At 62.2% G+C, this 115,343-nt stretch carries 102 protein-coding genes; 58 read left to right on the plus strand and 44 right to left on the minus strand.

Annotated features, from left to right (window positions below):
• Positions 1–64: 64 nt before the first annotated feature.
• The 4 genes from JMA46_RS05365 to JMA46_RS05380 all read right to left on the minus strand — a co-directional run bounded on the left by JMA46_RS05365 (position 65) and on the right by JMA46_RS05380 (position 4,385).
• Positions 65–1,738 carry a cytochrome bc complex cytochrome b subunit gene (locus tag JMA46_RS05365; protein ID WP_207344303.1) on the minus strand — a complete coding sequence of 558 codons (1,674 nt, stop codon included), beginning with the start codon at positions 1,736–1,738 and terminating at the stop codon, positions 65–67.
• Positions 1,739–1,740: 2 nt separating this feature from the next.
• Positions 1,741–2,769 (minus strand): Rieske 2Fe-2S domain-containing protein, encoded by a 1,029-nt coding sequence (locus tag JMA46_RS05370; RefSeq protein ID WP_207344304.1) that lies wholly within the window; start codon positions 2,767–2,769, stop codon positions 1,741–1,743.
• Positions 2,770–2,866: 97 nt separating this feature from the next.
• Positions 2,867–3,655 carry a c-type cytochrome gene (locus JMA46_RS05375; protein WP_207344305.1) on the minus strand — a complete coding sequence of 263 codons (789 nt, stop codon included), beginning with the start codon at positions 3,653–3,655 and terminating at the stop codon, positions 2,867–2,869.
• A gap of 91 nt (positions 3,656–3,746) precedes the next feature.
• A complete protein-coding gene (locus JMA46_RS05380) occupies positions 3,747–4,385 on the minus strand; it encodes a heme-copper oxidase subunit III (protein ID WP_303387706.1) in 639 nt (212 codons plus the stop codon).
• Positions 4,386–4,571: 186 nt separating this feature from the next.
• Between JMA46_RS05380 and trpD the strand changes: the two genes are divergently transcribed.
• The gene (gene trpD, locus JMA46_RS05385; RefSeq protein WP_348770064.1) at positions 4,572–5,642 is read left to right on the plus strand and encodes an anthranilate phosphoribosyltransferase; all 1,071 of its coding nucleotides are present in this window, start codon (positions 4,572–4,574) and stop codon (positions 5,640–5,642) included.
• A 22-nt stretch (positions 5,643–5,664) separates the two neighbouring features.
• Here the strand turns inward: trpD and JMA46_RS05390 are convergent, their stop codons facing one another.
• From JMA46_RS05390 to JMA46_RS05400, 3 genes are all read right to left on the minus strand, one after another.
• Positions 5,665–6,399, minus strand: a complete 735-nt coding sequence (locus tag JMA46_RS05390; protein ID WP_207344306.1) for a copper homeostasis protein CutC — start codon at positions 6,397–6,399, stop codon at positions 5,665–5,667.
• Positions 6,400–6,407: 8 nt separating this feature from the next.
• Positions 6,408–6,689 carry an Lrp/AsnC ligand binding domain-containing protein gene (locus JMA46_RS05395; RefSeq protein ID WP_207344307.1) on the minus strand — a complete coding sequence of 94 codons (282 nt, stop codon included), beginning with the start codon at positions 6,687–6,689 and terminating at the stop codon, positions 6,408–6,410.
• 109 nt (positions 6,690–6,798) lie between these two features.
• Positions 6,799–7,197: a DUF3054 family protein gene (locus tag JMA46_RS05400; protein ID WP_207344308.1), complete on the minus strand. Its 399-nt coding sequence runs from the start codon at positions 7,195–7,197 to the stop codon at positions 6,799–6,801.
• Positions 7,198–7,255: 58 nt separating this feature from the next.
• Here JMA46_RS05400 and JMA46_RS05405 point away from each other — a divergent pair, with 58 nt between their 5' ends.
• Positions 7,256–7,492 carry a hypothetical protein gene (locus JMA46_RS05405; RefSeq protein ID WP_207344309.1) on the plus strand — a complete coding sequence of 79 codons (237 nt, stop codon included), beginning with the start codon at positions 7,256–7,258 and terminating at the stop codon, positions 7,490–7,492.
• 38 nt (positions 7,493–7,530) lie between these two features.
• Here JMA46_RS05405 and JMA46_RS05410 read toward each other — a convergent pair whose 3' ends face one another.
• Both JMA46_RS05410 and JMA46_RS05415 read right to left on the minus strand, forming a co-directional pair.
• On the minus strand, positions 7,531–8,250 hold the full coding sequence (locus JMA46_RS05410) for an AAA family ATPase (protein WP_207344401.1): 720 nt from the start codon (positions 8,248–8,250) through the stop codon (positions 7,531–7,533).
• Between the two features lie 307 nt (positions 8,251–8,557).
• Positions 8,558–8,752: a hypothetical protein gene (locus JMA46_RS05415; protein WP_207344310.1), complete on the minus strand. Its 195-nt coding sequence runs from the start codon at positions 8,750–8,752 to the stop codon at positions 8,558–8,560.
• Positions 8,753–8,855: 103 nt separating this feature from the next.
• Here JMA46_RS05415 and JMA46_RS05420 point away from each other — a divergent pair, with 103 nt between their 5' ends.
• The 3 genes from JMA46_RS05420 (at position 8,856) to JMA46_RS05430 (ending at position 12,118) form a co-directional block, all read left to right on the plus strand.
• Complete coding sequence (locus JMA46_RS05420) at positions 8,856–9,338, plus strand: helix-turn-helix domain-containing protein (protein WP_207344311.1); 483 nt, start codon at positions 8,856–8,858, stop codon at positions 9,336–9,338.
• A complete protein-coding gene (locus tag JMA46_RS05425) occupies positions 9,227–10,009 on the plus strand; it encodes an IS630 family transposase (protein WP_207344312.1) in 783 nt (260 codons plus the stop codon). The genes JMA46_RS05420 and JMA46_RS05425 overlap by 112 nt, the downstream gene beginning before the upstream one ends.
• Positions 10,010–10,153: 144 nt before the next feature.
• Positions 10,154–12,118, plus strand: coding sequence for an MFS transporter (locus JMA46_RS05430; protein ID WP_348770065.1), 1,965 nt, complete (start codon positions 10,154–10,156; stop codon positions 12,116–12,118).
• A gap of 15 nt (positions 12,119–12,133) precedes the next feature.
• On the opposite strand, the gene JMA46_RS05435 is transcribed toward JMA46_RS05430, so the two are convergent.
• On the minus strand, positions 12,134–13,027 hold the full coding sequence (locus JMA46_RS05435) for a methyltransferase domain-containing protein (RefSeq protein ID WP_207344403.1): 894 nt from the start codon (positions 13,025–13,027) through the stop codon (positions 12,134–12,136).
• Between JMA46_RS05435 and JMA46_RS17595 the strand changes: the two genes are divergently transcribed.
• The 6 genes from JMA46_RS17595 to JMA46_RS05470 all read left to right on the plus strand — a co-directional run bounded on the left by JMA46_RS17595 (position 12,983) and on the right by JMA46_RS05470 (position 19,174).
• Entirely contained in the window at positions 12,983–13,942 is a 960-nt protein-coding gene (locus JMA46_RS17595) for a helix-turn-helix transcriptional regulator (protein WP_348770066.1), read from the plus strand. The genes JMA46_RS05435 and JMA46_RS17595 overlap by 45 nt on opposite strands.
• 80 nt (positions 13,943–14,022) lie before the next feature.
• Entirely contained in the window at positions 14,023–15,207 is a 1,185-nt protein-coding gene (locus tag JMA46_RS05450; protein ID WP_207344313.1) for a glycoside hydrolase family 27 protein, read from the plus strand.
• An 86-nt stretch (positions 15,208–15,293) separates the two neighbouring features.
• Complete coding sequence (locus JMA46_RS05455; protein ID WP_207344314.1) at positions 15,294–16,262, plus strand: metal ABC transporter substrate-binding protein; 969 nt, start codon at positions 15,294–15,296, stop codon at positions 16,260–16,262.
• 8 nt (positions 16,263–16,270) lie between these two features.
• Positions 16,271–17,014 carry a metal ABC transporter ATP-binding protein gene (locus JMA46_RS05460; protein WP_207344405.1) on the plus strand — a complete coding sequence of 248 codons (744 nt, stop codon included), beginning with the start codon at positions 16,271–16,273 and terminating at the stop codon, positions 17,012–17,014.
• A complete protein-coding gene (locus tag JMA46_RS05465) occupies positions 17,011–17,880 on the plus strand; it encodes a metal ABC transporter permease (protein ID WP_207344315.1) in 870 nt (289 codons plus the stop codon). Before JMA46_RS05460 ends, JMA46_RS05465 begins: the two co-directional genes overlap by 4 nt.
• 106 nt (positions 17,881–17,986) lie before the next feature.
• Positions 17,987–19,174, plus strand: a complete 1,188-nt coding sequence (locus tag JMA46_RS05470) for an SGNH/GDSL hydrolase family protein (protein WP_207344316.1) — start codon at positions 17,987–17,989, stop codon at positions 19,172–19,174.
• 430 nt (positions 19,175–19,604) lie between these two features.
• On the opposite strand, the gene JMA46_RS05475 is transcribed toward JMA46_RS05470, so the two are convergent.
• The 7 genes from JMA46_RS05475 to JMA46_RS05505 form a co-directional block, all read right to left on the minus strand.
• A complete protein-coding gene (locus JMA46_RS05475; RefSeq protein ID WP_207344317.1) occupies positions 19,605–22,394 on the minus strand; it encodes a family 20 glycosylhydrolase in 2,790 nt (929 codons plus the stop codon).
• A gap of 79 nt (positions 22,395–22,473) precedes the next feature.
• Entirely contained in the window at positions 22,474–23,979 is a 1,506-nt protein-coding gene (locus JMA46_RS05480; RefSeq protein WP_207344318.1) for a sulfatase-like hydrolase/transferase, read from the minus strand.
• Between the two features lie 6 nt (positions 23,980–23,985).
• On the minus strand, positions 23,986–25,011 hold the full coding sequence (locus tag JMA46_RS05485) for an aliphatic sulfonate ABC transporter substrate-binding protein (protein ID WP_207344319.1): 1,026 nt from the start codon (positions 25,009–25,011) through the stop codon (positions 23,986–23,988).
• An 85-nt stretch (positions 25,012–25,096) separates the two neighbouring features.
• Complete coding sequence (locus JMA46_RS05490; RefSeq protein WP_207344320.1) at positions 25,097–25,894, minus strand: ABC transporter ATP-binding protein; 798 nt, start codon at positions 25,892–25,894, stop codon at positions 25,097–25,099.
• A gap of 14 nt (positions 25,895–25,908) precedes the next feature.
• Positions 25,909–26,787, minus strand: coding sequence for an ABC transporter permease (locus JMA46_RS05495; protein WP_247647076.1), 879 nt, complete (start codon positions 26,785–26,787; stop codon positions 25,909–25,911).
• A 140-nt stretch (positions 26,788–26,927) separates the two neighbouring features.
• The gene (locus tag JMA46_RS05500; RefSeq protein ID WP_207344321.1) at positions 26,928–28,091 is read right to left on the minus strand and encodes an ROK family protein; all 1,164 of its coding nucleotides are present in this window, start codon (positions 28,089–28,091) and stop codon (positions 26,928–26,930) included.
• A 93-nt stretch (positions 28,092–28,184) separates the two neighbouring features.
• Positions 28,185–28,859 (minus strand): phosphoribosylanthranilate isomerase, encoded by a 675-nt coding sequence (locus JMA46_RS05505; protein WP_247647077.1) that lies wholly within the window; start codon positions 28,857–28,859, stop codon positions 28,185–28,187.
• 183 nt (positions 28,860–29,042) lie between these two features.
• On the opposite strand from JMA46_RS05505, the gene JMA46_RS17430 reads away from it, so the two are divergent.
• Complete coding sequence (locus JMA46_RS17430; protein WP_282099536.1) at positions 29,043–29,177, plus strand: hypothetical protein; 135 nt, start codon at positions 29,043–29,045, stop codon at positions 29,175–29,177.
• A gap of 75 nt (positions 29,178–29,252) precedes the next feature.
• Positions 29,253–29,558 (plus strand): hypothetical protein, encoded by a 306-nt coding sequence (locus JMA46_RS05510; protein ID WP_207344322.1) that lies wholly within the window; start codon positions 29,253–29,255, stop codon positions 29,556–29,558.
• A 10-nt stretch (positions 29,559–29,568) separates the two neighbouring features.
• On the opposite strand, the gene JMA46_RS05515 is transcribed toward JMA46_RS05510, so the two are convergent.
• Positions 29,569–30,378, minus strand: coding sequence for a metal-dependent hydrolase (locus tag JMA46_RS05515; protein ID WP_207344323.1), 810 nt, complete (start codon positions 30,376–30,378; stop codon positions 29,569–29,571).
• A gap of 385 nt (positions 30,379–30,763) precedes the next feature.
• Between JMA46_RS05515 and JMA46_RS05520 the strand changes: the two genes are divergently transcribed.
• On the plus strand, positions 30,764–31,228 hold the full coding sequence (locus JMA46_RS05520) for a GatB/YqeY domain-containing protein (RefSeq protein ID WP_207344324.1): 465 nt from the start codon (positions 30,764–30,766) through the stop codon (positions 31,226–31,228).
• 153 nt (positions 31,229–31,381) lie between these two features.
• Complete coding sequence (locus JMA46_RS05525) at positions 31,382–31,606, plus strand: hypothetical protein (protein ID WP_348770067.1); 225 nt, start codon at positions 31,382–31,384, stop codon at positions 31,604–31,606.
• On the opposite strand, the gene JMA46_RS05530 is transcribed toward JMA46_RS05525, so the two are convergent.
• On the minus strand, positions 31,603–32,034 hold the full coding sequence (locus JMA46_RS05530; RefSeq protein WP_207344326.1) for a hypothetical protein: 432 nt from the start codon (positions 32,032–32,034) through the stop codon (positions 31,603–31,605). The genes JMA46_RS05525 and JMA46_RS05530 overlap by 4 nt on opposite strands.
• The gene (locus JMA46_RS05535) at positions 32,003–32,296 is read right to left on the minus strand and encodes a hypothetical protein (RefSeq protein WP_207344327.1); all 294 of its coding nucleotides are present in this window, start codon (positions 32,294–32,296) and stop codon (positions 32,003–32,005) included. The genes JMA46_RS05530 and JMA46_RS05535 overlap by 32 nt, the downstream gene beginning before the upstream one ends.
• A gap of 142 nt (positions 32,297–32,438) precedes the next feature.
• Here JMA46_RS05535 and JMA46_RS05540 point away from each other — a divergent pair, with 142 nt between their 5' ends.
• From JMA46_RS05540 to hrpB, 4 genes are all read left to right on the plus strand, one after another.
• Entirely contained in the window at positions 32,439–33,944 is a 1,506-nt protein-coding gene (locus tag JMA46_RS05540; protein ID WP_207344328.1) for a flotillin family protein, read from the plus strand.
• A 78-nt stretch (positions 33,945–34,022) separates the two neighbouring features.
• Complete coding sequence (locus JMA46_RS05545; protein ID WP_207344329.1) at positions 34,023–34,691, plus strand: MBL fold metallo-hydrolase; 669 nt, start codon at positions 34,023–34,025, stop codon at positions 34,689–34,691.
• 22 nt (positions 34,692–34,713) lie between these two features.
• Positions 34,714–35,037, plus strand: coding sequence for a putative quinol monooxygenase (locus JMA46_RS05550; RefSeq protein ID WP_207344330.1), 324 nt, complete (start codon positions 34,714–34,716; stop codon positions 35,035–35,037).
• A gap of 5 nt (positions 35,038–35,042) precedes the next feature.
• Entirely contained in the window at positions 35,043–37,712 is a 2,670-nt protein-coding gene (gene hrpB / locus JMA46_RS05555) for an ATP-dependent helicase HrpB (protein WP_207344331.1), read from the plus strand.
• Between the two features lie 61 nt (positions 37,713–37,773).
• On the opposite strand, the gene JMA46_RS05560 is transcribed toward hrpB, so the two are convergent.
• From JMA46_RS05560 to JMA46_RS05575, 4 genes are all read right to left on the minus strand, one after another.
• Positions 37,774–38,688, minus strand: a complete 915-nt coding sequence (locus tag JMA46_RS05560) for an SDR family oxidoreductase (RefSeq protein WP_207344332.1) — start codon at positions 38,686–38,688, stop codon at positions 37,774–37,776.
• A complete protein-coding gene (locus JMA46_RS05565) occupies positions 38,685–39,245 on the minus strand; it encodes a DNA starvation/stationary phase protection protein (protein ID WP_207344333.1) in 561 nt (186 codons plus the stop codon). Before JMA46_RS05565 ends, JMA46_RS05560 begins: the two co-directional genes overlap by 4 nt.
• 157 nt (positions 39,246–39,402) lie before the next feature.
• Positions 39,403–40,023 (minus strand): L-threonylcarbamoyladenylate synthase, encoded by a 621-nt coding sequence (locus JMA46_RS05570; protein ID WP_207344334.1) that lies wholly within the window; start codon positions 40,021–40,023, stop codon positions 39,403–39,405.
• 60 nt (positions 40,024–40,083) lie between these two features.
• Positions 40,084–40,857 carry a YggS family pyridoxal phosphate-dependent enzyme gene (locus JMA46_RS05575; RefSeq protein WP_207344335.1) on the minus strand — a complete coding sequence of 258 codons (774 nt, stop codon included), beginning with the start codon at positions 40,855–40,857 and terminating at the stop codon, positions 40,084–40,086.
• Between the two features lie 268 nt (positions 40,858–41,125).
• On the opposite strand from JMA46_RS05575, the gene JMA46_RS05580 reads away from it, so the two are divergent.
• A complete protein-coding gene (locus JMA46_RS05580; RefSeq protein WP_207344336.1) occupies positions 41,126–43,543 on the plus strand; it encodes a transglycosylase domain-containing protein in 2,418 nt (805 codons plus the stop codon).
• Positions 43,544–43,638: 95 nt separating this feature from the next.
• Positions 43,639–44,067: a universal stress protein gene (locus tag JMA46_RS05585; protein WP_348770068.1), complete on the plus strand. Its 429-nt coding sequence runs from the start codon at positions 43,639–43,641 to the stop codon at positions 44,065–44,067.
• Positions 44,068–44,161: 94 nt separating this feature from the next.
• Here JMA46_RS05585 and JMA46_RS05590 read toward each other — a convergent pair whose 3' ends face one another.
• Both JMA46_RS05590 and cyoE read right to left on the minus strand, forming a co-directional pair.
• Positions 44,162–44,824: a hypothetical protein gene (locus JMA46_RS05590; RefSeq protein ID WP_207344338.1), complete on the minus strand. Its 663-nt coding sequence runs from the start codon at positions 44,822–44,824 to the stop codon at positions 44,162–44,164.
• A gap of 95 nt (positions 44,825–44,919) precedes the next feature.
• On the minus strand, positions 44,920–45,846 hold the full coding sequence (gene cyoE, locus JMA46_RS05595) for a heme o synthase (RefSeq protein ID WP_207344339.1): 927 nt from the start codon (positions 45,844–45,846) through the stop codon (positions 44,920–44,922).
• A gap of 300 nt (positions 45,847–46,146) precedes the next feature.
• Between cyoE and JMA46_RS05600 the strand changes: the two genes are divergently transcribed.
• On the plus strand, positions 46,147–46,692 hold the full coding sequence (locus JMA46_RS05600; protein ID WP_207344340.1) for a hypothetical protein: 546 nt from the start codon (positions 46,147–46,149) through the stop codon (positions 46,690–46,692).
• Positions 46,693–46,760: 68 nt separating this feature from the next.
• On the opposite strand, the gene JMA46_RS05605 is transcribed toward JMA46_RS05600, so the two are convergent.
• The 3 genes from JMA46_RS05605 to JMA46_RS05615 all read right to left on the minus strand — a co-directional run bounded on the left by JMA46_RS05605 (position 46,761) and on the right by JMA46_RS05615 (position 48,924).
• A complete protein-coding gene (locus tag JMA46_RS05605; RefSeq protein WP_207344341.1) occupies positions 46,761–47,258 on the minus strand; it encodes a Gmad2 immunoglobulin-like domain-containing protein in 498 nt (165 codons plus the stop codon).
• A gap of 72 nt (positions 47,259–47,330) precedes the next feature.
• Positions 47,331–47,753, minus strand: coding sequence for a pyridoxamine 5'-phosphate oxidase family protein (locus JMA46_RS05610; protein ID WP_207344342.1), 423 nt, complete (start codon positions 47,751–47,753; stop codon positions 47,331–47,333).
• Between the two features lie 103 nt (positions 47,754–47,856).
• Positions 47,857–48,924, minus strand: coding sequence for a substrate-binding domain-containing protein (locus JMA46_RS05615; RefSeq protein WP_207344343.1), 1,068 nt, complete (start codon positions 48,922–48,924; stop codon positions 47,857–47,859).
• Positions 48,925–49,162: 238 nt separating this feature from the next.
• Between JMA46_RS05615 and JMA46_RS05620 the strand changes: the two genes are divergently transcribed.
• From JMA46_RS05620 to JMA46_RS05630, 3 genes are read left to right on the plus strand one after another with little or no spacing between them, the layout of a single operon-like run.
• Complete coding sequence (locus tag JMA46_RS05620; RefSeq protein ID WP_207344408.1) at positions 49,163–50,296, plus strand: Gfo/Idh/MocA family oxidoreductase; 1,134 nt, start codon at positions 49,163–49,165, stop codon at positions 50,294–50,296.
• 2 nt (positions 50,297–50,298) lie between these two features.
• Complete coding sequence (locus JMA46_RS05625) at positions 50,299–51,528, plus strand: dihydrodipicolinate synthase family protein (RefSeq protein WP_207344344.1); 1,230 nt, start codon at positions 50,299–50,301, stop codon at positions 51,526–51,528.
• Positions 51,525–52,421 (plus strand): TIM barrel protein, encoded by an 897-nt coding sequence (locus JMA46_RS05630; protein ID WP_207344345.1) that lies wholly within the window; start codon positions 51,525–51,527, stop codon positions 52,419–52,421. Before JMA46_RS05625 ends, JMA46_RS05630 begins: the two co-directional genes overlap by 4 nt.
• 64 nt (positions 52,422–52,485) lie before the next feature.
• Here JMA46_RS05630 and JMA46_RS05635 read toward each other — a convergent pair whose 3' ends face one another.
• On the minus strand, positions 52,486–53,613 hold the full coding sequence (locus tag JMA46_RS05635) for a PQQ-dependent sugar dehydrogenase (protein WP_207344346.1): 1,128 nt from the start codon (positions 53,611–53,613) through the stop codon (positions 52,486–52,488).
• 151 nt (positions 53,614–53,764) lie between these two features.
• Positions 53,765–54,400: a uracil-DNA glycosylase gene (locus JMA46_RS05640; protein WP_207344347.1), complete on the minus strand. Its 636-nt coding sequence runs from the start codon at positions 54,398–54,400 to the stop codon at positions 53,765–53,767.
• Positions 54,401–54,633: 233 nt separating this feature from the next.
• On the opposite strand from JMA46_RS05640, the gene JMA46_RS05645 reads away from it, so the two are divergent.
• The 4 genes from JMA46_RS05645 (at position 54,634) to JMA46_RS05660 (ending at position 59,574) form a co-directional block, all read left to right on the plus strand.
• Positions 54,634–56,352 carry a long-chain-fatty-acid--CoA ligase gene (locus JMA46_RS05645; RefSeq protein ID WP_207344348.1) on the plus strand — a complete coding sequence of 573 codons (1,719 nt, stop codon included), beginning with the start codon at positions 54,634–54,636 and terminating at the stop codon, positions 56,350–56,352.
• Between the two features lie 82 nt (positions 56,353–56,434).
• On the plus strand, positions 56,435–57,670 hold the full coding sequence (locus tag JMA46_RS05650) for a pyridoxal phosphate-dependent aminotransferase (RefSeq protein ID WP_207344349.1): 1,236 nt from the start codon (positions 56,435–56,437) through the stop codon (positions 57,668–57,670).
• A gap of 270 nt (positions 57,671–57,940) precedes the next feature.
• A complete protein-coding gene (locus JMA46_RS05655; protein WP_207344350.1) occupies positions 57,941–59,323 on the plus strand; it encodes an inorganic phosphate transporter in 1,383 nt (460 codons plus the stop codon).
• Complete coding sequence (locus JMA46_RS05660) at positions 59,320–59,574, plus strand: hypothetical protein (RefSeq protein ID WP_207344351.1); 255 nt, start codon at positions 59,320–59,322, stop codon at positions 59,572–59,574. The genes JMA46_RS05655 and JMA46_RS05660 overlap by 4 nt, the downstream gene beginning before the upstream one ends.
• 141 nt (positions 59,575–59,715) lie before the next feature.
• Here JMA46_RS05660 and JMA46_RS05665 read toward each other — a convergent pair whose 3' ends face one another.
• Positions 59,716–60,174: a hotdog fold thioesterase gene (locus JMA46_RS05665; RefSeq protein ID WP_207344352.1), complete on the minus strand. Its 459-nt coding sequence runs from the start codon at positions 60,172–60,174 to the stop codon at positions 59,716–59,718.
• Here JMA46_RS05665 and polA point away from each other — a divergent pair.
• From polA to JMA46_RS05680, 3 genes are all read left to right on the plus strand, one after another.
• Positions 60,173–62,950: a DNA polymerase I gene (gene polA, locus JMA46_RS05670; protein WP_207344353.1), complete on the plus strand. Its 2,778-nt coding sequence runs from the start codon at positions 60,173–60,175 to the stop codon at positions 62,948–62,950. The genes JMA46_RS05665 and polA overlap by 2 nt on opposite strands.
• A 64-nt stretch (positions 62,951–63,014) precedes the next feature.
• The gene (locus JMA46_RS05675) at positions 63,015–64,361 is read left to right on the plus strand and encodes a GNAT family N-acetyltransferase (RefSeq protein WP_207344354.1); all 1,347 of its coding nucleotides are present in this window, start codon (positions 63,015–63,017) and stop codon (positions 64,359–64,361) included.
• Between the two features lie 213 nt (positions 64,362–64,574).
• Complete coding sequence (locus JMA46_RS05680; RefSeq protein WP_207344355.1) at positions 64,575–65,567, plus strand: hypothetical protein; 993 nt, start codon at positions 64,575–64,577, stop codon at positions 65,565–65,567.
• A gap of 77 nt (positions 65,568–65,644) precedes the next feature.
• Here the strand turns inward: JMA46_RS05680 and JMA46_RS05685 are convergent, their stop codons facing one another.
• On the minus strand, positions 65,645–66,394 hold the full coding sequence (locus JMA46_RS05685; protein WP_207344356.1) for an ABC transporter permease: 750 nt from the start codon (positions 66,392–66,394) through the stop codon (positions 65,645–65,647).
• Positions 66,395–66,640: 246 nt separating this feature from the next.
• On the opposite strand from JMA46_RS05685, the gene rpsA reads away from it, so the two are divergent.
• Both rpsA and JMA46_RS05695 read left to right on the plus strand, forming a co-directional pair.
• The gene (rpsA, locus tag JMA46_RS05690; protein ID WP_207344357.1) at positions 66,641–68,122 is read left to right on the plus strand and encodes a 30S ribosomal protein S1; all 1,482 of its coding nucleotides are present in this window, start codon (positions 66,641–66,643) and stop codon (positions 68,120–68,122) included.
• 421 nt (positions 68,123–68,543) lie between these two features.
• Entirely contained in the window at positions 68,544–68,999 is a 456-nt protein-coding gene (locus JMA46_RS05695; protein WP_207344358.1) for a DUF805 domain-containing protein, read from the plus strand.
• On the opposite strand, the gene JMA46_RS05700 is transcribed toward JMA46_RS05695, so the two are convergent.
• Entirely contained in the window at positions 68,996–69,727 is a 732-nt protein-coding gene (locus tag JMA46_RS05700; RefSeq protein WP_207344359.1) for a YigZ family protein, read from the minus strand. The two genes, JMA46_RS05695 and JMA46_RS05700, sit on opposite strands and share 4 nt — an antisense overlap.
• A 94-nt stretch (positions 69,728–69,821) precedes the next feature.
• Between JMA46_RS05700 and JMA46_RS05705 the strand changes: the two genes are divergently transcribed.
• The 3 genes from JMA46_RS05705 (at position 69,822) to coaE (ending at position 75,732) form a co-directional block, all read left to right on the plus strand.
• Complete coding sequence (locus JMA46_RS05705; RefSeq protein WP_207344360.1) at positions 69,822–72,995, plus strand: AAA family ATPase; 3,174 nt, start codon at positions 69,822–69,824, stop codon at positions 72,993–72,995.
• Between the two features lie 52 nt (positions 72,996–73,047).
• On the plus strand, positions 73,048–74,469 hold the full coding sequence (locus JMA46_RS05710; RefSeq protein WP_207344361.1) for an FAD-binding oxidoreductase: 1,422 nt from the start codon (positions 73,048–73,050) through the stop codon (positions 74,467–74,469).
• A gap of 66 nt (positions 74,470–74,535) precedes the next feature.
• A complete protein-coding gene (gene coaE, locus JMA46_RS05715) occupies positions 74,536–75,732 on the plus strand; it encodes a dephospho-CoA kinase (RefSeq protein ID WP_207344362.1) in 1,197 nt (398 codons plus the stop codon).
• Between the two features lie 80 nt (positions 75,733–75,812).
• Here the strand turns inward: coaE and JMA46_RS05720 are convergent, their stop codons facing one another.
• Positions 75,813–76,223 carry a DUF4190 domain-containing protein gene (locus JMA46_RS05720; protein ID WP_207344363.1) on the minus strand — a complete coding sequence of 137 codons (411 nt, stop codon included), beginning with the start codon at positions 76,221–76,223 and terminating at the stop codon, positions 75,813–75,815.
• Between the two features lie 176 nt (positions 76,224–76,399).
• Between JMA46_RS05720 and uvrB the strand changes: the two genes are divergently transcribed.
• Positions 76,400–78,481, plus strand: coding sequence for an excinuclease ABC subunit UvrB (uvrB, locus tag JMA46_RS05725; RefSeq protein ID WP_207344364.1), 2,082 nt, complete (start codon positions 76,400–76,402; stop codon positions 78,479–78,481).
• 51 nt (positions 78,482–78,532) lie between these two features.
• Here uvrB and JMA46_RS05730 read toward each other — a convergent pair whose 3' ends face one another.
• The 3 genes from JMA46_RS05730 to JMA46_RS05740 are packed head-to-tail and all read right to left on the minus strand — an operon-like array spanning position 78,533 to position 82,912.
• Positions 78,533–79,831 (minus strand): alpha/beta fold hydrolase, encoded by a 1,299-nt coding sequence (locus JMA46_RS05730; RefSeq protein ID WP_207344365.1) that lies wholly within the window; start codon positions 79,829–79,831, stop codon positions 78,533–78,535.
• The gene (locus tag JMA46_RS05735; RefSeq protein ID WP_207344366.1) at positions 79,828–80,334 is read right to left on the minus strand and encodes a GNAT family N-acetyltransferase; all 507 of its coding nucleotides are present in this window, start codon (positions 80,332–80,334) and stop codon (positions 79,828–79,830) included. The genes JMA46_RS05730 and JMA46_RS05735 overlap by 4 nt, the downstream gene beginning before the upstream one ends.
• Positions 80,335–80,374: 40 nt before the next feature.
• Positions 80,375–82,912, minus strand: coding sequence for a DEAD/DEAH box helicase (locus JMA46_RS05740; RefSeq protein WP_207344367.1), 2,538 nt, complete (start codon positions 82,910–82,912; stop codon positions 80,375–80,377).
• A gap of 44 nt (positions 82,913–82,956) precedes the next feature.
• Between JMA46_RS05740 and JMA46_RS05745 the strand changes: the two genes are divergently transcribed.
• The 17 genes from JMA46_RS05745 to secG all read left to right on the plus strand — a co-directional run bounded on the left by JMA46_RS05745 (position 82,957) and on the right by secG (position 102,900).
• Positions 82,957–83,841, plus strand: coding sequence for a trans-aconitate 2-methyltransferase (locus JMA46_RS05745; RefSeq protein WP_207344368.1), 885 nt, complete (start codon positions 82,957–82,959; stop codon positions 83,839–83,841).
• Positions 83,838–84,536 carry a PIG-L deacetylase family protein gene (locus tag JMA46_RS05750; protein ID WP_207344369.1) on the plus strand — a complete coding sequence of 233 codons (699 nt, stop codon included), beginning with the start codon at positions 83,838–83,840 and terminating at the stop codon, positions 84,534–84,536. The genes JMA46_RS05745 and JMA46_RS05750 overlap by 4 nt, the downstream gene beginning before the upstream one ends.
• Before the next feature lie 131 nt (positions 84,537–84,667).
• On the plus strand, positions 84,668–86,431 hold the full coding sequence (locus JMA46_RS05755; RefSeq protein WP_207344370.1) for an ABC transporter transmembrane domain-containing protein: 1,764 nt from the start codon (positions 84,668–84,670) through the stop codon (positions 86,429–86,431).
• Positions 86,428–88,362, plus strand: coding sequence for an ABC transporter ATP-binding protein (locus JMA46_RS05760; protein ID WP_207344371.1), 1,935 nt, complete (start codon positions 86,428–86,430; stop codon positions 88,360–88,362). Before JMA46_RS05755 ends, JMA46_RS05760 begins: the two co-directional genes overlap by 4 nt.
• Positions 88,359–88,742, plus strand: a complete 384-nt coding sequence (locus tag JMA46_RS05765) for a GntR family transcriptional regulator (RefSeq protein WP_247647079.1) — start codon at positions 88,359–88,361, stop codon at positions 88,740–88,742. The genes JMA46_RS05760 and JMA46_RS05765 overlap by 4 nt, the downstream gene beginning before the upstream one ends.
• Positions 88,743–88,855: 113 nt before the next feature.
• On the plus strand, positions 88,856–91,744 hold the full coding sequence (gene uvrA / locus JMA46_RS05770; RefSeq protein ID WP_207344372.1) for an excinuclease ABC subunit UvrA: 2,889 nt from the start codon (positions 88,856–88,858) through the stop codon (positions 91,742–91,744).
• A gap of 195 nt (positions 91,745–91,939) precedes the next feature.
• Positions 91,940–92,767, plus strand: coding sequence for an HAD hydrolase-like protein (locus JMA46_RS05775; protein ID WP_348770069.1), 828 nt, complete (start codon positions 91,940–91,942; stop codon positions 92,765–92,767).
• Positions 92,754–93,422 (plus strand): lysophospholipid acyltransferase family protein, encoded by a 669-nt coding sequence (locus JMA46_RS05780; protein ID WP_207344374.1) that lies wholly within the window; start codon positions 92,754–92,756, stop codon positions 93,420–93,422. Before JMA46_RS05775 ends, JMA46_RS05780 begins: the two co-directional genes overlap by 14 nt.
• A 4-nt stretch (positions 93,423–93,426) precedes the next feature.
• Positions 93,427–95,430 carry an excinuclease ABC subunit UvrC gene (gene uvrC, locus JMA46_RS05785; RefSeq protein WP_207344375.1) on the plus strand — a complete coding sequence of 668 codons (2,004 nt, stop codon included), beginning with the start codon at positions 93,427–93,429 and terminating at the stop codon, positions 95,428–95,430.
• A gap of 66 nt (positions 95,431–95,496) precedes the next feature.
• Positions 95,497–96,417 carry an RNase adapter RapZ gene (gene rapZ, locus JMA46_RS05790; protein ID WP_207344376.1) on the plus strand — a complete coding sequence of 307 codons (921 nt, stop codon included), beginning with the start codon at positions 95,497–95,499 and terminating at the stop codon, positions 96,415–96,417.
• 17 nt (positions 96,418–96,434) lie between these two features.
• A complete protein-coding gene (gene yvcK, locus JMA46_RS05795) occupies positions 96,435–97,415 on the plus strand; it encodes a uridine diphosphate-N-acetylglucosamine-binding protein YvcK (protein ID WP_210768593.1) in 981 nt (326 codons plus the stop codon).
• 25 nt (positions 97,416–97,440) lie between these two features.
• Entirely contained in the window at positions 97,441–98,421 is a 981-nt protein-coding gene (gene whiA / locus JMA46_RS05800) for a DNA-binding protein WhiA (protein ID WP_207344378.1), read from the plus strand.
• 107 nt (positions 98,422–98,528) lie between these two features.
• Positions 98,529–99,152 (plus strand): superoxide dismutase, encoded by a 624-nt coding sequence (locus JMA46_RS05805; protein ID WP_207344379.1) that lies wholly within the window; start codon positions 98,529–98,531, stop codon positions 99,150–99,152.
• 242 nt (positions 99,153–99,394) lie between these two features.
• Complete coding sequence (gene gap, locus JMA46_RS05810) at positions 99,395–100,402, plus strand: type I glyceraldehyde-3-phosphate dehydrogenase (protein ID WP_207344380.1); 1,008 nt, start codon at positions 99,395–99,397, stop codon at positions 100,400–100,402.
• An 8-nt stretch (positions 100,403–100,410) separates the two neighbouring features.
• Positions 100,411–101,649 carry a phosphoglycerate kinase gene (locus JMA46_RS05815; protein WP_207344381.1) on the plus strand — a complete coding sequence of 413 codons (1,239 nt, stop codon included), beginning with the start codon at positions 100,411–100,413 and terminating at the stop codon, positions 101,647–101,649.
• A 108-nt stretch (positions 101,650–101,757) separates the two neighbouring features.
• The gene (gene tpiA / locus JMA46_RS05820; protein ID WP_207344410.1) at positions 101,758–102,573 is read left to right on the plus strand and encodes a triose-phosphate isomerase; all 816 of its coding nucleotides are present in this window, start codon (positions 101,758–101,760) and stop codon (positions 102,571–102,573) included.
• Between the two features lie 75 nt (positions 102,574–102,648).
• A complete protein-coding gene (gene secG, locus JMA46_RS05825) occupies positions 102,649–102,900 on the plus strand; it encodes a preprotein translocase subunit SecG (RefSeq protein WP_207344382.1) in 252 nt (83 codons plus the stop codon).
• Positions 102,901–102,979: 79 nt separating this feature from the next.
• Here secG and pgl read toward each other — a convergent pair whose 3' ends face one another.
• The 6 genes from pgl to tkt form a co-directional block, all read right to left on the minus strand.
• The gene (gene pgl, locus JMA46_RS05830; protein WP_207344383.1) at positions 102,980–103,783 is read right to left on the minus strand and encodes a 6-phosphogluconolactonase; all 804 of its coding nucleotides are present in this window, start codon (positions 103,781–103,783) and stop codon (positions 102,980–102,982) included.
• The gene (locus JMA46_RS05835) at positions 103,780–104,721 is read right to left on the minus strand and encodes a glucose-6-phosphate dehydrogenase assembly protein OpcA (protein WP_207344411.1); all 942 of its coding nucleotides are present in this window, start codon (positions 104,719–104,721) and stop codon (positions 103,780–103,782) included. The genes pgl and JMA46_RS05835 overlap by 4 nt, the downstream gene beginning before the upstream one ends.
• Positions 104,718–106,262, minus strand: coding sequence for a glucose-6-phosphate dehydrogenase (gene zwf / locus JMA46_RS05840; RefSeq protein WP_207344384.1), 1,545 nt, complete (start codon positions 106,260–106,262; stop codon positions 104,718–104,720). Before zwf ends, JMA46_RS05835 begins: the two co-directional genes overlap by 4 nt.
• A gap of 16 nt (positions 106,263–106,278) precedes the next feature.
• Positions 106,279–107,916 (minus strand): glucose-6-phosphate isomerase, encoded by a 1,638-nt coding sequence (locus tag JMA46_RS05845; protein WP_207344385.1) that lies wholly within the window; start codon positions 107,914–107,916, stop codon positions 106,279–106,281.
• A 5-nt stretch (positions 107,917–107,921) separates the two neighbouring features.
• On the minus strand, positions 107,922–109,043 hold the full coding sequence (gene tal / locus JMA46_RS05850) for a transaldolase (RefSeq protein WP_207344386.1): 1,122 nt from the start codon (positions 109,041–109,043) through the stop codon (positions 107,922–107,924).
• A gap of 159 nt (positions 109,044–109,202) precedes the next feature.
• Positions 109,203–111,329, minus strand: coding sequence for a transketolase (gene tkt / locus JMA46_RS05855; RefSeq protein ID WP_348770070.1), 2,127 nt, complete (start codon positions 111,327–111,329; stop codon positions 109,203–109,205).
• 434 nt (positions 111,330–111,763) lie between these two features.
• Between tkt and JMA46_RS05860 the strand changes: the two genes are divergently transcribed.
• The 3 genes from JMA46_RS05860 to JMA46_RS05870 all read left to right on the plus strand — a co-directional run bounded on the left by JMA46_RS05860 (position 111,764) and on the right by JMA46_RS05870 (position 115,290).
• Entirely contained in the window at positions 111,764–112,723 is a 960-nt protein-coding gene (locus JMA46_RS05860) for a heme o synthase (RefSeq protein ID WP_303387559.1), read from the plus strand.
• A gap of 311 nt (positions 112,724–113,034) precedes the next feature.
• Positions 113,035–114,411: an MmgE/PrpD family protein gene (locus tag JMA46_RS05865; protein ID WP_348770071.1), complete on the plus strand. Its 1,377-nt coding sequence runs from the start codon at positions 113,035–113,037 to the stop codon at positions 114,409–114,411.
• A 36-nt stretch (positions 114,412–114,447) separates the two neighbouring features.
• Complete coding sequence (locus JMA46_RS05870; RefSeq protein ID WP_207344388.1) at positions 114,448–115,290, plus strand: phosphosulfolactate synthase; 843 nt, start codon at positions 114,448–114,450, stop codon at positions 115,288–115,290.
• Positions 115,291–115,343 lie beyond the last annotated feature (53 nt).

Genomic DNA, 115,343 nt, shown 5'->3' on the forward strand with positions numbered 1-115,343 from the left:
TGGGGCGGTTCCCGTTTTAGGGAACCGCCCCACTGCATTTTTCTAGCTCTTGCTGAACCGGACCTTAGTGCGTGACTGCCTTGTCATCATCAGCACTGGAGGTGATCTCCTCGTGGTGATGACCGGCTGCCAACTCAGAAGGTGTGGCTGGAGCGACACGGTCTTCGAAGAAGAAGCTGCTGAGCTTGCTGCGCAGGTTTTCCTTCTTCGTGACAATCCCGTTTTCGTTCGGGGCGCCTTCTTCCGGAACCGGAGACTCGTAGCCAACCAGCTTGTAGCGCTTGTAGTCATCGAGCTGAGCGTGAATCTCCTGGAACTCACCGTGCGGCAGGCGAACGATGCGGCCCGTCTCACGGCCGTGCAAGGCGATCTCGCGGTCCTTGCGCTGCAGTGCCAAGGATACTCGCTTGCTGATAATGAAGCCCAGGATCGGGCCGACGAAGAACAGCGCACGCATCCAGTACAACGCATCGTTCAAGGAGACTTGGAAGTGCGTTGCGATCAAGTCTGAACTTGCAGCTGCCCACATGACGCAGTAGAAGATGAATCCTGCTACACCAATGGCCGTGCGGGTCGGAGCGTTGCGCGGGCGGTCAAGAACGTGGTGCTCGCGGTTGTCGCGGGTAACCCAGCGCTCAATCCAGGGGTAGGCGAACAACAGTGTGAAGACGATGCCTGCGGGGATCAGTGCAGGGGCAAGAACGTTGAAGGACAACGTGTTCACGCCCCACGGGAACGGGATGTTCCATTCCATTGGAATGTTGAACAACCAGCCCGGCATCAAGCGCAAGGCGCCATCAACCCAACCGATGTACCAGTCAGGCTGGGTGCCTGCGGATACGGGGGATGGATCGTAGGGGCCGTAGTTCCAAATCGGGTTGATCTGGAAGAACGCGGAGATGAACGCGATGATGCCGAACACGATGAAGAAGAAGCCGCCAGCCTTGGCTGCATATACCGGGCCGAGCGGGTAGCCAACCACATTGCGGTCATTACGGCCCGGGCCGGGGTACTGCGTGTGCTTGTGGATGACAACCATGAACAAGTGGATGCCCACCATGAGCAAAATCATGGCCGGCACCAGCATGATGTGCAGCATGTACAGGCGTCCGATGATGGCGGTTCCGGGGAATTCACCACCGAACAGGAAGAACGAGATATACGTTCCAACAACCGGTATGGCCATGACCACGCCGTCGATGATGCGCAGGCCGTTACCGGAGAGCAGGTCATCGGGGAGTGAGTAGCCTGTGAAGCCGGCAGCCATCGAGAGGATCAACAGCACGCCGCCCACTACCCAGTTCAGTTCACGGGGCTTGCGGAAGGCACCGGTGAAGAACACGCGGAGCATGTGCACTGAAACGGCGGCCACGAACAGCAGAGCCGACCAGTGGTGCACCTGTCGCATGAACAAACCGCCGCGGACCTCAAAGGAGATGCGGAGCGAGGACTCGTATGCCACGGACATTTCCATGCCCTTTAGGGGTATGTAGGGTCCGTTGTAGTGAGTCTCCGCCATCGACGGATCGTAGAAGAACGTCAGGAACGTCCCCGAAAGCAGGAGGATGACGAAGGAATACAGGGCGACTTCGCCAAACATGAAGGACCAGTGGTCGGGGAAGACCTTCCGGCCGAATTCACGCAGTATTCCCGAACCGCCAACACGCTCATCAACAAAGTTGGTAATGCGCCCCGCGGGGGTCTTGGGCTCGAAGGGTGTATTGGTTGTAGTGCTCATGGTTAGCCACGCTCCCAGAAGCTCGGTCCAACAGGTTCGTGGAAGTCGCTCTGCGCGACCAGGTAGCCTTCACTGTCCACGGTGATGGGCAGCTGCGGCAATGGACGGACTGCAGGGCCGAAGATGACCTTGCACTCCTTCGTCAAGTCAAAGGTTGACTGGTGGCACGGGCAGAGCAGATGGTGTGTCTGCTGCTCGTACAGGGCGACGGGGCAACCCACATGGGTGCAAATCTTTGAGTAGGCGACGATGCCGTTGTAGCCCCAGTCCTCCCTACCAGCCGACGGGTTGAGATCCTCGGGGTTCAAACGCATCAGCAGAACAACGGCTTTCGCCTTCTCGTTCAACTTGCCGGTCTCGAGCTTGTTCAGCGATTCAGGAATCACGTGGAAAGCGGAACCCATGGTGACGTCGGAGGCCTTGATAGGCGTACCGTCGGGATCGCGAGCGAGACGCTCGCCTTCCTTCCACAGCGTGTGGTGCATGGAATCACCAGGCAGCGGACCGAGGTCACGGAAGATCGCGATGGCCGGCAGCGGGGCCAGTGCGACGGCGCCGATGAGGGTGTTGCGGATCAAGGGGCGGCGCTTGATGCCTGTTTCCTCCAAGATGTCATCGACGATCTTGACGGCGGCAAGGCGGTCCTCCTCGGTGCGCAGCTCATGGCGTTCCTCGGCGACTTCATGGTCAGGCATGAGGGCACGTGCCCAGTGCACGATCCCTGTGCCAATGCCCAGCATGGCGAATGCCACGCCCAGGCCCAGGAAGGTGTTCTGGATGCGCAAGGTGGCGATGGTGTCATCAAGGCGAACGCCAAAGTAGGCGACAAAGAACATCAATGTGCCAATGATGGAAATGACAAACAGCCATGCCACCTGCCGCTCGGCACGCTTTGCCGCCTTGGGGTCTGTATCAGCCAGTCGCAAACGATGTGGAGGCAGTCCCGGATCTTGGAACGTGTCCACCTCATTGTGACCAGCCTTAGCTACGGCGTCCGAGCCTGTCGGCGAGCCGTCACTATGGTTGCCCATAATCCCCTCATCCTTCTCTTATCCCGGTACGTTCCCGGGGTCGTAATGTATGTTTCGTGCGGCTGCTGCTGCAGCCAAAGTCTTTAGCGTCCTGGAACTAGGAAGTGCGCGACGTCAACCAGATGGTGAAGCCGATGATGACACCCAAGACGGCGGTCCAGAGGAACAAGCCCTCGGAAACCGGTCCCAGTGAGCCAAGCTTGGCTCCGCCGGGAGAACCCTGGTTTTCAATGACGTTCAAGAAGGTGATGATGTCCCGCTTACCCTCAGGGGTGATATTCGCGTCATTGAAGACCGGCATGTTCTGCGGTCCCGTTACCATGGCGCTGTAGATGTGGCTGTTGGAAACGCCAGCCAGCGGCGGGGCAAACTTGCCGCGGGTCAAGGCGCCACCGGCAGCAGCAGCGTTGTGGCACATGGCGCAGTTCACGCGGAAAAGCTCGCCACCAACAGTGGCGTCGCCCTTACCGTCGAGGTACTGCTCTTCCGGCAGGGCCGGACCATTGCCCAAGGTGGCCACATAGGCGGCCATTTCCCGTGTTTGATCAGCGGTGAACTGCTGCGGCTTCTGCAGAGCCTGAGGGCCCTGCATCTGCATGGGCATGCGGCCCGTGCCGACTTGGAAGTCTACTGCGGCTGCGCCGACACCGGCCAAGGACGGTCCTGCGTCCGTGCCGCTGGCCCCAAGGCCGTGACAGGTTGCGCAGTTGGCGACAAAAAGCTTCTCGCCCTCTTCGACCTGCTGCGCGGTAAACGTGGTGGTATCGGCCTTGGCCTCATTCACTGTTGTGACAACGGCGTACAGCCCACCGGTCAGCATGAGCCCAAGCACTAGCAGCGCTAGTGCGGCCAGCGGATGACGTCGCTTCTGCGAAAGTGCCTTCACTTGGTGGTTCCTTTGATCTATATCCAGCAGCCCCTGGTGGGGGCCGCAAATGCTAATTCTTACCTTGCATGGAAGAAAGCTGGTTGCCAGCCTACTTCAGGACGTAGATGACCAAGAAGAGGCCAATCCACACGACGTCCACGAAGTGCCAGTAGTAAGAAGTCACGATCGCGCTGGTGGCTTCAAAGTGTCCAAACTTCTTGGCTGCATAAGCGCGGCCAATGATGAGGAGGAATGCGATGAGTCCGCCAATGACGTGCAGGCCGTGGAAACCTGTCGTTATGTAGAAGGCAGAGCCATACGGGTTGGAGTTCAGGGTGATGTGCTCGGAAGTCAGCATCGCGTACTCGGTCGACTGACCGGCAACGAAGATGGCACCAAGAACAAAAGTCAACAGGAACCACTCCGTCATTCCCCACTTGGAGAACTGGAAGAGGCGTCCGGTGCGGCGAGGCCGAAGGTTCTCCGCGTTGAAAACACCCATCTGGCAGCTGAAGGAGCTGGAAACCAGGATGAGCGTGTTCACCAGGGCGAACGGGAAATTCAGCTTGGCCGTTTCTTCAGCCCACAATCCACCAGCGGTGGAACGAAGGGTGAAGTACATGGCAAAAAGGCCGGCAAAGAACATCAGCTCGCTGGACAACCAAACCACGGTTCCTACAGAAACCAGGTTCGGTCGATTCAGCGTCGGATGCGCCGGGGTACTGGGGGCATGGGTCGCGGTTGTCACATAGACATTATGTCTATAAAACGCCAGCATTCCCAATGCGAAACTCCGATTCACAGAAGTTTTTCTACAAACTTGCGAAATTCCGGCATATTCACAGCTTAAACACAGTTCCATATGCACAACACACTCGAAGTGTCAATGGTCACAATGGCCTTTGGGCACTGTATTTCGTCTAATATTTGCAGAGTGAATCCTCTCCAAAACCCATCTGACACAGCCCCCACCTGGCCGAATCTGATCGCTGCCTTGATTGCAGGGGAGGACCTGAGTCAGGAATCCACCCAGTGGGCCATGAACACGATCATGGCTGGAAACGCCACGGATGTGCAGATCGCAGGCTTCCTCGTTGCCTTGCGCGCCAAAGGTGAGACTGTCGCAGAAGTGACGGGACTGGTTGAAGCGATGCTTTCCAACGCCCGTCCGTTGCATGTCGCAGGAGACGCCTTGGACATTGTTGGCACGGGTGGGGACAGGCTCAACACCGTGAACATCTCCACCATGGCCGCACTTGTGTGCGCCGGAGCCGGTGCAACAGTAGTCAAACATGGCAACCGGGCATCGTCATCGGCTGCAGGATCAGCAGATGTGCTGGAGTGCCTGGGTGTCAGACTCGACCTCACCCTTGAGCAAGTGGCCCGGGCGGCCGGGGAGGTTGGCATCACCTTCTGCTTTGCCAACTACTTCCACCCCTCCATGCGCTATGCGGCAACCGCCCGCAGCCAGATCGGGGTGCCCACAGCCTTCAACTTCCTCGGTCCGCTGACCAACCCTGCGCGCGTTGTGGCTTCAGCCATCGGCGTCGCCGACGCGCGCATGGCCCCGCTCATGGCAGGGGTCCTGGCCGCACGGAACATCCGGGCGTTGGTGTTCCGCGGCAGTGACGGCCTGGATGAACTGACCACGACGGGGACCTCCACCATTTGGGAAGTACGCAACAACGAAGTCCTCGAAAGCCACTTTGACCCGCTGGAGCTGGGTATTGCCCGGGCCACGATCGAGGACTTGCGCGGCCAGAACGCGGAGTTCAACGCGGCCGTGGTGCGGCGCATCCTTGACGGTGAACGCGGTCCCGTGCGCGACGCCGTCGTGCTTAATGCAGCAGCGGGACTGGTTGCCTATGACCGGAACAGCGCTGGAACACTTCTTCAGCGGATGAAGTTTGCGCTGGCCCGCGCCGAGGCCGCGATCGACGGCGGCGCGGCGGCCAACGTGCTGAAAAGCTGGGTGGCGCTTTCGGCCGGGGAAGCGGTGAAGTAGCGCGCCGAATTCTTTAGCGGGATCAGGCCAACGCCTGCGCTGTCTTGGCAGCGTCCCTGACAATGTCGGCATCCGTGGCGAAGTAGCTGTTGTCTTCCGCACGGGCTGAGGCAGTGAGTGGTTCAGGGGTCTGCAGATTCACGGTTCGCTTTGCCGAGAGGTGCACATCGTTGAGCCCTGCGGCGCGGAACGTGGCAAAGTCTGAGGTCTGCACGCCGCCGCCAGCCATGATGGAAAGCCCGCCCTTCGCCGCCTGGTGCATGGCCGCCAGCTGCTCAACGCCTTCCCCTGCGCGTGAGGCGCCGCCGGAACTAAGAATGCGCTGAACGCCAAGTTCCGCCAGGCGCGGCACGGCTGTGACGGCATCACTCAGGCACAGGTGGTCGATGGCCCGGTGAAAGGTGACGTGCATGCCTTGGGCTGCGGCAACCATGGCCTCAACTGCTGCGTAGTCAATCCCGTCCTCGGCTGTCAAGGCGCCGATCACCACACCGGTGGCTCCGCCGTCGTGCAGTTCCTTGATCTCCTGAACCATGAGGGCCACTGCGGCGCCGTCGTAGACGTAGTCGCCAGGACGGGGACGGATCAGAGCATGGATGGGCAATGCCGGCTCGGCGAGCTGGACGCTTTTGAGCAAGCCCTGGGAGGGTGTCAGTCCGCCAAGTTGCAGGGCACAGCAAAGTTCAATCCTTGCTGCTCCGTAGCTGGCTGCCAACTGGGCACCGGGGGCATCTTGGACGGCAATTTCAAGGAACATCCGGACGCTCAGTGGTCGAAGCCGAGGGAAAAGGCTGCGTCCAAGTCATGCTGGGAGTATGCACGGAAGGAGATTTGTGTTGTCGTGGAGACGACGGACTTCACCTTCGAGAGCTTGTCCGCAATGACTTCTGCGAAGTCTTCATGCTTTTGCACGCGGGCAATCGCGATCAGGTCCCATTCCCCTGTCACCGAGTAAACTTCGCTGATTCCGGCCAGTTCAGAAATTTCCTGGGCGGTCTCGGGGATTCGTGAGGCGTCGGTCTTGATCAGGACAAATGCGGTGATCACGGGGGAGGTCCTTGTCGTTTGGCGGGAGGGAGGGCAAAGCGCGGCTCATGACTTCGCACAAAATACCGCAAATTATTGCACTTCGATCGTAACCCAATGGATGCGCATATCAGCCCTTGTTCGTGCGCCTGATCACGAGTGTTGCGAGGAGGCGGTGGCCGAGGAGGAAGGTGCCCAGCACTAGGGTGGCGACGATGACAAAGGGAAGCTCGGCTGTATTGCCGGACGCGATGCGCAGAGCCATGCCGCCAGCTACCGTGATGAGCCACAGGAGCACGCCATGGGGCCAGAGGCGCAGGGGGTGCGTCCAGGTCCGGCAGACCAGCCAACCGATGGCCAAGGAGGCCAGGAACGGCCAGGCTGTTTGGAAGATGCCCCCTGCCGTGAGGCTTTCGGTGTGTGAGCTGCGGCCGGAGACGGCAAACACCAACACGAGCACGATGTCCACTGCGGCGGCGTAGAGAAGCGTTTTGGATGTGGAACTTGAACTTGAACTGGATTGCGTCACGTGTGCAACTTTAGTCGCAAATTTGCCCGTAGGGTTGTCACCTCACAAGGGAGGAAACATGACTACTGCACGATGGGTGCTCCTGCACGCAGGCGCCTGGACTTTTGGCCTTGGAGGTGCTGCTTTGTTCCTGTCCGGGACGGTTGCACTGACCAGTGGTGCATACGTCGCAGGGGCGCTGCCTCCGGGTGTTGCCCTGCTGGCCGGGGCCGTTGCCTTCATGGTGTGGTTTGTGCTGTTTCTGCTCAGGAACGACGCCGTCAAGGCCAAGCCGCGCCGTCGTCGGCGGCGGTAAAGCAGGCCGGTGCGGCTAAACATGGGTGGCTAGGTGTCTTAGATGTACTTGAGGAATCGCTGGGGCGCATCCATGAATGAACGCCAGCTTTTCACCAGTTCCAGATCGTCCCACCCGTTGCGGCGCAGACCCCACGAACCCACTTCGTAGATGTCCGCTCCGGGCAGCGATGCCAACATCGGGGAGTGGGTAGAGAGGATGACTTGAGAATCGCCGTCGTCCACTAGTTGCGTCAACACGCTGAGCAATGACAAGCAGCCGGAAAAGGAAAGCGCCGACTCAGGCTCGTCGAGAATCCACAACCCGCCGCCGCGAAACCTGTCGGTGACCAGCGCCAGGAAGGATTCACCGTGTGAGAGGCGGTGAAAGTCGATGTCGCGGCCGCGCATTTTCGGGTTGTCTTCAAGGTAGCTGAAGAATCCGTGCATGGTTTCGGCGCGCAGGAAATAGCCGTACCTGCTGGTGCCGGCATTCCGCAGGACCTCCAAGTGGGAGTGCAGGCCGGATTCGGTGGGACGGCTGTGGTGCATAGCGCCGGTAGAGCCGCCCTCGGGATTGATGCCGCACGCCATGGCGATGGCCTCCACGAGCGTGGACTTGCCCGAACCGTTCTCGCCGACGAAGACCGTCGCTGGTCCCAAGTCCAAACCCTCGGCAAGTATTTGCCGCACTGGTGGCAGCGTGGCAGGCCAGAGGTCGGGGTTGGGCGGGTTGAAAGTGCTGGCGCCGACGTGACGCAGCGGAGTTTGGCCAAACATCACGGCAGATTTCCTTTCGTTGGTGCGGCGTTATTGGTGCGAGGGCGTCAGTGGAAGTGCGGCTGCGCCGTGCTGGGATCGGCATCAACAATGTCGAGGCGCCCGTTGGCGATGAGGGATTCGATGGCCTCGCGGCCCGCCCCCATGCCCCGGACGGCGGAACGGAACCTTCGAACAGGAAGTAGGAACGGTTTGGCACATCCATCTTGGCACCTTCCAGTTCGAAGCCCCAACCGTCCCAGAAGCAGAGGAACAGCTCATTCGGGGTTGTTGTGTGGCGTAGCAGCATGGACAGCAGGGCGTGGAACTATTCGGTGTCCGGCAGGGCGACCGGGACCGGTGCGGTCTCATTGTGGGACGGGTGCGTTGGATCTGGAATGAAGCGTAGCCGTGCGTAGGCGGGAAAACCTGACGGGCCGAAGCACACCAACTGCTCGTAGGCCAGTTCCGACTCCATGATCCAACGGGCCGGACGCGCGTCGGGGGAAGGTGTCTGTGCCATCCCACGAGCCTAGTACTGTGTCGTTGCTAATGTTCGAGTGAAATGGTGCCATTCTTGGTTATGCGGGTTTTCGTCTATCAGCCGCAGGGAATTGGGTCGGGCCATGGGAAGAGCGAAATTGCGTCCGGTAGCGCTCAGTGATGCGGACCGGGACCGGCTCACGCGGATCGTGCGGACTGGTTCCTCGCCCGCGCAGCAGGTGCGCCGGGCGCGGATCCTGCTCGAGCTCGATGAGAACCGCCCGGAGAGGGAAGGGCCGTCACCGACTCATGTCGTGGTCGCCGAGCGCGCCGGAGTCTGCGCGGATACGGTCGTGAAGGTCTGTAAGGTGTACGTCGAGCGTGGGGGTGACGCCATCGATACCGTTACGCGCAAGAAGCGCCTGACCCCGCCGGTGGAAGCGAAAGTCACCGGAGACGTCGAGGCTCGCCTGATCGCACTGGCCTGCACCAAACCACCCGAAGGTCACGCCACATGGAGCCTGAGACTGTTGGAGAAGCACGTACTGCTCACCGAGGGGATTCCACCCTTGGATCATTCAACGATCGGCCGGGTTTTAAAAAAACGAAACTTCAGCCTCACCTGAAAGAGTATTGGGCGATCCCGCCCAAGGCCAACGGGGAATTCGTCGCCCGCATGGAAGACGTCCTGGAGGTCTACGCACGCCCCTACGACGAAAATATTCCGGTGGTGTGTATGGATGAAAAACCATACCAGCTACTGGAATACACCCGACCGTCCATCGAGGCGAAGCCCGGACGCACGCGCAAGGAAGATTATGAATATTCCCGGCGGGGAGTGTGCTCCATTTTCGTGTGGGTCCAACCGCTGGCAGGCAAGCGCCGGGTGATCGCCAGACCGCGGCGCACCCGTGTGGACTGGGCCCATGAGGTCGACACGCTGCTCACCAAAGATTACCCCGACGCCCCGAAGGTCGTTCTGGTGATGGACAACCTCAACACCCACACCCTCGGTTCCCTTTATGAGGCGTTTGTCCCTGCCAGGGCCCGGGAACTGGCCTCCCGTCTGGAGATCCATTACACGCCCAAGCACGGCTCCTGGCTCAATGTCGCCGAAATTGAGCTCTCCGCGCTCTCGCGCCAATGCCTCTCCCGGCGGATCCCGGACATTGAAAAGCTGAACCACCAACTCGGCCACTGGCAAAACGACGTCAACGCCGACCAGCGGACCGTCAACTGGCAATTCACCACAGACGATGCCAGGACCAAACTCCGCCACCTATACCCAGAACATTAGACACGACACAGTACTAGCGGGTGCCCGGCCATAGATTTTGGCAGTCATTTTTCGGCTGCAAGGCGGTGTAGGACGACTAGAATTGTTGGTTGACAGAGGCAACCAACCACCCCTGCCCAGGAGTCCACTGAGGGGCTGAGTGACGTGCTTCAAATAGGTAAACCAATCAGTGAAAACAGGCAGTTCCGGCAGGCCCGTGAGCTTGCCGGGCCGCACTACAAGTGGATTGCGCTCTCCAATACGACACTGGGCGTGCTCATGGCCTCCATCAACGCCTCGATCCTGCTGATCGCCCTGCCGGACATTTTCCGCGGCGTTGGCATCAATCCGCTGGCCCCGGGCAACACGAGCCTGCTGCTGTGGCTGATCATGGGCTACATGGTGGTCACGGCCGTGCTGGTGGTCAGCTTTGGCCGCTTGGGGGACATGTACGGCCGCGTGAAGATGTACAACGCCGGTTTTGCCATCTTCACGGTGTTTTCAATCCTGCTGGCCGTGACGTGGATGCAAGGTGTCCCCGCCGTGTACTGGCTCATCATCATGCGCATCCTCCAAGGCGTGGGTGGGGCCATGCTCATGGCCAATTCCAACGCCATCATCACCGACGCGTTCTCGGTGGAGCAGCGCGGGCTGGCGCTGGGCCTGAATCAGGTTGCAGGGATCGCCGGAGCCTTCCTAGGCCTGATCATTGGCGGACTGCTGGGGCCCATTGACTGGCGGCTCGTGTTCCTTGTCTCGGTGCCCGTGGGAGTGTTCGGCACCGTCTGGGCCTATTTGAAGCTGCACGACAACGGCATCCGTCAGCCGGGGCGACTCGACTGGTGGGGTAACATCACGTTCGCTGTGGGCCTGATTGCCCTGCTGGTGGGCATCACCTACGGCATCCAACCCTATGGGAAGCACACCATGGGCTGGACGAACCCTTGGGTGCTGGGCGCCATGGTGGGCGGCGCGCTTGTGCTGGGAATCTTCGTCCTCGTGGAGAAGCACGCTACCGACCCGATGTTTGAACTTTCACTCTTCCGTATCCGCGCCTTCACGGCCGGGAACCTGGCCAGCCTGCTCTCGGCCATCGGCAGGGGCGGGCTGATGTTCATCCTGATCATCTGGCTGCAGGGCATCTGGCTTCCGCAGCACGGGTTCAGCTTCGCGCAAACGCCGCTCTGGGCCGGGATCTACATGCTGCCGCTGACTATCGGGTTCCTTGTGGCGGGCCCGGTTTCCGGCGCCATCTCCGACCGGCACGGGGCCCGGCTGCTGGCCACCGGCGGCATGGTGGTGGCGGCGCTGAGCTTCGTATGGCTTCTGTTGTTGCCGGTGAACTTCCAGTTCTGGACTTTTGCCTTGGCACTGCTGCTCAACGGCGTCGGCATGGGCCTGTTCGCCGCACCCAACCGTGCCGGGATCATGAACTCCCTGCCGCCGAACCGCCGGGGTGTGGGCGCCGGCATGAGCACCACCTTTCAAAATTCGGCCATGGTCCTGTCGATCGGGATCTTCTTCTCCCTTATGATCACCGGCCTGGCCCGCTCCCTGCCGGCCACCTTGACGGCCGGGCTGACCGCCCATGGTGTTGCCGCTGCCGACGCCGGGCGCGTTGCCGGCCTGCCGCCGGTCTCCGTCTTGTTTGCCTCACTGCTTGGGTACAACCCGGTGCAGACTTTGCTGGGCCCTGCCGCCCTGGCGCACCTTCCCGCGTCCGACGCCGGATACCTCACCGGCCGTGCGTTCTTCCCGGCCCTGATCTCGGGCCCGTTTGCCGATGGGCTCGCCGTCGCGTTTTGTTTTGCCATTGTGGCGTGCTTGGTTGCCGCTGTTGCCTCGGCATTGCGCGGGGGGAAGTACGCGTACGGCGAGGGCCTCGGTGACGACGGGGCTGCCTTGGTGGAAGCCCACGGCGGTGTTGGTGGTGCCGGCATCGCCCGGGGTGCCGTGAGCGCCGGGGGCGCCGCCGGGGTTACCGTAGGCGTCAAGGCAGCGGAGCCAGGGCGGGGCATTGCGGCGGCAGCTGCTGATGCCAACGCTGCGACCGCTGCGGCGCCCGCTCAACGCAGTGGGCGCAGGCAGCATCGGGGCGCCTTGCATTGGAGCAGTAAAAGCAGCAGATAACTTGTGCGCAGCCCACTACGCCTTGAGCGCTGCCCAGGCGGTGCGCCGGCCGCGGACCTGCAGATCCGTCCTGTGCAGCAGCGAGCTGGGACCGGCACCCGAGAGCAGCGCATCCAAGGCGGCGAGGTCCTGTGCTCGGAGTGCCGCGCCAGGGGAAGTGTCATGGGTTGCGGGAGCGCCATCTCCTGACAGCGCTGTGCGGATGCGGCCCAGGAAGTTTGCGGCGTAACGTGCAGTGGGTTCCGGTAGGGGGCGCCCCATGGTGTTGAATGAGCGTTGTTCGGCCCTGTGGAACCCGGCCCGTTCGAGCTCCCCGCGCCAATCGGGGTGGGCATTCCACCCCTGGTGGGCCATGGCTGCGTGCAGCCGGGATTCCAAGCCCAGCTCGGCGGTGTGGCTGTCGGTGCCGTCCGCGGGCAAAAAGCTGGGCAGGCTGTCCATTTCCAGCACCACCAGCAGGCGCCCGGGGTTGAGTGCGGCATACATCCCGCCGATGGTGCGCTCCGGGCTGCTGACTTCGTGCAGGGACGACGACGCCCACATCAAGTCAGCGGTTGCGCTCTCAGGCCACGGCCCGTCAAGGTCGGCTTCGAGCGGGCGCACCCTGTCAGTGAAGCCCTGAGCGGCAGCCGCGGCCCGTGTGGCGGCCAGCATGCCAGCGGATCTGTCGAGGGCAGTGACTGAGGCGTTGCGGAAGCGTCGGGCCAGGGCCACTGTCCCTGCGCCCGTGCCGGCGCCGACGTCAAGGATGGTCCGTGGTGTTGTTTGGGCAATCCCGGCCGCCCACTCGGCGGCTTCCTCTAGGTAGGAGCCAAGGAGCAGGGCATCGAGGTCAAGCGTCTCTGCCAGTGCTTGGCCGTGGTCGTGGCTGCCGTGCCCGTTGTGACCGTGGGCGGCATGTTCGTGGATGCAGTGATCAGGGTGCGAATGCGCGGCCTTCGCGTGGCCCGGGGCTGGTCGCTGGACAACTTGGCGCCGCGCTGCGGGCTCAGCCCCTCAACGCTCAGCCGCATAGAGACCGGACAGCGGCGGATTGCGCTGGACCAGTTGGTGCCCATTTGCCGCGCCTTTGGCACCACGTTGGACGAACTCGTGGAGGCTGACGGCGATGCGGACGTCGTCATCCGGCCCCAGCCGGGCTACTCGCCGGGGCAGACGACGTGGGTGCTCTCGGACGGCGATGGGATCCACGGCAAGACGGTGGCAAAAATGCGTAAAGCTCCCGACCTGTCGGGAGGCGGCCGCCGCCTTGGGGTCCATCCCGGGGAGGTGGCGGAATTCTCCACCATGGTCCCGCATGCCATCTGCGCCCACGACGGGCCCGTGGAGATCCTCACCATCTTGAACCACGAAGGCGGACGGGCACACCTTCACGGCACACACGGAATTGACCAAGTCCCCTACCAGCCTGTGTGCAAGGATGGTTGCATGAAGCCAAACAACGTTCGGGCCTGGTCGCTGGCAGCGTTGTTGGCTGCCAGCGCGGTCAACCACCTGGCAAACCCGAAATTCTACTACCCCGTTGTTCCCGCTGTCCTGTGCACCGACAAGGAAGGCGCACTGGGGGTCATGACGCGGCGCCAATGGGTACTGGCCTCTGCTGCCCCTGAAGCATTGGCTGCGGCAGGTCTGCTGATACCCGGCACGCGCAAGCTGGCTGCAACGGCCACCACGGTGATGTTCATTGGATTTACCTTCGGGCATCTGACAGCGCTGCGCCACGCCTTCGGGCCGAACGGCTCCACGGAGCAGCGGCGCATCCATGCGGTACGGCTTCCACTACAGATTCCGTTGGTAGCCTGGGCCTGGAAGTCCCGCGCATAAACTGTCCGGATGCCGCCTCCCGGCAAGTAGCGGAAGTCCCAGCGAAGAACCACACAAAACTGTCACCCAAGGAGTCCACGGTGGAAGCCGCATCCGAGAATAATCCCGCCCGTTTCGAGGGCAAGCCACGGCTCGCACTAACCCCGCCCATGGGCTGGAACAGCTGGAACTGTTTCCGCTGCTACGACATCAACGAGACTAAACTTCTCGAGGTTGCCGATTCCATGGTGGAATCCGGGATGCTCAAGGCTGGCTTTGACACGTTCGTCATCGACGACTGCTGGCAGGCGCTTTCCCGCGACGTACACGGCAGGCTGCGCTCGCACCCGGCTCGTTTCCCCTCCGGAATGCGGTGGATTGGTGAACAACTTAAGGAACGCGGCTTCAAATTCGGGCTCTACGGCTCGCCGGGGCGCAAGACCTGTGCCATGATCTATGACCGCTATCCCGGACACGATCTGGGATCGTTCGGCCGCGAACAGCTGGATGCCAACACTTTTGCGGACTGGGGCGTGGACTTTCTCAAGTACGACTGGTGTGAGGCCGATGAAGACGGCACTGGCCTGCGCTACCCGCAGGCCTTCGAGCGGATGGCGCTCGCCCTGGAAAATACGGGACGAGAGATTGTGTACTCAATCTCCGAGTACGGCCGCACCGAGCCGTGGACCTGGGCCTGGGAGTACGGCCACATGTGGCGGACCACCCCGGACATTGAAAAGAACTGGGCGTCCGTGCAATCCATCGCCGACCACCAGGCTGCGATCTCCGCTTTTTCCGGCCCGGGCGCCTGGAACGACCCGGACATGCTGCAAGTGGGCAACCCCGGCCTGAGCGATATTGAGTCCGCCACTCACTTTGCCCTGTGGTGCTTTTTTGCCGCCCCGTTGATGGCTGGTCACGACCCGCGCACCATGAGCGTGACCACACGGCGCCTGCTCACCAACGCGGCGTTGATCGGGATCAACCAGGACCCCCTGGGCGTGGGGGCCGTGCGGGAACAGCACGCATCAGGCCTTGACCTCTGGACACGCCCGCTGAGCACGGGGCGGGGATGGCTGGTGGTCAACCGCCTGGAGGAGCCCATTGTGCTGGCCTTCCGTGAAGGCTCCCTTCAGGTGGATGGTGCGATTCTTGCCGACCTGGGGGCCGAGCCGGAGTGCATCCCCGTCGAGGGGGGAGAGCTAGCCGTCTTGGAAAGTGGGCATGACTGGATCATCCAGCCACACGGCTGCTTCATCGTCACCTCAGCGGCCATACTCGAGTAGGCAGGTCTGCGGAGCAGCCCGGCAATCTCATTGATTTCGGGGAGTCTGCATTTGAAGTTTCGGTAAGCCTAAACTAAGGTCATGGCATGCCGATCTTCTCCGCCAAGTCCACGACTGCCAAGTTCAAGTTTCCCGCCCACCGCACAGTGACAGCAGCCTTCGCCTTGTTCGCGCTCGCAGTCACCGGTTGTAGCGACTCCGCCAACACCGCCATCAATGAGGCAGCCGATGACCGCCCGGTGGTGCTGACAACATTCACAGTCCTGGCTGATATCGCGCAAAACGTGGCGGGGGACAAGCTACTCGTGGAATCGATCACCAAAGCAGGTGCCGAAATTCATGGGTACGAACCAACGCCTGGTGACATTCGCAAGGCTGGCAAGGCAGATCTGATCCTTGACAACGGGATGGGTTTGGAAGCTTGGTTCGAGCAGTTTGTACAGGATGTGAAAGCCCCGCACGTTGTTGTCTCCGAAGGTGTGGAAACCATTGACATTGCCGAGGACGCATACAAGGACCTACCCAACCCGCACGCCTGGATGTCGCCGTCGAACGTGCAAATCTACGTCAAGAACATGGTGGGGGCATTCCAAAAACTGGATCCAGCCAATGCGCCGTTCTATGCGCACAACGGTGCCGCCTATAATGCCACCTTGCAGGTCATGCAGGACGATCTCGTGAACAAGCTCTCCGTGCTTCCGCAGAACCAGCGTGCTCTGGTCAGCTGCGAGGGGGCCTTTTCCTACCTGGCCCGTGATGCAGGCCTGAGCGAAAAGTACATTTGGGCGGTCAACGCAGAGCAGCAGGCCACCCCGCAGCAAATTGCAGGCGCCATCGAATTTGTGCGCAGCAACCAGGTGCCAGCTGTCTTCTGCGAGTCAACCGTCTCGGCAGCACCCATGGAACGCGTGGTGGAGGCGACTGACGCCGTCTTTGGTGGCACCCTCTACGTTGATTCGCTGTCCGAAGCGGACGGTCCAGTACCCACCTACCTCGAGCTGATCCGTTATGACGCGAAAGTGATCGTCGACGCACTGACAGGGACCACGCCGTGAGCGCCGCCATGGCTGCCGCCATCGACGTCGACGCAGTGACGGTCCACTACGGTTTCGTGTTGGCCTTGGACCAGGCAACCCTCCGGCTCGAGAAGGGCCGGATCTGTGGTCTCGTGGGCATGAATGGTTCCGGAAAATCCACGCTGTTCAAGGCCATCATGGGCCTCGTGAAGCCCGACGCCGGAATCGTCACCATTGCCGGCCAGGCACCGGCGGAGGCACGCCGCACCGGTGCCGTCAGCTATGTTCCGCAAAGCGAGGATGTCGACTGGCAGTTCCCCTTGTCTGTACAGGACGTGGTCATGATGGGTCGCTACGGACATATGGGTATGAGCCGCCGCACCAGAAAGGCAGACAAACTGGCCGTGGCCGAGGCTCTGGAGCGTGTAGAGCTGCACGACTACGCGAACCGGCAGATAGGGCAGCTTTCCGGGGGACAGAAGAAGCGCACGTTCGTGGCACGCGGAATTGCGCAGGAGGCAACCACCCTGCTGCTCGATGAACCATTCGCTGGGGTGGACAAGCGTTCGGAAGCAACGATTTCCAACTTGTTAAAGGAGCTCGCCCGGGAGGGTGCCACCATTCTTGTGTCCACCCACGACCTCCAGGCCCTGCCGGATTTGGCCGACGAGGCCGTCCTGCTCATGCGCCGGGTGCTCCTGCACGGAACGCCCGGGGATGTGCTGCAGCCCGACAACCTGGCACTGGCCTTTGGTCTTGATGTCATGAACCGAAGCGGGGCCACACTGTGAGCATTTTGGAAATCCTGCTGGAGCCGCTCAGCTACGCCTTCATGCAGCGTGCCGTGGCAGTGACGGTGATCGCCTCAGTGGTCTGCGCGGTCCTGTCATGCTGGCTGGTCCTGATTGGCTGGTCGCTCATGGGCGACGCCGTCTCCCACGCCGTTCTGCCCGGAGTCGCCCTGGCCTACATTGTCGGGGCACCGTTCGCCATTGGCGCCGTGCTGTTCGGCTTTTTGGCCGTGGCGCTAATCGGGGCGGTGCGTGATACGAGCCGCGTCAAGGAAGATGCCGCCATCGGCATAGTCTTCAGCACGCTCTTTGCGTTGGGCTTGGTGCTGATCTCGGTCACACCCAGCCAGACGGACCTTACGCACATTATCTTCGGCAACCTCCTGGGACTCAGTCACGGTGACCTCATTCAGGTGGTGCTGCTGGGCACCATCACGTTCGCCATTCTCATCTTCAAGCGCAAGGACTTCACCCTCTACGCCTTTGACCCCACCCACGCCCACGCCATCGGGCTGAACCCACGCCTTCTTGGCGCCTTGCTGCTGGGATTGCTGGCATTGACCTCCGTGGTGGCGCTCCAAGCGGTGGGCGTGGTGTTGGTGGTTGCCATGCTGATCATTCCCGGCGCGACCGCCTACCTGCTCACCGACCGGTTCGGGCGCATGCTCGTATTGGCGCCGTCCATCGCCGCTGTTTGCGCCGTGGTGGGCCTGTATGCCAGCTATTATCTGGATGCCGCGTCAGGTGGGATGGTGGTGTTGGCCCAAGGAGTGGCCTTTGCCCTCGTCTACCTGTTCAGCCCGCGGCACGGGTTGGTGGTCACCCGGATTACGGCAGCACGACGCCGGAAGCTGGCTGCCGTCTGAGGCCCACCGCATTTGGCCCGCCATAGGTGCGGCGCGGCCACGCGGCATGGAATAGTGAACTGGCCAGGCTATTTCGGCCCGCACCGACCCAGGAAGAGCGCCCATCGTGAATTGGACCACAACAACACCCATCCCGGACGAATTCTTCAGAGGTGCCCTTGAGCTTGAACGAACGGCACGGGGGACTGTGCCGCACCGATTACCAGCGGCGGCGCGCGCCCAGGCCAACAACGACCCACAACTGCTGATGGCGGAGTCCCAGCCCTCAGGTGTAAGAATCGCTTTCAGAACCAGCGCCACCGAGCTCGAGTTGGAGACCGTGCGTTCACTGGCCACCTATCTGGGCGCGCCGGCACGCCCTGACGGCATCATCGAGCTGGTTGTCAATGGGGTGTTGCTGGGTTCCTCGACGACCAGCGGCGGGAACACCACCACGATCGACATGGCCACGGGTGCTGCAAGCCTGGACACCGGCTCGCCCTGCATCAGCCGCTTTTCGCTGCTCCCCGACGGAATCAAGAACGTTGAATTGTGGCTGCCCCACAATGAGACCACGGAGCTCATAGCGTTGCGTGCCAACGCACCCGTGGAAGTTGCCCCGCCAAGCAGGCTCCCAGTCTGGCTCCACCACGGCAGCTCCATCAGCCACGGATCCAATGCCACGAGCCCGACGGGGACGTGGCCGGCGGTTGCCGCACGCCGGGGCGGCGTTGAGCTGGTCAATCTGGGCTTCGGCGGCAGTGCACTGCTAGATCCCTTCACTGCCCGCACCATCCGGGAGACCCCGGCGGATGTGATAAGCATCAAAATAGGCATCAACCTCGTCAACCTCGACCTCATGCGCCTGCGCGCATTCGGGCCCGCAGTCCACGGATTCCTGGACACCATCCGCGACGGCCACCCCCACACCCCGCTGCTTGTCATCTCGCCCATCCACTGCGCAATCCACGAGGACACTCCCGGCCCGGGAGCCTTCGACATGGAGGCACTGGCTGCCGGGCGAATGCGATTCATTGCAACCGGCGACCCGGCGGAGACTGCGGCTGGGAAGCTCACGCTTCGGGTGATTCGCGGCGAGTTGGAACGGATCGTGCGGGAACGCTCGGCAGGCGACGGGAACCTGTACCACCTTGACGGACAGGAACTCTATGGTGGTGCCGACGCCGTTCGGCTTCCTTTGTCCGACGCTTTGCACCCCGATGCGGCAACACACCAGCTGATGGGGGAACGCTTCGCGCAACTGGCCTTCTCTGCAGGAGCGGCATTGGCCCGAAAGGAAGACTCGAACGGGTGACTTTTTACCTGGGGCACGGCGACCGTGGACTTGCGGCTGACCGGCTTGTTGGTGGTGCGCCATTTGGCGGCTCAGGTACTCCATCAATGTCACGCCAGACGGGTGCGTTGATCACCCCGCAATGCTGCCGGATCAGGAAGTCCACCTTTACTGGGCAGAGAACATAGCCCGTGCAGATGCCCTGCTGTTGGGCCTTCTGGCCCACCAGGTGATGGAGGAAACTTAACGGCCCCCAGCCTCCGATTCGAAGCCGGACTGGACGCATGCCTCGCCAGCGCAGTGCAAAAGCTGAAGGAAGCCCACGGGGAACGGGGCTGTTCGTGGGAGGGGTGACGCTTCGTCTGGCTGGCCGCGTTACCCCTAGAAATTCCACTGGCAGCAAAAAGCCGGGCACCCTCGGCAGGGTGCCCGGCTCATTTAGCGCTCGTGCTTAGTGCGTGCTGGAGTGTCGTCGCGAGACGGCCAACGTGAGCAGGCCGGCGATCAGCGCCAGAAGTGCACCACCAATCAACAGTGATGACGTGCTGCCTGTGTTGGCCAAGTCATCAGTGCTGTTCCCATTGGACGGAGCCGTGGTGTGCACCGTCCCTTGCGTTGCAACTGCACTTGTGGTGCTGTCCGTGGCCGGGGTTGTAGCTGGTTTCGTGGTGGCCGGGTCGGTTGCCGGCTTCGTGGTGGCGGGCGGCGTGGTGTCGTCGCTCGGCTCCGTGGTTGCCGGGGGAGTGGTCTCAGGAACTTCTGCAGCGATCCTCATGCCGGCAAAGCCGATGAGAATCCCTTCGGCATCCTGGACCGTGACTGTGAAGTCGCCCGGTGCTGCGTCCGTGGGTATGGTCAGGGGGGCTTCGCCTGCAGCATTGCTGCGCACCCATTCGGTGGTGGCCGGGCCGGTGCCGGGCTCGGCGGCGAGGGCTTGGATGCCTTCGCCGGGCGTGCCGGCAGCAAGGCCGTGGACTGCTGCGAGGAGCCATGAGTTGGCTGGCAGGTTTTTCATCGTGAGGTATTCCCCGCCGTTGAACACGGTCGCGGGGATGCCCAGGTCAACGGGAGAGTTTTCCGGCAGTGTTGCCAGATCCACCACAGCTGGTGCGGTTTCCGGTGCCGCCGGTGCGGTACTCCAGTTGACGCCGGCAGTATTGAAGTGGTTCAGCCCCTCAAGTGCCATGCGACCGCCGAGCTTGCCGGCACGCTTTGCGAAGTCTGCGTAGTTGCGGTTTGCCTGCTGCGACCATCCCACTTCGGCCGTGGCCAGAGTGCGGGGGTATTGGTAGCTTTCGGTCTGGTCCATGCCGCGGATCCATTCGCCCCACTGCACGGTTTCGACGCCGAGAATGCGGTCATCGCCGATGCCGGTAATGTATTGTGCCGGATCCCAGTCGTAGTGCGTCTGCAATGTGCACGGACCGCTACAGGCCCAGGTTCCGCCGAACTGCTCGGAATTGTCCTGCTTCTGCGGAATGTACGTCTTGGGGGCGGGGGAGAGGATGACCTTGGCGTCATTCTTGATGATCTTGTCGGCCTCGCTCTTCCCACCGCCGATCCACAGCTGGATGACGGAGTTGGGCGGCAAATCAGCGGAGCCATATTCGTTCCAGCCAATGACGCGCTTGTCCAGGTCGTTGACCTGCTTGGTGAAGGCCTTGATCATTTTGTTGTAGTCGGGGGTCTTTGTAACATGTGACTCGTCGCCGCCAATGTGGATGAACGGGCCGGGCGTCATGGCTGCCAGCTGGGTCAGGACTTCCTTGGTGAATTCATAGGTGGCGGGGTTGTCGGCGTCAAAGGAACTGACTCCCACATCGCCGGTGCCCTGCGCATCAGGGGTGGCGTTGCCTGGTTTGGGCTTGGGTGCGGACTTGGCCGAGTTCAGCTCTGGAATCGCGTGGAGGGCTGCAGTGGTGTGGCCGGGCATGTCAATTTCCGGGATCACCATCATGCCGTTGTCTCCGGCGTACTTCACGATGTCCTGGTAGTCGGACTTGGAGTAGGAGCCGGTGTGGCCCACCTCGCTCTGACTGCCGTTTGTGTTCATGGCCGTCTTGCCGGAAATGTCCGTCAAATCCGTGTACTTGATCCCGGCAGGGTTGTCGGCCGCGGCCGGCTGATCGATGGCGATGCGCCAGCCCTGATCGTCGGTCAAGTGGATGTGCAGGCGGTTCATCTTGAACTGTGCGGCGTTGTCGATGTGCTCCTTCATTTCATCCACGGTGTAGAAGGAACGGGCCACATCGATGCCAACGCCGCGGTGCTCGTAGCGGGGGTAGTCGCTGATGACCACACCCTCTACGGTCCAAGGCGTGTGTACCGTGGTTTGGGATTCAATCCACTGTGGGAACAGCTGGCGCAGCGTCTGGACGCCGTTCAAAGCACCGGCTGCGGTATTGGCGGCAACTTTCACCCCGTTGGCATCGGCCTGCAGCGTGTAGCTTTCGGGCTTGTCTTCAGAAAGTTCTGCCCCCACTGTGAAGGCAACGTCGTTGGCTGTGGCGGTTCCTTCGACCACCGGCAGAGCGAAGCCGGTGCTCTTGCGTGCCTTTTGCGCAAAGTAGGTGGCTGCTGCCACGGCGTCGCCGCTGGCCACGATCTTGCTCGAAGGTAGCAGGCGGAACGTGCCGTCGGCCGTGGTGGCGGATTCGGCGGGCTGTGGAACCAGCGCCAGGGAGTCGGGAAGAATCGGCTGTGGCTTTGCGTAGATTTCAAATTCTGAAATCGAGTACCCATAGGCGGCCCAGCGCTTGGCACCCTGCATGCGGATGAACTTGGTGTTGGCTACGTCCAGCTGCTCCACGTCAACGCGGCCAGGGCCTGTGGCGGAGGTGATCACTTTGACGTCCGTCCACGCGACGCCGTCGGCGGACGTCTGTAGCGTGTACTCCCTTGCAGCGGCATTGGGCCAGGTGATCTTCACATGGTCAATGGGGCCAGCCACGGCGAGTTCAACCTGAAACCACGTTGCGTCAACGTAGTTGGAGGACCAGCGGGTGCCGGTGTTGTTATCAATCGCCTTGTCGACAGTGTTTCCCGACGCCGCAGATTCAACACTGGAGGCCGTGGCTGTTCCGGTCAACGCCAAGTTGGCCGGATATTCTATGGGTGTATGGGGCGGGACCACAATGGGTGCCGCTTGCGCCGGGGTGGCAATGAACGTTGTGGGCAGGACAGCAGCAAACAAACCGAGGGCGGCGGCGCAGGCGAGCCCGGCCGTCGTCGTTCTTTTCAAAGCTCTCAATCAAGTACTCGCTTAACTATTCTTGGACCTCAAGCGGCATCCGTTGGGTGGGATTGTGCAGTGCTGAAATTTATGCCGTGATGAAACGTTCGACGGCGGTCGCTGGGCGGACGCGCTCGTCTTCGGGGATGTCGCCGGCAAAAGCAAGCCACTGTGCAAACTTGTCTCCCCGCTCAACGAGCTGGTGATACATGGCCTTGCGCATGGTGCTGACCCGCTCACGGTAGATGGGCACATCGATGACGTTGAGGAGCTCGTCGGGATCGGCAATCATGTCGTAGAACTCGTCGATGCCTTCAGGGTTGGCGATGTACTTCACTTCCTTGTTGCGGATCATGCGCTGGGCATAGGGGAAGTGGTGTCCGTGGAATTCACACAGGATGTCCTCGCGCCAACCATCCACGTCCTCACCCGCAGCCAGCGGCAGCAAGCTGCTGCCATGAACGCCAGAGGCGTCCGCCCCGGCAATGTCATGGAACGTGGCCGTGAAGTCTAGCAGACTGACAAACTTGTCCTCGCGGCGTTCCTGTTCGCCGGGGAGGGCAAGAATAGCCGGTATGCGGTAAATGTCCTCATACATGGCCGGACCCTTGTCGTTGAGCCGGTGCGCACCCGTGAACTCTCCATGGTCAGCGGTGAACATGACCGCGGTGGAGTCCGTGAGCCCCAACTCGTCAAGAACTGCCAGAATGCGTCCAATTTCATGGTCGATCATGGACACGTAGCCCCAGTACACGGCAGTGATCTTTTTCCACTCATCCACGGTGAAGCAGTCCGTGGACCAGTACTCGGCATACGTTTGCTGAATCATGGGCTTGCCATGGAATGTCTCGGCAAACGATCCGGGCAGCTCAACCGTGTCAGGATCCACCATGTCGTACCATTCACGGGGAATCAGGTACGGCAGGTGCGGCCCAAAGATGTGGCAGGAGAGGAAGAACGGTGTTCCGTCATCCTCCTGTAGCGCCCCGGCCGCAAACTCACGCAGTTTGGCGATGGTCTGGTCCGCCAGGAAGGCCTCAAACGTGGCTCCTGTCGGCTGATCCGTCACACCGGCGATCAAGTGTCCTTGGCTGCCATCAGCCCGCGTGGTGTACACGGGGCTGGAGATGTGGAAGTCGGGGTAGTCGTTGGCCTTGAGCCAGTCCTCGTAGCCCGGGTCATCAAAAACATTCAGCGCCCCCGGCAGGTGGATGCCCTCAAAGCCGTAAAACTCCGGGCCACGGTCCTTGCCCACATGCCACTTGCCCACGTGCCCCAACCGGTAGCCCTGATCGATCAGTGCTGCGGAGAACGTGGGAAGGCCCTCGGGGAGTTCCTCCCGGTGTCCAGAGTTCCACTCATAGTTGGCGAGTAAACCGTGTTCGAACGGCTGGAGCCCCGTGAGCAGGCTGGCACGCGCAGGAGTACAGATGGCGGTGGGCGTGTAGGCCCTGTCAAAAGTGGTTCCCCGTGCGGCCAGCCGGTCAAGGTTGGGGGTGTGGTTGGAGGTGTTGCCGTAACAGCCCAGAGTATCGATGCGCTGCTGGTCCGTCATCAGGAACAGCATGTTTTGGCGTGGTGTTGCAGAGTTCATTGAAAGCTATACCTTAGGTGCGGCGACGAACAGTTCGGAGTTGTAGAAGGTCTTGGGATCAACCACGGCAGGGATCTTGTCGGCGGCCTTGAACTGCTCCTGCAGGGCATTCAACCAGGTGTAGACGGTGCCCTTGGAGGAAAGGTCTTCCAGTTCCTTGGAAGTGAACAGCTTGGCCACGCTGGCTTGCGAGGCCATGTCTTCTTCCTTGAGCTTGAGGAACTTGGCCGTGGCTGCGATGGTCTTGTCCTGGTTGTCGAAGCGGTAGTCGTTGGCGCTCTTGATCACCGAGATGAAGTTGGTTGCCAGTTCCTTGTCCTTCGCGCCGCGGCCCGGACCTGCCACGAAGGTGGAGGGGAACGTGAGCTGGTCGATGAAGTCCTCGTTGGAGAACAGCTCGACGAGGTCCGGCTGGCCCTTCTTGGCACTGTCGATCAGCGGGTACCACAGTGCTGCGCCGTCAATTTGCTTGGCGGCGAAGGCTGCCACGATGGCCGGCGGCTCCATGGCGATAATGTCGAAGTCTTCGCGGGTCAAGCCTTCCTTCTCCAAAGCCAATGAGAACAACTGGTCGCCGGAGGTACCGGTGGGGATGGCCACCTTCTTGCCCTTCAAAGCGGCGAGAGTCTTGAATTCAGGCTGGGAGATGATGCGGTCAGCGTTGGAGACGGAGTTTACGGCCCAGATCTCGGCCTTGCCGGAGGCTGGCAGCCAGAGGGCACCGGAGCCGATGTAGGCCACGTCGACGTTGTTGGTGCCCAGTGCCTGGATGGCCAGCGGGCCGTTGGTGAAGGGAAGGTACTTCGGCTTCAGGCCGGCCTTGGCCCAGTAGCCTTCCTGATCAGCAACAGCCATGAGGCCTGCACCGTTGTAGTCGGCAATGTAGCCAACCTTGATCTCCACTAGATCCTTCGCTGCCGGTGCGCCGGCTGAACCGGCGTCGTCCTTCGCGCCGCAGGCGGCCAGCAGCGAGATGGCTGCGGCCCCCATGGAGAGCTGAAGTACATTGCGGCGGGAAATTGAAGCGGACATGGGTCCTCCTGATTGTGTGCGTTCCATCGTCGGAGCGCGGCTAAATGTTTGGAAAGTCGAAAAGAGTGCGGTGGATGCGCCAGTGCTACTGGTGGGCTTCGGCAACGCCGGGCTGGTGGTAAACGGCGGCCCAAACCTCGGAGCGGAGTTTTGCGAACTCGTCGGAAAGCCGCATTTTTTCCGTACGGGGGTAGGGCAGGTCGATCTTGATTTCCTTGAAGATCCGTCCGGGCCTTGCTGCCATGACGATCACGCGGGACGCCAGAAACACCGATTCGTCCACGTCGTGGGTGACAAACATGACGGTGCGGCGTTCCTTGGTCCAGGTTTCCAGCAGTTGTTCCTGCATGTGGACACGGGTTAGCGCGTCCAAGGCGCCGAAAGGCTCATCCATGAGAAGGATCTCCGGGTTTACGGCGTATGCGCGGGCAATGGCACAGCGCTGTTTCATGCCGCCGGAGAGCTCCTTGGGCAGGGCCTCCGCAAAATGTGACAGGCCCACCAGTTCAAGGTAGTGGTCAACAATGGTGCGGCGTTCCTTCGCCGGCACCTTCTTCAGCTCCAGTCCAAACTCCACGTTCTTACGGACGGTCAGCCAAGGAAAAAGTGCGTACTGCTGAAAGATGACGCCCGTGCGGGTGCTGGGGCCGGTGACGGGCCGGTCATCAACCATGACGCGGCCGCTGGTGGGTTCGAGCAGCCCTGCCGCCGCGTTGAGCATGGTGGACTTGCCGCAGCCGGAGGGACCCACGACGGTGACGAACTCGCCGTCGGCAATGTCCAGGTTCACGCCGTCGAGCGCGGTGAAGGTGTTGCCGGTCAGGGTGAACTCTTGGCGCAGATCCTCGAAACGGATCATGGCGTTGTTTGTTGTATTTGTCATGGGGGGGGGGGTCCTTAGCGGCGTTCCTGCCAGCGGGTCAGATGGGCTTCGATCATCAGCAGCAGGCGGTCCATGACCAGGCCCAGGATACCGATGACAATCACGTTGACGAGGATGGTGGGCATGTCATAGAACTGTTGTGCTTGCTGCATTCGCATGCCGAGTCCGTTGGGGGCGGCGATGAGCTCGGCAGCAACCACGGTGGCCCAGCCAGCACCCAAACCGATGCGCATGCCGACCAGAATGAAGGGTGAGGAGGCAGGGACAACGACACGCATGAAGATCACGTAGCTGCCGGCGCCCAGGACGCGGGCTGCATTGATCAGGGTCTTGTCCACGCTCACCACACCCTGATAGGTGGAGATGACGCAGGACAGGAACGCGGCTAGGAAGATGACGAAGATCTTCGGTGTTTCACCGATGCCCATGGTGACCATGACGAGGGGGAGCAACGCCAGGGGAGGGATGGTGCGGAAGAACTGCACCCAAGGCTCGATGATGGCGCGGCCAACCTGGTACCAGCCCATGATGAAGCCAACGGGTATGGCCAGTAGGCTTCCGATCAGGAAACCGCTCAGCACACGGGCCAGGGAGGCGCCGGTATCTTCACCGAGCGTTCCATCCGCCAAAACTTCCCCGCCACGGATGAGAACTTCCAAGGGGCCCGGCAGGCCAACGATCCCGACGGCCGAAAATGCCGTCCAAGCGGCAAGGCCCGCAATGACCGAGACAATGTTGATGGCCAGCAGGGTCTTGCGGTTCAGCTTGCGGCCGGTTTTGTCGGCCTTCTTTCTGGGTGCCGGTGGCGAGTCCGCAAGCGCATCATTGCGTGTGGCGGTGCTGACCGGGGCAGGTGGAGTGTAGACCGAATTGACGGTGTCTTTTGGTGCCATTGCTCAAATATATGACACAGGTCACGTGATGTCAATGCTGTTTACATAAATAGGCTTGTCACTACTTTTGTGACGTACTCAACGGTTATTGAGGGGCCCGAAAGTGCTGTTGAGGGAAGTGTGGGCCTGCGACAAGGATGTCAGTTGAGGGTGGCCAATGCCCAATGGTTCAAGGCCATATGTGCGGCACCCTTACTGCCGGTGGTCGGTGCGAAGGTTGCGTTGCTGATGGTGGTGGAGCGTGGCCCCAGCTCCAGGTGCTGTCCTGCCAGTGCCATCCGAACCGGTGCCAAAAGTGGCTCACCAAACTGTGATAGCTCCCCGGCAATCACTACGCGGCTCGGATCAAGCAGCACACAGGCACTGACGATGGCCCGGGCCAGCAATTCTCCCGCCCACTCCACAATGCCCGTGGCGATGTCATTGCCCTCTTCTGCGGCCTGGGCCAAGTCGGCAATGGAGTCAAAGGCCTGTCCCCGCCGTGCAGCCTCGTGCAGGACATTGCCTTCTCTGATGAAGCTCTCGAGGCAGCCGTTTCGGCCACACCAACAAACGGGTCCGGCGAAGTCAACGCTGATGTGCCCCAACTCGCCGGCAATGCCGCTGCCGCCGCGCAGGAGTGCGCCGTTGGTGAGCACTGCCGAACTGATGCCGGCCGAAAGTACCACGTACAGCAGGTCATCGCTGTCTTTCCCGAAGGCCATGGCTGCGAGACGAATATTGTTATCCCACAGCAGGGGAGCGGGCAGCAGTTCACGCAGTGCCGCCAGGGACGCGCCCTGAGGATCGGTCTGCTGTTCGACGCCGTCAGCGAGAGATTTGGGGTCGGCATGGCGGCTGGCGATGCCCACCCCAGTGCCAATGATCGTTGCAGGGTTGATGTGACCGTCGCTAATGAGGGATTGAACGATGCCAGCGGCATCGTGGACCTTGGCCTCAAGACTTTCCGTACTGGAGACGTCCTTGTGTTCTGTGGTCACGGTGGAACCATCAAAGCCGAGGACGGAGACACTGATGCGGCGCCTGCCCAGTTCGATTCCGACGGCTGCACCAACGTTGGGGTTGAGGGAAAGGACTTTTGTGGGCCGTCCCTGACGGCCGGTTGTGTGGAGCAGCTGATCGTTTTCGATCAGCACGCTGCGTTGGCGCAGGTCTCCGACGATGGCAGAGAGTGTGGTGCGGGACAGGTTCGTATCTGTCTCCAGCTGCCGGCGGGTCCGCTTGCCATGAGTGGCAAGTGTTTCCAATACGCGCAGTTCGTGCCGGCGTCGCACCGCCTGCAAAGCGTTGTCTTCCGTTGCCAAAACGTCCCCCAGCTCTCTGTCCCGGGATTCCCAGGAGCCCCGGAGTGGCCCAAAATGGGCCTACTCGCACTATTTATGTAAAGTCTATTGCCTTTATTCGTTTTTGGGGAGGGTGGCCGGTTCAACACTTCGTGCCGCCCTGATGAATTCCCGAATGAGGGATACATCCTTGACGCCACGCGTGACTTCAACGCCACTTGATACATCGACCCCGCTGGGTTGCAGCGTGGCAGCTAGGGTGGCCACGTTGGCAGGGTTGAGCCCACCGGCCAGCAACCAGAACCCCTTGGGTGCCCCGTCCGCAAGCAGGTGCGCATCAAAAACCATCCCAGCCCCGGGCTCGATGGCGTCAAGCAGAATCCGTTCTGATTCCCACGACCGCTTTTCCGCAGCTCCCACGGAGTTGTACGAGGCTGCTGAGAAAGCCCGCAAAGTGCGGAAGCCTTCTTCGTGGAGCCGTGCTATGTCCACTAAAGTTTCATCACCGTGCAGCTGTACGGTGGAAACGCCAGCCTCGTGAGCAGTTTTCACAACCTCGTCGATGGGTTGATTGCGGAATACGCCAACGGTCTCAATGCCTCGCGGAACGTTGCGGCCGAGTTTTGCCGCTTGCACGGCCGAGATGGTTCGTGGGCTGCCAAGAGCGAACACGAAGCCAACAGCGTCCGCGCTGGCGGCAACGGCCGCAGCAACTGTTTCGGCAGTCTGCAGACCGCAAATCTTGACGTACATACCCACGTTTGTTCCTGATTCGTCCAAGGCTCTCATGAGGGAACCGTTTGTCCGGATCCTTCAGCCATGTTAACAGCGTTCGGATGAGCAGGGGTGCCATGTGGTGGCAGTGACGCTGAAAACAACCATGGACTCAAGATTTCGCAAGGAACCCGCCTCCCAGCGTATGGATTCCGTCAAGAACGCTTTTGCCTGCCCGGGACGGTGGTTCCATGGATCATGAACGAAAATCCACTGCAGGATGACGAATGCCGGCCAGAGCCGGCCAGGGCCACGGACTTTGTTGCCGTGGATGACGCGGGCGCGTTTTCCCATCATTGCTCCAGGGCAGAACTGATTTCCAGCTTCGAATAACCGGGCGAAGTGATCTGCATTCTCGATCGCCAGGGACGCTGCCGTCGTCTGCTCCTGGATTCCTCTAGGACGTTGGTGCTCAGCGGAATCCACGGGGCGGCAGAATTTTCTTGGTTGCAACAAAACTGGACGAAGTCGCAGCAACTTTTTCCTCGACAGCACAGAATTCGCCGCTTCCATGCGCTCACGCTCGAATGCCTCGTCGCCGACATTTTCGAGAAATTGTCTCTTGGGCAACACACCGCCGAGCTGGGTGGTTCAGCGGGCGACTTGGTGCATGACCGCTATGGGCACACGTACAAGGTGGTCAGTCACCCCGGGAGAGGGTTGCAATCAGGAAGAAATGCCGGGCTTTGGTATGTGGAGGTCAAAGTGCCGTGAACGGAGTTGCTCAGGCGAAGACGGCGGCGGCCATGGCCCAGATGACGTAGCCGCTGACAGGCACCAAAACCAGCCATTCGCGCACGGAGCCGGCATTGCCCAATAGGGGCAAGGCAACATTGCCTCCCGGACGCCACATGTCCTTGACCAGCGGCATACGGCGTACCATCCGGGGCGGTTTTATACGCAGCGGCCACAGGAGGTTGCAACCGCCGGTGGTGAGCATATCCCCGGCAAGGTGGATGGCCACGCCCAAACCCATGGCCAGGGGGAACCAGTACGGCTGCTGTGGGGCATACATGGTCACGAATGCACCGACCGCGACGCCCACGATCCACGGAAATTTCTGCATGGTGTCCGGGATGAACTTCAACGCCTTCGCGGCGAAGGATGCCAAGAGGACGGAGAGGATGCCCGCACCGGGGAAGATGGTGCCAAAACCTGGCAGTTCCATGGTCCACATGCCCGCCAGCGCGGCTATTGCGACAAAGACCGCAAGACCAAGCACGGAATGTGTGCCGTGCCGGTGCCCGCCGGACATCTTGCCGACCTGGATGCACATGACGTTCGACAGCGGCGGAAGCGAATTCGCGATGGTTGCGTGCCGGTGGTCGGCATCAGGCACGAGGGCGGCGCCGGCCGTCACCATGGCTCCGGCCACTATCCCACTCGGCGTGAGATCAAGCAGGCCCAACCCTAGCGTGAGCTGTTCAGGCACTGCCGGCAGCAACTGGTGCAATCCACCCAGCCCCACCTCAATCTGTGTGCTCAGGGCCAGCCAGATGGCTGCGCCGCTGGCCGCGTGATGGGCTCCCATCATGAGGGCACGTCCTTGCATGCTCGGGTTCTCTGTTCTGATCCCGCAATACGTGGACAAAACCTGCTGCTGCAAGCCTACGCGCAGCCTCTGACACTGCCGGACCCTGGCCTGCCACCGCGGAATTGACATGCAATCCGTCCATCACACAGGGCAACTCGAATGTATGTTCTATTCCTCTGGCAACCTTAGGCTGCGCTCGCAGGTAGACCTTCCCGGGCCCCATGCGCGGCGCACGGTACGCACATGAGCCACGAACAAGTTGAGAACCAGCCAGACGAAGATCCCAGCCCCAGCAGCGCTCATTGCGGCAGCGGTGGGCCGCAAGGGGGATAATTGCTGGTGGCGGCCTGCCGGCTGTCCGAATCGCCAACCCTAAGGGAGCAAAGTGTCTGCGCTGAAGCAACAACTCAAGACCGACGTCGTCGTGCACATGAAGGCTGGCAACAAGGTTGCGCTGACAACAGTTCGCAACGTCCTGGGTGAAATAGAAACACGTGAAAAGGGCGGCAAGATGCCCGTCGAATTCGACGACGCCCAAGTGACCACACTGCTTCAAAAAGAAGCTGCCAAGCGCCGCGACACGGCAAAGATCTACGCCGACGCCGGAGAAGCCGACCGGGCAGCAGCAGAAATCAGCGAGGCCGAAGTCATCGAAGCGTACCTGCCCCAGCCCCTTGACGCCGACGCAGCGGCAGGTATTGTCGATCGAATCATCACAGGCCTTGAAGCGGAACAGGGCCCTTTGACCATGCGGCAGATGGGTGTGGCAATGAAGCCCATCACCGCTGAAATTGCCGGCCGCTTCGACGGCAAGGCAATTTCGGAAATGGTCCGCAAGCGCCTGCAGTGAACCAGCTGGCCCAAACATAAGTTTGAACCCCAATTTTCAACCCTGCCATGATGCGGGGGATATCAACTGCCTTTCACTTCACATGAAACGCACAGCACAAGAGGTGGAACCCAGATGATCAAACTGCAGCAAGACAACGAGGGGTTTGTTCGCATGAGCAGGCACTTTCCTGCCAAGACCATTATTGCCATTGCCTTCTCCGACGGCACTGTTGGTGAATACACAGGGCGGCGAATGAACGAAATCTACGACGAGGCGTTGGCCTCGTTCCGGCTGGGTAACAACCTCGACGCCAAGGGCTTTGACCGCAACCACCCGAAAATCCACCGCAGGAACGCGGTGGACATCGTCCCAGTCCAGGCGGGCATGGAACCCTAGCGTTTAGAGCGGCGGCTGGCCTCCCGCCGGCCGATCCGCAGAAACGGCTCCCAGTCCGCGGTGCGGCTGCAATCGGTATCGGTGCAGCCGCCATGGGTGTGAAGCCCAGCACCGTGTGGCGTCTGCAACGCGGCCGCCACATCTGCCGCTGCCTGATCAAAAATGGATCGGCACTGCGCTTCCGTGGCACTGGAGATGAAGTCCTTGCGAGCTGTGAGCAGCACCTTGCCCGTATCGCAGCAGTATTGCCCCTCCACGGAAGCCAAGCCCAAAACGAAAGCAACGCCCCAGGCGAGCAGTAGGGAAAAGTCGCCCCCGCCGTCGTACTGTCCAACGGCTTGGACAATACCGAAGTATAGGGACGCCGCAGTCAACAGGGTCAGCAATATCAGCCATTTACCGGTGGCCACCTGGAAGTTGAAGAACATGCGCCGGTGCAAATAACCGCTGCGCTCGCGGTTGTAAGAGTCCGTCTTGAGAAACTGAAGCTGCTGGCGAAAGCCCGGCCGGGTCGCTGACCTCGTCGAAGTGGGATGCAGCCATGCTGGAGGTGATTCCCACGATGTAGTTCACCACGAGGGTCAGCAGACCCAGGATCATGACCGTGTAGAAGTACTGCTGGCCGCGTTGCCGTGTCTCCAGGTTGGGCCAACGGAAATGACTAATTACCGGCGTTGGCGAATCTTTCACGCTATCGAACCCGGGTGTAGTGGCAAGAATATGCGCAGACGTTACTCCATCATGTGGAGAATCGTTGCGGGTTACGTAGGATCGGAAGCTGGAGGCGGGCCGTGAAATTCCCGAAGGGCCGCCGTGAAACTCGAAAGGTCTCATGCTGACGACCCTTATTCCCCTCTTCATCGGCCTCGTTGTGCTGGTGGTGCTCATCGTGGCCGCGGCCGTTATCTCTCGAATGGCCCTGCACATTGCCAGCCCCGACCAGGCCCTTGTCATCTCCTCCAAGGACAACAAAAGCCAGCCGGACCCCAACAGCCAGCGGGTGGTTTTCGGCCGGATCTTCATCAACCCGTTCACGCAGCGCGCGTACCCGCTGTCACTGGCGTCCCGCCAGGTCTCATTGAAGATTGAGGGTATTTCCAAGAACGGCATCAAGCTTCACCTCACCGGCGTGGCGCAAGTCAAGGTTGGCGGCGACGCGGATTCGGTCCGCAAGGCAGCGCAGCGTTTCCTCAACCAGCAGGACGCCATTGACCACTACACACAGGAGACCCTCTCGGGTTCGCTGCGTTCCATTGTGGGCACCCTGACAGTGGAATCCATCATCAAGGACCGTGCCACCTTCGCCAAGAGCGTGAAGGAGGAAGCCGAGCACTCGATGCACAACCAGGGCCTGGAGATCGACACCTTCCAGATCCAGTCGGTTGATGACGAGACCGGTTACCTGCGCAACCTTGGCCGGCCCGAGGCGGCATTGGCCGAGAAGAATGCCAAGATCGCCGAAGCACAGTTCCTGCAGGAGGCAGAGCAGGCCAAGGCCATCGCCGACGAGCAGGTGGCACTGGCCCAGCAGCAGTTGATCATCAAGCGCGCAGAACTCAAGGAAGTGGCGGACGCTCGTCAGGCACGTGCCGATGCCGCTGGCCCACTTGCAGCGGCCGAGCAGAACGAGCAGGTCATCATCCGTGACCAGCAGGTTGCTATGCGTAGGGCAGAACTGCGCGAAAGGGAGCTCGACACTGAGGTCCGTAAGCCGGCAGACGCGGATAAGTACCGGCTGATCCAGCAGGCTGATGCCAAGCTGGAAGAACGACGCCGGTCCTCGGAGGCTGCGGAAATCGAAGCCACCGTGGAACTCGCCAAGCGCAAGCTCACGGCTGAGGGTGACAGGGTGGCTGCCGAGGCAGACGCTGCGGCTGCTACGGCCCGTGGTAACGCCGAGGCGGCAGTGATCGAGGCCAGGGGCCGTGCCGATGCGACAGTCATCAAGTCACGGGGCCAGGCTGAAGCCGAATCGACGGAGGCCAAGGGTGTGGCGGAAGCCGCCGGCATCGCCGCGCAGGCGGAAGCCTACGAGAAGTTCAACGACGCTGCGATCCTCAGCAAGGTCCTTGAAGTACTTCCGGCCATGGCGCGGGAAGTTGCTGCGCCGATGTCCGCCATCAAGAACATGACGGTGGTCTCCAACGACGGCGCCAGCCAGTTGAGCAAGAACGTCTCCAACGGTGTCCACCAGACAACCCAGCTGATCAAGGACTCAACGGGGCTTGATCTCATCAGCCTGCTTCAAGGGATGGGTGGTGGAACGCCCGGAGGAACGTCCAACGGTGAATCCAACGGTTCGGCAGATGCAAAGTCTCCGGAGTTGGAAAAGCACTAGCACGTCTACCGGCTACAAAAACGCAGCAACGTCTACAGCCTGGCGGCACATCCTCGGATGCGCAGCTAGGCTGGAGTCATGTCTGCCACCTCTTCATTGATCCATGACCTGCCCCGCCACACAGTGCGCCGTGCCGTAGTCTCCTCCATGGCGAACAACATCTACCTCATCACTGCCAAGGACACCGGTGCCCAGGTGCTCATAGACGCGGCCGACGAACTGCCAGCCATTAATCAACTTTTCGAGGATGCAGCTGAGGATGCCGCGATACCCACATCGTTGGCCATGATTGCCACTACCCACCAGCACTGGGATCATGTGCGTGCCTTGGCGGCCCTGGTGGAGCAGACTGGAGCCCCGACTGCTGCTGGTACGGAGGACGTCGCCGGAATCATCTCCGAAACTGGCGTTGCAACGAGCCATGCACTGGCCGACGGCGGCACGCTCACGGTGGACGGGGTTGTACTGGATACAGTGCACCTGCGCGGCCATACCCCCGGATCCATCGCCTTTGTCCTGCAGGAAGCAGATACCACCTTGATTTTCAGCGGCGATTCGCTGTTTCCCGGCGGCGTAGGCAACACGGGGGAGAGCCCCAAACGTTTCGCCAGGCTGCTCAGCGACGTCCAGGAACGCCTCTTCAACCGCTATGCCGACGACGCCGTGGTTCTACCTGGCCACGGCAATGCGACCACGCTCGGTGCTGAACGTCCTTCCCTTCCGCAGTGGCGCCAGCGCGGCTGGTAAGGACTTGAACTAAGCTGGGCGCATGTACTTCATTGTTGTGAAATTCGCTGTCAAGCCGGAATCCGCCGAGCAGTTCATGGACCTCGTGACCCCGTTCACCCAGGCAACCCGGGCAGAGCCCGGGAACCTGTGGTTTGACTGGTCGCGCAGTGTGGAAGACCCCAACGAGTTTGTCCTCGTCGAGGCCTTCCTGGACGACGACGCCGCAGGCGCTCACGTCTCCAGCGACCATTTCAAGGCCGGCCTTGAGTCAATGCGCCCCGTTCTGTCCGCAACCCCCAGGATCGTCTCCCGCAAGGTTGATGGGGACTCCTGGGGCGAAATGGGCGAACTGCAGATCGGCTGACCCTCATGCCAACCACCGTGACGGGCACGCTCCCCTCCGGTCCCTTTGACCTGCCTCGGATCGGGCAGGGACTCGTCTTTGCCCAATCACTGCCGGAACTGGCTCGCATCCTCGGACCAGCCCGGCTCAACGGGACTGCTGAGACAGTGGGCGCGGCCGCGGTGATTCAAGCCCCTCCCGGCACGGGCAAGACAACGTTGGTGCCCCCGCTCGTTGCCAATGCACTCGGCAGCGGTCCAAGACACCGCGTCCTCGTCACCCAACCGCGTCGGGTCGCCGTCCGCTCAGCAGCCAGGCGGCTGGCAGCCCTCGATGGGACAGCCCTCGGCAGCAAAATCGGCTACACGGTCCGCGGGGAAACCCACAGCGGCCCGGAGACCATCATCGAGTTCCTCACCCCCGGCATCCTGCTGCGCCGGCTCCTGCGCGACCCGGGACTGGAAGGTGTGGCCGCCGTCGTGCTTGATGAGATCCATGAACGCGGCCTGGACACTGACCTGCTGCTGGGCATGCTGATCGAGGTGCGCCAATTGCGCGGGGACCTGACGCTGCTGGCCATGTCCGCCACCCTCGATGCAGCCCGGTTTGGCCAGCTCCTGGCAGAGTCCGACGACGATTCCCCGGCCCCCATTGTCGACTGCCCGTCAGCGCTGCACACCCTTGAGATCCGCTGGGCTCCGGCTGCCGGCCCGCGCATGGACCAGCGCGGTATTTCCCGGGCCTTCCTGGACCATGTGGCGGACACGGCTGCGGCCGCTCACGCCGCTGCCATCGCCGCCGACCCCTCGGTGGACGCCCTGGTCTTTGCCCCGGGCGCCAGGGAAGTGGACCACATCGCTGCCCGGCTGGGTGGGCGGACCGCCCGAGTGGAAATCCTGAAGCTGCACGGCCAGGTGGCGGCGCAGGAACAGGACAGGGCGGTCTCGGCCCGCGAACCCGGTGGGCTCCCGCGCATCATCGTTTCCACATCGCTGGCAGAGTCGTCGCTGACCGTGCCTGGGGTGCGTCTTGTCATTGATTCCGGACTGTCCCGGGAACCGCGCCGGGACGCGGGCCGCGGCATGACCGGCCTGGTCACCGTTTCCACGTCCCGCGCGTCGGCGGAGCAACGCGCAGGCAGGGCGGCACGTTTAGGCCCCGGCACAGTGGTGCGCTGCTACGACCAGCGGACTTTTGCGGCAGCCCCCGCCCACGCCATGCCGGAGATTGCGGTGGCTGAGCTGAGCTCCGCAGCATTGCTCATGGCCTGCTGGGGCGCGCCGGGCGGCAAAGGGCTGCGGCTGCCGGACGCCCCGCCTGCCGCGGCCCTGCAGGCGGCCATTGCGGTTTTGGGTGAACTGGGTGCTGTGGACGAACGCGGCCACGCCACCAGTCTCGGCAGGACTCTAGCGGGCATTCCCGCTGACCCGCGCCTGGCCAGAGCGCTGCTCGACGGCGCAGCCATCGTCGGTGCCATGGCCGCTGCGGAGGTCGTGGCTCTCGTCTCAGGGGACGCACGTGCACCAGGCGCCGATCTCACGGCACTGCTGTCCGCCATGAGGGCCGGGCGCGACCCCGGATCCCGGCGCTGGAGCCAGGAAGTGCGGCGGCTGGAACAGCTGGCCCGCCGTGAAAGCCGGAGCGGCAACGAAGGTGCTGCCAGCCCCACTACGAAAGCGTTGGCCACAGCGGATGTGGACGCGACAGAAGTGGTGGGGTTCGTCGTCGGACTTGCCTACCCCGACAGGGTTGCCCGGCGGGTTGCCGACGCGGCGTCAGAGCAATACCTGCTGTCCTCCGGCACACGTGCCGGGCTTCCGGCTGGCAGTTCATTGGCTGGACATCAATGGTTGGCGGTGGCCGAGGTGGCCCGCGCACAGGGGCGGGACGCGGCGGGCACGGGTGCTGTGATCCGTGCGGCAGCCCCCGTGGCGCAGGCGAACGCCGAGGTTGTTGCCGCGCATATGCTCAGGGATTCGGTGGACGCAGACTTCCGCAATGGGCGTCTCAGCGCCCGCAGGACACGCAGTCTCGGGGCGGTGGTCCTTTCTTCCACTCCCGTCAAGGCCTCCGTTGCCCAGGGACGTGAGGCTGTGGCAGCCGCTTTGGTGCGCGAGGGACTGGGCCTGCTCCCGTGGAGTCCCGCTGCCGTCGGTTTGCGGCGCAGGCTGGCCCTGCTGCACCGGGAATTGGGTGAGCCGTGGCCGGACGTGAGTGACGCTGCACTGTCCTCTCGGCTGCCTGAATGGTTGGGGCCGGAGCTTGAAGCGGTGGCGAGCGGCAGGGCACTGTCTGCGCTGTCGCTGAGCGAACCACTGCGCAGGCTGCTGCCATGGCCACAGGCAGGGCGGATGGGCGAACTTGCCCCGGTAACATTGGCTGTGCCCAGTGGGTCGCACATCAGGATTGACTACCCGGAAGTGTCGGACGGCGGCCCGCCCGTTGCCGCGGTCAAGCTGCAGGAGTGTTTTGGGCTGGCTCAGACGCCGCTGATCGCCGATGGGCGCGTGAAGGTCCTGTTCCACCTGTTGTCCCCCGCGCGGCGGCCGCTGGCCGTCACCGACGACCTCGCCTCCTTCTGGAGTGGGCCGTACGCTCAGGTGCGCGCCGAGATGCGCGGGCGCTACCCGAAGCACCCCTGGCCGCAGGACCCCTGGAGCGCTCCGGCCACGGCAAAGGTGAAACGCCGGATGTGATCTGTGCAGACCTAACTTGTTGATACGGGTGCATTACTCCCGCAATCGGGTCACGGCCGTTTCAGGGCTTTCTGTCCTGGACATCGGTGCGAGGCTCCGTCGTTTTTTCCGCCTGCCACGTGGCCTGGCGCCAGTCGTTGCTGGGCACATAGGCGCTGGCTTGGGCGCCCATCTGGGCCATGCCGCCGTCGACTTCCCAGCTGGCGCCGGTGACATAGCTGGCCGCCGGTGATGCCAGAAACGCAATGACGGCTGCAACTTCCTCCGCCGTGCCTGGGTGGCCCCAGGGGATGCCGGGGCGGGGGAGAAGGTGCGGATGCCGGGTTTCCTCCGGTGGAAGATGGGTGGCAATTTCCCCTGGGGCAACCGCATTGACGGTGATTCCATGCTCAGAGAGTTCCAAGGCGAGCGTCTTGGTGAGGCCGTCAAGACCGTACTTTGAAGCAGAATAGGCCCCGAAGCCAAACCGAGGCTGGTGGGCGTGAATGCTGGTGACAACAACGATCCGTCCGCCGCAGCCGCCTGCGATGAGCAGTTTGGCAGCGGCCTGCAGGCACATAAACGCCCCGTTGAGGTTGGTGTCGAGTATGCGCTGCCACTGCTCATACTCGGTGTCCACGACTGAACGGCACAAGCCCACGCCCACATTGTTGACGAAGACGCCCAGTGAACCGAGCGTCGCGGCCAGCTGTTCCACAACGGGGGCGCAACTGGACAGCACAGTGGTGTCCAGCCACGCCGAGGCGGCGCGTTGTCCGCGGGCCTCGATGGCTGCTGTGGTGCTGGCAGCACCGGCCTCGTCGTCATGCCACGTGAACGCGACGTCAAAACCGTCCCCAGCTAGGGCGATGGCCGTTGCCTGGCCAATGCCTCTGTCAGCACCCGTCACGAGCGCTGTACGCGGATACGCCGGGCCGCCTGGGGACGGCCGGCCTAGGGACGGACTGTCTGGAGACGGCGCCGGCGCTTGACTCATTTTGCGGACTTGGCCGCTGAGCGTTCCGTTTTCTTACCGGCGTTGGCGAGGTCGCCGTCGTCGTCTTCGAGGTGGGCGCGCAGGAACCACTGGAACAGCTCCAATTGTGAACACTGGTTGATGACCATGTCCTCGGTGATGGGGTCAAGCTCGCCCACCTGCTCCAAAGTCTCACGGTGGCTCTTTAGAAACCCGGTGTAGACGAGATCCAGTGCGGCCATGTGGGCGGAGGTGTGGGCCCGGCCAATGGCATAGTCATCCCACGTTCGTTCGGCGACCAAAGCGCCGGGTAGACCGTTCGGGGAAACGCCCAAGGTGGCAATCCGTTCCGCCGTCTCATCGATCATGGCGCGGACCAAGTCAATCTGCGGGTCAAGCATTTCGTGGACGCTGATGAAGTCACGGCCTACCACATTCCAATGGGCGTGCTTGAGCGTCAATTGCATGTCATTGAGCGCGTGGAGCCTTGACTGCAGCAACGTGGCGACTTTGTGGCCGTCCTGCAGCGACATTCCGGGAACTGTGTAACCTGCGTGGGATGTCTTCTTGGCGGGCATGGAAACTCCTTTGAGACGGTGGCACTGTCGGTTAGATCGTATGCACCGGAGACGTAATGCACCGGCTTGTCTTCACGTTAGCCAGTTCGCACGTGAAGTTCTAGGGCTGTCCACGAAAACGCCGGCTGGCTGCTCCGGTTCTTGAAACCTGCTGGGTTCATTCGAAGCGACTGGGGTCTCCTGTGCCGCGGCGCACCACTTCGGCGTAGCCGCTGGAGAAGTCCACAACAGTGGTGGGCTCTGCGCCAACATCCCCGGAGTCGATGACGGCGTCAACCACGTGGTCCAGGGCTTCCTTGATCTCCCAACCCTGCGTCAGCGGTTCTTCCTCATCAGGGAGTAAAAGTGTGCTGGAGAGCATGGGTTCCCCCAATTCCTCCAAGATGGCGTGAATGAGGCGGCTGTCCGGAATACGCACACCCACGGTCTTCTTCTTCGGGTGGGCCAAGCGCCTGGGCACTTCCTTCGTGGCCGGCAGGATGAACGTGTAGGGTCCGGGGGTGACGGCCTTGATGCTGCGGAAAATATCATTGTCCACCATGACGAACTGACCCAGCTGCGCAAAGTCCTTGCAGACAAGCGTGAAGTGATGCTTGTTGTCCAGATGACGGATGGCGCGGATGCGGTCAAGTGCCTCCCGGTTGCCCAGCTGGGCGCCCAGCGCGTAACAGGAATCCGTGGGGTACGCGATCAGCCCGCCCGATTTCAGGATTTCCACGATCTGGCTGACCGAACGCGGCTGCGGGTCGTGGGGATGAATGTCGAAGAATTTAGCCATGCCATGAGCATACGGCTGTGATGCGTCCCACGCGTGTATTGGCCACTGAATCAGCCTGAATCAGCGCATCTTGTCGCCGACGGGCCAATAATAGCTGTCAGGCAGGGCACGGGGACCAAAAATTGCCTGCCCTACCCGCACCACCGTGGCCCCCTCCTCAACTGCCAGTTCAAAGTCGCCTGACATGCCCATGGAAAGCTCTGTCAGTTCGACGCCGGAGGGTGCATTCTCACTCAATTGCCGCCTGAGCTTGTGCAGGCTTTGGAAACATGCCCGGACACGGGATTCGTCCGGACTGTTGATGGCCAGCGTCATGAGCCCGGTGATGTGCAATCGCTCAAAGGCCGGTAATTCTTGGATGAAGGCCTCGGCTTCCTGTGGTGGCAGGCCAAACTTGCTGTCTTCCCCGGAAGTGTTGATTTGCACCATGACCTGGAGGGTGCGGTCCGCAACTTCCAACCGGTTGTTCAACGTGCGGGCCAGGGAAAGCCTGTCGAGGGCCTGGAATTCGTGTGCAAACTTCGCCACAAACTTGGCCTTGTTGCTCTGCAGGTGACCAATCACATGCCAGCGAACCTCGGGAACGTCGGCCAGTTCCACACTTTTGCGCAGCGCCTCCTGAACCTTGTTCTCGCCTAGATCGGTGCAACCGGCCTCAATCGCCAGACGCAAGCGGGATGATTCCACCGTTTTGCTGACGGGCAGCAGGCGCACGTCACCGGGGGAGCGGCCCACCCGGATGGCTGCTCCAGCGATCCTGTCCTGTACTACGGCCAAATTTCTGCGAAACTCTAGGGTAGTGGTTGCGGTTGTGTAGTGCGCTTGTTCATTCAAGGGATTTTCCTCACAGTCGAGGTGCACAGTGTGGTGGCTCTAGGGCCAAGCTAGCACGGGCAAAGCTGCCATGCAGTAGGCTCCGGAGCAATGCACGGTGATGCACGGTGATGCACGGGGATGCCCCACGAGTCGATCTTTCGAATGATGTTCAGGAAACTCTCATTTTGTTCGTGGACTCTAAGATAGAAAAGGAGTGTCGCCCAGTGGGCAACGCTCACGCGTAGAGCAGGAAATACAGGATGAAATATTGAGGGGAAGTCCGCACATGGCCAAGGAAACAGCAAGGAAGCCCGAGGCAGCCAGCAGCACCTTGGCGGCCCTGGGTCGACTATTCGTGGTCTGCGGGATTGTTGGCGTGCTTGTTGCTGCCCTGTTTATCCCAGCAGGCGCCGTGGCCAAGGGCGTGGTTGGTGGGGCGGACAGCTTCTTGTCCGCGGTACCCTCGTCCTTTAACTTTGGCGCGCCTGCACAGGCAACCACGGTACTGGCATCCGACGGCTCAACCATTGCCACGCTCTACGCCCAGGACCGCCAAGTCGTGGACTTGGCGGCCATGTCCCCCTTCATCAAGGAAGGCATAGTCTCCATTGAGGACGCCAGATTCTACGAGCACGGTGGCGTGGACCCCACAGGAATTGTCCGAGCCCTCGTAGCAACCCTGAAGGGGAGTCGTCAGGGGGCCTCAACCATTACCCAGCAATATGTGAACAACTTGCTGATTGAACAGTTGGTTGCTGACGGCAAGACTGATGAAGCAAAGCTGGGCTTGCAAAAGACGATGGCTGACAAGGTCAGGGAAATCCAAATGTCCATCGGCATTGAGAAAAAGATGTCCAAGAACGACATCTTGGCCGGGTACTTGAACATCATCTATTTTGGCAACGGTGCCTATGGCATTGAGGCAGCGTCGAAGCTGTACTTCAATACCAGCGCGAAAGACCTGACCCTTCCGCAAGCCGCAGCACTGGCTGGAGTGGTCAACCGTCCCGGCTTCTACGACCCGATCTCCCAGCCTGAGAACGTAGTCAAGCGCCGCAATGAAGTTCTGTCCAAGATGCTGGAGCAGGGGAAGATTAAGCAGCCAGACTACGACGCAGCCATCAAAACGCCCCTGAAACTTCAGCTGACCCGGCCTGCCCAAGGCTGTGCAGCCGCTGCAACAGCACCATATTTCTGCGACTACGTGCAGCAGCTGGTGCTCAATGACACGGCTTATGGGGCCACCGCAGAGGAACGTGCCAAGACGCTCTACCAAGGTGGGCTCACGATTCAAACCTCGCTGGATCCCAGCCTCCAAAAAGTGGCCCAGGAACAGGCCAACGCCACCATGGCGCCCACGGATCCGCTCCAGCGCGGAGCCGCCATTGTCACTGTTCAACCGGGCACAGGCAAGGTGCTGGCCATGGCGCAAAACACAGTGTTCAACCCGGCCACGGCGCCCGGCAACTATATGGGCAACTTCGCACTGCCCGTCAATGATGCCAACGGTCTACCACTGCACGGTGCCGGTGGCTTCCAAATCGGTTCAACCTTCAAGCCCTTCATATTTGCCGAGTGGCTCAACAGCGGCCACTCCTTAGAGACAAGCGTCAACGGTGCCGTGCGCGTCTATCCGGCGGGGTACCCATGGAAGAACAGTTGTGGGACCACAACAGGCGCCTACGACTATGCAGCCGGCACCTTCCCGCTCCCCAACGACGATCCCGACCATTACTACTCGATGTCGGCCAACGAGGGCCTTTACCGGTCAATTAACACCATCACATTCCAAACTGCTACTGCACTGGATTTTTGCAACATCCAGAAGATGGCTACGGCTGCCGGCGTGAAGGACGGGGTGACGAACAAGCCCTACGACCTCTCCAGCATTGCCAACCTTATTGGCACGCAAAACGTGGCGCCCATCGACATGGCCACCGCTTTTGCAACCTTCGCCAGCGGAGGCATCCGCTGCGAGCCGATCGCCCTCACATCGATCACTGGACCGGCGGGAAAGAAATATCCGGTGCCGAGCGCAGACTGTAAACGAACCATCAGCGCCGACGTAGCAGCAGGGGTGACCTACTCGTTGAAGAACGTGCTGACGATCGGCTCGGGCTACAACATCCCGCTGGCGGCAAAGACAAACTCTTTCGCCAAAACTGGCACCACTGACGGCAACATCGATACGTGGACCATCGGCGGCAACAGTGCCGTGGTGTCGGCGTCTTGGTTTGGCAGCTACCAAGGCAACGGTGCCGAATGGGTCAATCAAAACATTGTGATCAACGGCAGGTACTTCACCAGTGTTGACGGTGCAGACTTGGCTGGCGGGCAATGGGCGGCTGTCATGAATGCTGCAGCCGAAAATCCTGCGCATGTCGCTTCCCCGCTGGCCCAGCCGCCAGCAGAGATGCTCCGGTACACTGCGCCTTACATTGCGGGCTTCAACCCGCAGCCAGGTGATTTTGTCCCACCCGTGGAACCCCAGCTGCCAGCAGTCCCGCAGTCACCTGTTGAGACGCAACCACCGTCAGAGCCGGCGCCCACAGAGCCACCTGTGGAGCCCCCGGCCACGCAGGAGCCGGTCCCGACCCAGGAACAGGCGCCTGTTACCCAACCACCTGCACCTCAATCAGTGGAACCCGTCCCGGCACCGCCAAAGCCGGCAGCGCCAAAGCCTGCACCGCCCAAGAAGCCGTAGGGCACGCGCAGACCGATCCCCTTATTCCCGGAATCTTGCTGCGATGCGGGACAATCGAGGCAACGGGAATGGCCCGTTCTACAAAGGAGCAGCTCGTGTCTGAAACCACTTCACAGGTCCGTATTGTTGTCGGCGTTGACGGTTCAAATGCATCGGTCAACGCGCTCAAGGAAGGTGCCCGTTTGGCTGCCGAATTGGGTGGGACCATGGAGGCCGTTGCCGTCTGGGAGCTACCAACGAAACACGCGAGCTATGCCGCCTTGGGGATTGGCAGCTTCGAAGAAGGCGCCAACAAGGTTCTCAGCGACGCTTTGTTTCAAGCGTTCGGAGAAGAAGTTCCTGCCTCCGTTTCAGCACGACTGATACAGGGCCCTGCAGCGGCATCCCTCGCGTCCATCTCTGAAGGTGCGCGCATGTTGGTGGTCGGCAGGCGCGGGCACGGTGGGTTGATGGGCCTGCTCTTGGGTTCGGTCAGTGCCGCAGTGGTCAACCAAGCGCCGGTTCCGGTGTTGGTCGTTCAGTAGCTGGTTCAGCAGCTGGGCCTAGGATTTCGATATTGCTAGGCGACAGCGGAACTGCGGCCAATGGGGTTCCCGGATGGGATACCCGGTCGGGCCGTCAGCTAGCCAGTTCTCCAGTGCTGCTGGAGGGCTGGCACGCTGCTGTTGTGAGAGGGGATTGGGCGGCGTGCTCAGCTGCCACCAACGCTTCTGCAAGAGTGGCTACCGCACACCGGTACGTGGCGGCGCTGTCGTCCGTATCCAACTCAGCAAGCTGGAATCGCGCCGCAGCGGCCACTGCACGGATGAGGGCAGAAGTCTCTGGAACTCGAATGTCCGTCATGGCAGGGAAGTCGATGGCCGCTGCGGGATCCAGCTCATAGTGGCTCCACCGGGCCACAAGGGACTGATGCAGTGCGGATGTCGCTGAAATTGTTGCTGCGAGCTTTGCACGGTCACTGGCAGCTGCGGCGAGCGTCCGCTGGCGCCCGAGCCAGATGTGCATCGCGATGGCCGAACCGGCGGCCAGGGCGAGCAGCGCCAAAGAAGCCATGTTGTTCTTCCACGCGGGAATCAGAGTCAAAGGTGCCAGCACGCACAGCCCGGCGAAGGTGTACCAAAAAGTTGCGTCCTGATCACTTTCCTGCGAACTGCGCATGTGCACGAGCCACACTGTTGTCGCAGCCGTGAGTACGGCAAGGACTGCAAGAACAAGGAATCCCATCCCAGCCACCTCCAGGAGCACCGTCCGGCGGCCAACCGCAACGGGTAAACAAGCCATATGGCCTTACTCCATTCCAGTCCTCTTATTGCCGTAGGTCAAGGGGCGCCGCCAGTAGCGACGGAGACTGCCGGGGTGATGGGGAAGTCTGGCGGTCAGGGCAGGCGCGGCCCAACGGCCAGCATGAGCGAGATGGCACTCATCATGACCAGTGCGTAGCGGAACATGTGGCGCGCCCACCGGTTGTCGTCGTCGGACTTCAGGCCGCGCACACCCAGCACGAGCCAACCCGCGCCGAGTGCTCCCATCACGGCTGTGTAGGTCCAGCCGGTGCTGCCGAAGACTTGGGGCAGGAGTGAGACAACGACGAACAATGCCGTGTAGATAAGGATCTGCACCTTCGTATTGGCAATGCCGCGAACCACCGAAATGACGGGAACACCGGCGCGGGCATACTCATCCCGGCGGTAGATCGAGATGGAGTAGAAGGCTGGCAGCTGCCACACGAACATCATGAGGAAGGCGATGACAGCCCCGGCGTCAATGGCGTTGCTGGCCCCTAGATACCCACCCAGAACCGGTGCTGCACCCGAGATGCTGCCCACGAGGGTGCCGTGGATGGACAGGCGTTTGGACAGCATTCCATAGAGGACCACATAGGCGAGGAATCCGCCCAGACCGACTGCGACCACCAGCAGGTTCGTCCACGCCACGAGAATGGCCATGCCGCCGAACCCCAGAATGGCCGAATAGATGAGTGCGTTGCGTGCGACGATGCCGCCCGTGACTGTGGCGCGCTTCTTTGTCCGCGCCATCAGCGTGTCAATGTCGCGGTCCAGGACGTTGTTCAGCACGCATGCGGAGCCGATGACGAGCGTGGTGCCCAAGCAGACGGCCAGGAACAACAACCAGTCGATCCGGCCCGGGCTGGCGAACAGGAAACCTGCGGCAGCGGTCAACACATTTCCGTAAAGCACCCGCGGCTTGGCTAATGAATAGTAACGAAGCGCGGTGTCCCGCCAGGACGTTCCGGTGGCCCGTGCCGCGAGGGCGCTGTCCTTGCCGTCCGGGCTGCGGTTCATCCTTTCCGGCCCCTTGTCCAGGAGGTGCCGGATGAAGTACCCGGCTGCGGGGGAAGGATCAAACAGGGCGCGGTCATGGGGGGAATTCCAAAGGTGAAAGGTGTTGGTTTCCAGCCTATCGTCCAATGTTGCAAACGGGATCTTAAGGAGATCTGGATAACGTTTACCTACTGTGGTGGACCTCAAGTTGCAGTTCAGCGGATCTTGGAGCGGAGGCAGTGATCGGGGCAATCGACCGCGTTAGGGTTTATTCATCCTGAAATCAGGGTGTTCAGCTCTTCCCAAAAGAGGGTGTTTCCCATGAAATACATCAAAGCATGGCTGGCAGTTGTGGGGCTGCTGGCCGCATTCATCATGATTGCTCCTGCACCGGCCCACGCTGCCCCTTACTGCGGCATCACCTGGGGTTCGCTGGCCAAGACCGCAGGCACCAGTTCAAGCGCCGCCATCAGCAATGTGAGGGCCGGTCAGCATCCCTGCTTCGACAGGATGGTGATCGATGTCAATGGCCATGCCAACGGCTATTCCGTGAGTTACGTTTCGGCTGTGACACGCCCTGGCAGCGGTGCGATTGTTCCACTGCGCGGGGGCGCGTATTTGAAGGTGACTGTTCTGGCACCTGCCTACACTGCAGCTGGGGCAGCAAGCTATATCCCTGCCAACCGCAACGAATTGGTCAACACGGCAGGCTATTCAACACTGCAGCAGCTGGCCTTCGCTGGCAGCTTTGAAGGTAGGACCACCTTGGCCGTCGGAGTGAGGGCACGGCTGCCATTCAACGTCTTTGTCCTTGACGGCCCAGGGGCAACTTCCCGCATCGTCATTGATGTGGCGCATCGCTGGTAGGGGTTCCGCAGCGAAAACCGGGTGCCGCCGTCGTCCCTTTCAGGGAACGACGGCGGCACCCGTCACGGTCAGGTGAGCAGCGGGATCCGCAACACCTGACCCACGAAGATCAGGTTTGCGTTGCTGATGCGGTCCCGGTTGGCTTCAAAGATGTCATTGGCGGTGGTGTTCTGGCCTTCCTCGCGGGCAATCTTGGTCAGGTTGTCGCCACTTTTTACCTGATAGAGCTTGAAACCCTCCAGGGAAGTGAACAGTGTGGCATGGATGATGTTCAAGTCCGTCCCTGGAGGATGAATGCCGGATGGGTCGTCACCGAAAACTTGGACGGAGACGTGCATGCCGCGGGCCAGGGTGTTTCCGAGGGAAACCGTGTTGCCGAAATCCCTGATCACTCCCATGGATCCGGCGCCTTGAATGTTGCCGTTGCCGAGGGCTTGCCCGCTGTTGGCGAGCACCCGCCAATGGACGGTTGCCTCGAAGCCGGTTCCGTAGCCGGCAAGCACAAAATTCTTCCCGATCAAGTCATTCTGCTGTGGCTGACGGACGTCAATCCTGCGTGGTGACACCGTGACCGGCCTCCTCCAGTAGGTCCCCCCAAGATGCCCGTCATACATGCGCAGGGCAATGGGTGGGCACCTCTAGTAGCGCTCGGGTTCAGTGCCCAGCTGGAAGCGCAGTCCACGAACGCTCGTGGGTATGATTTCCACGAAAGTGTATTTCAGGGTTTGCAGCCAGGGGGACAGGGGCAGTTCGCTGACTGCATCGATCTCGGTCTGGGATTCCAAGATACGGGCCTTGCCCTTGAGGACGACACTCCAAGCCTCGTCCTCGGCCAGCCCGTCAATCTCAAACGCCACCGAATCGTTAATGGTCAGCTCAGCCAGCTTCGTTCCGGGATTCGTTCGCATGAGCAGTTTGTGGTCGTGTGCCAGGTAGTTGATGGGGAAGATGTCGGGCTCGTTGGAAACGCTCAGTGCCAACCGTCCAAAACGCGTATGTTCCAGGAAACGCCATGCATCATCGACGGACATGTTCTCACCGGGTTGCTCATCATTACTCATGCTGTGATTATGCCCCACAATTCCCCGGTGTTCCCCGTGCCATGCCACGGCCCGTGCAGGGTGTGTCCAATTCGTAAGGATGGGAGGAATGCGCGCGGTCGGATCAGTCGTGGTGTGTGGTGCCATCGCCTGCACTTTCGCGCAGCACCACCGTGCCCGTAACACTTGACGGTTGCTTGGTGGACGGCGAGAGGGCCATCGTCGCAGCAAGTCGGCCGATCTCTTCCAGTGGCAGCCGGTACGTTGTCAAACCGGGAAAGTGGTCACGCAGGGTGGGGATGTCGTCAAAGCCGGCTACCTGAACGTCCTCGGGTATGCGCAGCCCGCGGGACCGCAAGGCGGCCATGGCCCCCAGCGCCATGACGTCGTTGGCGGCCAACATGCAGAAGGGAGCACCAGCCTGCGAATCCTTGCCGTCAAATGGACCGCCGTCCAATGAATCAAGGAATGCCAGGGTGGAGTCATAGCCGCCCTGACTGGTGAAAGCTCCTTCCACCACGGCGACGGGCTCAAGTCCGGCGGCTGCAAGAGTTTCAGTGAAGCCTTGGACGCGGATTCTTGCAGTGTTGCGTTCGTGCGGTCCGGCCAGAATGACGAAGCGTCGCATGCCTTGTCTTAGCAGCGCGGAAACCAGTGCGACAGCACCCTCTCGGTGACCCACCCTCAACACCTGGGCGTCTGGGATGGCTGAGGCACCGAGTGTCACAACCCTGCCACCGTTCTTTGTGTACCGCCCCAGGGCCTTGATCAGCCGGGCATCCTCGTTAAGGAGACGTGAAGCGGCCAGAATGATGGCATCGGTGCGGTAGGAGATGAACGCGTTGACGGCGGCAAGTTCAGCGCCGCCGGGGGAACCTGCGTCGCCTTCAAGATCAGTGCCGGCCAACAGCACTTGGTGGCCGGAAGCGAGCGCGGCCTGCTGTACTCCGTGGGCGATGGCGGAAAAGTAGGGGTCCGCAATGTCGTGAACCACCAATCCCACCAATCCGGTGGTGGAGCGGGCCAGCGCCTGTGCCTGGGCGTTGGCCACGTAGCCCAGCTCCTCAGCGGCGGCCCTGACGCGCTCGGCGATGTCTGGCGCCGGCGTTCTGCTGGAACCGTTGAGGACTCGGGAAGCCGTGGCCAGCGACACGCCAGCGAGGCGTGCCACCTCGGTGAGTTTGACGGGCACTGGTGCGTCCTTATCTAAAGAAATTTGCCGGGAAGCGTAAAAGTCCTTGACCCCGGGATAAGTTCAGCATATATTGGAAAGCGCTTTCCAAAGTTTAGGCCACGCCGGGATTCCGGTACCTGACGACCACCACTTCCAGGAGAAAACAGTGACTCTTACAGCTTCCAACGAAGGAACGGCGGCACAAGCCGCAACTGCCGGCAACGCAGCCGACGGCAAGAAGGTCATCCGCATCGCCATGAACGGCATCACCGGCCGCATGGGCTACCGCCAGCACCTGCTGCGTTCCATCCTGCCGCTGCGCGACAGTGGACTGACCCTGGAAGACGGCACGAAGGTGGCCATCGAACCGATCCTGGTTGGCCGCAACGAGGCCAAGGTACGCGAGCTGGCCGAACTGCACAACGTTGAGCACTGGACCACAGACCTGGACGCGATCATCGCAGACCCCACAGTCGACGTCGTCTTTGACGCTTCCATGACCAGCCTGCGCGCCGCCACCTTGAAGAAGGCCATGGCCAACGGCAAGCATATTTACACCGAGAAGCCCACAGCTGAAACCCTCGAGGAAGCCATTGAGTTGGCCCGCATCGGCAAGGACGCCGGCATCACGGCAGGGGTGGTGCACGACAAGCTGTACCTGCCCGGTCTGGTGAAACTGCGCCGCCTCGTGGACGAAGGTTTCTTCGGCCGCATCCTCTCCATCCGCGGCGAATTCGGCTACTGGGTGTTCGAGGGCGACCACCAGGCAGCCCAGCGCCCTTCCTGGAACTACCGCAAGGAAGATGGTGGCGGCATGACCACCGACATGTTCTGCCACTGGAACTACGTTCTTGAAGGTATCATCGGCAAGGTGAAGACCGTCAACGCCAAGACGGCCACGCACATCCCCGCCCGCTGGGACGAAGCCGGCAAGGAGTACAAGGCCACGGCCGACGACGCCGCTTACGGCATCTTTGAGCTGGAAACCCCGGAAGGAGATGCCGTCATCGGCCAGATCAACTCCTCCTGGGCCGTGCGCGTATACCGCGACGAGCTCGTGGAATTCCAGATCGACGGCACCCTCGGCTCGGCTGTTGCAGGCCTGAACAAGTGTGTTGCCCAGCAGCGCGCACACACGCCCAAGCCCGTTTGGAACCCGGATCTGCCCGTCACCGAATCCTTCCGTGCACAGTGGCAGGAAGTTCCCGCCAACGCCGACCTGGACAACGGCTTCAAGCTGCAGTGGGAAGAATTCCTGCGCGACGTGATCGCCGGCCGCGAACACCGCTTTGGCCTGCTCTCCGCAGCCCGCGGCGTGCAGCTGGCCGAGCTGGGCCTGCAGTCCTCCGACGAGCGCCGCACCCTGGACATCCCGGAAATCGAGCTGTAAAGATGACCATCTCAATCACGCTTCCGCTACCCACTGGGAAGCTTGAGTCGTTGACGCTGAATGCAACCGGTCCGTGGCGCAAGCCCACGGAGCTGATCCGCTCCCGCAAGGTGTACGCGGCAGCCCACGTCACACCCAAAGTGCTGGGCAACAACGTCCCCGGCGCCCCTGCCGACATCGACTGGGACGCAACACTGGCCTTCCGGCGCGAGCTGTGGAGCTGGGGCGTGGGCATTGCCGACGCCATGGACACCGCACAGCGCGGCATGGGTCTGGACTGGGCCGCCACACAGGATCTGATCAACCGCAGTGCCGCCGAGGCCGCCCGTTTCGCAACCCCGGAGCGCACGGTTCGCGACCTCCTGGCTTGCGGTGCAGGCACCGACCAGCTTGACCCGGCCGACGTCGAACCGGGCGCCGAGGGTCTGGCAGCCGTGCTGGCCGCCTACCGCGAGCAGATCGCGGTTGTCGAGGCATCCGGGGCCAAGGTCATCCTCATGGCCTCGCGCGCCCTGGCTAAGGTTGCATCGGGCCCGGAGGATTACCTGTCCGTCTACGGCACGCTGCTTGACGAGGTCAAAAAGCCGGTCGTCCTGCACTGGCTGGGCACCATGTTCGACCCCGCCCTGGCTGGATACTGGGGCGGCGAGGACGTGGCAGCGGCCACCGCAACGTTCAGCCAGCTGATCGAAACTCACGCCGGTAACGTTGACGGAGTGAAGGTTTCACTGCTCGACGCCGCCCATGAGATTGCACTGCGCGCCAACCTGCCGGAAGGCGTGCGCCTCTACACGGGCGACGACTTCAACTACCCGGAACTGATCGACGGCGACGGGGAACACTACTCGGACGCGCTGTTGGGCATCTTCGCAGCCATCGCCCCTGCCGCCAGCACGGCACTGCAGGAGTACGATGCCGGCCGCCCCACCGAAGCGCGGGCCATCCTGGATTCCACCCGGGACCTGGGCCTGCACATCTTCGAGGCGCCGACGTACTACTACAAGACGGGCATCGCGTTCCTCGCCTGGCTCAATGGCTACCAGCCCGGCTTCCAAATGATTGGCGGACTCCACTCGGGCCGCGACTTGAATCACCTGGTGAAGCTGTTCCGCCTGGCCAACACGGCCGGGCTGTTGCTGGATCCGGCACTCGCTGCGAGGCGGATGGCATGTTTCCTGAACGCTGCCGGTGTCGACTCGGCCGTGACCGTTGCGGAAGAGGTGCATGCGTGAGCACGTTCGAGAAGCTCTCCATCAACACTGCCACCATCAAAAAGGCCTCACTTGCGGAGGCGCTTGACCTGAGCGTGGCTGCCGGCCTGCAACACATTGGCCTGTGGCGCGACAAAGTGGCCGAGGTGGGCCTGGACACGGCCGTCGAGATGGTGCGGGCCTCCGGGCTGAGCGTCTCGAGCCTGTGCCGCGGCGGCTTCCTGACGGCAGCGGACGGCCCCGGGCAGGCTGCTGCCCTTGCCGACAACAAGGCTGCCATCCTCGAGGCCAAGGCGTTGGGCACCACCGAAATCATCATGGTGGTGGGCGGCCTGCCGGACTTCAGCGTCTCCCCGGGCGCTGTGGACGGCGGCGGAACTGCTGTTGCCGTCGCCGGCGGTAAGGATATTTTCCTTGCACGCCAGCGCGTGGCCGACCGGCTTGCCGAGCTGGTGCCGTTTGCCCTCGAGCACGGTGTTCGCCTGGTGCTTGAGCCGCTGCACCCGATGTATGCCGCCGACCGTGCCGTGCTCTCAACCCTGGGCCAGGCCCTGGACTTGGCCGCCCCGCATCCGGCTGCAGCCGTCGGTGTCGTCGTTGACACGTTCCACGTCTGGTGGGATCCGTCCCTGCACGAGCAGATCTCCCGCGCCGGTACAGAAGGACGCATTGCCTCCTATCAGGTATGCGACTTCAACCTGCCCATCGCCTCCGATGCGCTGCTCTCCCGCGGTTTCATGGGAGACGGCGTCATCGACTTCGCCACCATCGGAAGCTGGGTGGCCGAGGCAGGCTACAACGGCGTCGTCGAGGTGGAAATCTTCAACGAAGGCATCTGGGCGCAGCCCTTTGCCGAGGTCGTGGATACCGTCAAGGCACGCTACGCCGAGCTGGTGGCCCCGCACCTGGGCTAGCGCGCCGGCGGCACCGGGATTCCTCGGCCCCGCCAGCAAAGTCCCGTTTTTGCCCCACGCGGGACTACCGGGTGATGCCAATAATCTTGTCGTCGCCTGGTTTGGGAGTACCGCGGCCGTCTGTATTGTTCGTCAGGACATACAGGCGGCCGTCGTGCGTTAAGGTGACGTCGCGGAGGCGGCCCAATTCTCCGACAAGGATGGAGCGGGCGGTGGGCGTCGTGGCCAGGTCAACGATCCAGAGGTGTTCCCCGCGCAGGGCCGCCATGTACAACTTTGTCCCTTCGATTGCTATGCCGCTGGGGCTGGCCTCGGCCGTGGTCCAGGTCAGCACCGGGTTGCGGAAGCGTGAATCGTTGCCGGTGCCTTCAACGATGGGCCAGCCGTAGTTCCCTCCGGGGACGATCTCATTGAGTTCGTCCCACGTGTTCTGGCCAAACTCCGAGGCCCACATGCGGCCCTTTTCATCCCAGGCGATACCCTGCGGGTTGCGGTGTCCCAGCGACCACACGGGGCTACCGGGAAAGGGGTTGTCCGTCGGGCTCCCGCCGTCGGGAAGCATCCGCAGGATCTTGCCTGAGAGTGAGTTCGGGTCCTGCGCCGCGTTGCGGTTTCCAGCGTCGCCTGCGGTGGCGTAAAGCATGCCGTCCGGCCCAAACGCGATGCGCCCGCCATTGTGGTTGCCAGCCTTGGGAATGCCGTCGAAAATGACCGTGGCCGGGCCAAGCGACCGCGTACCGGGCGTGCCCAGCAGCGGCATGTGCACTATCCGGTTGTCCAGGGAAGTGGTCAGGTATGCGTAGACGGTGATGCAGCCAGTACCGGGATCGGGTGCAGGATTGTCCTGGCAGCCGCCAAGGTGCACGGCCAAGCCAAGCAGTCCACCCTCGCCCTGATGGCGCACCCCGGGCACCGTGCCCACAACGTGTTTCGCGCCCGACGGCGAGACCTCAAGCACCTGACCCGAGTCCCGTTCGCTGACCAGCAGGGTGTCATCTGCCAGCAAGGCCATGGACCAGGGGGCGGCCAGGTCGGTTGCGACGTCGTTCGTGACACTGGGGGACAGTACGGGTGCTTCCGAGGTTGGCGCTTGGCATGACGTCAAGAACAAGGCGGCGGCAGTGCAGGCAGCGACAGACATGTCCCTGCTGCTGCGCAGCCGACGCGGCTTCAAGATTTCCGTCCCATCCATGGCATCAGCGTAGCCGGACGAATCAGCAGATGGCACGGGTTCGCCGTCGCCCTTAAACATCCATGACGCACTTGATAGACCGAAAATGCCGAAAAAAGGCGACATCGATCCATCAAATACGTCAGGAATTATGGCGGTGCTGGAAAAGGTTTTAGCGGCCCTTGAGCGTGATGCCGTTGCGGGTCATGGACTCGGCGTACGCCTTGGTCGATTCAAGCAGCCACTGTTGCTGGCGTTCTGCCGAGCCGGCAAAGCTGCGCCCGGACAGGGAACGAACCTTGTAGATGCCGAAGCCGCGCTTGTAGAGCATGGGACCCTGTGCCTTGAGCAGCTGGTCCGCCAAGCGGTGCGCCTCCGTGCCGTGGGCAACCAAGGCGGAAGCGCGAGGAACGAGGGTCAGGAACTTCACCAGAGGGCGCAGGCCAGCTTCGATCTGCGGTGCGCTGAGACGACCATTGGGCTCGCCGGGCGTGAACCAGGGGTGGACATTCCAGGGCATGACATAGCTGGGGCGCAGCCCGATCTGCCAGTGGATGCCGAGTAGGCGGGTGGCTGCCTGCTCGTCGCCTGCGGTGATGAAGCCGGAGGGATCCATTTCCCCAACGTTGGAGAACAAGCTGATGATCTTGCACTCATCCACGTCGTGAACCGGATCTACATAAGCCACCTGCTGTTGGGGCTTGGCTTCCGCCAAGGTGTCGCACAGCTCGGTGATGGGGGCAATGTTCTCGTCGTATCGACGATTCCACAGCTGTTCACGCAGTGATTCAGTGGCCACGGATGTCATTGAGGCGCAGATCTCCTTAGAGGGATGAGAGTGGTTGCCGTGCGTTTCCACTTTGGTGGAATGCCCGACTCTTCAGCTTAGCAACGTCCAGCCGTTCCTGCTTCTCCCGTGCCTGTGCTATGGCGGCCCGGAAAGTCGTGTTTGTGAGAAATCAGACAGCTTTCAGAACAAAGCGACAGCGCCGGGAAGCGGGTCGCCTCGACACTACGAGAAGGGGGCGGCAATATGGGGGCATGACCACTTCAGCGCAGTCTCAGCCCGCACCGCAACCATGGGTGAAGAACTACCAGCCAGGTGTTGCAGCCGAGATAAAACTGCCCAATGAATCTCTTGTTGGAATGTTTGAACGCTCAGTCGCGGAAGCAGCCGGACATCCCGCGATGGAGTTCTTCGCCAAGCGCACCAGCTACCGGGAATTGGGCGAGCAAGTGGCCCAAGCGGCCGAAGGTTTGCGCCGGCTGGGCGTCAAGGCAGGGGACAGGGTGGCCGTTATCCTACCCAACTGCCCCCAACACGTGGTGGCGTTCTACGCGGTGCTGCGTCTGGGCGCCGTCGTGGTTGAACACAACCCGCTCTACACGAGCGGCGAACTCCTCCACCAGTTCCAGGACCACGGTGCACGGGTGGCCATTGCGTGGGATAAATCAGTGGCGTCCTTGCTGGAATTTCCCGCCGATGAGCGCGTGGAGCGCATTGTGGCCGTCAACCTTCTGGAGGCGTTCCCCACCGTCAAGCGCCTAGCCCTCGGACTGCCGCTACGCAAACTGCGCGCCACCCGGGACGCGCTGACGGGTCCGGCGCCGGGAACCATGCCGTGGAAACAGCTGCTGGCTGGCGGCCGACTCGACGCCTCACACCCGCGCCCAGGCATGCACGACCTTGCCGTCATTGGCTACACCTCGGGCACCACGGGCCACCCCAAGGGGGCCATGCTGACCCACTTCAATCTGTATTCCAACGCACTCCAAGGCGAGGCCTGGATGCACGGGGCGCAGGAGCGGAAAGAGATCCTGTATGCCATCCTGCCCATGTTCCATGCCTTTGGCATGACGCTCTACCTCACGTTTGGCATCCGCAAGCAGGGCCTTTTGGTGCTGTTCCCCAAATTCGATCCAGACTTGGTGCTGGCCGCCATGAAAAAGTCACCGGCGACGGTCTATTGCGCCGTGCCGCCCATCTACGAACGCACGGCCCTGGCTGCGAAGGAAAAGGGAGTCTCGCTGCGCTCCTGCAAATACTGCATCTCGGGCGCCATGAACCTCCCCGACCACGTGGTGGAACTGTGGGAATCGGTCTCCGGCGGCCTGTTGGTGGAGGGCTACGGCCTGACAGAATCCTCACCCGTGGCGCTGGGCAACCCGTTCCACCCGAGTCGCCGCAACGGAACCATCGGGGTGCCCTTCCCGTCCACACAAATGAAAGTGGTCGGGATGTTGGGAACGGGGCTGGGCAACACAGACGTGGAAGTGGCACCGGGGGAACCTGGCGAGTTGCTGATCAAGGGCCCGCAGGTTTTCCAAGGCTATTGGAACAATCCGGAGGAAACCGCCAAGACCCTCACGGGGGACGGCTGGCTGCGCACTGGGGACATTGTCACGGTGGATCCCGACGGCTTCACCACCATTGTGGACAGGATGAAGGAACTCGTGATCACCGGCGGCTTCAACGTTTCCCCGTCGGAGGTGGAGTCCATCCTGAGAACGCGCGACGGCGTTGCCGACGTCGCGGTCTTTGGCAAGCCTTCCGAGCGGGGCGGGGAAATGGTGGTTGCCGCCGTCGTGCTTGAAGCCGGTGTGGACTTTGACGAGTCAGCCATGCGGTCTTGGTGCAAGGAACAGCTGGCTGGCTACAAGGTGCCCGTCAGGATCGTTCAAGTTCAGGACATGCCGCGCTCCATGTTGGGGAAAATTCTACGCAAGCAGGTCAAAGAGCAGGTGCTTCCGACGCTGTAGCCGGTTGCCTTGTTTGCGCCGGTTGCGCCGAGATGTGGACAGTTCAGGCATAAGCGGGGGCACCTATGCGAAACTGGAATGCATGCGCCCTATGCAATACTCCAGCAAGCTAGCCAATGTACGATACGAACTTCGCGGCCCCATATTGCATGCGGCCCAGAAGATGGAAGCTGAAGGCCACCGGATTTTGCGGATGAACTTGGGCGACACGGCACCGTTTGGCTTGGAGGCGCCGGAGTCCATTGTGGTGGATATGATCCACCACCTGCGGGGGGCGCAAGGCTACAGCGACTCCAAGGGCATCTTCTCCGCCAGGACGGCCATTTCGCAGTACTACCAGACTAAGGGCCTGCGGAAGATCGGCGTGGATGACATCTTTGTGGGCAACGGTGTCAGCGAGCTGATCTCCATGACCCTGCAGGCATTTCTGGAAAACGGCGACGAGGTCCTGATCCCGGCACCCGACTATCCGCTGTGGACGGCAACGGTGACCCTGACCGGGGGAGTGCCCGTCCACTACCTGTGTGATGAAGACAACCAGTGGTGGCCGGACATGGCTGACGTGGAGGCAAAAATTACGCCGAAAACGCGGGCCATCGTCATCATCAACCCCAACAACCCCACCGGCGCTGTCTACCCCCGCGCCATTCTGGAGAGGTTTGTGGAGTTGGCCCGCAAGCACGACCTCGTGATCTTTGCCGATGAGATCTACGAAAAGATCATCTACGACGGCCGCCCCCACATCCACATGGCCTCCTTGGCCGAGGATGTCTGCACGCTCACCTTCAGTGGGCTGTCCAAGGCCTACCGCATGCCCGGCTACCGCGCAGGATGGGTTGCACTGTCCGGACCGCGCGCCGCGATGGCAGGGTTCAAGGAGGCGTTGGAGCTGATCGCCTCACTGCGCCTATGCTCGAATGTGCCCGCCCAACACGCCATCCAAACCTCCCTTGGCGGGTACCAAAGCATCAACGACCTGACCCGGCCCGGTGGCCGGCTTCGGGAGCAGCGCGACAGGGCCTCGGAGCTGCTCAATGCGCTGCCTGGGGTCTCATGCGTGCCGGCGGCAGGAGCCATGTACCTGTTCGTGAAGCTGGATCCGGACCTTTACCCCATCGAATCCGACGAGAAGTTCGTCATCGACTTGCTACAAGACCAAAAGATCCTTGTCTCACACGGCACGGCGTTCCACTGGCCCACCCCTGACCACTTCAGGTTCGTGATCCTTCCCTCGATTGACGACATCGAGGAGGCAGTGCGCCGCATCTCCTCCTTCCTGGCCGTTTACCGCAGCAAGGCCGCCCTCGTCAGCCACTAGGCCCGCGGCTACTGAGCCGGGGTGCAGGTCCTGCGGGCGGCCCTAAAACGGTTCCGAAGAAATGAGTTTCTTTTCACAGTGCGCTCCTTCCCGCCCCGCGGACGCTAACAAAGGCGTGTAATTGGTCGTAGGATCGGGGAGGTTGGGTTTTGCCACCGTTCCATGATCTCCAGTGCACAGGTGCTTTGAACGCCCGGTGCACTGAAGACGTGCGTATCCGACTAGACTTTTTCGAAGTTTCGCTTTTGCCCCCTCTAGATTGGATCGCGGGTGGATCTCACCTTCATGGTCGTGCTGGTTATAGCGCTGGCCCTTTTCTTTGACTTTACGAATGGCTTTCACGACACAGCCAATGCCATGGCAACGCCGATTGCCACAGGTGCCATCAAACCCAAAACAGCTGTTGCCCTGGCGGCGATCTTGAACTTGGTGGGAGCTTTCCTGTCCACTGAAGTAGCCAAGACCATCTCTGGCGGCATTATCAATGAGAGCGGGCCCAACGGTGTGGCCATCACACCGGAAATGATTTTCGCCGGTTTGATGGGCGCCGTGCTGTGGAACTTGTTCACGTGGCTGCTTGGCCTGCCCTCCAGCTCTTCCCACGCCCTGTTCGGCGGTTTGATCGGCGCAGCCATTGTGGGCACCTGGTCCTTCGGTGCCGTGAACTTCATGGTGGTTATTTCCAAGGTGTTGCTGCCGGCTCTCCTTGCCCCCGCAATTGCTGGCCTTGTCGCTTACGTGTGCACGAAGCTGGCCTACAGCATCACCCGCCGTTCGGACCCGGACTCGGGAGACAAGCTCACGCAGAAGCGTGGCGGTTTCCGTCGCGGCCAGGTGTTTAGCTCCTCGCTGGTTGCACTGGCACACGGCACCAACGATGCGCAGAAGACGATGGGCGTCATCACCCTTGTCCTTGTCGCTTCGGGACTCCAGCAAGCAGGGACCGGGCCGCACATTTGGGTGATCACGGCCTGTGCACTGGCCATCGCCGGCGGTACCTACGCCGGTGGCTGGCGCATCATCCGTACGCTCGGTTCGGGTTTGACAGACGTCAAGCCCGCCCAGGGCTTTGCTGCGGAAAGTAGCACGGCAGCGGCCATCCTGGCCTCCAGCCACCTCGGCTTTGCACTCTCGACCACCCACGTCGCCTCAGGCTCTGTTATTGGTTCAGGTCTTGGCCGCAAGGGTTCCACCGTCCGCTGGGGCCAGATCGGCAAGATCAGCCTGGCCTGGCTGTTCACGCTCCCCTCAGCCGCCCTGGTCGGTGGCCTTGCCGCCCTGCTGATCCGCACCGGATTGGTTGGCATCATCATTGTTGCCGGACTCGGCTTGAGCGCCATCCTCGTCATGTTCGTCATGTCCCAGCGTGAAGTTGTTGACCACAGCAACGCCATCAGCGACGTTGACGCCGTGGGGGAGGCCATGCACATTCCCAGCAAGAAGGAACGTGACAAGCTCGCGGCCAAGGCTCGTGCAGCGGAGAAGATCGCTGAGAAGGCAGCCCAGCGTGCGGCTGAAACAGCTGCCGCCCGTGCCGTGGCCCAGACGGCGCTTGACCGTGCCGACACCGCCGTCCTCAAGGCCATGACGAAGGCAGCCGCTCAAGCGCAGACGCCCAAGTCCAATGCCGGTTCCAAGAAGGGGAAGAAATGATTGACTGGTTCGGATTTGTCATTGTTGCAATCACCACGCTTGTTGGCGCCGGCTTTGTCGTGACCATGTACTCGTTGGGTGTTCGCCTCACAGCCGTCAGCGGCGACGACGAAGCCCACGTTAACCATGCTGCCCAGTGGGGAGCGTATGTGTGCTTCGGCTTCTGCGTGCTGGCCGTGGCCATCGCCATCATTTTGATCGTTCCGGCCTTCAGTGCAGCCGCTGCGCATGTGATCGGCGGCATTTTCTAACGGCTGTGCCGTCGGGTTTTAGCGTCAATGTACGACGCCGGGCACTTGCCTACCGCTGCAGCGGTAGGCAAGTGCCCGGCGTCGTTAATAAACAGAACTGGCGTTTGTAGGCAAAAGAGAATTGCGTCTGGCGAGAGTGGGTTAGCGGGCCAGGATCATGTTGGTGATGCGGCACGTAGACAGGGACCGGCCCGCAGAGTCGGTCATGACCACTTGGTGTGTGGCCAGCGTGCGGCCCAGGTGGATGGGGGTGGCCGTGCCCGTGACAAGGCCCGCCGAAATGCCCCGGTGATGTGTGGCGTTGATCTCAATCCCCACGACCCGGCTGTCCAAACCGGCGTGGAAAGCGGCAGCAAACGACCCCAAGGTTTCAGCCAGCACCACATGTGCGCCGCCGTGCAGCAGGCCCGTCACCTGAGTGTTTCCTGCAACGGGCATGGTCGCCACCATGGAATCCACGGACATGTGGGTGAAGACGATGCCCATCTTTGCCACCAGGGCGCCCACCCCGTGCGGGCCCAGCAGTCCGTGGTGTTCGGCGGGGATGCCTGCGGCCAGGAGTTCGTCGGAAAGGGGATGCGGTGTGAAATTGTCGCTCATGATGACTAGGCTGGCACCTGTGAGCGAATCTGCCAAGACGGCCCCCCAGAACACTGTTGCAACCACCCCCGGCAATGGGGTCCCTGACGGCCAAACCCCGCGCCTGCTGGTACTTGACGGGCACTCCATGGCGTTCCGCGCCTTTTATGCCATGCCAGCGGATAAGTTTGTCACCGACTCCGGCCAGTACACAAACGCGGTCCACGGTTTCACGGCCATGCTGCTGACCATGATCAGGCAGCAGAAGCCCACCCACGTCGTGGTGGCCTTCGACCTCGACACGCCCACTTTCCGCTCGCTTGAATACACCGAATACAAGGGCGGGCGCAACAAGACGCCTGAGGAGTTCTACGGCCAGATCGACCTGATCATCAAGGTCATGGCCGCCATGCGCATCCCCACCATCTCGGTGGACGGCTTCGAAGCGGACGACATCATCGCCACCCTCTCCACGCAGGGCGAGGCGGCAGGCTGGGATGTGCTGGTGGTCTCCGGCGACCGTGACGCCTTCCAGCTGATCACCGACAAGGTTTCGGTGCTGTACCCGAAGAAGGGCATCTCCGACATTCCGCCGATGGACGCGGCGGCCGTGGAAGCTAAATACTTTGTGCCGCCGAACCGTTACTCGGACTTGGCGGCTTTGGTGGGGGAGACGGCTGACAACCTTCCCGGCGTACCAGGTGTTGGGCCCAAGACGGCGGCCAAATGGATCAACCAGTATGGCGGGCTTGAAGGCATCCTGGAGAACTTGGATGCCATCGGCGGGAAAGTGGGCGAATCGTTGCGTGCGCACGTCGACGACGTCAAGCGCAACCGCCACCTGAACCACTTGCTGCGCGACATGGACCTGCCCGTGGCTCTGGAAGACATGGAACTGCAGGCCCCGGACCGTGAGGCCGTGGAGGAACTGTTCGACTCGCTGCAGTTCAATACCCTGCGCAAGCGCCTCTTTGACCTTTTCGGTGCCGAGGAAGAGTCCGACGCCGGTGAAACCCACCACGTGCCCGCCCACCGCGTAGTGGTTGAAGCATCTGAACTGCAGCACTGGCTGACCGCGGATGGTGTTGACGGCGTGACAACAAACAGCGCGGTAGCCGTTGACGTGAACAGTGAACCCGTGGGCTTGGCCCGTGAAGCAACGGCCGTGGCGCTGGTACGCAACGATTCCGCCGTCGTGGTTGATCTGCGCACCGCCGACGCCGAATTGGAATCCACGCTCGCTGCCTGGTTGATGTCCGAGGCGCCCAAGGTGGTCCACGAGTACAAGGAAGCGCTGAAGGCCCTCTCAGTGCGCGGGTTGTGGCTGGCAGGGGTGCAGGATGACACCTCACTGTCCGGCTACCTTATCCAGCCCGACCGCCGCAGCTACGAACTGAACGAGCTGAGCCAGGTCCACCTGAAGATCAGCTTCGACAATGGAGCTGCGGAGCCGCCGGGCCAGCTGGAGCTGGGCTTGGAAGCGGACACCTCCTTGGCAGAGGCCGTGCAACGCGGCTATGTCGCACTCCTGCTGAGCGAACACTTTGGCCCGCTGCTGGAAGAACGTGGCGCTGCCGTGCTGCTGCGGGACATGGAACTGCCGTTGGCGGCCGTGCTGGCTCAGATGGAACTGACCGGCATTGGCGTTTCACAGGACCGCCTGGCTACCCTGCTGGCCGATTTCACCGCTGCAATGAACGCCGCACAGCAGGCAGCTTTCGCCGCGATCGGGCACGAAGTGAACCTTGGCTCGCCCAAGCAGTTGCAGGAAGTCTTGTTTGAGGAGCTTGGGCTGCCCAAGACGAAGAAGATCAAGACCGGCTACACCACCGATGCGGCGTCCCTGAAGACGTTGTTGGAAAAGACCGGACATGAGTTCCTGGCCCAGCTCATGGCCCACCGCGAAGCGTCCAAGCTCAAGCAAATGGTCGAGACCCTGAAGAAGTCCGTGGCGGATGACGGGAGAATCCACACCACGTATGCGCAAAACGTGGCAGCAACCGGGCGTTTGTCCTCAAACAACCCGAACCTGCAAAACATCCCGGTTCGTTCAGAAGAGGGACGCCGCGTCAGGGACATCTTCGTTGTCAGCGAGGGCTACGAATGCCTGCTGGCCGCTGACTACTCGCAGATTGAAATGCGCATCATGGCCCACCTTTCCGGTGATGCCGGGCTCATCCAGGCGTATGCCGAGGGTGAGGACCTGCACAGATACGTCGGCTCGCACGTCTTTGGCGTTGCGCCGGAAGAAGTTACCTCGGCCATGCGCTCAAAGGTGAAGGCCATGTCCTACGGCCTGGCCTACGGACTGACCAGCTTTGGCCTGTCCAAGCAGCTGGAAATCTCCGTCGATGAGGCAAGGACGCTGGTCAAGGACTACTTTGACCGCTTTGGCGGGGTCCGCGACTACCTGCGCGGCGTCGTCGAACAAGCCCGCATCGACGGTTTCACGTCCACGATTGAAGGACGACGCCGCTACCTGCCCGACCTTTCCAGCGCCGACCGGCAGCTGCGGGAACTGGCCGAGAGGGTGGCCCTGAACTCTCCCATCCAGGGATCGGCCGCGGACATCATCAAGCACGCCATGCTGGGTGTGGCCGCGGAACTGAAGGACAAGGACTTCAAGTCACGGATGCTGCTGCAGGTCCATGACGAATTGATCCTCGAAGTGTGGCCGGGCGAACTCGATGCCGTCAAGGCCTTGGTGGTGGATCAGATGGGCGCTGCGGCGGAGCTGAAGGTTCCGCTCGATGTGCAGCTGGGCTTGGGCGCCAGCTGGAACGAGGCAGGCCACTGACCCACTGAGGTATTGCACCCAAGCCGCAGCACCGACACGCAGCACAGACAATGAAAGGCATCCCATGCCGCAAAGCTACGAACCGGCCATCAACCGCCAGTCCCGCTCCTTTCCCTACGAACTGCGTTCCTTCCCTTCACGGTTGGTTGGAGGGAAGGTCCCTGCGGAGCTGGCGAAGTGGATGCAGGCCGTCACCTTGGGGTTCCATGGCGATACGCTCGGCGACGCGGAGATTGAACTGTACGCCACGTCCGCGGAGGTTGACGGGCAGGTGGTCACCGGCGCGTACCTCATTGACGCCAACGCTCCGGCGGGGGCCTGGGGACCGGCGTATCCGGTGGCGACCTACGCCTACCACCGCAAGAGCCTGAACGTCGGGGCGGGGACGCTGCTGCCGGTTCACCAGATCACCGGCGTGACAGTTCGGCCCAGCCACCGCCGTCGCGGCCTGCTGCGGGCCATGATGGGCTCCGACCTGGCCCAGGCCAAAGCAGCCGGCATCCCCATCGCCGCGCTCACGGCGTCGGAAGCGACCATCTACGGCCGCTTCGGCTTTGGCGTCGCCACGGACAACAGCACCATTGAAGTCACCGTCAAGGGCGGGCTCGATTTCATTGTGCCGGCTGCCGTGCATCGGGGTGTTGTGGAAATTGCGGACGTCAGCACGGTGCGGGACCTGCACAATGAGATCTTTGCCCGCGTCCACGCCACCACTTACGGCTCTATTGGCCGTCAGGACATGTACAGGCTTTCGGCCTCCGGAGAGGCCAACTACGGGCTGGCCAAGCCCATGAAGAACATCCGAGCGGCGCTGCACTACGATGACGCGGGCACCGTCAACGGCTATGTGACGTACCGTCCACGACGTGACAAGAAGCGCCCCAGCGTGGAAATTATCGACTTCCTGGCCGTCGACGATGCTGCGTACCTGGCGCTGTGGAACTACCTTGGCTCGCTGGACTTGATCGACGTCATCACGTGGGACTCCGCTCCCGTGGTGGACCCGCTCGAGTGGGCCATGGCCGCCAAGCGGCTCTATAAGCGCACCCTGACCGAGGACCACCTGTGGCTGCGCATCCTGGACACTCCCGGAGCCTTGGCGGCCCGTGAGTACCCGGTGGACGGCACCCTGACCATCCACGTGGGCGATCCCCTCGGCCACGCCTCGGGCATCTTCCGGATCACGGTGGTTCACGGCAAGGCCACTGTCACGCGCTGCCCGGAAGACGGCTCCGTTGAATCCGAGCTCAGCATGGGTGTCAGCGAACTCTCCAGCCTGTACTTGGGCGGGGTCAGTGCACACACGCTCCAAAAGGCAGGCCGGATCCGCGAGGAAAGCCCCCGCGCTGTTGCACGGTTCGACGCCATGTTTGCCGCAGCCGAGGCGCCACACTGCATGACGGACTTCTAAAAGTCGGTTCCGCGCACAAACGCACCTTTCCTACTTATCCGGTGACTGCCACCCCCGCATAAGCAGCAAAGGTGCGTTTATGATCCACGGAGTCCCGTTTCCGGCCTCAAGCTCGGCGGCGGCTATTCCTCCACAGCGGTGTGCCTTCATCGTGTTGTCCACATCACCCCATAAGACTGCCTCGAACACCTGCGCCCGGGGTCACGATGGAATATGGACAAGAGCAAACTTCAGGCAACACTTTCAAGCCATTGGCCTGCCACCGCCGTCAGCGGCGTCGCCACAAGTGCCATGCTGGAGGCCCACGGACTCGGCGGGAGGCTGGTAGCGAGCGCAGTGGAACTGGGGCTGTTGCAACGCCTGCAGCGCGGTGCGTACATCAGGGCCATCGAGTGGAACGCCGCTGCGCCGTGGGACAAGGAATACCTCCGGTTGATGGCCCATGTTCTCGCGTCGAACTGCCAGGGTGTGTATTCGCACTCCAGTGCCGCACGGATCCACGGGCTCAGCACGTGGGGATGCGGGGCCGCCGTACATGTGAGCTTTGCGTACTCCCCGGCCAGTTCCGGCCGTGGCCGCAACGTCGTCCCACACAAGCAGGCGTTCTCACCACAGGCGATGACTCTGGTGCGGATCGGCCCGCTGCGCATTCCCGTCACCTCCGTGGAACGGACCATTTTGGACTGTTCCAGGCAATTCACCCTGGAACAGGCGGTTGTCATCGGAGACCATGGCCTCCGCAATGGCGCATCACTGCCAGCACTCAAGCAGCAATTGGCGGCAAGCCCCATAAAACGCGGCGCTGCCAGGGCCCGCCGTGCCCTGGACTTCCTTGACGTGAACAGTGAATCCGTGGGGGAGTCTCGAACCAGGGTGTTCTTGGCACGCACGGTTCTGCCCCTGCCGGAACTGCAAGTGCCGGTTTCAACTCGCCAGGGCGAGTACCGCGTTGACTTCGCGTGGCGTCGCTACAAGCTGATCCTTGAATTTGACGGCTGGGGAAAATACTTCAACTATCGGCCCACTCCGGAGGCGCTGGTCAATGAGCGGCAACGGGAGAAGGACCTCATGGAGCTGGGGTGGCAGTTCATTCGGATTGGCTGGGCTGATTTCAGCGATCCGGTGGCTCTCGAAGCCCGCATCCGTGCCGCTCTGGTGCGTGCCGGAGCAGTATTGCCGGCGGCAAGGACGCGGATATTTACCTGAACGCACCTTGTCTGCACATCAGTGGCGCGGAAACGACGCATAAGCGGGCAAGGTGCGTCCTTAAGGAAAGGGTGCGTTCAGGCTGAACGTGTCCAGGCGCCGCGGCAGCACAGCCACAATGTAGCGGTCGCAGCGCTGGAATTGACCAGCAACAGCGATATGAGCACGAGGAGTTGAATGAGTCCGGCGTCCAACGGTGTGGCTCCTCCGAGAATCATGCCGACAAAGGCGCCGGGCAACGTGACGAGCCCAGCCGTCCGGGTTTGATCGATGGATGGAAGGACAGCCTCGCCCGCCACGGGTTGGCCCACCAGCATGCGCGCTTCCCGCCACTCCATACCGAGTGCCACGGCCGCTTCCACTTCACCTTTGCGCAATTCCAGTTCGTCACGCACCCGCCGGCCGCTGAGTGTGACGGTGGACATGGCGCCGCCGATCTGCTGGCCCAGGATCGCGATGATGGCCAGTGCCTGAAACGGCAGCACGCCGACGGCAAACAGGAGCACTGCCGGCGGAACGACCCCGGCCGCCAGGGGTACGGCAGCCAGCCACCAGCGCCCACGCGGCGCAACACGGTGCCCGCAGGTCCAGACGGCAACGAGAAACATCACGGCCACAAAGGTAAATGCCCACGCCCCGCTGTTGGACAGCAGTGCAATGACAACGGCGACGGCGGAAAGCTGGACAAAGGCACGCAGTCCCGCTACCAGCATCTGCCACGGGGAACGGTCCAGGGCCGTGCGCCACATGACGGCCGCCAGGACCAGGAAAACCGCAAGCAAAACCCATGCAGGCGTGCCCAGAACCAGAAGGGTTGTATTATCCACAAACGCAATTATCGCCGTCGAACGCGGTTTTGCGCTCCATGTCCCAAACAACTAGACTAAATGGGTATGTCATGGGTCGTTTCGACTGGCACAACCAGTCACAGGCCGCCTAGGACATACGAGTATGATCCGCAGGAACCCCTGCAACCATAATAATTCCGGACCCGGTTACGGCAAAGGCGCGGTTTTTTGCGTCCATTGCCCGGGTTTGGCGAAACCAACTATCCACATCGGAGCCCCTACTACATGACCATCACGACCCCCGAGAAGACGAGTACCACGCCTGTTGTTGCTATCAACGACATCGGTACTGCTGAAGAATTCCTCGCCGCAGTAGATGCAACCATCAAGTACTTCAACGACGGCGATCTCGTCGAAGGTATTGTTGTCAAGGTTGACCGCGACGAAGTTCTGCTCGACATCGGTTACAAGACCGAAGGTGTCATCCCCTCCCGCGAGCTGTCCATCAAGCACGACGTTGATCCCGGTGACGTAGTCTCCGTTGGCGATCAGGTCGAAGCTTTGGTTCTCACGAAGGAAGACAAAGAAGGCCGCCTCATCCTCTCCAAGAAGCGCGCTCAGTACGAGCGTGCCTGGGGCGACATCGAGAAGGTCAAGGAAGAAGACGGCGTCGTTACCGGTACCGTCATCGAAGTGGTCAAGGGTGGACTTATCCTCGACATCGGCCTGCGCGGCTTCCTGCCCGCATCGCTGGTCGAGATGCGCCGTGTGCGCGACTTGGCTCCCTACATCGGTCAGCAGATCGAAGCCAAAATCATCGAGCTGGACAAGAACCGCAACAATGTTGTTCTGTCCCGCCGTGCCTGGCTCGAGCAGACCCAGTCCGAGGTTCGCTCCACGTTCCTCAACAAGCTGGAAAAGGGTCAGGTTCGTCCCGGCGTTGTGTCCTCCATCGTCAACTTCGGTGCATTCGTGGACCTTGGCGGCGTAGACGGCCTCGTGCACGTTTCCGAGCTGTCCTGGAAGCACATCGACCACCCGTCCGAGGTTGTCGAAGTCGGCCAGGAAGTCACCGTCGAGGTTCTCGAAGTGGATCTGGACCGCGAGCGTGTATCGCTCTCGCTCAAGGCTACGCAGGAAGATCCGTGGCAGACCTTCGCCCGCACACACGCGCTGGGCCAGGTTGTCCCCGGTAAGGTCACCAAGCTGGTTCCCTTCGGTGCGTTCGTTCGCGTTGAAGACGGCATTGAAGGCCTCGTCCACATCTCCGAGCTGGCTGTCCGCCACGTTGAGCTGGCCGAGCAGGTTGTCTCCGTTGGTGACGAACTGTTCGTCAAGGTCATCGACATCGACCTGGAACGCCGCCGCATCTCGCTGTCCCTCAAGCAGGCCAACGAAGGTGTCGACGTCGACTCCACCGAGTTCGATCCCGCACTGTACGGCATGGTTGCCGAGTACGACGAAGAGGGCAACTACAAGTACCCTGAGGGCTTCGATTCCGAGTCCAACGAGTGGCTTGAAGGATACGAGAGCCAGCGCGCCGTGTGGGAACAGCAGTACGCTGATGCCCAGACCCGCTGGGAATCACACAAGAAGCAGGTTGCCGAGCACGCCGCAGAAGATGCAGCTGCCGACAACGCCGGTGAAGGTGGCGAGTCCGCAGGGGCCAGCTACTCCTCCGAGCCTGCTGCAACCGAGTCAGGTGCCGGCACGTTGGCATCCGACGAGGCACTTGCTGCCTTGCGCGAAAAGTTGACCGGAAACTAATTTCGGCTAGTCACCTTCCTGCATGAAATTGTAGGGAGTTGAACAGAGTGTGGGTCCCTTGCCAATGGCAGGGGACCCACACTTGTTAATCCATACTTTTTAGCCCTTTTAGTCCATGCCCGAGCGACTTTGTCAGAGGCTTTGACTATGCTCAAAACTAGACACTCTACACAGGGGGAAGCAGCGTATGTCAGCTCAGAACGCGGCCGGATCAAAGAGCGGGCCCGTCCCGTACACGCCGCCGGAAGATTTCATTCCCGCAGGCTACTTCAGTCCTCCAACCCCACCACCCTCAGTAGATGAGCCACGTCCTTATCGGCCGCAGGCCCAACCCGTCCAGCCGGTGCAACGGGAAGACCGGGGCGTCCAATCACCACCTCGAGCCGATCAGGCTGTGCCGTCATTCAATCCTGCACCCCGGATGGACCAACCAGCAGGACTGCTGACGTCCACCCGTCGTTTCTTCAAGCACTACGCCACATTCAGCGGGCGTTCCAGCCGCAGCGACTTTTGGTGGGTGCAGCTATTTATGGTGCTGGTTTCCACAGCGGCCATCATCTTCGTGTCGGTCACCTCGGATCTAGGCGCCCTGGCCATTCTGAGCGGTCTCGTGGGACTGGGCTATTTCCTGTTTCTCGCGGGCACCCTGCTGCCATCCTTGGCGCTGGTGGTTCGCAGGCTTCATGACGCCAACCTCAGTGCCGGTCTTCTGGCACTCGCTCTTATTCCCTATGTTGGCGCGTTGATCATCTTCATTTTGCTGTTGCTGCCGAGCAGCCCGCGGGGTGTTCGTTTCGACAGGCAGCAGCAGTTTACCCACAACACCTACCAGCCCAGCACCGCTTACCGGCAAGGACTGCAGCAGCGCCGCCGTTAACGCCCAAGTGAGAGCGGACGGTCTACCCAATCTGTGCCTACTTCCAAGAGCTGGCACCGCCCGGCTGTGTAAGATGCAAGCCGCTCCCGAGCCGTGACGATCACTAGAGGATCATCGGCCATGGCCAGTCCAACGTGAGTGTGAACGGCGTCGTAGTCGTTGCCTGTCATGGCATAGCCCACGCTGCGCAGCTCATTCTCAAGCCGGCCCGCCTCCGCATGTGGCACCTGCACCTGAAAGAGTCGCAGCCGTTCCCGGTGCACCAATGGCGCGAGAGCCACTGCAGTGCTGACCGATTCGGAATATGCCCGCACCAATCCGCCGGCCCCCAGCAGTATCCCGCCAAAATAGCGGACGACGACGGCGCACACGTCACTGAGGTCGGCGATGGCTGTGCTGCCCGCATCGGTGAGGGACGCAGCGCGTGTTTCGCGTTTTACGAGCGCGTCAAGCATGGGGATTCCAGCCGTTCCGGAGGGTTCGCCGTCGTCGTTGGAGCGTTGCAGTGAACGGTTTGCGCCAATCACGAACGCTGAACAGTGGTGCCTGGCATCGTGAAATTCGCGCCGCAGTTCAGCCACAAGCTCCCGCGCCTGCGCTTCGTCTTCAACTCGGCGCAGCACAGTGATGAAGCGGGACCGCTTGACGGCAAGCTCGTGCCGATGGTCGGGGCCGGGTGCCAGGGTCGTGTAGCTGGTGGGGCCCGGCGCTGCACTTGTTGAGGTCATCATCGTAGCCTATCGAAGGCGGTGGACGCCTCTCATTCCTTGGGACAGGCATTGGTGGGATGATGGGGGAATTGACGGAACTTCAACGTCCGTCATGAGGGTGGTCATTATGTTGCGGCTCTGTTTTTTGGGGGAGCAGCGTGTCATTGAGCACGGAGCGGCGGAATCGACGTCGCTGGTGGTGGGACGCGCCCTGGAACTTTTGGCATTTTTGGTGGTCAACTCAGGTGTGCCGCAAGAACGTGAACGCCTGGCCGGGCTGTTGTGGCCGGAGTCAACGGAGCAACAGTCCCGGACCAACCTGCGGCGCGAACTCCACGGACTGCGCCAAATTCCGGGACTGGGCGGGCACATCGAATCGTTGGGAACGGCACTTCTCTGGCGTGACGGGCCCGGCACCGCATCGGATGTCGGGGCTTTTCAACGCAACAGCAAGGAAGCGCTCCGGCTGGCGGGCACGGGGGATGAGAGCGGACTTGTGCAATTTGGCCAGGCAGCGATCGACGCCTATGCCGGTGAACTCCTGCCGGGCCTGTATGGCGAATGGGTCCTGGCCGAACGCGAAATCCTGCAGCGGAAATGCGTCGAGGTGTGCGACAAAGTGGCGGCAGCTGCATCGCTTGGCCAGCCCCGCCTAGCGGTGGCCGCGGTGCAACAACGGATCCAACTGGCCCCGGTTGAGGAGGCCGGCTACCAGAAGTTGATGGAACTTCAGGTGGCCGCCGGCGACACAGCTGCCGCCGTCCGCAGCTACCACCGCTGTGCTGCCGTGCTGGAAAGCGAACTCGGTCTGGAGCCAAGCCGGCGCACACGGGAAATGGCGCGTGAACTCCTTGGTTCCCCAGCCCCCCTCGGCATGACCCGAGGCCGCTCAACGATGGCCAGTGGGCCCGCCCCTGCAGCAGGACCTCCCGTGGGCAGGGAACCGGAGGAAACTTTTTTACAGGAGCGTTGGATCGGGGCCGTCGCGGGAAACCCGGGAGTGCTGGTGCTCAAGAGCGACGCCGGAATCGGCAAAACCCGATTGCTGCTCTCGCTGCTGGACAGGGCCCGACAGGCAGGGGCAGCCACTGCCTACGGACGCTGTTTTGCCGGAGGCGGCCGGACGGCGCTGGCTCCCGTGGCGCAATGGCTGGCGGCCGCAGGGCTTCATGCCGTGGGCCGGGAAATGGACGGGACCGGTTCCGGGGACGGGGGAACACCGTCGAGCAATGAGGCCGTGCGCATGCTTCCGGAGGCCTTGGCCCCCTGGAACGGCCCCGGTGCTGCCTTGGTGGATGCCTGGCAGCGCAGGGCCTACTATGAACGCCTGGCCGGGTTGGTGCTGGCGCCTGCCCGGCCCGTGCTGCTGGTCCTTGACGACCTGCAATGGTGTGATGCCGAAACCCTTGAATTCTTGGCTGTGCTCCTTTCCATGGCACCGTTCGCCCCTGTGTTGATCGCTGCAACGGCCCGCACCAACGAACTCGCCGCAAACGTCCCGATTCTAGCGTCCCTGCAGGCCCTGCGCACGGGAGGATGGATCCAGGAGCTGGACCTGGCACCCTTGGACGCGGCCAGCAGCGCAGCACTGGCCGCGGCGGAGTTGGGGAAGGTGCTGTCGGATGACGATGCAGCATTGCTTCATGCGGCAACCGGCGGGTTTCCCCTGCACATTGTCGAAGCTGCACGCGCCATGCGGCGCAGCTCCGGCGGGCAGCTTGTGCTGACAGAGGTGCTGCAGGATTCCGGTGATGGCAGCGGCGTACTGCTCCGCCGCTTTGAACAGTGCTCGGCACAGGCGCGGGATGCCGCAACGCTGGCTGCAGCCGTGGGGCGGGAGTTCAGCCTTGTCTTGCTGGCACGGGCCTGGACGGGGGACGAGGCGTCCCTCGTCCAAGCTGTGGATGAGTTGTGGCGCCGGCGTATTCTGCGTGAACAAAGGGGCGGCTACGATTTCACGCACGACCTACTCCGGCAATGCGCCTATGAGCTTTCCACCCCGCCGCAGCGGTGGCTGCTGCACAGGCGCCTTGCCCAAGCCATGGAGGCCGAACACCGCGGCGTCGGCGGTGTTGTTGCCGCTGATCTTGCCGAACAATACCGGCTGGCCGGCGAGCCGTGCCGGGCCATGGGCTACTTCGTGCAAGCCGGCGACGCGGCGACGCGCATCTTTGCCAGTGCCCAGGCCTTGGCCGACTACCAGCAGGGCCTTGACCTGTTGGCCGGCTCCCCGGGGCGGGGCGACACGAAGAAATCCGAGCTGGCGATCCTGCTGCGGATGCCTCCGTCATTGACTGCGCTGCATGGCTACTCCTCGGCACAGCTACAAGCCACCCTGGAGCGGATACTCGCCCTGGCCGGGGACCTTGGCAGTGCCCAGGCCCAGGCTTCAGCCCTCATGGGCCTCTTTGCGGCAACCTTTGTCCAGGGTAAAACGGTGCAGTCCCATGCACTGGCATCGCGGGCGTTGGACTTGGCACGCAGACTGCCTGAACTTCTGGGACAGGCCAGCTTTGCCGTGGGCGGTGCTGAAACCAGCTTGGGCCGTTCCCCCGAGGCCATTGCCCACTTCGACAGGGCGTGCGTGCTGGCCTCCACCACTCACTCCTACATTCTGGGCACCCGTGTCGGGGTGCACGCGCGGGCATGGTCGTCGCACGCCCACTGGCTCTCGGGCGATGAAGACGGCGCCCTGGCGCTGTCCGCCGAGGCCGTCGAGCGGGCCGCCTTCGCCAGCCACCCGTACAGCCTGGCCGTGGCGCTAGGCTATCGAGGGGTCCTGCTGCAGTTGCGGCTGGACTGCGATGCAAACGGTGTCGGGCGGGACGAACTGGCCTCAGTGGCCGTCGAGCTGGAAACACTGTGCACCCGCTACAAATTTGCCTACTACGGCCAGTGGGGCGCCATCCTGCGTGGTTGGCTCACGGGAGCGGAAAAGGGCAGCGCGATCATCGGCGCCGCCATCAAGGAACTGCGGGCGGCACGGGCCCTTGCCAGAATGCCATATTGGCAGTGCCTGCTGGCACAGGCCCAGCAGGAATGCGGGAAGACCCGCGAAGCACGGGCCGTGCTGGCGGCCGCCGAGTCGTTCGCCCAGCAAAATGACGATGTGTGGTGGCTGCCCGAGGTCCTGCGCCAACGGGCACTTTTAGCGGACCCTGCAGCCGCACAACTCCTCTTGGGCAGGGCGCAGAAACTGGCCGATGAGCAGCACAACCCCACGCTCTCCAACCGCGTTCGCGCAACCCGGCAGGCGGGGAACGCCGGGCGAACGCGGCCGTCATAGCGTGGTGGCATGACGGCGGCACCCAGCCCGCCACTTGGCAAGGAGCAGGACAATGACTGAATTACAGGAACAGGACACACTGACGGCAGGCAGGGCGTCGGTGTTGGCTGATTTGGCAGCGGCGCTGCGAGGTGATCTCATCACGGCAGCCGACGAAGGATACGACGGCGCCCGGGCCGTCTACAACGCCATGATCGACAAGCGTCCCCTGGCGGTCGCCCGCTGCGCCAACGCCGCCGACGTCGTGGCGTGCGTCCGGTGTGCTGTTGACAACGGGATCGAACTGGCAGTCCGCGGCGGCGGACACAACGCCGGTGGGCTCGGCGTGTGGGACGGGGCGCTGGTGGTGGACCTTTCCGCCATGCGCAGCACCACGGTTGATCCAGCGGCCCGCCGGGTGCGGGTCGACGGCGGGTGCACGTGGGCGGACGTGGATGCCGCCACTGTCCCCTTCGGCATGGCGACGCCGTCGGGCTTTCTGGCCTCCACGGGCGTTGGCGGGCTCGCCCTCGGAGGTGGTGTCGGCTACCTCTCGCGACGCTACGGCCTGACCGTGGACAGCCTGCTCAGCGCCGACGTGGTGCTGGCCGATGGCAGCCTCGTCACGGCCGACGCAGACCACTACAGCGACCTGTTCTGGGCGTTGCGCGGCGGCGGCGGAAACTTCGGCGTCGTCGTGTCGTTTACCTTTGCCTGCCACGATGTCGGCGAGGACGGGACAGTGGTGGCTGGGCCGGTCCTATACTCCCTGGAGGATGCGCCGGAGGTCATGCGCTGGTACCGGGAACTGTTGCCTTCGCTTCCCGAGGAACTCAGCGGGTGGCTCGGGGTAATCACAATCCCGCCAGCCCCGCCCTTTCCAGAGAAATTGTGGGGCGCCAAATCCTGTGTCATTGTGTGGTGCTACACGGGCCCGGCCGCAGCGGCAGACGCCGTTACGGCGCCCATCCGCGAGTTCGGCTCACCCCTGGTTGTTGGGCTGGCGCCCATGCTGTTCTCGGCCTTGCAGTCGGCATTCGACGGCCTCTACCCGTCCGGCCTGCAATGGTTTTGGAAAGCGGACATGTTCACCGAAATAAGTGACGTGGCCATCGACGTGCATGCCAAGTTCGCCGCGCGGTTGCCCACGGGACACTCCGCGATGCACTTGTACCCGGTCGACGGGGCAGCGGCCCGGGTCGACGCCGGGGCCACCGCGTTCCCCCACCGCCAGGGTGGATGGGCCGGCGTCATTGTTGGCGTCGACCCGGACCCCGCGAACGCAGCTGTCATAACAAAATGGGCCCGCAGCTACTGGAAGGAGCTGCACCCCACCTCGGCGGGCGGCGTCTACGTGAATTTCCTCGGCCTGGAGGACAGGGACAGGGCACACGGCGCCTACGGCGGCAACTACGGGCGGCTCTCACGGATCAAGGCCCACTACGACCCGCACAATGTGTTCCACATCAACCAGAACATTCCCCCGGCAAGCTGACCTGCTTCTTTCTCCGTGCTGCCGGCTGGGAACTGCTGGCCGGAGGATGCTGGCTAGGATGGGTGGATGCTCTCACTTGGACTCTCCGGCGGTATTGCTGCTGGGAAATCGCTCCTTTCATCCCGCTTCCGCGAATTGGGAGCCATCGTCATCGACGCCGACCAGCTGGCACGGGATGTGGTGGCACCGGGCACTGCCGGGCTGGCCGCCGTCGTGCATCATTTTGGGGAAGGCGTGCTGCTCGACGACGGCACCCTCAACCGGGCAGCCCTTGGTTCACGAGTGTTCGCGGACAAGGACGAGCTGGCGGTCCTGAACGGCATTGTGCATCCGCTGGTGCGCGAGGCTGCTGAGGCGATCAAGCGCGACGCCGGGCCCGGCACCGTGGTGGTTCAGGATATTCCGCTGTTGGTGGAGACGGGCCAGGGTGCCAATTTCCACCTGGTGGTTGTGGTGTCCGCCCCCGAAGGTGTGCGCCTTGAACGCATGGTTAGTGAGCGCGGCATGTCCGCCGAAGATGCCTTGGCCCGCATGGCGGCGCAGGCAGATGACGCACAGCGAGAAGCCGCTGCGGACATTGTGCTCACCAACACCGGAGATCCGGAAGCGGTGATTGCACGGCTTGATTCCCTGTGGCATGAGCGGCTGTTGCCCTTTGCCGCCAACTTGGCCGCGGGCGTCCCAGCGCTGCGCGGCGTTCCGGTTGACATCGTTGAGGCAGATCCCAGCTGGCCGGCCCAAGCAGCGCGCATCATGGCCAGACTTGCCAGAGCGGCAGGGGAGCTGGCCGTTGGCATCGACCACATCGGTTCGACAGCCGTACCCGGCCTGGCGTCCAAAGACGCCCTTGACATACAGATTCGAGTCCGCGACTGCGCGGATGCAGACGTGCTGGCCGGAGCGCTGGCCAGCGCCGGGTTCCCGGCTCAAGCCGGGCAGTGGTGGGACAACGGACATGACTTTGCCGGCGGGCATGCGGGGGAGCGGTGGGAGAAGAGGTTTCACGCTGCTGCCGATCCTGGACGCCCCGTGAACCTCCATCTGCGCGTAGACGGGTCCCCGGGCGCAGTCTTTGCTTTGGCGTTCAGGGACTGGCTTCGTGCAGAAGCCGGCCCACGGCTGCAGTATGAGGCTTTTAAGCGGGAGCTGGCGTCCAAACACGCAACCGATGACTCCGGCAGATGCTACGCCGAGGCTAAGGAATGGTGGTTTGCCAATGCGAGCCCGAAGCTCTCGGAGTGGTCAGGCAGGGCCGGCTACTAGTTTGGGAACCAAAGTGGCTCCCTCCCCGTACGGGAAGGAGCCACTTTGGCGCGGTGCCAAGTCCTCCTGCGGGCAGAGACTCAGTACGAGTTGACTTCGAAGCTGCCGCTGTTGATAGCCGCGATAATGATGATGACGTAAATCACAAAGAAAATAGCGCCCAGAATGGTGAAGATCCAGCCGAGGATCACACCCACGTTGGCGGGTGTGTTGTTGGTGAAGCCGGCCGCTGCGGACTTCTTCTTGGCAATGATCGAGACGATCAAACCGGCCAAGGAGAAAACAAAGCAGAGTACCAAGCCGATGATGCCCAAGGTCTTGCCCGGATCCTCAGGCTGCATGCCGTATCCGGGCTGGCCGTAAGCCTGCGGCGCCTGCGAATAGCCTTGGCCCTGCTGGCCGTACTGGCCCTGTTGGCTCTGCTGGCCCTGCTGGCCGTACTGGCCCTGTTGGCTCTGCTGGCCGTAGGGGTTCTCGGGGTTCTGCGTCATGTTTTCCTCTCAAGGGAAGTTGCTTGCCTAGATCGTGATGATTTCCTGTTCCATGCTTTCATGTCATGGCTCAAATGACCTGTACGTGACATGGGGAGTCCTACCCATCGGGTCACGGTGTGGCGCCGACGGTTCGGGGTGTTCGGCTGCGACACATCAGGGGTAGCGTTAACCCCATGAGTCTTGCGCAAGAGATCAACCGTGTTGTGGCACCCTTTGAAGTCATCAGTGAGTTCCAGCCTGCTGGCGACCAGCCGGCGGCGATCAAGGAACTGACGGAACGCATTAATAATGGGGAGAAGGACGTGGTGCTGCTGGGCGCCACCGGAACTGGAAAGTCGGCCACCACGGCGTGGCTGATTGAACAAGTCCAGCGGCCCACGCTGGTGCTGGTGCAAAACAAGACGCTGGCGGCCCAGCTGGCCAATGAATTCAGGGAATTGCTGCCCAACAACGCCGTTGAATATTTTGTCTCGTACTACGACTACTACCAGCCTGAAGCGTATGTGCCGCAGTCGGACACGTTCATTGAAAAAGACTCCTCCGTCAACGAGGAAGTGGAACGCCTGCGGCACTCGGCCACCAACGCGCTGCTGACCCGCCGAGATGTGATCGTCGTGGCCACCGTGTCCTGCATCTACGGTCTGGGTACCCCCGAAGAGTACGTGGCCGGAATGGTCACGCTCAAGCGGGGCGATACCATGAACCGCGACGATCTGCTGCGCAAATTCGTCAGCATGCAATACACCCGCAATGACATCGACTTCCACAGGGGAACCTTCCGCGTACGTGGTGACACGGTGGAGATCATCCCGATGTATGAGGAACAGGCCATCAGGGTTGAGTTCTTTGGCGATGAGGTGGAAAACATCTACACCTTGCATCCGCTGACGGGGGACATCATCCGGGAAGAGAACGAGATGTACGTCTTCCCGGCGTCGCACTACGTGGCAGGGCCTGAACGGATGGCCCGGGCGGTAAAGCAGATCGAGGATGAACTGGCTGCGCGCATCAAAGAATTGGAAAGCCAAAACAAGCTCCTGGAGGCCCAGCGGCTGCGCATGCGCACCACCTATGACCTGGAAATGATGGAGCAGATGGGGTTCTGCAACGGCATTGAGAACTACTCGCGGCACATTGACGGCCGCGGGAAGGGCACTGCCCCGCACTGTCTCCTTGACTATTTCCCGGACGACTTCCTTCTGGTCATTGATGAATCCCATGTGACGGTGCCGCAGATCGGCGCCATGTACGAGGGTGACATGTCCCGCAAGCGCACGCTCGTGGACCACGGGTTCCGCTTGCCCTCGGCCATGGATAACCGGCCGCTGAAGTGGGACGAATTCCTGGAGCGTGTCGGCCAGACGGTCTACCTCTCCGCCACGCCGGGCAAGTACGAGCTGGGTGTCTCGGACGGGTACGTCCAGCAGGTGATCCGACCCACCGGGCTCATCGACCCGGAGATCATTGTTAAGCCTTCCCAAGACCAGATCAACGACCTGCTCGGGGAAATCCGCAAGCGCACGGCGAAAAACGAACGCGTGCTGGTGACCACTCTGACGAAGCGGATGTCGGAAGACCTGACCGACTACCTGCTGGGCAACGGCATTAAAGTCCAGTATTTGCACTCCGATGTGGACACCCTGCGGCGCGTGGAACTGCTGCGCGAACTGCGCATGGGCGTCTTTGACGTGCTGGTGGGCATCAACCTGCTCCGCGAAGGCCTCGACCTACCGGAAGTTTCACTGGTCAGCATCCTCGACGCGGACAAGGAAGGGTTCCTGCGCTCCTCAACGTCACTGATCCAGACCATCGGCCGTGCCGCCCGCAACGTGTCGGGGCAGGTGCACATGTACGCCGACAGGATCACCGCCTCCATGCAGTTTGCCATCGATGAGACGAACCGGCGCCGGGAAATCCAGGTGAGCTACAACAAAAAGCACGGCATTGACCCGCAGCCGCTGCGCAAGCGCATTGCCGACATCACCGACCAGCTGGCACGAGAGGACGCCGACACCGCTGCATTGCTGGAAGAAGCCAGGCTCAAGCGGGACGGCAAGGGAAAGGGCGGCAAGGGTGCCAAGGATGCGGCCGTGTCACGGCCGGCCAAGGAACTGGTGGCCCTCATCGAGGAGCTCACCGCACAAATGCACGGTGCCGCCGGGGACCTCCACTTCGAACTGGCAGCACGGCTGCGCGACGAAGTGAGGGACCTGAAGAAGGAGCTCCGACAAATGCGCGAAGCCGGCCACGCCTGACAAACGGCCGCAGTCCCCCCGCTCCAATAGCTCTCAGGAGGTGAGGCCCGGCTACGCCTCTTGACCGGGGCTGCGCACCAGTTGCAGCAGGCGTGCGAAGATGCCTTCGCCGTCGTCGGCAATGCCGTCGTGGTGGAAGCCGGCCGTCTCCCACACCTGCAGGCCGTTGACGCCCGCGGCCGTGGCCAGGGAGATGTCCCTGTCCACGTAGATGTCATTCGTGTATACAGCTGCTGCCGCTGGCACCTGGTTGCGCCCCAACTGCTGCGCATCGTAGAGCGCACCCCAACCGGCAGTTCGCGTGGCCAGCACGTCGGCCAGCTCCCGTAGCGGCACTAGCGCCGGATCCTGCTCGAAGTACCACGGGTATACCATTTCACCCGTCAGGAGAGGTTCGACGGCGTCCGGGCGGAAATCGGGGTGGTTGGCGAGCACGCGTTCGGCCGCCCAGTTGCTCGCTTCACCTTGCACGTAGATTGACTCGTGCATGAGAGCATAGAGCGGGTTGGCTGCGCGGCTGACTTGCGCCGCAACAGCTGCCAGGAAGGAGTCCGAGAGCCGGGCGCCGTCGGGCGTGTCAATGAACGCGTCCTCGAAGACAAAGTGCAGGGCGTCGAAACGGGTGTTTCCACCGAGGAAGTTGCCCAGCATCTGCACCCGCTCAGGGGTCAGCCGTTCGCCCGTCGGCAGCAGCTCGGAGACGTCGGCCACGTGCGCCAGGATGCGGGCAAGGACAACGCGGTCCTGTGGGTACTTGGCAAAATATTCGGCATTGCGCGGGAGCAACCGGGCAAAAGTGGCTTCGTACACCTCGTCTGCAGGCCCCGACAGCGGCCCCAGGCCGCCGGTGAACAGGGCCTCCCGCACACCCTCGGGAGCGAAGGACAAGTAGGTCAAGGCGCAAAATCCGCCATAGCTTTGGCCGAAAATGCTCCACGGACCCGAGCCCAGCTCTGCGCGGATCAGTTCGGCGTCGGCCACGATGTCGGTGGCCCGGAAATGGGAAAGATAGTCTGCCTGCGCGGCGACATCTCCCTGCACCGGCAGGCTCTGCCGGTTCGCGGCGGTGGAAAGTCCCGTGCCGCGTTGATCCAGCATCAGGATGCGGAAGTGCTTGGTGGCCTCGGCCAGCCAGCCGTTCAAGCCCGTGGGACGGTTGCCCTTGCCACCGGGACCGCCCTGCAGGAACAGCAGCCAGGGCAGCTCGGAGGCGTTGAGCTGTGCGTCGCTGAGCTCCCGTGCAAAGAGCGTAATGGCCTTCCCCTCGGGATTCGCGTGGTCCAGGGGAGCCTGAAAATAGTGGTCTTGGACCCGCAGTCCGCGGATGGTATAGGGTTCAGTGGTGCTCATGCGTGGGCGTCCACGGCCGCTGGTGCACCGAAGGCTCCCAGCTCCGGGCCGTCCAGGCGGAACACGTGCCAGCCGTCCATGGGTCCGGCGCCGAGCGAACCATAGAAGTTGATGGAGGGCTCGTTCCAGTCAAGGACGCTCCACTCCACCCGGGCGTAGCCACGTTCCACGGCGATGCGCGCCAGTTCACGAAGTAGCGCCTTGCCGTGCCCGCCGCCGCGCGACTCGGGCCGAACGTACAGGTCCTCAAGGTAGATCCCGTGCGTGCCCTCCCAGGTGGAGTAGTTCAGGAACCACAACGCAAAACCCACGATGGGTTCGCCATCAACCGAGGAGTCCACCACGTGGGCGTATATCTGCGGGTTGGGGCCGAAAAGGTTGGCGTGCAGCTGCTCAGCCGTGTTCTTGACGGCGTCGGGCTCCTTCTCATAAACAGCCAGGTCGTGGATCATGCCAAGAATGGCGGGGACATCGGTGGGCACGGCGGTGCGAAGCAAACTCATGGTTCGAGTTTATCGCGCCCCGCTGTGCCACCGAAGTCGGTTACATGCGGCTGAAGTCCATGAAGCGCACGACGGCGGCACCCGCCTCGTTCGACGCCTCAAGATCCACGGTGGCCGTCATGGACCAGTCGTGGTTGCCTGCCGGGTCGGCGATGGTCTGGCGCACAGTCCACGTATCGGCCGAGGGGGTGATATGCAGCAGCGCCGGTCCGCGGGCAGCAGGGCCGGACTCTATGAACTCGTGCTCGTCCCAATAGTCGTCCAGGGCGTCGGCCCAGCGATCGGCATCCCAGCCGTGGTCGCCGTCGAGCGCGCCCAGTGCCGCGTAGTCGTCGTCGGCTGCCAACTCCACGCGGCGGAACATCTCGTTGCGGACCATGACCCGAAACGCCCGGGAGTTGTCGGTGAGTTTGGGCGGGGCCGGGGGGAGCGACGTCTCCTCGACGAGATCGGCGGGGTCGCCGGACGTCATTTTCTCCCACTCGTCCAACAGGCTGGAGTCCACCTGGCGCACCAGCTCGCCCAGCCAGGAAATGATGTCCTCCAGGTCCTCGCGGAGTGCATCCTGGGGCACCGTCTGGCGGAGCGCCTTGTACGCGTCGGTCAGGTAGCGCAGCACAATGCCCTCGGAACGGGCCAGCGAGTAGTACTGCACGTACTCGCCGAAGTTCATGGCGCGCTCATACATGTCGCGGATGATCGACTTGGGGCTCAGCTCGAAGTCGCCCATCCAGGGGGAGGCCCGGCGGTACACCTCGAAGGCCTCAAAGAGCATGTCCGCCAACGGCATCGGGTACGTGACCTCGTCGAGGATGGCCATGCGCTCGTCATACTCGATGCCCTCGCTCTTCATGGCCGCCACCTTCTCGGTGCGTTCACGCTTGAGCTGGGCGGACAGGATCTGCCGCGGCTTTTCCAACGTCGATTCAATGACGGAGATGACATCCAGGGCATAGCTGGGCGACTCAGGGTCTAACAGGTCAAGTGCGGCCAGCGCGAAGGGGGAGAGCGGCTGGTTGAGCGCGAAGTTCATCTGAAGATGCACTGTCAGGCGCACCGTGCGGCCGTCTGACTCCAACTCCTCCTCGGGAATGCGCTCCACCACGCCGGCGCCGAGCAGTTCGCGGTACATGCCCAGGGCCTTGCGCATGAGGACCCGCTGCTTCGACGGCGATTCGTGGTTCTCCGTCAACAGCTCCTTCGCTGCCTGGAACGGGTCCCCAGGGCGTTCCAGCAGGTTCAATAGCATGGCGTGGGTGACGGTGAAGCTGGACGTCAGTGGCTCCGGCACGGATTCGGTCAGGCGCTTGAACGTTGGTTCGCCCCAACTGACAAAGCCGCTGATGGGCTTCTTCTTTACCACTTGGCGCAGCTTCTTCGCATCGTCACCAAATTTGGCGACGGCTTTGGCCATGGCCTTCGTGTTTTCAATGACGTGGTCCGGGGCCTGCACAATCACTGTGCCGGCCGTGTCATAGCCGGCCCGACCGGCACGGCCGGCAATCTGTTGAAACTCACGCACCTGCAAAACGCGAGTCTTCACGCCGTCGTACTTGCTCAAAGCCGTCATGAGCACGGTGCGGATGGGTACGTTGATGCCCACGCCGAGCGTGTCCGTGCCGCAGATGACCTTCAGCAGGCCGGCCTGGGCAAGCTGCTCAACGAGACGGCGGTACTTGGGCAGCATTCCGGCGTGGTGAACGCCAATGCCGTGGCGCACCAGCCGGTTCAGGGTCTTGCCGAAACCGGCGGAGAAGCGGAACCCGGCAATGAGTTCGCCAATTTTGTCCTTCTCCTCCCGGGTGCACACATTGATGCTCATGAGCGTCTGGGCGCGGTCAATGGCCTCGGCCTGGCTGAAGTGCACCACGTAGACGGGCACCTGCTTGGTCGCGAGCAACTCTTCGAGGGACTCGTGCACGCCGGTCTGCACATAGTAGTAATGCAGCGGGATCGGACGCTCACTGGAGGAAACAGTGGTGGTATCCCGGTTTGTCAGCTCGGTCAGTTCGCGTTCAAAGCGGCTGACGTCGCCCAGTGTGGCGCTCATGAGCAGGAACTGCGACTGTGGTAGCTCCAGCAGCGGCAACTGCCAGGCCCACCCGCGCTGCGGGTCGGAGTAGTAGTGGAACTCGTCCATGATGACAACGCCGACGTCCGCGTCTTCGCCTTCGCGCAGGGCGATGTTGGCAAGGATCTCCGCAGTGCAGCAAATGATGGGCGCATCCTGGTTGACGGAGGAGTCGCCGGTGATCATGCCGACGTTTTCCGCACCGAATATTTCGCACAGTGCAAAGAACTTCTCTGACACCAGCGCCTTGATGGGTGCCGTGTAGTAGCTGGCCGCGCCCCTGGCCATGGCGTTGAAGTGCGCGGCGATGGCCACCAAGGACTTGCCGGAACCCGTGGGCGTGGACAGGATCACATTGTTGCCGCTGACCAGCTCCAGTGCCGCTTCCTCCTGGGCCGGGTACAGCTCCAGGCCCCTATCCAGGGTCCACTCCAAAAACGCGTCCAAAACGTCGTCGTCGGAGGAGGTTTGGGTATCAAGGGTGGCAAGCTGTTCAAGAAGATTCATGGTCCTCCCAGCTTAGGCGGAAAGGGCTGTGGCAGGATAACGCCATGGGTGAAAAAGCATTTCTCTGGGAACCGCACAGATACCTGCAGTTCAACGATTTTCGCCAACGGCCGTTCTTTGACTTGACGGCCCGGATCGGGGCCTCCGCCCCTGCCCGGGTGGTGGATCTTGGCTGTGGACCGGGCAATCTCACCGCCACGCTGGCCCGGCGCTGGCCGGGGGCGCAGGTGGTGGGGCTGGACAGCTCGGCGGCCATGGTCGCCGCCGCCCGGGAAGCGTACCGCCCGCACGACCCGCAAGAAGCGCACCGCCCGCACGACTCGTCTGGCTTTGATGCTCCGGGCCTCAGTTTCGCTGTGGCGGACATCACCGACTGGCATCCTGCGGGGGACACGTTCGGCCCCGCTCCGGACGAACGTGGCCCGGAGAGCCCCGCTCCCGACGTCGTCGTGTCCAATGCGGCACTCCAATGGGTCCGCAGGCACCGCACCCTGATGTCTGGCTGGTTGGAGGAGCTGCGCCCCGGAGCGTGGCTGGGCGTGCAGGTGCCCGGGAACTTCAACTCCCCCTCCCACGTGATCATGCGCGAACTGGCAGCAAGTGGCCGGTGGCGCAAACAGCTCGACGGCGTGCTGCGCCACAGGGATGCGGTGGGGGAGCCAGCCGAGTATCAGGAGCTGTTCCTGCGGGCTGGCGTGCAGGCGGAAGTGTGGGAAACCACCTACCTGCACCTGCTGCAGGGCCAGGACCCCGTGCTTGACTGGGTGCGTGGCACCGGTCTACGCCCTGTTCTGGCAGCGTTGGGGCCGGACGAGAGCGAACACTTTGAGAAGGAGTATGCAACCCTGCTCGCGCAGGCGTATCCACCGGGTGGGCATGGCACAGTATTTCCATTTAGGCGCATTTTCATGGTGGGAGAGAAGCAATGACTGAACTTCAGGAGTTTCCGCAGGACTGGCAGCGTGCGCTGGTGATCGTGGCACATCCCGACGACCCCGAATACGGGCAGGGGGCCGCAGTCGCCGAATGGATTGCGCAAGGGAAGGAGGTGCACTATTTGCTTGCAACCCATGGTGAGGCCGGCATTGCCGGACTGGTACCGGAGCTTTCCGGGCCGCTTCGTGCCGTGGAACAGCGGCGGGCGTGCAACCAGGTGGGTGTCAACGAGCTGACCATGCTCCACTATCCCGATGGAAGGATTCAGGAAGGGCCTGGGCTGCGGCTGGATTTTGCCCGGCATATTCGTCGCGTCAAGCCGGAGCTGGTATTGACCCTCAACCACCGGGACCAGTGGGGGCCGGGGCGTTGGAACAGCGCCGACCACCGGGCAGTGGGACGCACCGTCCTCGATGCCGCCTCCGACGCCGACAACGACTGGATCTTCCCAGAACTGCTGGAGGAAGGACTGCGCCGGCACAAGGTGCGGTGGGTTGCCATCAGCTCGCCGCAGCCGACGCACGCCCAAACCGTCAGCAGCGCCAGTATTGAAAAGGCGGTGGCCTCCCTCGCCGAACACAAGGAATACCTTCGGGCACTCAGTGACGAAGCCGTAGAAATTCAGGCCCGCAGGCAGATCGAAATGGTCACGGAAGGTGGTGCAGTGGCGTTTGAACTCTACGGCTGAAGCGGCCTAGCGGCGGCTCTGTTCCGCTCTCAGCGGTTGGGCACAGACATTGTCGGCAGGCAGGAGTAAATTGTTCTCAGCGGATGGTTGTCAATGCGAACTGATTATTCGCGCAAGTCATAGGAGGATGTGTGCTGTTCAAGCTTGTTGCCCGCAATCTGGCACCACACAAGGTGCCGTTGATTGCCATTGTGGTGCTGCAATTCCTCTCAACGCTGGCAACGTTGTACCTGCCCACGCTCAACGCCGACATCATCGACGACGGCGTGGTCAAGGGCAACATCGGTCTGATCTGGAGCCTGGGACAATGGATGCTGCTGATCACCGCCGGTCAGATCGTGTGCGCCATCACGGCCACGTATCTCAGTGCCCGGCTGGCCATGGGTGTGGGAAGGCAAATCCGCCGCGACCTTTTCAATAAGGTCGAGACGTTTTCCTCCCAGGAAGTGGGCACAATCGGTGCCCCGTCATTGATTACCCGCACCACCAACGACGTCCAGCAAGTGCAGATGCTCACGTTGATGTCCTTCACCCTGATGGTGACAGCGCCCATTATGAGCATCGGCGGAGTCATCCTCGCCATGGCCCAGGACGTGCCCCTGTCCGGCCTGCTGCTCGTCATCCTCCCGGTACTGCTCGTCGCCATCGGGCTTATTGTGCGTGTCCTGGTCCCCACCTTCCGGAAGGTCCAGCGCCAGCTCGATGACATCAACGGCGTGCTGCGCGAGCAAATCACCGGCATCAGCGTGATCCGCGCCTTTGGCCGCCGGAACTTCGAGGCCGACCGTTTTGCCACAGCCAACGGCGCACTGACAGCATCCCAACTGCGGGCAGGGCGGCTGATGGCCCTGATGTTCCCCACCATCTTCTTCGTCGTCAACGTCACCAGCGTGGGCGTGCTCTGGTTCGGCGGACAGCGGATCGACTCCGGCGCCATGCAGATCGGCGCCCTCACGGCGTTCCTGAGCTACATCATGCAAATACTCATGGCCGTCATGATGGCCATGTTCATGTTCATGATGATCCCGCGCGCCGCCGTCAGCGCTGAGCGCATCATGGAGGTCCTCACCACGGAGTCCACGGTGGTGGACGCGCGGGACGCGGTGCACGTTGCCAAGCTCGACGGCGTGTTGCACGTCCGTGACGCGGCATTCCGCTACCCCGGTGCCAAGGATCCCGTCCTTTCGGGGGTTACCTTCAGCGCAGGCCCGGGAACCACGACGGCGATCATCGGCTCCACCGGTAGCGGCAAGTCCACACTGGTGAACCTCATACCCCGCCTGTTGGATGCCACGAAGGGTGAGATTGAGCTGGGCGGACACAACATCAAGGCCGTCACCTTGGCAGGGCTGCGCGGTTCCATCGGGCTCGTGCCGCAAAAGGCGTATCTGTTCACCGGGACCGTGGCCAGCAACCTTCGCATAGGCAACCCCGACGCCACCGATGAACAGTTGTGGGAGGCCTTGGAGACGGCCCAAGCCGCAGATTTTGTGCGCCGTATGCCCGGGGAACTGCAGGCAGCCATTGGACAAGGCGGTTCCAACGTCTCCGGCGGCCAGCGCCAGCGCCTGTGCATAGCCCGGGCCATCACGGCGCAGCCGTCGCTCTACTTGTTTGACGACAGCTTTTCCGCCCTCGACTACGCCACCGACGCCAAGCTGCGGGCCGCCCTGAAACCAGTAACCCGAGAGGCTGCCGTGCTTGTCGTGGCACAGCGTGTGGGCACCATCAAGGATGCCGACAATATCCTCGTGCTCGATGAAGGGCGTCTGGTGGGACAGGGAACCCACGAACAACTGCTCGAAACGTGCCCTACCTATCAAGAAATCGTCACCTCGCAACTCAGCGCAGAGGACTCGGACATCAGCGCAGAGGACCAGGAGAGCCCAGCATGAGCATGATGAGAGGACGCGGCGGTCCGCCACAAAAAAAGGCCATGAACTTTGGGCCCAGCCTTAAGCGGATCCTGCTGCTGATGGCCCCCGACAAGGTTCGCATCGCCGTCGTGCTGGTCATGGCCGCCATCTCGGTGGGCCTGTCAGTGGTGGCGCCCAAAATCCTAGGCAACGCCACGGATATCATCTTTGACGGTGTCGTGGGGAGAATGCTCCAGCAGTTCCCGGCTGGCACCACCAAGGACCAGGCTGTGGCAGCACTGCGTGCCAGCGGCCAAGGTCAACTGGCGGACATGCTCTCTGCCATGAACGTGGTGCCAGGACAGGGCCTTGACTTATCGGCTCTGGGGGCAATCCTGATGGTTGTGTTGGGCCTGTATGTGTGCGCCTTCTTCTTCAACTGGTCGCAGGGCTACATGACCACAGGCATAGTCCAACGTGCCATGTACCGCTTGCGGCAGGGCATTGAGGAAAAGCTTGACCGGCTGCCCATGTCCCACTTTCAAGAAGAATCCCGCGGTGACGTGCTGTCCCGCGTTACGAATGACATCGACAACTTCGGCCAAACCCTCAACCAGACCCTGACCCAGATCCTTATTGCCGTCCTGACCGTCGTTGGGGTACTGGGCATGATGTTCTCCATCTCCCCGCTGTTGGCCGGCATCTCCCTGCTCACGCTGCCCATCGTGGCCCTGATCACGGTACTCATTGCCAAGCGGTCACAGGTGCAATTTGCGGCACAGTGGAAGAGCACGGGCGACTTGAACGGCCATGTGGAGGAAATGTTCACCGGACACGAGATCGTGAAGGCCTTTGGCCAGCAGGAAGCTGCGATTGAAAAGTTCAAGGTTTCCAACGACTACCTGTATGAATCCAGTGCCAAGGCACAGTTCATTTCAGGGATCATCATGCCGAGCACCAACTTTGTGGCGAATCTGAACTACGTGGTGATTGCCGTGCTCGGCGGTATCCAGGTAGCCCAGGGCGTCATCACCATCGGCAGCGTGCAGGCGTTCATCCAGTACTCGCGCCAGTTCAGCCAGCCCATGGCCCAGCTGGCCAGCATGATCAACCTGCTTCAATCCGGTGTGGCGTCGGCCGAGCGCGTCTTTGAACTGCTCGATGCGCAGGAGCAGCGGCCCGACCACAGTCCAGCTGCCCTCTTGGCAGAGCCTGCCGGACGCGTCGTGTTCGACCACGTCAACTTTGGCTACAAGCCGGACGAGCCGCTCATCAAGGACCTTTCCTTCGTCGCCGAGCCGGGGGAGACGGTGGCCATTGTCGGTCCCACCGGCGCTGGCAAGACCACGCTGGTGAACTTGCTCATGCGGTTCTATGAGATTGATTCCGGGACCATCACCGTCGACGGCGTCAACACGGCCAAGCTGACCCGCGAGGACCTGCGCAGCCAGTTCGGCATGGTCCTGCAGGATGCGTGGCTGTTTATCGGCACCATTCGGGCCAACCTTGCCTATGGGAAGCTGGATGCCACCGACGAGGAGATCCTGGCAGCGGCCAAGGCAACGCACGTGGATCACTTTGTGCGCTCACTCCCGGATGGCTACGAGACCATCCTGGCGGACGACGGCGGCGGGCTCAGCCAAGGGCAGCGCCAGCTCATGACCATTGCGCGCGCGTGGATCTCCAACCCTGGCATCCTCATCCTTGACGAGGCCACCAGCTCCGTTGACACCCGCACCGAAGTCATGATCCGCCAAGCCATGAACCGGCTGCGCGCCAACCGGACCAGCTTCGTTATTGCGCACCGGCTTTCCACGATCCGTGATGCGGATCTGATCCTCGTCATGGACCACGGTGAGATCCTTGAACAAGGCAGCCATGAGGAACTGTTGACTCGCAAGGGTTTCTACTACGATCTGTACATGAGTCAATTCGGAGATCCCATGGTGGAGGAGGTGGCGCAGCGATGAACTCAATGGATGTACTCTTGCGACGCTGGCACCTTGACACGGCGTCAACCGTGCCGCCGTTCGAGCAGATCCGTCTGCGCATCCTCGATCTGGCATCTTCCGGTGGCCTGGCCGTGGGGAGCCGGCTGCCGTCGGTGCGGGCGCTCGCGGCCGAACTTAGCGTCGCAGCTAACACCGTGGCCCGGGCCTACCGGGAGCTGGAACAGGCAGGCATCGTGGTGACCGCCGGGCGTAGCGGCACGGCCATCGCCTCCGGCGGGGACAAGATGGCCGCCCAGGTGGCGGCTGCTGCGGACGTGTTCGCCGCCGTCGTGCGTGAAATGGGCGTGCCGCAGGCGCAGGCGCTGCGCATTGTCACTGCAGCACTTGAGCACCGCTAGAATTTGAACAACACTTCGAACGAACTTTCGATTAGACTAAATCATGAATGCAATGCGCGGCGGATCGCCGGCCGTTACGCGGCTCTGCCGTGGACAGTGATGTGAAGGAAATAATGGCCCAGTCTTCAACCCCTGCAAGTGTGCAAAAGCGCCCCGACCTGTCGCGTCTGGTGGTCAAGGGGGCTCGTGAACACAACTTGCGCAACGTCGATCTCGACCTGCCGCGTGACGCCATGATCGTGTTCACCGGGCTTTCCGGTTCCGGAAAGTCCTCGCTGGCTTTCGACACGATCTTTGCCGAGGGTCAGCGCCGCTATGTGGAATCCCTCTCCGCCTATGCGCGCCAATTCTTGGGCCAGGTGGACAAACCCGATGTGGACTTCATCGAGGGGCTTTCCCCGGCTGTCTCGATCGACCAGAAGTCGACGAGCAAGAACCCTCGTTCAACCGTGGGCACCATCACTGAAATTTATGACTACATGCGCCTGCTCTGGGCCAGGGTGGGCACACCGCACTGCCCCGTGTGCGGGGAGCCAATCGCGAAGCAGACACCTCAGCAAATCGTGGACCAGCTGTTGGAGATGTCTGACGGCACGCGGTTTCAGATTCTGGCGCCCGTGGTGAGGGACCGCAAGGGAGAGTTTGTCGAGCTGTTCAAGGAGCTCACCGCCAAGGGCTATTCGCGTGCCCGGGTGGACGGCGAGCAGATCCAGCTCTCGGACCCGCCCAAGCTGAAGAAGACATTCAAGCACACCATCGAGGTGGTGGTTGACCGCCTGGTGGTGAAGGACGGCATTCAGCAGCGCCTGACGGACTCCGTGGAGACTGCCTTGGGCCTGGCGGACGGCCGCGTCCTGGCTGACTTGGTGGACTTGGAGGAAGCGGACCCTGCACGTTTGCGGTCGTTCTCCGAAAATTTGGCCTGTCCCAATGAGCACCCGCTGGCCATCGATGAGATTGAGCCGCGTTCGTTTTCGTTCAACAACCCCTTTGGCGCCTGTACTGCGTGCAGCGGCATCGGCACGAAACTCGAAGTCGACGAGGAGCTTGTGGTCCCCAACCCGTTCTTGTCGCTACGCGAAGGAGCCATTGCCCCGTGGTCGTTGGGCACTGCCACCACCGAGTACTGGAACAGGCTGCTGGACGGACTGGCGGCGGACCTCGGCTTTGCGCTGGAGACGCCGTGGAACAAGCTGGACTCCGACGCACGCACCGCCATCCTGTACGGCAAGGATCACAAAGTGGTGGTGCAGTACAAGAACCGGTTTGGCCGCGAACGCAAGTACAGCACCGGTTTTGAAGGTGCCGTGCAGTACATCCAGCGCAAGCACACCGAAACTGAGTCGGACTCCGCCCGTGACCGCTACGAAGAGTACATGCGCCAGATTCCGTGCCCGTCCTGCGGCGGCGCACGCTTGAATCCTGCCTCGCTGTCGGTGCTGATCAACGGCAAGTCGATTGCCGAAGTATGCGCGCTGTCCATGCGCGACTGCTTTGCGTTCCTGTCCAACCTGGTATTGACCGGCCGTGAAGCCCAGATTGCCAGCCAGGTGTTGAAGGAAATCCAAGCCCGGCTGAAGTTCCTGCTGGACGTCGGCCTGGAATACCTCAACCTGGAACGCGCCTCCGCCACTCTCTCCGGCGGTGAAGCCCAGCGCATCCGCCTGGCCACACAGATTGGCTCCGGCCTGGTCGGCGTCCTTTACGTGCTGGACGAGCCTTCCATCGGCCTGCACCAACGCGACAACCGCAGGCTCATTGAAACGTTGACTCGCCTGCGCGATCTGGGCAACACGCTCATTGTCGTCGAGCATGACGAGGACACCATCAAGGAGGCCGACTGGATCGTGGACATCGGCCCCGGTGCCGGCGAGCACGGCGGGGAAGTGGTGCACTCCGGCTCCTTGGAGGGACTGCTGGCCAACACCCGCTCCCTGACAGGCGACTATCTATCAGGCCGCAGAAGCATTCCACTGCCAGCCAAGCGGCGCAAGTATGACAAAAAACGTGAACTCGTCGTGGTGGGCGCAAAGGAAAACAACCTGCTCAACCTTGACGTGAAGTTCCCGCTCGGTGTGTTCACTGCGGTCACGGGTGTCAGCGGCTCCGGCAAGTCAACACTCGTCAACGAGATCCTGTACAAGGTCCTGGCCAACAAGCTCAACGGCGCCAAGCAGGTAGCCGGTCGGCACTTGCGCATTGACGGGCTGGAACACCTCGACAAGGTGGTCCACGTGGACCAAAGCCCCATTGGCCGCACCCCGCGTTCCAACCCGGCCACGTACACGGGCGTTTTCGACAACATCCGCAAGCTCTTTGCGGAGACGAACGAGTCCAAGATGCGCGGCTACCAGCCGGGCCGCTTCTCCTTCAACGTCAAGGGCGGGCGCTGCGAAGCGTGCACGGGCGACGGCACGTTGAAGATTGAAATGAACTTCCTGCCCGACGTGTACGTTCCCTGCGAGGTGTGCCACGGCGCGCGCTACAACCGTGAAACCCTCGAGGTGCACTACAAGGGCAAGTCCATTGCGGACGTGCTGAACATGCCCATCGAAGAGGGTGCGGAGTTCTTCGCCGCGTTCACCCCGATCGCCAGGCACCTGCGCACGCTGGTCGACGTCGGCCTTGGCTACGTCCGGCTGGGGCAGGCCTCCACCACGCTCTCCGGCGGCGAGGCGCAGCGCGTGAAGCTGGCCGCGGAACTGCAAAAACGCTCCAACGGACGCAGCATCTACGTCCTGGACGAGCCCACCACGGGCCTGCACTTTGAGGACATCCGCAAGCTGCTGCTTGTGCTGCAGGGGCTCGTGGACAAGGGCAACACCGTCATTGTCATTGAACACAACCTCGATGTGATCAAGAGCGCCGACTGGATTGTGGACCTCGGCCCCGATGGCGGCACTGGCGGCGGGCGCGTTGTGGCCACCGGCACGCCGGAGAAAGTGGCGAAAAGCACGGAAAGCTACACGGCGGAGTTCCTCCGCGAGGTTCTGGTGCCCTAGTCCTGCCGCTAAGACGTGCGAGATGCCACTTGTGGTGCCCAAGAACGTGTTTTGGGCACCACAAGTGGCATCTCGCGACAATCCGAGCCGACAGGGCGCAGCATTTAGGGGTTTCACGTCCGGCCAGTGTGCTGAAATATGTGCGCTGGGACATAGATGAGGCATCCCGGCGTCCTGTCATGAGAAACTATGGACGTGACTACGACCTCCCCAGCCATAAACAACACCGGCCGCCGCTCGGCCGTCATTTTTGATCTGGACGGCACTCTCGTGGACCCAGCAGGCGGCATTACCGGCGGGATCGAACATGCCCTCCGCGCCATGAACATACCAGTCCCCGACACAGAGGTGCTGAACAGCCTGATCGGACCCAAATTGGCTGACACCCTAGTCCGCGTTGCCGGTGTGCCAGCAGGACAGGTGCAGGAAGTCATCGCCATCTACCGGCAGTGGTACCGCGATCGTGGCATGGCAATGTCACTGGTATACCCGGGCCTCAGGGAACTGTTGGGTCAGCTGAAGAACGACGGCGTGGTGCTGGCTGTTGCCACGCAAAAGCCGGAGCCGCTCGCCAAAGTGCTTTTGGCCCACCACGGCCTGGCTGACTACTTTTTAGTTATTCGCGGCTCCCATTCCAACGAGTCGCTCATGCCGGGGGATGACGGCTACCGCCCCGGCAAGAACGAGATCATTGCCGCCGCGCTGCAGGACCTCGTTGCGCACCCGAATGGAGCGCAGGATGCCGTTATGGTGGGGGACAGGAGTCAGGATGTGCAGGGGGCGCGCAGCAACGGCCTCGACTGCATTGGCGTCGCCTGGGGGTTTGCCGGTGACGGTGAGTTGGCCGACGCGAATGTAAGCGTGGTTGTGCAGAATGCCGCCGAGCTGGCGTTGGCACTGGCAACACCTACCGCATCGCCCACTGCATCGCCCACCGCAATGCCCACGGTCACGCCGTCGGAGAAAACGCCGTCGAGCAACACGTCAGGGAAATCAGGAAAGGCCCCTCATGGAGCTGTATGACCTGACCCGCGTGTTGACGCGAGGCACCATTGCTGCCCTGTGTAGGCCCACTGTGGAGGGGCTGGAGAATGTGCCTGTGGACGGTCCCTTCATTGTGGCGCCCAACCACTTGTCCTTCTTTGACTCCGTCATTGTGCAGGCGCTGACCCCGCGCCCCGTGTCCTTCTTTGCCAAGGCTGAGTACTTCACCGGCACGGGGCTGAAGGGCAGGGCCATGAAGTCATTCTTCGAGTCGGTGCACTCCATTCCCGTGGAACGTGGTGAGCAGGCTGCCAGTGTGCAGGCACTGAAAACCCTGTTGGAGATTCTGGGCCGTGATGAAGGGGTGGGCATCTATCCCGAAGGCACCAGATCGCGCGACGGCATCCTGTACCGGGGCCGCACGGGAGTGGGCTGGCTGGCATTGACCACCGGAGCGCCGGTAGTGCCCGTGGGTGTCATTGGCACGGAAAAGTTGCAGCCAGCCGGGAAAAAGACGTTCAGGCCGGCGAAGTTCACGCTGCGCTTTGGCAAGCCGCTCTCCTTTGATAAAACTGGCCCAGACCATTCCCTGCCGGCACGCCGCCATGCCACAGACACCATCATGGACGCAATCGCGGAACTTTCCGGGCAGAAACGTAGCACGAAATACAACCAGAGCCCCAGCATCGAGTAACCCCATGGCAAATCCAGAAAGCTACAGGCCCAAACCGGGCGAAATTCCCACAGATCCCGGCGTCTACCGTTTCCGGGACGAGAACGGGCGCATCATCTACGTCGGCAAGGCTAAAAACCTCCGCTCGCGCCTGAACTCGTACTTTGCCAACCCCGCCACTTTGCTGCCCAAAACCCATGCCATGGTCCACCACGCTGCCAGTGTGCAGTGGACCATCGTGGGCAGTGAACTTGAGGCGCTGCAACTCGAATACACGTGGATCAAGGAATTCACCCCCCGCTACAACCTGGCGTTCCGGGACGACAAAACGTACCCCTATCTGGCCGTTTCCATGGGGGAAAAGTTTCCGCGGGTCCAAGTCATGCGCGGGGAACGACGCAAGGGCACAAAATACTTTGGTCCCTATACGGCCGGGGCCATCCGCGAAACCATGGACACGCTACTGCGCGTGTTCCCCGTGCGCAGTTGCAGTCCGGGGGTGCTGCGCCGTGCCGAACGCAGCGGACGCCCCTGTCTGTTGGGCTACATCGACAAGTGCGCAGCCCCCTGCGTGGGACGCATCAGCATCGAGGACCACAAAGCACTGGCGCAGGACTTCTGCGACTTCATGAGCGGGGAAGCGAAACGCTTTATCGTGGACCTGGAAAAGCAAATGGCTGCCGCAGTGGCCGAACTTGACTACGAGTTGGCAGCCCGGCTGCGCGATGACATCATCGCCCTGCGCAAGGTCTTTGAACGCAACGCCGTGGTGTTGTCCGAGGACACGAATGTGGATATCTTCGCCATCGAACAAGATGAACTCGAAGCCGCGGTCCAAGTTTTTTACGTGCGCGGCGGGCGCATCAAGGGCCAGCGCGGCTGGGTGGTGGAAAAGGTGGAGGACGCCACGCCCGCTGAACTGTGGGAGCGCCTCATGCAGCAGGTCTACGGCGAGGAGGCAGGGCAGCCCGAGGCCATACCGCGGCAAATCCTTGTGCCCGAACTTCCCTCCAACCATGAAGAACTGGCGGTGTGGCTGGGTGGGCTGCGCCACGGCAAGGTGTCCATCAAGGTGCCCCAACGCGGGGACAAGGCGGCGCTGATGGACACTGTCCAGGCTAATGCGCGCCAGGCCATGATTTTGCACAAATCACGACGCGCGGGCGACCTCACCATCCGTTCCCTGGCCCTGCAGGAGCTGCAGGAGGCCCTCGAACTGCCCATGCCACTGCTGCGCATCGAGTGTTATGACATCTCCCACGTGCAGGGCACCAACGTGGTGGCATCGATGGTGGTGGTGGAAGACGGACTGTCCAAGAAGAGCGAATACCGCAAGTTCGCCATCACCGGTGACGCTGCCATCGACGACACAGCCTCCATGCATGACGTGATCACCCGGCGCTTCAAGAACTACCTTGCGGAAAAAGCAGAACGCGCCCAACAGGTGTCCGTCAGCGGGGAAGTCGGTGCCGCTCAGCCGATGGGTGCGGACGAGCCCGGGATGCTGCCCAAATCCAAGTTTGCCTACCCGCCCAACCTGGTGGTGGTGGACGGCGGCGTGCCCCAGGTCAATGCTGCCGCCCGCGCCCTTGCCGAGCTGGGCATTGACGACGTCGCCGTGGTGGGCCTGGCCAAGCGGCTGGAAGAAGTGTGGGTGCCCGGCAGCGACTTCCCCGTGATCCTGCCACGGTCGTCGGAAGGGTTGTATCTGCTACAACGCATCCGTGACGAAGCACACCGCTTCGCCATCACGTTCCACCGCGCCAAACGTGGCAAGGCCATGACTGCCTCAATCCTTGACACCGTTCCAGGGATGGGTGTGGCCAAGCAGAAGAACCTGCTGGCGCATTTTGGCTCGCTGAAGAAAATACGCTCGGCCAGTTTGGAAGAACTTGCGGAGGCGAAGGGCATTGGCCCTGTGCTGGCACAAGCGATTTTTGACACCGTCAACGCGGCAGGAGCAGGCGCCGGCACCGTCGAAGAAGCTGCTCCGGCAGTGAATATGACCACCGGCGAGATTCTTGACTAGGCTTGCAGGGTGGCAGCGGCCAACAACGTCCGCCACGCACAGGCAACCAACCGACAGGGAAGAGCAATGACCGAACAGCAAGACCCAACCGTCGAAGACGTGGAACTGACACCCGTGAAGCCTGTTGAATCGGAACTGCTGGTGGTCACGGGCATGTCCGGGGCCGGACGCAGCACTGCTGCCAACGCCCTGGAGGACCACGGCTGGTACGTCATTGAGAACCTGCCCCCGCAGATGCTGGGCACCTTGTCCGAGCTCGTGGCACGGATGCCGGCAGCGCTGCCCAAGCTCGCCGTCGTCGTCGATGTTCGCGGCAAGGCGCTCTTTGCCGACATTCGGGAGTCCCTGAACGCGCTTTCCGCAGCCGGGGTGGGCTACCGGGTGCTGTTCCTGGATGCCAGCGACGACACCCTGGTCCGCCGCTTCGAACAAGGCCGCCGCCCGCACCCGCTCCAAAGGGACGGACGAATCCTTGATGGCATTGCGGCCGAAAGGCTGCTGCTGGCGGAGATGAAGTCACAGGCGGAAATCGTGCTTGACACCTCCGTCATGAACGTCCACCAGCTCGGCACGGCTGTCACGGAACTATTCTCCGAATCAGGGCCCGTGGTGTTGAGTCTGACGGTGATGAGCTTTGGCTTCAAGTACGGTCTGCCAGTGGATGCCAACTATGTGGCGGACGTACGCTTCATCCCCAACCCGCACTGGATTCCCCAGCTGCGCCCGCTGACCGGCCAGGATGAGGCCGTCAGCAACTTTGTGCTCAAGGACAATGGGGCTGCGGACTTCGTTGACCGCTATGTCCACGCCCTGGAACCGGTGCTTGAGGGCTACCGCCGCGAAAACAAGCACTACGCCACGATCGCCGTTGGTTGCACCGGTGGCAAGCATCGCTCGGTAGCAGTCGCCATTGAATTGGCAAAGCGCCTGAGCCAGCTGCCGCGTGTAACCACCAGCATCCGGCACCGCGATCTGGGCAGGGAGTAAGCGTGTACACGGGAATCCTGCCGATCATCCCGGCGGCGAGCAAACTGCCAAGCCCCGACGCCGGTGTGCGCGTTGCCGCGCTCGGAGGCGGGCACGGCCTGTCCGCATCCCTGTCTGCGCTGCGCCTGCTGACAGGGAACATCACCGCCGTTGTCACTGTCGCGGACGACGGCGGCTCCTCCGGACGCCTGCGCGAAGAGTTGGGTGTCCTTCCGCCGGGAGACCTGCGGATGGCCCTGGCCGCGCTGTGCGATGACACCGACTGGGGCCGCACGTGGCGTGATGTCATGCAGCACCGCTTCAGCTCCAAGGAAGGCGTCAACGGGTCGCTGGACAACCACGCTCTCGGGAACCTACTCATCGTCACCCTGTGGGAGCTGCTGGGAGACACCGTGGCAGGCCTGCGCTGGGCTGGTGCCCTGTTGGGCGCACGCGGGGAGGTGCTCCCCATGGCCAGCGTCCCGTTGACCATTGAAGGGTACGTGCGGGGCAACGGGACACCAGGGCAGCTGATCAGCGGCCAGTCACTGCTGGCCAAAGCAGGCGAAGTGGAAAACGTGCAGCTCGTGCCGCAGGATGCCCCGGCTTGCACCGAAGCCGTCGCGGCCATTCGCAACGCCGACTGGGTGGTGCTGGGGCCAGGTTCCTGGTATACCTCGGTGCTGCCGCACCTGCTGCTGCCGACAATGCGTGAGGCGTTGTGCAGCACCAGTGCCAAACGCCTGCTCACCATGAACCTGGACGTCAATGATGCCGAGGCGGTGGGCATGAACGCAGCCGACCACTTGCATGTGATCTCCCGCTACGCACCCAACTTCAGTGTTGACGTTGTGCTGGCCGACCCGCATTCCGTGGGAGATCTGGCCGAGTTCAAGGAAGCAGCCGCCATGATCGGGGCAGAGGTTGTCTTTGCCCAAGTGGGAAGTTCCACCGGCACAGCCGTCCACGACCCGCTGCGCCTGGCAGCGGCATACCGCGATATTTTTGGGGAACACTAATGCTTGTGAAAGTGAAGGCTGAACCATGGCGCTGACAGCTGCCGTTAAAGAGGAATTGTCCCGGCTCGACGTGAAGAAATCCTCGGTGCGCAAGGCCGAAGTGTCAGCACTGCTGCGCTTTGCCGGCGGGCTTCACATCGTCTCCGGACGCATTGTCATTGAAGCCGAAGTGGACACAGCGGCCACCGCGCGGCGCCTGCGGGCGGCCATTGCCGAAATGTATGGGCATCAAAGTGAAATCGTGGTGGTTTCTGGCGGTGGCCTGCGCCGCGGCAGCCGCTATGTGGTGCGTGTAGTGCGCGACGGCGAGGCACTTGCCCGGCAGAGCGGTTTGCTGGACGGGCGGGGCCGGCCCGTGCGCGGCCTGCCGTCCGCCGTCGTCAACGGCTCCACCGCTGACGCCGAGGCTGTATGGCGCGGGGCATTCCTGGCCCATGGATCGCTGACGGAACCAGGGCGTTCCTCAGCCCTTGAAGTCACCTGCCCCGGCCCCGAAGCAGCACTGGCGCTGGTGGGTGCTGCTCGGCGGCTGGACATTTCCGCCAAGGCCCGTGACGTGCGGGGCATCGACCGCGTGGTCATTCGTGACGGCGACACCATCGCCGCACTGTTGGTGCGCATGGGTGCCCATGACACGTTCCTTGTCTGGGAGGAACGGCGCATGCGCAAGGAAGTGCGGGCCACGGCCAACCGCCTGGCCAACTTCGACGACGCCAATCTGCGCCGCTCGGCACAGGCCGCCGTCGCGGCCGGCGCCCGCGTTGAACGGGCTCTGGAAATTCTGGGTGAGGACGTCCCTGACCACTTGAAGTATGCCGGGGCGCTGCGCGTGGCCCACAAGCAGGCGAGTCTTGACGAGCTGGGCAGGCTTGCCGACCCGCCGTTGACGAAGGACGCCATTGCCGGACGGATCCGGCGCCTGCTTGCCATGGCAGACAAAAAGGCGAAAGATGCTGGTATACCGGGCACTGAGTCGAATGTCACTTTTGACATGCTCGATGGCTAGGGCGCCTAGTATGAAAGAGTAGAGAGCAGAACCGCCGCAGAGACGGTGGTTCTGCGGCCGGCGCTCGGCTCCGGTCAGACACCAAGAAGAATCGCAATGGAGGAACAGTGACTAAGTACACACTTCCGGAACTCAGCTATGATTACGCTGCCCTGGAACCGAATATTTCCGCCCGCATCATGGAACTGCACCACAGCAAGCACCACGCCGCCTATGTGGCTGGCGCGAACACTGCAATGGACCAGCTCGCCGAAGCCCGCGAAAGCAACAACTTCGCCAACGTCGCCAAGTACTCCAAGGATTTGGCCTTCAACTTGGGCGGTCACACCAACCACTCGATCTTCTGGAACAACCTTTCCCCCGAAGGCGGAGATAAGCCCGAGGGTGAACTGGCCGCAGCCATTGACGACGCCTTTGGTTCCTTTGACGCTTTCCGCGCGCACTTCACAGCTGCAGCCATGGGCATCCAGGGCTCCGGATGGGCGCTGCTGTCCTTTGAAGGCCTCGGCGGCAACCTGCTCATCGAGCAGCTGTTCGACCAGCAGGGCAACATCCCCGTAGCCACGACCCCGCTGCTCATGCTGGACATGTGGGAGCACGCTTTCTACCTCGACTATGTCAATGTGAAGGCAGACTACGTCAAGGCCTTCTGGAACATTGTGAACTGGGCGGACGTCTCCAAGCGTTTCGCAGCGGCCAGCAAGAACGCCACGGGCCTGATCCTGCCGTAGGCACAAGGCCCGAGATGCAGGGCCCCAAGGCTGCGAAGACGCAGCTGGCACATGCAATATTTGGGGCCCGCTCCGTAAGATTTCCGGAGCGGGCCCCAAAGTAAGTAATATAGATCACGGCGGTTGCCCTGCAACGCGCCACACAAGTAAGTCTCTGCCCAACGTCGTGCGGGAAACAACGGTTGAAGGTGACCTTCAACCTCACTACGCGTGCTCGCATGAGCACCAAGGAGAGAACTATCGTGACTACTCGTATTGGAATCAACGGCTTCGGCCGCATCGGCCGCAACTACTTCCGCGCAGTCCTGGCCCAGGGTGCAGACATTGAAATTGTTGCCGTCAATGACTTGACCAGCCCCGAGGCTCTGGCCCACCTGCTCAAGTACGACTCCGTTAGCGGTCGCCTGCCTGTTTCCGTGGAAGTCGTGGACGGACACCTTGTTGTAGACGGCAAGACCGTCACCGTGTTTGCCGAGCGCGATCCTGCCAACCTGCCCTGGGGCGAGTTGAACGTGGACATCGTCATCGAGTCCACTGGCTTCTTCACCAAGGCCGCCGACGCACAGAAGCACATCGATGCCGGCGCCAAGAAGGTCCTCATCTCCGCACCGGCCTCCGACGAAGACCTCACCGTCGTCCTCGGCGTCAACGACGAGCTGTACGACCCCGCAACGCACCACATCATCTCCAACGCATCGTGCACCACGAACTGCCTCGGCCCGCTGGCCAAGGTGCTCAACGACAACTTCGGCATCGAGCATGGCCTGATGACCACCATCCACGCCTACACGGCGGACCAGAACCTGCAGGACGGCCCCCACAGGGATCTGCGCCGTGCACGTGCAGCAGCCATCAACATGATCCCCACCTCCACCGGTGCAGCCAAAGCGATCGGCCTGGTCATGCCGGAGCTGAAGGGCAAGCTGGACGGCTACGCCATCCGCGTGCCCGTCCCCACAGGTTCCGCCACGGACCTGACCGTCACGGTCAGTCGCGAGGTCACCGTCGCCGAAGTGAACGCCGCCTACAAGGCAGCCGCTGCTGAAGGCAAGCTCGCCGGTTACCTGGTCTACACCGAAGACCCCATCGTCTCCTCGGACATCGTCGGGGACCCGGCGTCGTCCATCTTTGACTCCGGCCTGACCAAGGTCATCGGAAACCAAGTCAAGGTAGTCTCCTGGTACGACAACGAGTGGGGCTACTCCAACCGCCTGGTCGACCTGACTGAACTCGTCGGCTCCAAACTCTAAGGATACGAATGACACTCCACACCCTCAGCGAACTCATCGATGAAGGTGTCCGCGGGCGGTACGTTCTGGTTCGAAGTGACCTGAACGTGCCGCTCGACGGCTCACTCGTCAGCGACGATGGACGCATCAAGGCGTCCCTGCCGGTCATCACGGCATTGGCCAACGCCGGTGCGCGTGTCCTCGTGGCAGCTCACTTGGGCCGTCCCAAGGGCGCCCCCGAAGCCAAGTATTCGCTCGCTCCTGCCGTTGCACGGCTGGCCGAGTTGGCACCCGCATTGCAGGCAACGCTTGCTGCGGACACCACAGGCCCCGCTGCAAAGGCTGCAGCTGAATCCCTGGCCGACGGTTCGGTGCTGGTGCTGGAGAACGTCCGCTTTGACGCTCGTGAGACGTCCAAGGACGACGGCGAACGCGCGGCTTTTGCTGCCGAGCTCGCCTCCCTCACGGGAGACAACGGCGCCTATGTGGACGATGCGTTTGGCGCCGTCCACCGCAAGCATGCCAGCGTGTATAACATCGCCAAGGCGCTGCCGTCGTACCAGGGTGACCTGGTGCGAGCAGAGCTGGAAGTGCTGCGGAAGCTGACCACCGATTCAGCACGACCCTATGTGGTGGTGCTGGGCGGTTCCAAGGTTTCGGACAAGCTGGCCGTCATTGACAACCTCATTGGCAAGGCAGATTCAATCCTTGTTGGCGGAGGAATGCTGTTTACTTTCCTTGCTGCACAAGGCCACAAGGTGGGCGCCTCGCTGCTTGAAGTGGATCAGATCCCGGTGGTCAAGGACTACTTGGCCCGTGCCGCGGAAGCCGGTACCAGTTTCGTCTTGCCCACCGACGTTGTCGTTGCGGCAAGCTTCGCAGCCGACGCACAGCACGAAGTGGTTGCAGCCGACGCCATTGAGGCCAGCGCCTTCGGTGCAAACGGTTTGGGCTTGGACATTGGCCCTGACTCCGGTGCGGCTTTTGCCGCTGCCATTGGCACGGCAAAGACCGTGTTCTGGAACGGTCCCATGGGTGTGTTCGAGTTCCCCGCATTTGCCGAAGGGACCCGCGCAGTTGCCGGTGCACTGAGCGAGAACAGCAGCAACGGCGGATTCACCGTGGTAGGCGGCGGCGACTCTGCCTCGGCAGTTCGTTCACTGGGCTTTGCCGATGAATCGTTCGGGCACATCTCCACGGGCGGCGGAGCCAGCCTGGAGTACCTTGAAGGCAAGGAACTTCCGGGCCTGCTCGCGCTCGACCGCTAGGACCACAAGTGGCGGCAGGGTTTCCCTGCCGCCACTTTTTGCCGGAACCGACTTTCGGCTCAGAATTGACTCAGTTGTACTTAAAGTGATGCAAGAAACGAGAAAATGATGACAACGTCAACCAATGGCAGCTTCGACCGGACACCGCTGATCGCGGGCAACTGGAAGATGAATATGGACCATGTTCAAGGCATCACGTTGCTGCAGAAGCTCGCCTGGACCCTTTCCGACGCACGCCACGACTTTAGCCGGGTGGAAGTTGCCGTCTTCCCCCCTTTCACCGACCTGCGCGGCGTCCAGACTCTGGTGCAGGGTGACAAGCTTGAGCTGGTTTATGGTGGGCAGGACCTTTCCGAGCAGGACTCCGGCGCCTACACAGGGGACATCTCAGGTGGGTTCCTGAACAAGCTCGGCTGCACCTATGTGCTGGTGGGACACAGCGAACGCCGCAGCATTCACGGCGAGGGCGACGAACTGCTCAACGCCAAGGTCAAGGCAGCGTTCCGCAATGACGTCACTCCCGTTCTGTGTGCAGGTGAAGGCCTTGAGATCCGTCAGGCTGGCACCCACGTGGAACACACACTGGCCCAGGTTCGTGGTGGAGTTGCCGGCCTGAGCGCCGAGCAGGCCGCGAAGCTTGTCATAGCCTACGAACCCGTTTGGGCCATCGGCACCGGAGAAGTTGCCGGACCTGCCGACGCCCAGGAGATGTGTGCAGCGATCCGCGCTGAACTCGCTGAACTGTTTGACGGTGAAACCGCAGCCAAGACCCGCCTGCTGTACGGTGGCTCGGTCAAGGCCAGCAACGTCGGTGCCATCATGGCCGAGCGCGACGTCGACGGCGTGTTGGTGGGCGGGGCGAGCTTGGATGCCGGCGAATTCGCCAGCATTGCCCGTTTTGAAAAGCATCTCGTCACCAAGTAGCGCCTGCGCATTGGCTATGTGCCAGTGGACAACGCTAGACTTTACCCAAATCGTTAACATGGCGAAAGGCCACTAGTGCAAACACTACAAATTGCCCTGCAGATTCTCCTGGGTGTCACCAGCTTGCTGCTGACCTTGTTGATCCTGCTGCACAAGGGGCGCGGCGGCGGCCTGTCAGACATGTTTGGTGGTGGCATGAGCTCAAACCTCGGTTCCTCCGGTGTGGCTGAGCGCAACCTCAACCGCTTCACCGTGATCTTGGGCCTGGTATGGGGCGCGGTCATCATCGGCCTGGGCCTCATTATGTCCTATGGAAACGTCAACTAGATTCTGCTCCACGCAAGAACAAGCAAAAAGAGGTCCCGCCCGGTACATGCCGGGTGGGACCTCTTTTTACTGACAGGTTCTAGTGCTCGCCGCGCATGAGCGCTCCCGGCACCTTCGCAGCAGCAGTCTGGTCCAACAGCCACATCGTCTTGTTGATGCCGCGGGCACCCGAGGCCGGCACCTGGACGGCGTTGGCACCGGCAAGGCCAAGGCCCACTGCCGCAGCCTTGTCAGCCCCCGCAGCCACAAGCCAGATCTCCTGAGCTGAGTTGATGACCTCAAGGGTCAAGGAGACACGCAACGGCGGCGGCTTGGGCGAATTGCGTACGCCGACGACGGACACACCCTTCGTGCGGATGCCCGCCATCTCGGGGAAGAGCGAGGCGATGTGTGCGTCGGGGCCAAGACCCAACAACAGAACGTCAAACCGGGGGAAGGCAGGCGCTTGCGCCGGGGACGCGTCGTCGTTCTCCCATTCGGTTTGGGCGGCAGCAGCCAACTCTGCCGCATACTGCGCAACGGCCTCCTCCAGCCCGTCAACAGTGTCTGAAGCCGCCATGGTGTGGACGCGGGACGGATCCACCGGAACGTGGTCCAGAAGCGCCTCTGCGGCCTGAAGGCAGTTGCGATCGGCCGAGCCGGCCGGCACGAACCTGTCGTCGCCGAACCAGAAGTTCACCTTGCCCCAGTCAACGGCAAGGTGTGCCGGTGACTTCGCCACCTCGCGCAAGGTGGCAATGCCAACACTGCCACCTGTCAGCACCACGGTGGCTTCGCCGCGTTCGCTTTGTACATCCAGCAAGCGGGTGATCAGCCGTGCCGCCGTCGTGGCTGCCAACACCTCAAAGGAGGGGTGCAGGGTGATCCGTACGTTCGAACTCATGGGTGTCCAACCTTCTCTTCAGCCAACAGCCTCAGCAGGCCCTCGGTGACCACTTCACCAAACACTTCATCGGGGTCCAACCGGCGCAACTCTTCCGCCAGGCAGTCCTGCAGCGAGCGGCGCGGCAAAGCCACGTGCTGCTGGGGCTGGCCCGGCTGCGACAAGATGGCATCCATCGAACCCGGACGGGTCAGGTCAACATTGCCGTCTGCGCGCTCTATGACCACCGAGTGGATGCCTGTGCTGCCGGGAGCTTCGGAGACAGTGATGGGCACATCCAGTGCCCGGTAGAGCCAGGAAGCGAGCAGCAACGTGCTGGGGGAGTCGCTGGTGCCTGCCACGCGCAACCCCGTGACGGGGTTGCGGGGATCGTACTGATCCAAAGCCGCAGCAAGCTGGATGCGCCAATTTGTCAGGCGTGTCCAAGCCAAATCGGTGTCGCCAGCAGCATAGCTTTCGGCGATGTGCTTCAGCGCTTCACGCGGGTCACCGGCATTGCCTGAATCGGTAATGCGCCGGTGCGCAATCCGCCCCACGGGTGACTTGCTGGGAATCTCCGGGGCGTCCTGCGGCCACCAGGCCACGATGGGGGCGTCCGGAAGCAGCAGCGCTGAAACCAGCGACTCGCTTTCCGCCGCCAATTCCCCCTGCCCGCGTAGGACGATGACTTCCGAGGCGCCGGCGTCGCCGCCCACCCGGATTTCGCCGTCGAGCCGGTTGGGCTCATCAGCGGATCCTGCGGCCAGCACGATGATGCGGCACGGATGCTCACGGCTGGCCAGGTTGGCCGCCGCGATCGCTTCTTCTTCAAATCCAGTGCGGGTGATCACCACAAGGGTCAAAACACGTCCCAGAGCGACAACGCCGCCCTGCTCGCGCATCTTGACAATTTCCTTGGTGATTTTGGAAGTTGTTGTATTGGGCAGTTCAACTATCACGGCCTGCGCCACGTCCTTCCGTCTCGTTTCAATAGTTCTTCGGCCGAGGCAGGGCCCCAGCTCCCTGGTTCATAACTTTCGGGCCGCACGCCCTCTGCTGCCCAGAATTCCTCAAACGGGTCGAGGATCTTCCAGGACTGTTCCACTTCACCATGGCGGGGGAACAATGGCGGCTCTCCCAGCAACACGTCGAGAATCAGCCGCTCATACGCTTCTGGGCTTGATTCGGTGAAAGCATGCCCGTAGCCGAAGTCCATCGTGACGTCGCGGACCTCCATCTGCGTTCCCGGAACTTTGGAACCAAACCTGATGGTCACGCCCTCGTCGGGCTGAACCCGGATCACGACGGCGTTTTGGCCGAAGTCGTCCTCTGCGTGGTCGGTGAACAGCAGGTTGGGGGCGCGTTTGAACATGACGGCAATTTCCGTCACGCGCCGACCCAGGCGTTTGCCCGTGCGCAGATAGAACGGGACGCCGTCCCAGCGCCTGGTGTGGATGTCAAGGCGGATGGCGGCGTAGGTTTCGGTCGTGGAGTCGGGGGCAATGCCCTCCTCTTCCAGATAGCCGAGCACCTGCTCGCCGCCCTGCCAGCCTCCAGAGAACTGGCCGCGCGCAGAATGCTTGGACAGGTCCTCAGGCAATTTGACCGCTGCCAGCACCTTTTCCTTTTCAGAGCGCAGGTGGTCCGCGTTGAAGGAGATGGGCTCCTCCATGGCCGTCAGCGCCAAGAGCTGTAATAGGTGGTTTTGCATGACATCGCGGGCTGCGCCCACGCCGTCGTAATAGCCGGCCCGGCCACCGGTGCCAATGTCCTCGGCCATGGTGATCTGCACGTGGTCCACGTAGTTGGCGTTCCACAGCGGCTCAAAGAACTGGTTCGCAAAGCGCAGGGCCAGGATGTTCTGGACTGTTTCCTTGCCCAGATAGTGATCGATCCTGAACACGGCGTCCGCCGGGAAGACAGACTCCACGATGTCATTGAGGGCACGGGCTGACGCCAGGTTATGGCCGAAGGGCTTCTCGATGACGACGCGGCGCCAGCTCTCATCCTCTGTCTGTGCGAGTCCGTGGTCGGAGAGCTGGCGGCAGACCAATTCAAAGGCCTTGGGCGGGATCGAGAGGTAGAAGGCATGGTTGCCTCGGGTGCCGCGGACTTCATCAAGCTCGGCCAGCGTCGTCTTCAGCCGTTCAAAGGCCTCGTCGTCGTCAAACTCGCCCTGGACAAAGCGGATACCCTCGCGCAGCTGGTTCCAGACGGCCTCATCAAACGGGGTGCGGCAGTGTGCCTGGACGGAAGTCTTGACCTCGGCGGCAAAGTCCTCGTCGGCCCAGGCACGGCGGGCAAAGCCCACTAGGGCAAAACTGGGCGGGAGCAGGCCGCGGTTGGCCAGGTCGTACACGGCAGGCATGAGTTTCTTGCGTGCCAAGTCCCCGGTCACTCCAAAGAGCACCAGTGACGATGGGCCCGCAACGCGGGACAGCCTGCGGTCGCGGCTGTCCCGGAGCGGGTTTTCATTATGATTTGAGGCAGAGTTAGACATCTTTTGGGAGGTACCCTTATGCGTCGAGTGGGCGGGCGGCAAGTGCTGCCGCCGCCTGTTTAAGTTGAGCCACGCCGGCGGCCACGTCCGTCAGGTGCAGTCGCAGCACCGGGCGGCCATGGGCTGCCAGCACGGCGGCATCCCCGGCTGCCTGGGCAGCGATCAGTTCAGCAAAACTGAAGGGCCGTTCCGGAATTGCCAGGTCCTGCGCTGCGGTTCCGGTCACCTGTAGGAAAACACCCACGGCGGGTCCACCCTTGTGGAACTGGCCCGTTGAATGCAGGAAACGCGGACCCCAGCCAAACGTGACTGGACGCTGCGTGACTTGCGCCAGCTCGTCCCGGATCGCGGCCAGGGGAGCGTGGGCAAGCCTGTCGAGGTACATCTGGACGCTGAGATAGCCGTCCTCGGCAAGCGTGCCGGACAAGGCGGTCAGAGCCTCGCCGAGCGTGGCAGCGCCAGCCAGCCATCCGGCGTCGTCGTTGGCAGTGCGCACCTCGATGGCACCGTCAGTGAATAGCGCCGGTGTGGCGGCAGGTGTCGCGTCAAGCAGGCCACGTGCGGCGGTCTTGGCCGCTTCGACATCGGGCTGGTCGAAGGGGTTGATGCCCAGCAGGCGTCCGGCGACGGCGGTGGCAAATTCCCACACCATCATCTGTGCACCCAAGCTTCCGGCAATGCTCACTTCGTTTTCGCGAAGTTCGACGTCGGCGTCCCCGGCAATGAGGCGTACCACCAGCACGTCCGGGGCACCCGCCGTGACCTCGGGAGAATGAGGTTGAGCCACAACAGGAAGGACGCCGGTTCCGGATTTACCCGTGGACTCAGCCAGCAACTGCTCGGCCCAGTCCGCGAAGCCAACCATTCCCGAGCCTTCATCGACAATGACAATCTTGTTGCGCAGTGGCTTCGTTCCGCCCAGGGCTGCGCCGAGGCGCAGCCCAACATTGTCAACGTCGTCGTCGCGCAGCATTTCCGCCGCTTCCTCGGCTGAATCAAGCAGCGCGGCAATGTCTGCACCGGCCAGCCCCGAGGGGACCAGGCCGAAGGCAGTCAGCCCCGAGTAGCGCCCGCCCACGTTGGGGTCGGCATTGAATACCTTGCGGTATCCTGCCTCCCGAGCTGACGTGTCCAACGGTGAGCCGGGATCGGTGACAATCACGATGCGTGACTTGGCGTCGATGCCGGCGGCCGTGAACTCCTGCTCGAAGATGCGGCGCTGGGAATCAGTTTCCAGCGTCGAACCGGACTTGGAGGAGACCACGATGGCCGTTGATCCGAGGCGGTCGCTGACGGCTGCCCGTACCTGGTCGGGATCCGTGCTGTCCAGGACCGTGAGTTCAACTCCGGCCGTGGCCGTGATGACTTCAGGGGCCAGCGAGGACCCGCCCATGCCACAGAGCACGATGTGGTTGATGCCCTCGCCACGCAGTTCATCGCGCAGTGCGGTGATGCCCTCGAGCAGGGCTGCGGAGACCTCGGGCGCCTCCACCCAACCGAGCCGGATGGCTGACTCGGCTTCAGCGTCCGGGCCCCACAAGGTGGCGTCCTTGGCGAAGATGCGTGAGGCAACCTGGTCGGCGGCAAGGGTCAACAGGAACGTACTGCCGGCTTCTTGGGCAGCACCAGTTGCCGCAAATGCCAGTGATGTCATGGTTCTTAGCCTTCCGCACCCGCAGCATCCAGGGCATCCTGGACGTGGTTGAGCAGCTCTTTCCAGCTGGCGACAAACTTGTCCAGGCCTTCAGTTTCAAGCAGGGCCACAACCTCGTTGTAGGAGATGCCGAGGCCTTCGAGCTTGTTGAGCAGCGCGTTGGAATCTTCGTAGGTGCCGGTGATGGTGTCGCCGGTGACCACCCCGTGCTCGAACGTCGCGTCGAGCGTCTTCTCGGGCATGGTGTTCACGACGTTGGCTGCCACGAGCTCGGTGACGTACAGCGTGTCGGGGTAGGCCGTGTTCTTGACTCCCGTGGAAGCCCACAGCGGACGCTGGGGGAGTGCACCGGCGTCGGCCAGCAGTGCCCAGCGCTCGGAGGAGAAGATCTCCTCGAACGCCTGGTAGGCCAGGCGTGCGTTGGCCAGGCCGGCCTGGCCCTTCAGTGCGGCTGCTTCCTCGGTACCAATGGCGTCCAGTCGGCTGTCGATCTCCGAGTCCACGCGGGAGACGAAGAAGGATGCCACCGAGTGGATGTCGGCCAGGTTGTGGCCGTTGGTCTTGGCCAGTTCGAGGCCGCTGAGGAATGCGTTGACAACGGCGCGGTAGCGTTCGAGGGAGAAGATCAAGGTCACATTGACGCTGATGCCCGCGCCCACCGTGGCCGTGATGGCTTCCAAGCCCTCAACCGTTGCGGGGATCTTGATGTAGACGTTCTTCTTGTCCACCTTGGCGTAGAGGCGCTTGGCCTCGGCGATGGTGCCTTCGGTGTCCCATGCCTTGCGCGGGTCAACCTCGATAGAGACGCGGCCATCGACTCCCTTGGTCGCTTCGGCGATGGGGGCGAAGAGGTCGCAACCGTCGGCAACATCTGCCGTGGTGAGTTCAAACACCGCATCTTCGGCGCCAACACCGGCGGCGGAGAACTTCTTCAGTTCCGGCTTGTAGTCGGCGCTTTTGGTGATGGCCGCTTCGAAGATGCTGGGGTTGGTGGTGACGCCGACAACGTTCTTTTCCTCGATGAGCTTGGCCAGGCTGCCGCTGTTCAGGCGGGTGCGTGAGAGATCGTCAAGCCAGATGGAGACGCCGGCGGCGGAGAGAGCGGCGGTGGGTGTGGTGTTGGTCATTTTGCTACTTCCTTAAAGTTCAGGGCCCTGCATTGTTCAGCATTGCAGGCGGGGATTCCATTCCCTTGCCGTCGGCAATAGCTGACGGCAAGGGAATCAGGGAAACGGGGTGGGCAGCCCGTGCACGAAGCGTGTAGGGCTGCCCACCCGGCGGTGCCGCTACTGGGTTGCTGCCGCCAGGGAGTCCTTGGCTGCGGCCGTGACGGCGTCGGCAGTGATGCCAAATTCGTTGAACAGGACCTTGTAGTCAGCGGAGGCGCCAAAGTGCTCCAACGAAATGGAACGCCCGGCGTCGCCGATGATTTCACGCCAGCCCAGGGCCAGTCCGGCCTCCACGGAAACGCGGGCCTTCACAGCCTTCGGCAGGACCTGCTCGCGGTATTCTGCGGGCTGGGCGTTGAACCACTCGACACAGGGCATGGAGACGACGCGGGCGCCGATGCCTTCCGCTGCCAGTGCTTCGCGGGCTTCCACCGCAAGCTGAACCTCGGAACCGGTGGCAACGAGGATCACCTGGGGGGTGACCACTGCGCCGTCGACCACTGCCTCGGCCAGGACGTACCCGCCCTGTGCCACGCCGTCAGCTGAGGCGAATTCGGTGGCGGTGGCTGCGCCGGTGCCGCGGGCGTACGTGGGGATGTTCTGGCGGGTCAGCACAATGCCGGCCGGATTGTCCGTGAGTTCCAGGATCTTCTTCCACGCCGTGGCGACTTCATTGGCGTCGCCGGGGCGCACCACGTCCAGACCCGGGATCGCGCGGAGGCTGGCGAGCTGCTCGACGGGCTGGTGTGTGGGGCCGTCCTCGCCCAGACCGATGGAGTCGTGCGTCCACACGTAGATGGACGGCACTCCCATGAGCGCGGACAGGCGGATGGCGGGGCGCTGGTAATCGCTGAAGATCAGGAACGTGCCCGAGTAGGCGCGGGTGGGGCCGCCCAAGTGGATGCCGTTCACGATCGCGGCGGCTGCATGCTCGCGGATGCCAAAGTGCAGCACACGGCCGGAGGGGCCGCCGGACCAGGTGTCCGTCTGCCGCGAGGTGGGAACGAAGGAGCCGGTGCCTTCAAGGGTGGTGTTGTTGGAGCCGGCCAAGTCGCAGGAGCCGCCCCACAGTTCGGGCAGGACATCGGCGATGGCGTTGAGCACCTTGCCGGACGCCGCACGGGTGGAAACATCCTTGCCAGCTTCAAAGGCGGGCAGGTTCTCTTCCCAGCCGGCCGGCAGATCATTGTTCTGGATACGCTCAAGAAGTGTGGCGTTCGCCGGGTTGGCCTTGGCCCAGGCGTCAAAGCCGGCGTTCCACTCCTTGTGTGCTTCGGCGCCGCGCTTGACCACTTCGCGGGCGTGTTCCAGCACTGCCGGTTCCACGTCGAAGTGCTTTTCCGGGTCGAAGCCCAGAATTTCCTTCACGGCAGCAACTTCGCCTGCGCCCAGGGCAGAGCCGTGGATGCCGCCGGTGTTCTGCTTCTTCGGTGCCGGGTAGCCAATGATGGTGCGCAGCGAAATAATGGAGGGCTTGCCCGTCTCGGCCTTGGCAGCGGCAAGCGCTGCGTGCAGCTCCTCGACGTCCTCTACGTACTTGCCGGACTTAGTCCAGTCCACCCGCTGCACATGCCAGCCGTACGCTTCGTAGCGCTTGAGCACGTCTTCGGAGAAGGCAATGTTGGTGTCGTCTTCAATGGAGATGTGGTTGGAGTCGTATACCACCACCATGTTGCCCAGCTCCTGGTGCCCGGCCAGGCTGGAAGCCTCGCTCGTGACACCTTCCTGCAGGTCGCCGTCGGAGGCAATGACCCACACGGTGTGGTCGAAGGGGCTGGTGCCGGGTGCGGCGTCGGGGTCCATGAGCTCGCGCATGCGGCGCTGTGAGTACGCAAAGCCAACAGCGGAAGACAGGCCTTGGCCCAGCGGCCCGGTGGTGATTTCAACGCCCTTGGTGTGCTTGTACTCAGGGTGGCCGGGGGTCAAAGAGCCCCAGGTGCGCAGCGCTTCGAGGTCGGAGAGTTCCAGGCCGTAGCCGGAAAGGAAAAGCTGAACATACAGCGTCAAGGACGTGTGGCCGGGGGAGAGGATGAAGCGGTCGCGGCCCAGCCAGTCTGGATCGGACGGGTCAAGGCGCATGACCTTTTGGAACAGCAGATACGCGGCGGGCGCCAGGGACATGGCGGTTCCCGGGTGGCCATTGCCAACCTTTTCAACGGCGTCAGCGGCCAGAACTCGGGCAGTGTCCACTGCTCGCTGATCGTTGGCGGTCCAGGTGAACGATGGCAAATCCAAATGTGACACTGACAGGTCCCTCTCGTTATGGGCATATATGGTGCAGGCGCATGCAGGCATGCGCCACAAACTAAAAACCAGCGTCGACCATGTTTCCACGAAAGTCCTGCATCCCTCAATAGTGCACCGGAGAGTGCAAGGGACGTTTCATGGGCACGAACTATGAAATCCGCACGCAAGCGTGCCGCCTGTTCGGGCCGGGTCGGACGTCTCTAAAGTTACACGAGATAAACGGGCCCATGTGATTAGTTTCCGCATGTTGAGAAGTTCCATCGCATTCCTTCTCCAGTGTGTCCGCTGCGGCGTCCTTAGTGCGGCGGCGGGGGAGCGGCTATGATATGTAGTGTTCCAAACCTGCGCGTTGGCATTTCCCTTGTGGGAGCGGCCATGTCCTGGGGGAATCATCTGTGCCGAATCAACAATGAAACATGGTGACAATACCCGTGAGTGCAACGCATCGCCCGGCCACCGAAACTCCGCAAAAGGTTTCGGTTGGTTTTTCGGAAAAGGCCAAGGGCTACCTGGCCCTGACAAAACCGAGGGTCGTGGAACTGCTTCTCGTCACCACTTTGCCGACCATGTTTTATGCCCACGGCTTCGCTGGCAAGGCCGGCGTACCGAGCCTGTGGCTCATGTTCGCGACCATGGTGGGCGGCGCGTTGGCGGCTGGCGCATCCGGGGCGTTCAACTGCTACATTGACCGCGACATCGACAAGATCATGAACCGTACATCCAAGCGCCCGCTGGTTACCGGCGTCATCACCCCGCGTGAAGCGCTCGTGTTCTCCTGGATTTTGACGGTGGTGGCCGTGGTTCTGCTGTGGAGCATCAACCCGCTCACCGGCATGCTGGGCATTGGCGCTATCTTCCTGTACGTGGTGGTGTACTCGCTGATCCTCAAGCGCCGCACCACGCAGAACATCGTGTGGGGTGGCGCGGCCGGCTGCATGCCAGTTCTTATCGCGTGGGCGGCCGTGACCAACACCGTCCAGTGGCCCGCTGTGATTCTTTTCATGATCATCTTCCTGTGGACGCCACCGCACTACTGGCCCCTGTCCATGCGCTACAGCGACGACTACAACGCCGTGAACGTTCCCATGCTCGGTGCCGTAGCCGGTTCACGCACCGTGGCTGTGCAGGTTGTGCTTTACACCTGGGCCATGGTGGCCTGTTCCCTGCTCATGATCCCGCTGGGCGGGGCCGGCATCGTCTACACGGTCACCACTGCCGCTGCCGGCGCCTGGTTCCTGTACGAGGCCCATACGCTCTACAACAACTCCAAGAAGGACCTGGTCACGAAGAAGAACGCCATGAAGGTCTTCCACGCCTCCATCACGTACCTGACACTGGTGTTCCTGTCCCTGGCCGTAGATCCCTTCGTGGGCTCGGCCCTGATGGGCTAGCCCTTCTCCTCCCCCCTTCCCCAACCTTCGACGGCGGACGGTGCCTCCCAATGAGGGGGTGTCGTCCGCTTTTTCGTGCCGCCCGCTACGTTGGTGGCAGCGGGTCAGGGACACCTTCAGGGAGCATTGATCGACTGAACATGCGAAAGTCGGGTGCGGGCCTTCCTGCTCGGTGTGGGACCGGAAGCGACGTGGGCGATTAGCCTCGAAAAATACCTTGACAGCAAGACACTTTCGGCGGAACTTGGGAGTAGGAGACCCGTAGCGGCAAGTAGCGTCGATGTGGGTGCGATGTCCGGAGGTTGGCAACTGTGACCGAGGTGCAGGATCTGGCGGCGTTCGTCTCGGCGGCGTCCATTTTCGATATGAGTGTTGCGGCATTGGACCAGCTGAAGGTCCGTGTGTTGGACACGATTGGTGTCGCCATCGGCGCTCTCGACGCCAAACCAATGGTCGCGATCCGGGGGCTGCTGGTCGATCTAGGTGGCACGGAGCAGGCCACCCTCATCGGTGGAGGCAAGACCTCCCCGGAGCGGGCGGCGTTCTACAACAGCGGTCTGAGCCGATACCTCGACTTCATGGACGCCTATCTGGCGAAGGGTGAGACGAACCACCCCTCAGACAACCTGGGAGCCGTGCTCGCAGCCGCTGAGAGCGTGGATGCCAGCGGTGCAGAGTTCCTTACCGCCCTTGCCATCGCCTACCAGGTGCAGGCCCGGCTCTCCGACGTCGCGCCTGTGAGGGCGAAGGGATTCGATCACACCACGCAGGGCGCCTACGCCGCGGCTGCAGCAGCAGCGAAAGCCCTTCGGCTTCCTGTCGGTCAAATCGCCAACGCCATCGCGATCTGCGGCACCGCCAACAACGCCCTGCGCGTGACCCGCACCGGTGCGCTGAGTAACTGGAAGGGACTCGCCTACCCGCAAGTGGCGAAGGAAGGCGTGTTCGCTGCGCTCCTGGCCTCTCGCGGGATCACCGGCCCGGCGGAGGTATTCGAGGGTAACAAAGGCTTCAAGGACACCATCGCCGGTCCGTTTGACATCGACTGGGCCAGCGAGGACCTAGAACGGGTGCGGCGCACGATCATCAAGAAGTACGACGCCGAGATCCACTCGCAGTCTGCGCTGGAGGCGGCACTGGACATCCGTCAGCAAGATGGGTTCCGTTCCGAGAACATCGTGGGCGTGCACCTGACCACCTTCGACGTGGCGCATTCAATCATCGGCGGCGGCGAAGAGGGCGACAAACGGATCGTGCGCACGAAGGAGGAGGCCGACCACTCGCTGCCCTGGATGATCGGTGTCGCCCTGCTGGATGGCGAACTCCTTCCCCGACAATACGAACCAGCGCGCATCACCGCCGACGACGTGCAGGCGCTGATGCGGAAAGTCTCGATCAGCCCCGATGACGGGTTCTCCGCACGGTTCCCCGACGAGATGCCGGCGCTCCTGGAAATTTCGATGGCGGATGGTGGAAAATACCACGCCGAGCACAGTGCCTACGAGGGCTTCCACAGTGACCCGCTGGGCTGGGCTGGCGCCGAACGCAAGTTCACCCGGCTTGCCGAACCCTTTGCCGACGCCGGGCTCCGAGCCGAGATTATCGCGATCATCCGCTCCCTCGAAAAGGAGAAGATCACGGCACTTACATCAGCACTCGGGCGTGTCAGCACGACACGCACACGCTGAGGCGCAATGCGCGCCACTCTAAGAAATGAGGACACCATGTCCAACACGATCGATTTCAACGTCGCATTCTATTTCGTACCCCGCGCGTTCCGGCCCGCGAAGCCGCGCAGCTTCGGCATCACCGAGATCCGTGCCCCGTACTACAACACGTTCGGTACCCGCCATCTGCAGGACGTCTTCGACGTCGCAGGGCAGTGGGTCGATGGCATTAAGTGGGCTGGCGGATCGTTCGCGCTCGTCCCGCCCGAGCAGGTACGTGCCTTCAGCGATATCGCACATGAGAATGACGCGTATGTCTCTTCCGGCGGCTGGCTCGAGACGGTGCTTCGCTACGGTGGGGACGCCGTCGACCACTACTTGGCGGAGGCCAAGGGAGTCGGCTTCGACGTGATTGAGATCTCCGCCGGATTCATCATGCTGCCGACATCCGGTCTGGAACGGCTCGTGGAAAAGGTCGTGAAGGCCGGCCTGAAGGCAAAGCCGGAACTGAGCATTCAGATTGGCTCCGGTGGTGACTCTGGCGAAGCCGAGCTCGCCGCCGAGACGAAGAAGGACACCGGCGACCTCGTCGACCGCGGCCGGAGGGCCCTGGACGCGGGGGCGTCGATCATCATGATCGAGTCGGAAGGTATCACCGAGAACGTGCTCGAATGGAACACTTCGGCCGCAGCCTCCATCATCAATGGACTCGGATTGCAGAACGTGATGTTCGAAGCAGCGGACGGGCCAGTCTTCGAGTGGTATATCAAAAACTACGGCAATGAGGTCAATCTGTTTGTCGATCACAGCCAGATCCTTCAGCTCGAGGGCCTGCGCCAGAACATCTGGGGCAATACGTCAACCTGGGGAAGGGTCATCAACCCGGCGCCGTCGACCTGAATGCAGAGCGGGCCGAGGCTCATTGGCGGGAGTCGGGTCTGAGTTCGTGTTCC

The organism is Arthrobacter sp. E3, assembly GCF_017353415.1.
GTDB lineage: Bacteria > Actinomycetota > Actinomycetes > Actinomycetales > Micrococcaceae > Specibacter.

Excerpts from the sequence above, each read along its gene's own strand:
- JMA46_RS05365 (WP_207344303.1), bottom strand. The coding sequence starts at position 1,738 with ATGAGCACTACAACCAATACACCCTTCGAGCCCAAGACCCCCGCGGGG.
- JMA46_RS05370 (WP_207344304.1), bottom strand. The coding sequence starts at position 2,769 with ATGGGCAACCATAGTGACGGCTCGCCGACAGGCTCGGACGCCGTAGCT.
- JMA46_RS05390 (WP_207344306.1), bottom strand. The coding sequence starts at position 6,399 with ATGTTCCTTGAAATTGCCGTCCAAGATGCCCCCGGTGCCCAGTTGGCA.
- JMA46_RS05405 (WP_207344309.1), top strand. The coding sequence starts at position 7,256 with ATGACTACTGCACGATGGGTGCTCCTGCACGCAGGCGCCTGGACTTTT.
- JMA46_RS05410 (WP_207344401.1), bottom strand. The coding sequence starts at position 8,250 with ATGTTTGGCCAAACTCCGCTGCGTCACGTCGGCGCCAGCACTTTCAAC.
- JMA46_RS05415 (WP_207344310.1), bottom strand. The coding sequence starts at position 8,752 with ATGGCACAGACACCTTCCCCCGACGCGCGTCCGGCCCGTTGGATCATG.
- JMA46_RS05420 (WP_207344311.1), top strand. The coding sequence starts at position 8,856 with ATGGGAAGAGCGAAATTGCGTCCGGTAGCGCTCAGTGATGCGGACCGG.
- JMA46_RS05425 (WP_207344312.1), top strand. The coding sequence starts at position 9,227 with ATGGAGCCTGAGACTGTTGGAGAAGCACGTACTGCTCACCGAGGGGAT.
- JMA46_RS05455 (WP_207344314.1), top strand. The coding sequence starts at position 15,294 with ATGCCGATCTTCTCCGCCAAGTCCACGACTGCCAAGTTCAAGTTTCCC.
- JMA46_RS05460 (WP_207344405.1), top strand. The coding sequence starts at position 16,271 with ATGGCTGCCGCCATCGACGTCGACGCAGTGACGGTCCACTACGGTTTC.
- JMA46_RS05480 (WP_207344318.1), bottom strand. The coding sequence starts at position 23,979 with ATGAACTCTGCAACACCACGCCAAAACATGCTGTTCCTGATGACGGAC.
- JMA46_RS05485 (WP_207344319.1), bottom strand. The coding sequence starts at position 25,011 with ATGTCCGCTTCAATTTCCCGCCGCAATGTACTTCAGCTCTCCATGGGG.
- JMA46_RS05490 (WP_207344320.1), bottom strand. The coding sequence starts at position 25,894 with ATGACAAATACAACAAACAACGCCATGATCCGTTTCGAGGATCTGCGC.
- JMA46_RS05495 (WP_247647076.1), bottom strand. The coding sequence starts at position 26,787 with ATGGCACCAAAAGACACCGTCAATTCGGTCTACACTCCACCTGCCCCG.
- JMA46_RS05505 (WP_247647077.1), bottom strand. The coding sequence starts at position 28,859 with ATGAGAGCCTTGGACGAATCAGGAACAAACGTGGGTATGTACGTCAAG.
- JMA46_RS17430 (WP_282099536.1), top strand. The coding sequence starts at position 29,043 with ATGAACGAAAATCCACTGCAGGATGACGAATGCCGGCCAGAGCCGGCC.
- JMA46_RS05515 (WP_207344323.1), bottom strand. The coding sequence starts at position 30,378 with ATGATGGGAGCCCATCACGCGGCCAGCGGCGCAGCCATCTGGCTGGCC.
- JMA46_RS05525 (WP_348770067.1), top strand. The coding sequence starts at position 31,382 with ATGAGCAGGCACTTTCCTGCCAAGACCATTATTGCCATTGCCTTCTCC.
- JMA46_RS05530 (WP_207344326.1), bottom strand. The coding sequence starts at position 32,034 with ATGTTCTTCAACTTCCAGGTGGCCACCGGTAAATGGCTGATATTGCTG.
- JMA46_RS05540 (WP_207344328.1), top strand. The coding sequence starts at position 32,439 with ATGCTGACGACCCTTATTCCCCTCTTCATCGGCCTCGTTGTGCTGGTG.
- JMA46_RS05545 (WP_207344329.1), top strand. The coding sequence starts at position 34,023 with ATGTCTGCCACCTCTTCATTGATCCATGACCTGCCCCGCCACACAGTG.
- JMA46_RS05550 (WP_207344330.1), top strand. The coding sequence starts at position 34,714 with ATGTACTTCATTGTTGTGAAATTCGCTGTCAAGCCGGAATCCGCCGAG.
- hrpB (WP_207344331.1), top strand. The coding sequence starts at position 35,043 with ATGCCAACCACCGTGACGGGCACGCTCCCCTCCGGTCCCTTTGACCTG.
- JMA46_RS05560 (WP_207344332.1), bottom strand. The coding sequence starts at position 38,688 with ATGAGTCAAGCGCCGGCGCCGTCTCCAGACAGTCCGTCCCTAGGCCGG.
- JMA46_RS05565 (WP_207344333.1), bottom strand. The coding sequence starts at position 39,245 with ATGCCCGCCAAGAAGACATCCCACGCAGGTTACACAGTTCCCGGAATG.
- JMA46_RS05570 (WP_207344334.1), bottom strand. The coding sequence starts at position 40,023 with ATGGCTAAATTCTTCGACATTCATCCCCACGACCCGCAGCCGCGTTCG.
- JMA46_RS05580 (WP_207344336.1), top strand. The coding sequence starts at position 41,126 with ATGGCCAAGGAAACAGCAAGGAAGCCCGAGGCAGCCAGCAGCACCTTG.
- JMA46_RS05590 (WP_207344338.1), bottom strand. The coding sequence starts at position 44,824 with ATGGCTTGTTTACCCGTTGCGGTTGGCCGCCGGACGGTGCTCCTGGAG.
- cyoE (WP_207344339.1), bottom strand. The coding sequence starts at position 45,846 with ATGAACCGCAGCCCGGACGGCAAGGACAGCGCCCTCGCGGCACGGGCC.
- JMA46_RS05600 (WP_207344340.1), top strand. The coding sequence starts at position 46,147 with ATGAAATACATCAAAGCATGGCTGGCAGTTGTGGGGCTGCTGGCCGCA.
- JMA46_RS05610 (WP_207344342.1), bottom strand. The coding sequence starts at position 47,753 with ATGAGTAATGATGAGCAACCCGGTGAGAACATGTCCGTCGATGATGCA.
- JMA46_RS05620 (WP_207344408.1), top strand. The coding sequence starts at position 49,163 with ATGAACGGCATCACCGGCCGCATGGGCTACCGCCAGCACCTGCTGCGT.
- JMA46_RS05625 (WP_207344344.1), top strand. The coding sequence starts at position 50,299 with ATGACCATCTCAATCACGCTTCCGCTACCCACTGGGAAGCTTGAGTCG.
- JMA46_RS05635 (WP_207344346.1), bottom strand. The coding sequence starts at position 53,613 with ATGGATGGGACGGAAATCTTGAAGCCGCGTCGGCTGCGCAGCAGCAGG.
- JMA46_RS05640 (WP_207344347.1), bottom strand. The coding sequence starts at position 54,400 with ATGACATCCGTGGCCACTGAATCACTGCGTGAACAGCTGTGGAATCGT.
- JMA46_RS05645 (WP_207344348.1), top strand. The coding sequence starts at position 54,634 with ATGACCACTTCAGCGCAGTCTCAGCCCGCACCGCAACCATGGGTGAAG.
- JMA46_RS05650 (WP_207344349.1), top strand. The coding sequence starts at position 56,435 with ATGCGCCCTATGCAATACTCCAGCAAGCTAGCCAATGTACGATACGAA.
- JMA46_RS05660 (WP_207344351.1), top strand. The coding sequence starts at position 59,320 with ATGATTGACTGGTTCGGATTTGTCATTGTTGCAATCACCACGCTTGTT.
- polA (WP_207344353.1), top strand. The coding sequence starts at position 60,173 with ATGATGACTAGGCTGGCACCTGTGAGCGAATCTGCCAAGACGGCCCCC.
- JMA46_RS05665 (WP_207344352.1), bottom strand. The coding sequence starts at position 60,174 with ATGAGCGACAATTTCACACCGCATCCCCTTTCCGACGAACTCCTGGCC.
- JMA46_RS05675 (WP_207344354.1), top strand. The coding sequence starts at position 63,015 with ATGCCGCAAAGCTACGAACCGGCCATCAACCGCCAGTCCCGCTCCTTT.
- JMA46_RS05680 (WP_207344355.1), top strand. The coding sequence starts at position 64,575 with ATGGACAAGAGCAAACTTCAGGCAACACTTTCAAGCCATTGGCCTGCC.
- rpsA (WP_207344357.1), top strand. The coding sequence starts at position 66,641 with ATGACCATCACGACCCCCGAGAAGACGAGTACCACGCCTGTTGTTGCT.
- JMA46_RS05695 (WP_207344358.1), top strand. The coding sequence starts at position 68,544 with ATGGACCAACCAGCAGGACTGCTGACGTCCACCCGTCGTTTCTTCAAG.
- JMA46_RS05700 (WP_207344359.1), bottom strand. The coding sequence starts at position 69,727 with ATGACCTCAACAAGTGCAGCGCCGGGCCCCACCAGCTACACGACCCTG.
- JMA46_RS05705 (WP_207344360.1), top strand. The coding sequence starts at position 69,822 with ATGAGGGTGGTCATTATGTTGCGGCTCTGTTTTTTGGGGGAGCAGCGT.
- JMA46_RS05710 (WP_207344361.1), top strand. The coding sequence starts at position 73,048 with ATGACTGAATTACAGGAACAGGACACACTGACGGCAGGCAGGGCGTCG.
- coaE (WP_207344362.1), top strand. The coding sequence starts at position 74,536 with ATGCTCTCACTTGGACTCTCCGGCGGTATTGCTGCTGGGAAATCGCTC.
- JMA46_RS05720 (WP_207344363.1), bottom strand. The coding sequence starts at position 76,223 with ATGACGCAGAACCCCGAGAACCCCTACGGCCAGCAGAGCCAACAGGGC.
- uvrB (WP_207344364.1), top strand. The coding sequence starts at position 76,400 with ATGAGTCTTGCGCAAGAGATCAACCGTGTTGTGGCACCCTTTGAAGTC.
- JMA46_RS05730 (WP_207344365.1), bottom strand. The coding sequence starts at position 79,831 with ATGAGCACCACTGAACCCTATACCATCCGCGGACTGCGGGTCCAAGAC.
- JMA46_RS05735 (WP_207344366.1), bottom strand. The coding sequence starts at position 80,334 with ATGAGTTTGCTTCGCACCGCCGTGCCCACCGATGTCCCCGCCATTCTT.
- JMA46_RS05740 (WP_207344367.1), bottom strand. The coding sequence starts at position 82,912 with ATGAATCTTCTTGAACAGCTTGCCACCCTTGATACCCAAACCTCCTCC.
- JMA46_RS05745 (WP_207344368.1), top strand. The coding sequence starts at position 82,957 with ATGGGTGAAAAAGCATTTCTCTGGGAACCGCACAGATACCTGCAGTTC.
- JMA46_RS05750 (WP_207344369.1), top strand. The coding sequence starts at position 83,838 with ATGACTGAACTTCAGGAGTTTCCGCAGGACTGGCAGCGTGCGCTGGTG.
- JMA46_RS05760 (WP_207344371.1), top strand. The coding sequence starts at position 86,428 with ATGAGCATGATGAGAGGACGCGGCGGTCCGCCACAAAAAAAGGCCATG.
- JMA46_RS05765 (WP_247647079.1), top strand. The coding sequence starts at position 88,359 with ATGAACTCAATGGATGTACTCTTGCGACGCTGGCACCTTGACACGGCG.
- uvrA (WP_207344372.1), top strand. The coding sequence starts at position 88,856 with ATGGCCCAGTCTTCAACCCCTGCAAGTGTGCAAAAGCGCCCCGACCTG.
- JMA46_RS05780 (WP_207344374.1), top strand. The coding sequence starts at position 92,754 with ATGGAGCTGTATGACCTGACCCGCGTGTTGACGCGAGGCACCATTGCT.
- uvrC (WP_207344375.1), top strand. The coding sequence starts at position 93,427 with ATGGCAAATCCAGAAAGCTACAGGCCCAAACCGGGCGAAATTCCCACA.
- rapZ (WP_207344376.1), top strand. The coding sequence starts at position 95,497 with ATGACCGAACAGCAAGACCCAACCGTCGAAGACGTGGAACTGACACCC.
- whiA (WP_207344378.1), top strand. The coding sequence starts at position 97,441 with ATGGCGCTGACAGCTGCCGTTAAAGAGGAATTGTCCCGGCTCGACGTG.
- JMA46_RS05815 (WP_207344381.1), top strand. The coding sequence starts at position 100,411 with ATGACACTCCACACCCTCAGCGAACTCATCGATGAAGGTGTCCGCGGG.
- tpiA (WP_207344410.1), top strand. The coding sequence starts at position 101,758 with ATGACAACGTCAACCAATGGCAGCTTCGACCGGACACCGCTGATCGCG.
- pgl (WP_207344383.1), bottom strand. The coding sequence starts at position 103,783 with ATGAGTTCGAACGTACGGATCACCCTGCACCCCTCCTTTGAGGTGTTG.
- zwf (WP_207344384.1), bottom strand. The coding sequence starts at position 106,262 with ATGTCTAACTCTGCCTCAAATCATAATGAAAACCCGCTCCGGGACAGC.
- JMA46_RS05845 (WP_207344385.1), bottom strand. The coding sequence starts at position 107,916 with ATGACATCACTGGCATTTGCGGCAACTGGTGCTGCCCAAGAAGCCGGC.
- tal (WP_207344386.1), bottom strand. The coding sequence starts at position 109,043 with ATGACCAACACCACACCCACCGCCGCTCTCTCCGCCGCCGGCGTCTCC.
- JMA46_RS05870 (WP_207344388.1), top strand. The coding sequence starts at position 114,448 with ATGTCCAACACGATCGATTTCAACGTCGCATTCTATTTCGTACCCCGC.